Annotated in this window: 99 protein-coding genes and 1 tRNA gene (1 of these 100 running past the window's edge); 56 read left to right on the top strand and 44 right to left on the bottom strand. The window is 60.2% G+C overall.

All coding sequences use genetic code 11. The annotated features are described in order from the left end of the window. Positions 1-308: 308 nt before the first annotated feature. Positions 309-1,508: a tyrosine--tRNA ligase gene (gene tyrS / locus AC0Z4S_RS16530; RefSeq protein ID WP_485623767.1), complete on the bottom strand. Its 1,200-nt coding sequence runs from the start codon at positions 1,506-1,508 to the stop codon at positions 309-311. 212 nt (positions 1,509-1,720) lie between these two features. On the opposite strand from tyrS, the gene AC0Z4S_RS16525 reads away from it, so the two are divergent. Both AC0Z4S_RS16525 and AC0Z4S_RS16520 read left to right on the top strand, forming a co-directional pair. After that, positions 1,721-3,154: a peptidoglycan DD-metalloendopeptidase family protein gene (locus tag AC0Z4S_RS16525; protein WP_485623774.1), complete on the top strand. Its 1,434-nt coding sequence runs from the start codon at positions 1,721-1,723 to the stop codon at positions 3,152-3,154. Positions 3,155-3,156: 2 nt separating this feature from the next. Further along, positions 3,157-4,248: an anhydro-N-acetylmuramic acid kinase gene (locus AC0Z4S_RS16520; protein WP_485623766.1), complete on the top strand. Its 1,092-nt coding sequence runs from the start codon at positions 3,157-3,159 to the stop codon at positions 4,246-4,248. Positions 4,249-4,317: 69 nt separating this feature from the next. Here the strand turns inward: AC0Z4S_RS16520 and erpA are convergent, their stop codons facing one another. Together erpA and argC are read right to left on the bottom strand one after the other, a co-directional pair. Next, positions 4,318-4,668, bottom strand: a complete 351-nt coding sequence (erpA, locus tag AC0Z4S_RS16515; RefSeq protein ID WP_007918905.1) for an iron-sulfur cluster insertion protein ErpA — start codon at positions 4,666-4,668, stop codon at positions 4,318-4,320. Positions 4,669-4,815: 147 nt separating this feature from the next. Then, a complete protein-coding gene (argC, locus tag AC0Z4S_RS16510; RefSeq protein ID WP_042610443.1) occupies positions 4,816-5,850 on the bottom strand; it encodes an N-acetyl-gamma-glutamyl-phosphate reductase in 1,035 nt (344 codons plus the stop codon). 134 nt (positions 5,851-5,984) lie between these two features. Between argC and hemJ the strand changes: the two genes are divergently transcribed. The 6 genes from hemJ (at position 5,985) to coq7 (ending at position 10,540) form a co-directional block, all read left to right on the top strand. Next, positions 5,985-6,413 (top strand): protoporphyrinogen oxidase HemJ, encoded by a 429-nt coding sequence (hemJ, locus tag AC0Z4S_RS16505; RefSeq protein WP_253496320.1) that lies wholly within the window; start codon positions 5,985-5,987, stop codon positions 6,411-6,413. Positions 6,414-6,446: 33 nt separating this feature from the next. After that, entirely contained in the window at positions 6,447-7,415 is a 969-nt protein-coding gene (locus AC0Z4S_RS16500) for an NAD(P)H-dependent flavin oxidoreductase (RefSeq protein WP_485623765.1), read from the top strand. A 66-nt stretch (positions 7,416-7,481) separates the two neighbouring features. Beyond that, positions 7,482-8,429: a DUF805 domain-containing protein gene (locus AC0Z4S_RS16495; protein WP_485623764.1), complete on the top strand. Its 948-nt coding sequence runs from the start codon at positions 7,482-7,484 to the stop codon at positions 8,427-8,429. 61 nt (positions 8,430-8,490) lie between these two features. Continuing rightward, a complete protein-coding gene (locus AC0Z4S_RS16490; protein WP_253496331.1) occupies positions 8,491-9,279 on the top strand; it encodes an SDR family NAD(P)-dependent oxidoreductase in 789 nt (262 codons plus the stop codon). Between the two features lie 80 nt (positions 9,280-9,359). Next, positions 9,360-9,698 (top strand): histidine triad nucleotide-binding protein, encoded by a 339-nt coding sequence (locus tag AC0Z4S_RS16485; protein ID WP_017128660.1) that lies wholly within the window; start codon positions 9,360-9,362, stop codon positions 9,696-9,698. 194 nt (positions 9,699-9,892) lie between these two features. Next, positions 9,893-10,540 (top strand): 2-polyprenyl-3-methyl-6-methoxy-1,4-benzoquinone monooxygenase, encoded by a 648-nt coding sequence (coq7, locus tag AC0Z4S_RS16480; protein WP_485623763.1) that lies wholly within the window; start codon positions 9,893-9,895, stop codon positions 10,538-10,540. Positions 10,541-10,658: 118 nt separating this feature from the next. Here coq7 and speD read toward each other — a convergent pair whose 3' ends face one another. Both speD and AC0Z4S_RS16470 read right to left on the bottom strand, forming a co-directional pair. Continuing rightward, entirely contained in the window at positions 10,659-11,453 is a 795-nt protein-coding gene (gene speD, locus AC0Z4S_RS16475) for an adenosylmethionine decarboxylase (protein ID WP_024014530.1), read from the bottom strand. 237 nt (positions 11,454-11,690) lie between these two features. Then, positions 11,691-12,113 carry an OsmC family protein gene (locus AC0Z4S_RS16470; RefSeq protein WP_016772921.1) on the bottom strand — a complete coding sequence of 141 codons (423 nt, stop codon included), beginning with the start codon at positions 12,111-12,113 and terminating at the stop codon, positions 11,691-11,693. 235 nt (positions 12,114-12,348) lie between these two features. On the opposite strand from AC0Z4S_RS16470, the gene crp reads away from it, so the two are divergent. After that, a complete protein-coding gene (crp, locus tag AC0Z4S_RS16465) occupies positions 12,349-12,993 on the top strand; it encodes a cAMP-activated global transcriptional regulator CRP (RefSeq protein WP_042610435.1) in 645 nt (214 codons plus the stop codon). Positions 12,994-13,002: 9 nt separating this feature from the next. Here the strand turns inward: crp and AC0Z4S_RS16460 are convergent, their stop codons facing one another. The 4 genes from AC0Z4S_RS16460 to AC0Z4S_RS16445 form a co-directional block, all read right to left on the bottom strand. Continuing rightward, entirely contained in the window at positions 13,003-13,704 is a 702-nt protein-coding gene (locus tag AC0Z4S_RS16460) for a lipoate--protein ligase family protein (RefSeq protein WP_485623762.1), read from the bottom strand. Positions 13,705-13,829: 125 nt separating this feature from the next. After that, the gene (trpC, locus tag AC0Z4S_RS16455) at positions 13,830-14,669 is read right to left on the bottom strand and encodes an indole-3-glycerol phosphate synthase TrpC (protein WP_485623761.1); all 840 of its coding nucleotides are present in this window, start codon (positions 14,667-14,669) and stop codon (positions 13,830-13,832) included. Continuing rightward, positions 14,666-15,715, bottom strand: a complete 1,050-nt coding sequence (gene trpD, locus AC0Z4S_RS16450; protein ID WP_485623760.1) for an anthranilate phosphoribosyltransferase — start codon at positions 15,713-15,715, stop codon at positions 14,666-14,668. Before trpD ends, trpC begins: the two co-directional genes overlap by 4 nt. A gap of 9 nt (positions 15,716-15,724) precedes the next feature. Next, positions 15,725-16,318, bottom strand: coding sequence for an aminodeoxychorismate/anthranilate synthase component II (locus AC0Z4S_RS16445; protein WP_042610431.1), 594 nt, complete (start codon positions 16,316-16,318; stop codon positions 15,725-15,727). 407 nt (positions 16,319-16,725) lie between these two features. Here AC0Z4S_RS16445 and estP point away from each other — a divergent pair, with 407 nt between their 5' ends. Further along, positions 16,726-18,633 carry an esterase EstP gene (gene estP, locus AC0Z4S_RS16440; RefSeq protein ID WP_485623759.1) on the top strand — a complete coding sequence of 636 codons (1,908 nt, stop codon included), beginning with the start codon at positions 16,726-16,728 and terminating at the stop codon, positions 18,631-18,633. 172 nt (positions 18,634-18,805) lie between these two features. On the opposite strand, the gene trpE is transcribed toward estP, so the two are convergent. The 10 genes from trpE to AC0Z4S_RS16390 all read right to left on the bottom strand — a co-directional run bounded on the left by trpE (position 18,806) and on the right by AC0Z4S_RS16390 (position 31,268). After that, complete coding sequence (trpE, locus tag AC0Z4S_RS16435) at positions 18,806-20,287, bottom strand: anthranilate synthase component I (protein ID WP_485623758.1); 1,482 nt, start codon at positions 20,285-20,287, stop codon at positions 18,806-18,808. A 70-nt stretch (positions 20,288-20,357) separates the two neighbouring features. Then, on the bottom strand, positions 20,358-21,176 hold the full coding sequence (locus AC0Z4S_RS16430) for a phosphoglycolate phosphatase (protein WP_485623757.1): 819 nt from the start codon (positions 21,174-21,176) through the stop codon (positions 20,358-20,360). Beyond that, on the bottom strand, positions 21,173-21,847 hold the full coding sequence (gene rpe, locus AC0Z4S_RS16425; RefSeq protein ID WP_485623756.1) for a ribulose-phosphate 3-epimerase: 675 nt from the start codon (positions 21,845-21,847) through the stop codon (positions 21,173-21,175). The genes AC0Z4S_RS16430 and rpe overlap by 4 nt, the downstream gene beginning before the upstream one ends. A 114-nt stretch (positions 21,848-21,961) precedes the next feature. After that, positions 21,962-23,110, bottom strand: a complete 1,149-nt coding sequence (locus tag AC0Z4S_RS16420) for an iron-containing alcohol dehydrogenase (RefSeq protein WP_485623755.1) — start codon at positions 23,108-23,110, stop codon at positions 21,962-21,964. Positions 23,111-23,323: 213 nt separating this feature from the next. Next, positions 23,324-24,148 (bottom strand): ABC transporter permease, encoded by an 825-nt coding sequence (locus AC0Z4S_RS16415; RefSeq protein WP_016772909.1) that lies wholly within the window; start codon positions 24,146-24,148, stop codon positions 23,324-23,326. A 12-nt stretch (positions 24,149-24,160) separates the two neighbouring features. Then, positions 24,161-25,408 carry an ABC transporter permease gene (locus AC0Z4S_RS16410; protein ID WP_485623754.1) on the bottom strand — a complete coding sequence of 416 codons (1,248 nt, stop codon included), beginning with the start codon at positions 25,406-25,408 and terminating at the stop codon, positions 24,161-24,163. A 182-nt stretch (positions 25,409-25,590) separates the two neighbouring features. Continuing rightward, positions 25,591-26,634, bottom strand: coding sequence for an ABC transporter substrate-binding protein (locus AC0Z4S_RS16405; RefSeq protein ID WP_042610425.1), 1,044 nt, complete (start codon positions 26,632-26,634; stop codon positions 25,591-25,593). A gap of 60 nt (positions 26,635-26,694) precedes the next feature. Further along, a complete protein-coding gene (locus AC0Z4S_RS16400) occupies positions 26,695-27,819 on the bottom strand; it encodes an ABC transporter ATP-binding protein (protein ID WP_485623753.1) in 1,125 nt (374 codons plus the stop codon). A 319-nt stretch (positions 27,820-28,138) separates the two neighbouring features. After that, a complete protein-coding gene (locus AC0Z4S_RS16395) occupies positions 28,139-28,768 on the bottom strand; it encodes a response regulator (protein WP_003228820.1) in 630 nt (209 codons plus the stop codon). A 106-nt stretch (positions 28,769-28,874) separates the two neighbouring features. Beyond that, entirely contained in the window at positions 28,875-31,268 is a 2,394-nt protein-coding gene (locus tag AC0Z4S_RS16390) for a PAS domain-containing sensor histidine kinase (protein WP_485623752.1), read from the bottom strand. Positions 31,269-31,341: 73 nt separating this feature from the next. Between AC0Z4S_RS16390 and AC0Z4S_RS16385 the strand changes: the two genes are divergently transcribed. Next, complete coding sequence (locus AC0Z4S_RS16385) at positions 31,342-32,328, top strand: alpha/beta hydrolase family protein (RefSeq protein WP_485623751.1); 987 nt, start codon at positions 31,342-31,344, stop codon at positions 32,326-32,328. A gap of 131 nt (positions 32,329-32,459) precedes the next feature. Here AC0Z4S_RS16385 and AC0Z4S_RS16380 read toward each other — a convergent pair whose 3' ends face one another. Genes AC0Z4S_RS16380 through AC0Z4S_RS16370 form a run of 3 tightly spaced genes read right to left on the bottom strand, consistent with a single transcriptional unit; the run spans position 32,460 to position 34,916 of the window. Next, positions 32,460-33,227, bottom strand: coding sequence for a TerB family tellurite resistance protein (locus AC0Z4S_RS16380; RefSeq protein WP_485623750.1), 768 nt, complete (start codon positions 33,225-33,227; stop codon positions 32,460-32,462). A gap of 1 nt (position 33,228) precedes the next feature. After that, positions 33,229-33,900 (bottom strand): N-acetylmuramate alpha-1-phosphate uridylyltransferase MurU, encoded by a 672-nt coding sequence (murU, locus tag AC0Z4S_RS16375; protein ID WP_485623749.1) that lies wholly within the window; start codon positions 33,898-33,900, stop codon positions 33,229-33,231. Further along, entirely contained in the window at positions 33,897-34,916 is a 1,020-nt protein-coding gene (locus tag AC0Z4S_RS16370) for an aminoglycoside phosphotransferase family protein (protein ID WP_485623748.1), read from the bottom strand. Before AC0Z4S_RS16370 ends, murU begins: the two co-directional genes overlap by 4 nt. Positions 34,917-35,046: 130 nt before the next feature. Here AC0Z4S_RS16370 and AC0Z4S_RS16365 point away from each other — a divergent pair, with 130 nt between their 5' ends. From AC0Z4S_RS16365 to AC0Z4S_RS16315, 11 genes are all read left to right on the top strand, one after another. After that, complete coding sequence (locus AC0Z4S_RS16365; RefSeq protein ID WP_485623747.1) at positions 35,047-37,848, top strand: LPS-assembly protein LptD; 2,802 nt, start codon at positions 35,047-35,049, stop codon at positions 37,846-37,848. Then, positions 37,823-39,145 (top strand): peptidylprolyl isomerase SurA, encoded by a 1,323-nt coding sequence (gene surA / locus AC0Z4S_RS16360; protein ID WP_253496385.1) that lies wholly within the window; start codon positions 37,823-37,825, stop codon positions 39,143-39,145. The genes AC0Z4S_RS16365 and surA overlap by 26 nt, the downstream gene beginning before the upstream one ends. Next, positions 39,142-40,131 carry a 4-hydroxythreonine-4-phosphate dehydrogenase PdxA gene (pdxA, locus tag AC0Z4S_RS16355; RefSeq protein WP_485623746.1) on the top strand — a complete coding sequence of 330 codons (990 nt, stop codon included), beginning with the start codon at positions 39,142-39,144 and terminating at the stop codon, positions 40,129-40,131. The genes surA and pdxA overlap by 4 nt, the downstream gene beginning before the upstream one ends. Continuing rightward, on the top strand, positions 40,128-40,946 hold the full coding sequence (gene rsmA, locus AC0Z4S_RS16350; RefSeq protein WP_485623745.1) for a 16S rRNA (adenine(1518)-N(6)/adenine(1519)-N(6))-dimethyltransferase RsmA: 819 nt from the start codon (positions 40,128-40,130) through the stop codon (positions 40,944-40,946). Before pdxA ends, rsmA begins: the two co-directional genes overlap by 4 nt. Before the next feature lie 112 nt (positions 40,947-41,058). Next, positions 41,059-41,439 carry a Co2+/Mg2+ efflux protein ApaG gene (apaG, locus tag AC0Z4S_RS16345; protein ID WP_485623744.1) on the top strand — a complete coding sequence of 127 codons (381 nt, stop codon included), beginning with the start codon at positions 41,059-41,061 and terminating at the stop codon, positions 41,437-41,439. Next, positions 41,439-42,320, top strand: coding sequence for a symmetrical bis(5'-nucleosyl)-tetraphosphatase (locus AC0Z4S_RS16340; RefSeq protein ID WP_485623743.1), 882 nt, complete (start codon positions 41,439-41,441; stop codon positions 42,318-42,320). The genes apaG and AC0Z4S_RS16340 overlap by 1 nt, the downstream gene beginning before the upstream one ends. Positions 42,321-42,353: 33 nt before the next feature. Then, a complete protein-coding gene (gene glpE, locus AC0Z4S_RS16335; RefSeq protein ID WP_485623742.1) occupies positions 42,354-42,683 on the top strand; it encodes a thiosulfate sulfurtransferase GlpE in 330 nt (109 codons plus the stop codon). 297 nt (positions 42,684-42,980) lie between these two features. Then, positions 42,981-44,903, top strand: coding sequence for a PrkA family serine protein kinase (locus AC0Z4S_RS16330; RefSeq protein ID WP_039757710.1), 1,923 nt, complete (start codon positions 42,981-42,983; stop codon positions 44,901-44,903). Between the two features lie 119 nt (positions 44,904-45,022). Next, entirely contained in the window at positions 45,023-46,294 is a 1,272-nt protein-coding gene (locus AC0Z4S_RS16325) for a YeaH/YhbH family protein (protein WP_039757709.1), read from the top strand. Next, a complete protein-coding gene (locus AC0Z4S_RS16320; protein ID WP_485623741.1) occupies positions 46,291-47,853 on the top strand; it encodes a SpoVR family protein in 1,563 nt (520 codons plus the stop codon). The genes AC0Z4S_RS16325 and AC0Z4S_RS16320 overlap by 4 nt, the downstream gene beginning before the upstream one ends. Before the next feature lie 62 nt (positions 47,854-47,915). Then, positions 47,916-49,139 carry a multifunctional CCA addition/repair protein gene (locus tag AC0Z4S_RS16315; RefSeq protein ID WP_485623740.1) on the top strand — a complete coding sequence of 408 codons (1,224 nt, stop codon included), beginning with the start codon at positions 47,916-47,918 and terminating at the stop codon, positions 49,137-49,139. 90 nt (positions 49,140-49,229) lie between these two features. Here AC0Z4S_RS16315 and folK read toward each other — a convergent pair whose 3' ends face one another. Then, entirely contained in the window at positions 49,230-49,745 is a 516-nt protein-coding gene (folK, locus tag AC0Z4S_RS16310) for a 2-amino-4-hydroxy-6-hydroxymethyldihydropteridine diphosphokinase (RefSeq protein ID WP_485623739.1), read from the bottom strand. After that, positions 49,736-50,092 carry a dihydroneopterin aldolase gene (gene folB / locus AC0Z4S_RS16305; protein WP_485623738.1) on the bottom strand — a complete coding sequence of 119 codons (357 nt, stop codon included), beginning with the start codon at positions 50,090-50,092 and terminating at the stop codon, positions 49,736-49,738. Before folB ends, folK begins: the two co-directional genes overlap by 10 nt. A 74-nt stretch (positions 50,093-50,166) precedes the next feature. Here folB and plsY point away from each other — a divergent pair, with 74 nt between their 5' ends. Then, positions 50,167-50,736 carry a glycerol-3-phosphate 1-O-acyltransferase PlsY gene (plsY, locus tag AC0Z4S_RS16300; protein WP_471877214.1) on the top strand — a complete coding sequence of 190 codons (570 nt, stop codon included), beginning with the start codon at positions 50,167-50,169 and terminating at the stop codon, positions 50,734-50,736. Positions 50,737-50,759: 23 nt separating this feature from the next. On the opposite strand, the gene tsaD is transcribed toward plsY, so the two are convergent. Then, positions 50,760-51,785, bottom strand: a complete 1,026-nt coding sequence (gene tsaD, locus AC0Z4S_RS16295) for a tRNA (adenosine(37)-N6)-threonylcarbamoyltransferase complex transferase subunit TsaD (protein ID WP_253496412.1) — start codon at positions 51,783-51,785, stop codon at positions 50,760-50,762. Positions 51,786-51,984: 199 nt separating this feature from the next. On the opposite strand from tsaD, the gene rpsU reads away from it, so the two are divergent. From rpsU to AC0Z4S_RS16215, 16 genes are all read left to right on the top strand, one after another. Beyond that, entirely contained in the window at positions 51,985-52,200 is a 216-nt protein-coding gene (gene rpsU / locus AC0Z4S_RS16290) for a 30S ribosomal protein S21 (RefSeq protein ID WP_002551877.1), read from the top strand. A gap of 485 nt (positions 52,201-52,685) precedes the next feature. Beyond that, on the top strand, positions 52,686-54,650 hold the full coding sequence (dnaG, locus tag AC0Z4S_RS16285) for a DNA primase (protein ID WP_397504714.1): 1,965 nt from the start codon (positions 52,686-52,688) through the stop codon (positions 54,648-54,650). A gap of 67 nt (positions 54,651-54,717) precedes the next feature. Continuing rightward, positions 54,718-56,565, top strand: coding sequence for an RNA polymerase sigma factor RpoD (rpoD, locus tag AC0Z4S_RS16280; protein ID WP_253496415.1), 1,848 nt, complete (start codon positions 54,718-54,720; stop codon positions 56,563-56,565). Positions 56,566-56,691: 126 nt separating this feature from the next. Beyond that, a complete protein-coding gene (locus AC0Z4S_RS16275; RefSeq protein WP_485623737.1) occupies positions 56,692-60,438 on the top strand; it encodes a bifunctional diguanylate cyclase/phosphodiesterase in 3,747 nt (1,248 codons plus the stop codon). A gap of 15 nt (positions 60,439-60,453) precedes the next feature. Further along, positions 60,454-60,530, top strand: a tRNA-Ile gene (locus AC0Z4S_RS16270). Between the two features lie 197 nt (positions 60,531-60,727). Beyond that, a complete protein-coding gene (locus AC0Z4S_RS16265) occupies positions 60,728-61,078 on the top strand; it encodes a hypothetical protein (protein WP_485623736.1) in 351 nt (116 codons plus the stop codon). A gap of 494 nt (positions 61,079-61,572) precedes the next feature. Beyond that, the gene (locus tag AC0Z4S_RS16260) at positions 61,573-62,034 is read left to right on the top strand and encodes an Lrp/AsnC family transcriptional regulator (RefSeq protein WP_042606694.1); all 462 of its coding nucleotides are present in this window, start codon (positions 61,573-61,575) and stop codon (positions 62,032-62,034) included. Between the two features lie 223 nt (positions 62,035-62,257). Beyond that, complete coding sequence (locus AC0Z4S_RS16255) at positions 62,258-63,940, top strand: flavin monoamine oxidase family protein (RefSeq protein ID WP_485623735.1); 1,683 nt, start codon at positions 62,258-62,260, stop codon at positions 63,938-63,940. Between the two features lie 12 nt (positions 63,941-63,952). After that, positions 63,953-64,747, top strand: a complete 795-nt coding sequence (locus AC0Z4S_RS16250) for a carbon-nitrogen hydrolase family protein (RefSeq protein ID WP_485623734.1) — start codon at positions 63,953-63,955, stop codon at positions 64,745-64,747. Positions 64,748-64,785: 38 nt separating this feature from the next. Continuing rightward, positions 64,786-67,197: a pyrroloquinoline quinone biosynthesis protein PqqF gene (gene pqqF / locus AC0Z4S_RS16245; protein WP_485623733.1), complete on the top strand. Its 2,412-nt coding sequence runs from the start codon at positions 64,786-64,788 to the stop codon at positions 67,195-67,197. Between the two features lie 156 nt (positions 67,198-67,353). Further along, a complete protein-coding gene (gene pqqA, locus AC0Z4S_RS16240) occupies positions 67,354-67,428 on the top strand; it encodes a pyrroloquinoline quinone precursor peptide PqqA (protein ID WP_003444522.1) in 75 nt (24 codons plus the stop codon). An 81-nt stretch (positions 67,429-67,509) separates the two neighbouring features. After that, a complete protein-coding gene (gene pqqB, locus AC0Z4S_RS16235; RefSeq protein WP_108225161.1) occupies positions 67,510-68,421 on the top strand; it encodes a pyrroloquinoline quinone biosynthesis protein PqqB in 912 nt (303 codons plus the stop codon). Between the two features lie 136 nt (positions 68,422-68,557). Next, the gene (gene pqqC, locus AC0Z4S_RS16230) at positions 68,558-69,310 is read left to right on the top strand and encodes a pyrroloquinoline-quinone synthase PqqC (protein WP_042606685.1); all 753 of its coding nucleotides are present in this window, start codon (positions 68,558-68,560) and stop codon (positions 69,308-69,310) included. Continuing rightward, positions 69,307-69,582 carry a pyrroloquinoline quinone biosynthesis peptide chaperone PqqD gene (gene pqqD / locus AC0Z4S_RS16225; RefSeq protein WP_485623732.1) on the top strand — a complete coding sequence of 92 codons (276 nt, stop codon included), beginning with the start codon at positions 69,307-69,309 and terminating at the stop codon, positions 69,580-69,582. The genes pqqC and pqqD overlap by 4 nt, the downstream gene beginning before the upstream one ends. Continuing rightward, positions 69,575-70,714, top strand: coding sequence for a pyrroloquinoline quinone biosynthesis protein PqqE (gene pqqE, locus AC0Z4S_RS16220; RefSeq protein ID WP_485623773.1), 1,140 nt, complete (start codon positions 69,575-69,577; stop codon positions 70,712-70,714). Before pqqD ends, pqqE begins: the two co-directional genes overlap by 8 nt. After that, the gene (locus tag AC0Z4S_RS16215) at positions 70,680-72,479 is read left to right on the top strand and encodes an alpha/beta hydrolase family protein (RefSeq protein WP_485623731.1); all 1,800 of its coding nucleotides are present in this window, start codon (positions 70,680-70,682) and stop codon (positions 72,477-72,479) included. Before pqqE ends, AC0Z4S_RS16215 begins: the two co-directional genes overlap by 35 nt. A gap of 116 nt (positions 72,480-72,595) precedes the next feature. On the opposite strand, the gene AC0Z4S_RS16210 is transcribed toward AC0Z4S_RS16215, so the two are convergent. Further along, the gene (locus AC0Z4S_RS16210; protein WP_003228885.1) at positions 72,596-72,754 is read right to left on the bottom strand and encodes a YqaE/Pmp3 family membrane protein; all 159 of its coding nucleotides are present in this window, start codon (positions 72,752-72,754) and stop codon (positions 72,596-72,598) included. A 179-nt stretch (positions 72,755-72,933) separates the two neighbouring features. Then, positions 72,934-74,160, bottom strand: coding sequence for an aspartate aminotransferase family protein (locus tag AC0Z4S_RS16205; protein ID WP_485623730.1), 1,227 nt, complete (start codon positions 74,158-74,160; stop codon positions 72,934-72,936). 169 nt (positions 74,161-74,329) lie between these two features. Here AC0Z4S_RS16205 and AC0Z4S_RS16200 point away from each other — a divergent pair, with 169 nt between their 5' ends. Further along, positions 74,330-75,244, top strand: coding sequence for a LysR family transcriptional regulator (locus tag AC0Z4S_RS16200; protein WP_485623729.1), 915 nt, complete (start codon positions 74,330-74,332; stop codon positions 75,242-75,244). Between the two features lie 229 nt (positions 75,245-75,473). Here the strand turns inward: AC0Z4S_RS16200 and AC0Z4S_RS16195 are convergent, their stop codons facing one another. The 4 genes from AC0Z4S_RS16195 to AC0Z4S_RS16180 all read right to left on the bottom strand — a co-directional run bounded on the left by AC0Z4S_RS16195 (position 75,474) and on the right by AC0Z4S_RS16180 (position 82,635). Then, entirely contained in the window at positions 75,474-77,252 is a 1,779-nt protein-coding gene (locus AC0Z4S_RS16195) for an acyl-CoA dehydrogenase C-terminal domain-containing protein (RefSeq protein WP_485623728.1), read from the bottom strand. Between the two features lie 208 nt (positions 77,253-77,460). Next, positions 77,461-79,257 carry an acyl-CoA dehydrogenase C-terminal domain-containing protein gene (locus tag AC0Z4S_RS16190; RefSeq protein ID WP_485623727.1) on the bottom strand — a complete coding sequence of 599 codons (1,797 nt, stop codon included), beginning with the start codon at positions 79,255-79,257 and terminating at the stop codon, positions 77,461-77,463. A gap of 91 nt (positions 79,258-79,348) precedes the next feature. Further along, positions 79,349-80,638, bottom strand: a complete 1,290-nt coding sequence (locus tag AC0Z4S_RS16185; RefSeq protein ID WP_041476719.1) for a GGDEF domain-containing protein — start codon at positions 80,636-80,638, stop codon at positions 79,349-79,351. Between the two features lie 191 nt (positions 80,639-80,829). After that, positions 80,830-82,635, bottom strand: a complete 1,806-nt coding sequence (locus tag AC0Z4S_RS16180) for a phenylacyl-CoA dehydrogenase (RefSeq protein ID WP_039757671.1) — start codon at positions 82,633-82,635, stop codon at positions 80,830-80,832. Positions 82,636-82,945: 310 nt separating this feature from the next. Here AC0Z4S_RS16180 and AC0Z4S_RS16175 point away from each other — a divergent pair, with 310 nt between their 5' ends. Next, positions 82,946-84,175, top strand: a complete 1,230-nt coding sequence (locus AC0Z4S_RS16175) for a hypothetical protein (protein ID WP_485623726.1) — start codon at positions 82,946-82,948, stop codon at positions 84,173-84,175. A gap of 59 nt (positions 84,176-84,234) precedes the next feature. Here the strand turns inward: AC0Z4S_RS16175 and AC0Z4S_RS16170 are convergent, their stop codons facing one another. From AC0Z4S_RS16170 to bioB, 6 genes are all read right to left on the bottom strand, one after another. Continuing rightward, entirely contained in the window at positions 84,235-84,531 is a 297-nt protein-coding gene (locus AC0Z4S_RS16170) for a pyrroloquinoline quinone biosynthesis protein PqqE (RefSeq protein ID WP_485623725.1), read from the bottom strand. Positions 84,532-84,639: 108 nt separating this feature from the next. Then, the gene (bioD, locus tag AC0Z4S_RS16165; protein ID WP_485623724.1) at positions 84,640-85,320 is read right to left on the bottom strand and encodes a dethiobiotin synthase; all 681 of its coding nucleotides are present in this window, start codon (positions 85,318-85,320) and stop codon (positions 84,640-84,642) included. Then, on the bottom strand, positions 85,317-86,126 hold the full coding sequence (bioC, locus tag AC0Z4S_RS16160; RefSeq protein ID WP_485623723.1) for a malonyl-ACP O-methyltransferase BioC: 810 nt from the start codon (positions 86,124-86,126) through the stop codon (positions 85,317-85,319). Before bioC ends, bioD begins: the two co-directional genes overlap by 4 nt. After that, positions 86,119-86,850, bottom strand: coding sequence for an alpha/beta fold hydrolase (locus tag AC0Z4S_RS16155; protein ID WP_485623722.1), 732 nt, complete (start codon positions 86,848-86,850; stop codon positions 86,119-86,121). The genes bioC and AC0Z4S_RS16155 overlap by 8 nt, the downstream gene beginning before the upstream one ends. After that, entirely contained in the window at positions 86,843-88,021 is a 1,179-nt protein-coding gene (gene bioF, locus AC0Z4S_RS16150) for an 8-amino-7-oxononanoate synthase (RefSeq protein WP_485623721.1), read from the bottom strand. Before bioF ends, AC0Z4S_RS16155 begins: the two co-directional genes overlap by 8 nt. A gap of 135 nt (positions 88,022-88,156) precedes the next feature. Next, positions 88,157-89,212 (bottom strand): biotin synthase BioB, encoded by a 1,056-nt coding sequence (gene bioB / locus AC0Z4S_RS16145; RefSeq protein ID WP_056786610.1) that lies wholly within the window; start codon positions 89,210-89,212, stop codon positions 88,157-88,159. A 91-nt stretch (positions 89,213-89,303) separates the two neighbouring features. Between bioB and AC0Z4S_RS16140 the strand changes: the two genes are divergently transcribed. From AC0Z4S_RS16140 to rarD, 5 genes are all read left to right on the top strand, one after another. After that, a complete protein-coding gene (locus AC0Z4S_RS16140) occupies positions 89,304-90,038 on the top strand; it encodes a ComFC family protein (protein ID WP_485623720.1) in 735 nt (244 codons plus the stop codon). A 185-nt stretch (positions 90,039-90,223) separates the two neighbouring features. Next, positions 90,224-90,988, top strand: a complete 765-nt coding sequence (locus AC0Z4S_RS16135) for a TOBE domain-containing protein (RefSeq protein WP_485623719.1) — start codon at positions 90,224-90,226, stop codon at positions 90,986-90,988. Between the two features lie 71 nt (positions 90,989-91,059). Further along, positions 91,060-92,961, top strand: coding sequence for a PhoX family protein (locus AC0Z4S_RS16130; RefSeq protein ID WP_485623718.1), 1,902 nt, complete (start codon positions 91,060-91,062; stop codon positions 92,959-92,961). Positions 92,962-93,125: 164 nt separating this feature from the next. Next, on the top strand, positions 93,126-94,100 hold the full coding sequence (locus AC0Z4S_RS16125; protein ID WP_056786600.1) for a serine/threonine protein kinase: 975 nt from the start codon (positions 93,126-93,128) through the stop codon (positions 94,098-94,100). A 160-nt stretch (positions 94,101-94,260) separates the two neighbouring features. Next, positions 94,261-95,148 (top strand): EamA family transporter RarD, encoded by an 888-nt coding sequence (rarD, locus tag AC0Z4S_RS16120; RefSeq protein WP_253496520.1) that lies wholly within the window; start codon positions 94,261-94,263, stop codon positions 95,146-95,148. A gap of 223 nt (positions 95,149-95,371) precedes the next feature. Here the strand turns inward: rarD and AC0Z4S_RS16115 are convergent, their stop codons facing one another. Continuing rightward, on the bottom strand, positions 95,372-95,890 hold the full coding sequence (locus AC0Z4S_RS16115) for a glycine cleavage system transcriptional repressor (RefSeq protein ID WP_253496523.1): 519 nt from the start codon (positions 95,888-95,890) through the stop codon (positions 95,372-95,374). 541 nt (positions 95,891-96,431) lie between these two features. Between AC0Z4S_RS16115 and AC0Z4S_RS16110 the strand changes: the two genes are divergently transcribed. After that, positions 96,432-98,609 carry a malate synthase G gene (locus AC0Z4S_RS16110; RefSeq protein ID WP_485623717.1) on the top strand — a complete coding sequence of 726 codons (2,178 nt, stop codon included), beginning with the start codon at positions 96,432-96,434 and terminating at the stop codon, positions 98,607-98,609. Positions 98,610-98,874: 265 nt separating this feature from the next. Here the strand turns inward: AC0Z4S_RS16110 and AC0Z4S_RS16105 are convergent, their stop codons facing one another. Then, a complete protein-coding gene (locus AC0Z4S_RS16105; RefSeq protein WP_253496529.1) occupies positions 98,875-99,321 on the bottom strand; it encodes a response regulator in 447 nt (148 codons plus the stop codon). Between the two features lie 255 nt (positions 99,322-99,576). Between AC0Z4S_RS16105 and AC0Z4S_RS16100 the strand changes: the two genes are divergently transcribed. The 8 genes from AC0Z4S_RS16100 to AC0Z4S_RS16065 all read left to right on the top strand — a co-directional run bounded on the left by AC0Z4S_RS16100 (position 99,577) and on the right by AC0Z4S_RS16065 (position 108,780). After that, complete coding sequence (locus tag AC0Z4S_RS16100; RefSeq protein ID WP_485623716.1) at positions 99,577-101,511, top strand: putative nucleotidyltransferase substrate binding domain-containing protein; 1,935 nt, start codon at positions 99,577-99,579, stop codon at positions 101,509-101,511. Beyond that, positions 101,508-102,215: a 3'-5' exonuclease gene (locus tag AC0Z4S_RS16095; protein ID WP_485623715.1), complete on the top strand. Its 708-nt coding sequence runs from the start codon at positions 101,508-101,510 to the stop codon at positions 102,213-102,215. Before AC0Z4S_RS16100 ends, AC0Z4S_RS16095 begins: the two co-directional genes overlap by 4 nt. 334 nt (positions 102,216-102,549) lie before the next feature. Continuing rightward, complete coding sequence (locus tag AC0Z4S_RS16090; RefSeq protein ID WP_485623772.1) at positions 102,550-103,026, top strand: RNA polymerase sigma factor; 477 nt, start codon at positions 102,550-102,552, stop codon at positions 103,024-103,026. Further along, entirely contained in the window at positions 103,023-103,997 is a 975-nt protein-coding gene (locus tag AC0Z4S_RS16085) for a FecR domain-containing protein (RefSeq protein WP_485623714.1), read from the top strand. The genes AC0Z4S_RS16090 and AC0Z4S_RS16085 overlap by 4 nt, the downstream gene beginning before the upstream one ends. A 204-nt stretch (positions 103,998-104,201) precedes the next feature. Continuing rightward, on the top strand, positions 104,202-106,640 hold the full coding sequence (locus AC0Z4S_RS16080) for a TonB-dependent siderophore receptor (protein ID WP_485623713.1): 2,439 nt from the start codon (positions 104,202-104,204) through the stop codon (positions 106,638-106,640). Positions 106,641-106,714: 74 nt separating this feature from the next. Continuing rightward, positions 106,715-107,845, top strand: a complete 1,131-nt coding sequence (locus AC0Z4S_RS16075; protein ID WP_485623712.1) for a PepSY-associated TM helix domain-containing protein — start codon at positions 106,715-106,717, stop codon at positions 107,843-107,845. After that, complete coding sequence (locus tag AC0Z4S_RS16070; RefSeq protein ID WP_016772844.1) at positions 107,842-108,021, top strand: hypothetical protein; 180 nt, start codon at positions 107,842-107,844, stop codon at positions 108,019-108,021. The genes AC0Z4S_RS16075 and AC0Z4S_RS16070 overlap by 4 nt, the downstream gene beginning before the upstream one ends. Positions 108,022-108,150: 129 nt before the next feature. Next, the gene (locus AC0Z4S_RS16065; protein WP_485623711.1) at positions 108,151-108,780 is read left to right on the top strand and encodes a glutathione S-transferase; all 630 of its coding nucleotides are present in this window, start codon (positions 108,151-108,153) and stop codon (positions 108,778-108,780) included. 181 nt (positions 108,781-108,961) lie between these two features. Here the strand turns inward: AC0Z4S_RS16065 and creD are convergent, their stop codons facing one another. From creD to rloA2, 4 genes are all read right to left on the bottom strand, one after another. After that, entirely contained in the window at positions 108,962-110,329 is a 1,368-nt protein-coding gene (gene creD, locus AC0Z4S_RS16060) for a cell envelope integrity protein CreD (RefSeq protein ID WP_485623710.1), read from the bottom strand. 168 nt (positions 110,330-110,497) lie between these two features. Next, a complete protein-coding gene (gene creC / locus AC0Z4S_RS16055) occupies positions 110,498-111,916 on the bottom strand; it encodes a two-component system sensor histidine kinase CreC (protein ID WP_485623709.1) in 1,419 nt (472 codons plus the stop codon). Continuing rightward, the gene (gene creB, locus AC0Z4S_RS16050; protein ID WP_485623708.1) at positions 111,916-112,596 is read right to left on the bottom strand and encodes a two-component system response regulator CreB; all 681 of its coding nucleotides are present in this window, start codon (positions 112,594-112,596) and stop codon (positions 111,916-111,918) included. The genes creC and creB overlap by 1 nt, the downstream gene beginning before the upstream one ends. A gap of 69 nt (positions 112,597-112,665) precedes the next feature. Continuing rightward, the gene (gene rloA2 / locus AC0Z4S_RS16045) at positions 112,666-113,172 is read right to left on the bottom strand and encodes a retropepsin-like aspartic peptidase RloA2 (RefSeq protein ID WP_016772839.1); all 507 of its coding nucleotides are present in this window, start codon (positions 113,170-113,172) and stop codon (positions 112,666-112,668) included. 246 nt (positions 113,173-113,418) lie between these two features. Between rloA2 and AC0Z4S_RS16040 the strand changes: the two genes are divergently transcribed. Then, entirely contained in the window at positions 113,419-114,306 is an 888-nt protein-coding gene (locus AC0Z4S_RS16040; protein WP_485623707.1) for an acyltransferase, read from the top strand. Position 114,307: 1 nt separating this feature from the next. Here AC0Z4S_RS16040 and AC0Z4S_RS16035 read toward each other — a convergent pair whose 3' ends face one another. Then, positions 114,308-114,798, bottom strand: partial view of a DUF2780 domain-containing protein gene (locus AC0Z4S_RS16035; RefSeq protein ID WP_485623706.1) — the 3' portion only. Its footprint extends 61 nt past the window's final position; the window shows 491 of its 552 coding nt (coding positions 62-552); its start codon lies beyond the right edge, outside the window — the gene reads right to left on this strand; it ends in the stop codon at positions 114,308-114,310.

Below are 114,798 nucleotides of genomic sequence, written 5' to 3'. Positions count from 1 at the left end.
TCGAAGAATTCTTCAACAACTTCAACCACTTGCGCTTTCGATCTCTCGTTAGCGGGAGGCGAATTCTACAGCGTTAATCGCTGCTGTCAACACCTCTTTTTCTCCGCTTTCGACCGAGAAGATCGAACCGTTAAAAGAGCTAAACACCACCACTCTTTCAACTCCTCCCAGGCTTCGATGATCTGAAGCAAGTCACTGTCGAAAACTGCGTAACTCTCTGAATCTCAAGGAGTTTTCCGTTTCGACTGCGCCGGAAGTGGGGCGAATTATAGACTTCTAAAATTCGCCGTCAACCCCTAATTCCAACATTATTCAGATTTTAGCGTGATACGTGCAAAAGCCTTCTTGCCGGCCTGGCAAACGTGAGTCGCGCCCAGTACGTATATAAAGGAGCGATCAACCACTTCACCATCAACACGCACCCCGCCCGCTGCCAACAGATCACGCGCCGCCGCCGAGTTCTTCACCAGACCAGCTTTATTAAGAACGGCTGCGATAGGCATGTCTTCTGCCGAAGCCAGTTCAATCTCAGGCAAGTCATCTGGAAGCTCGCCATCCTTCATGCGGTTGCCAGCGCCACGGTGAGCATTTGCCGCCGCTTCTTCACCATGGAAACGCGCAACGATCTCTTCAGCCAGCTTGATCTTGATGTCACGCGGGTTCGCGCCAGCTTCAACGTCAGCCCGGAATGCGTTGATCTCATCCATCGAGCGAAAGCTGAGCAGTTCGAAGTAACGCCACATCAGCGCATCCGGGATAGAAACCAGCTTGCCGTACATTACGCCCGGCGCTTCCTGGATACCGACATAGTTGCCCAGCGACTTGGACATCTTCTTCACGCCATCCAGACCTTCCAGCAATGGCATGGTCAGAATGCACTGAGCTTCCTGACCATAACCACGCTGCAATTCGCGCCCCATCAGCAGGTTGAATTTCTGATCGGTACCGCCCAGCTCGACATCCGCGCGCAGCGCGACAGAGTCATAACCCTGCACCAGCGGATAGAGGAACTCGTGAATAGCGATTGGTTGATTGGTGGTGTAACGCTTGTCGAAGTCATCGCGCTCGAGCATGCGAGCGACAGTGTATTGGGATGTCAGACGAATGAAATCCGCCGGCCCCATCTTGTCCATCCAGGTGGAGTTGAAGGCAACTTCGGTTTTCACCGGATCGAGAATTTTGAAGACCTGAGTCTTGTAGGTCTCGGCATTCTCGAGAACCTGCTCGCGCGTCAACGGCGGGCGCGTAGCACTCTTGCCGCTCGGATCACCGATCATCCCGGTGAAGTCACCTATAAGGAAGATCACCTGATGCCCCAGCTCCTGGAACTGGCGCAGCTTATTGATAAGCACGGTATGACCCAGATGCAGATCCGGAGCGGTCGGATCGAAACCAGCCTTGATACGCAGCGGTTGACCGCGCTTGAGCTTCTCGACCAGCTCGGACTCGACCAATAGTTCTTCCGCACCACGTTTAATCAGCGCTAGCTGCTCTTCAACCGACTTCATAACAGACCCGCAAGGCTCAGATTCAAAGGGAACCAACCATACAAGAACGCGCACCAATTACAAGTTTTGCCCGGCGCACGGACACCAATCCACAGACCCAAGGTCTGCAGACTTGCTTCAGAGATGATTTGGTTATATTTTATACAGTTATTTCATCTTCATCATGTCATTCATCTTTTCCAATTCATCTATTTCAAAGTCAAAAATTACCTATGACCACAGAACCGTCTAAAGCGCCCCCGCTTTACCCGAAGACCCACCTGCTCGCCGCAAGTGGAATCGCCGCCCTTCTCAGCCTGGCGCTGCTGGTATTTCCTTCCAGCGATGTTGAAGCCAAAAAGACGACTCTGAGTCTTGAACTGGAAAGTCCTGCTGAACAACTGACACAAGATCAAGACGCTGCTGACGCGGCTCAAGCCACAAACGAGCCAGCAGCTTCGCCGTTCGCACAAATTGAAAACAGCGACGAAAGTGCCGCCCAAACCGCCCAAACCGCTGAAACCGCGCCGGCGCCTGTTGCGCCTGCCGAGAAAGCAAAAGAGCCTGGTCACCGCGAGGTCGTGGTTTCCAAGGGCGATACGCTGTCTACCCTGTTTGAAAAAGTCGGTCTGCCAGCAGCCTCCGTGCACGAAGTACTGGCAAGCGACAAGCAAGCCAAACAGTTCAGCCAGCTCAAGCGCGGTCAGAAACTCGAATTCGAACTGAATCCGGAAGGCCAGTTGACCAGCCTGCACAGCAAGGTCAGCGACGTTGAAACCATCACCCTGACCAAGAACGACAAGGGTTATTCGTTCAACCGTGTCACCGCCAAGCCAACCGTTCGCACTGCCTACGTCCATGGCGTCATCAACAGTTCACTGTCGCAGTCGGCTGCGCGCGCTGGCCTCTCTCACAGCCTGACCATGGATATGGCCAGCGTCTTCGGCTACGACGTCGACTTTGCACAGGACATTCGCCAGGGTGACGAATTCGATGTGATCTACGAGCAGAAAGTCATCAACGGCAAGGCTGTCGGCACCGGCCCGATCCTGTCCGCGCGTTTCACCAACCGCGGCAAGACCTACACCGCCGTTCGCTACACCAACAAACAAGGCAACAGCAGTTATTACACCGCCGATGGCAACAGCATGCGCAAGGCTTTCATCCGGACACCGGTTGACTTCGCCCGTATCAGCTCGAAGTTCTCCATGGGCCGCAAGCACCCGATTCTCAACAAGATCCGCGCCCACAAAGGCGTGGACTATGCCGCGCCCCGTGGCACGCCAATCAAGGCTGCCGGTGATGGAAAAGTGTTGCTGGCCGGCCGTCGTGGTGGTTACGGCAACACCGTGATCATTCAGCACGGCAACACCTACCGCACGCTATATGGCCACATGCAGGGTTTCGCCAAGGGTGTAAAAACCGGCGGTACCGTCAAGCAAGGACAGGTGATCGGCTATATCGGCACTACCGGCCTTTCTACCGGCCCACACTTGCACTATGAGTTCCAGGTCAACGGCGTTCACGTCGATCCGCTGGGTCAGAAGCTGCCAATGGCCGATCCGATCGCCAAGTCCGAACGCGCGCGCTTCCTCGCGCAGAGCCAACCACTGATGGCGCGCATGGATCAAGAAAAGGCCACGATGCTGGCTTCGAGCAAGCGCTAAGCATGGCTCTGTATATCGGTGTGATGTCCGGAACCAGTCTCGACGGGCTGGACATCGCCCTGATCGAGCAGACCTCGGCGATCAAACTGATCGCCACCCACTACCTGCCAATGCCTGACTCCCTGCGCGCCGAGCTGCTTGGCTTGTGCGCCAGCGGTGCCGACGAGATTGCCCGTTCGGCAATTGCCCAGCAACACTGGGTCGAACTCGCGGCCTCAGGTGTTCACGCCCTCCTCGCTCAGCAACAGCTCCAACCCGACGCCATCCGCGCTATCGGCAGCCACGGTCAGACCATTCGCCATGAACCGGCACGCGGCTTCACCGTGCAGATTGGCAACCCTGCCCTGCTGACTGAGCTGACCGGCATTACCGTCGTCAGTGATTTCCGCAGCCGCGATGTCGCAGCGGGTGGCCAGGGCGCGCCTCTGGTGCCAGCCTTCCACGAGGCTTTATTTGAAGAGCGTACCGGTAACCAGGCGGTCTTGAATGTAGGCGGATTCAGCAATCTCAGCCTGATTGAGCCGAACAAACCTGTAGCCGGTTTCGACTGTGGCCCGGGAAATGTGCTGATGGATGCCTGGATTCACCGGCAACGCGGCGAAAACTATGACCGGGACGGGCAGTGGGCTGCGACCGGCACGGTTCAGCCAACCCTGCTCAAAGCAATGCTCAGCGACCCGTTCTTCGTGACCAAAGGCCCGAAGAGTACCGGCCGTGAAGTGTTCAATCTGCCCTGGCTGGAACAACATCTCTCGCGCCTGCAGAATTTTGCGGCCGAAGACGTTCAGGCCACGCTACTCGAACTGACGGCACTGACCATCGTCGAGTCGCTGCAAAGTGCCCAATCGAACACGCAGGAACTGCTGGTCTGTGGCGGCGGCGCACATAACGCCACACTGATGAAACGACTGGCGGATCTACTGCCGAACACTAAGGTCGCCAGCACCTCAACTCACGGCGTCGATCCGGATTGGGTGGAAGCCATGGCCTTCGCGTGGCTCGCTCATTGCTGCCTGGAAGGGATTGCCGCCAACCGGCCAAGCGTCACCGGTGCTCGCGGTCTGCGCGTACTAGGCGCCATCTACCCGGCATAATCTTCAGACACAAAAACGCCGCAGAACCGAAAGGCTCTGCGGCGTTTTGTTGTGTGCGGTGAAGCGCGATCAGATCGAGAACGACGACCCGCAACCACAAGTAGTTGTCGCGTTCGGGTTCTTGATCACGAAGCGCGAACCTTCCAGACCTTCCTGATAATCCACCTCGGCACCGGCCAGATACTGGAAGCTCATCGGATCGACCACCAGGCTTACGCCTTCGCGCTCGACGATGGTGTCGTCATCGGCCACGTCTTCATCGAAGGTAAAACCGTATTGAAACCCTGAACAACCGCCGCCCGTAACAAATACGCGCAGCTTCAAGCGATCATTCCCCTCTTCATCGACCAGGCTCTTCACCTTGTGCGCAGCACCTTGAGTGAATTGCAAAGCCGTGGGGGTGAAGGATTCGACGCTCATGCTGACTATCTCCCGGCGTTACGCCGCCATAATGCGTGATGACGCGCATTATCCGCTTGTCCTAGAAAATTGGTCAACTATTAGAGGAGCAGCGGCAAGCTTCAAGCAGTGAGCTTCAAGCTTGCGGCTCATTACCGGTGGCTGCCGTTAAGGAAGCATGCCGGCGTGGGACAGGCCGAAACGCTCGTCCAGTCCGAACAGGATGTTCATGTTCTGCACCGCCTGGCCCGAGGCACCCTTGACCAGATTGTCGATCACCGAAAGCACCACCACCAGATCGCCATCCTGCGGACGATGCACAGCGATGCGGCATACGTTAGCGCCACGCACGCTTCGGGTTTCCGGATGGCTGCCGGCTGGCATTACATCGACGAACGGTTCGTTGGCGTAGCGCTTTTCGAACAGCGCCTGCAGATCCACCGAGCGATCGACCACGGTCGCATAGAGCGTGGAGTGAATACCGCGAATCATCGGCGTCAGGTGCGGCACGAAGGTCAGGCCGACATCTTTGCCCGCCGCGCGGCGCAGGCCCTGGCGGATTTCCGGCAGGTGGCGATGACCTTTTACCGCGTAGGCCTTCATGCTTTCGGACGTCTCGGAGTACAAAGAACCTACCGCCGCGCCACGCCCGGCACCGCTGACGCCGGATTTGCAGTCGGCGATCAGGCGCGAAGCATCGGCCAGACCCGCCTCAAGCAACGGCAGGAATCCCAATTGTGTAGCGGTTGGGTAGCAACCCGGCACCGCGATCAGGCGCGCTTTCTTGATCTGCTCGCGATTGACTTCCGGCAAGCCGTAGACAGCTTCGTCCAGCAGTTCTGGCGCGCCGTGCGGCTGGCCGTACCACTTGGCCCATTCATCAGCGTCTTGCAGACGGAAATCGGCCGACAGATCAATGACCTTGGTGCCCGCTGCCAGCAGTTCGCCTGCCAGTGCGTGCGCCACACCGTGCGGCGTGGCGAAAAACACCACATCGCAAGCGCCGAGAGTTTTCACGTCCGGAACGCTGAAAGCCAGGCCGTCATAGTGGCCGCGCAGGTTCGGGTACATGTCAGCCACGGCCAGACCGGCCTCGGATCGGGAAGTGATGACCACCACTTCTGCCTGCGGATGCTGTGCCAACAGACGCAGCAGTTCGACACCGGTGTAACCCGTGCCGCCGACGATACCGACCTTGACCATAAACCTGCCCTCAACGAACCCACTGGAAAGCCGTCGATAATAGGGGCCGCGCGCGCCTGCGACAACCGCCAAGGTGACGCGCGGACGCTCAAGCCTCTACTATCCGGCTACCGTGAATGAGGGAATAACCAAAAATGCTCTATCTATGGCTCAAAGCGTTTCACATCGTCAGTGTCGTCTGCTGGTTTGCCGGGCTGTTCTACTTGCCGCGTCTGTTCGTTTACCACGCGCAAAGCGCAGACACGATCAGCAAAGAACGCTTCAGCGTCATGGAGCGCAAGCTGTATCGCGGCATCATGGGCCCGGCGATGATCGCCACGCTGATCTTCGGTGGCTGGCTGATCTATCTCAACCCGACACTTTTCAGCCAGGGCGGCTGGATCCACGCCAAACTGACCCTGGTCGTAGTGCTGATCGGCTACCACCACATGTGCGGCGCGCAAGTAAAACGCTTCGCCCGTGGCGAAAACACCCGCAGCCATGTCTTTTATCGCTGGTTCAATGAAGTGCCGGTTCTGCTATTGCTGGCTATCGTAATTCTGGTCGTGGTCAAGCCGTTCTAACTTCAATCAATAAAAATCTTCGGGGTGTTCACAATGTCGCTGCCCGCTTTGCTCGAACAACGTCTGCGTCTGCCCGTGGTGGCGGCACCGATGTTCCTGATCTCCAATCCGGAACTGGTGCTGGCCTGCTGCCGCAATGGTGTGGTCGGCAGCTTTCCGGCGCTGAACCAACGCGAAAGCAGCGGCTTCAAGGCTTGGCTGGAACAGATCGAGGCGGGCCTGACGACGCTGGATAATCCGGCCCCTTATGCCGTAAACCTGATTGTTCACCACAGCAATCCGCGCCTGCAGGCGGATCTGGACATCTGCGTGGAGCATAAGGTGCCGATCGTTATCACCAGCCTCGGCGCGGTGAAGGAACTGGTCGACGCGGTGCACAGCTATGGCGGTCTGGTGTTTCACGACGTGACCACGCGGCGCCATGCCGAGAAAGCCGCTGAAGCCGGTGTCGACGGGCTGATTGCCGTCGCGGCCGGCGCCGGCGGGCATGCCGGCACCTGGAGTCCATTTGCGCTGATCGCCGAGATTCGTCAGTTCTTCGACAAAACGTTGTTGCTTGCAGGATGTTTGAACCACGGCCATGAGATTCTCGCCGCACAGTTGCTCGGCGCGGATTTGGCCTACTTCGGTACGCGCTTTATCGGCACCACCGAAAGTCACGCGCCTGACGCTTACAAAGACATGCTGCTGACAGCCAAGGCGGCGGACATCATTCATACTCCAGCGGTGTCGGGAGTGCCGGCCAGCTTCATGCGCCAGAGCCTGGAGGCAGCCGGTTTCGACATGGCAGCGCTACAAGGCAAGGGCGAAGTGAATTTCGGCGACAAGCTCAAGCCGATCAATGATGAGGCCAAAGCCTGGAAGACCGTGTGGTCGGCGGGCCAGGGTGTTGGCCAGATTGACGATCTGCCGAACGTGGATCAACTGATTGCACGGCTCGACGCCGAATATCGTCAAGCCCAAACGCGCGCTGCACAGCTGCCACAACGCTGGCCGCGCTGAGAGATATACCTGGCCAGTCCTAATCAGACTGGCTGCCAAATTAATCGCGACAAGGATGCCTCGGCCATGAGCGAACCCCGTTACAAGATCGTCTTCGACGGCGCGCTGCAGCCCGGCGTCGACCTCACCACCGCCAAACTGAATCTGGCGGATCTGTTCAAAAGCGATGTGGCCGCCATCGAGCGCCTGTTCAGTGGCCGCACCGTCGCCCTCAAACGTGATCTGTCCCACAGCGATGCCCAGACGTATCTGCAGGCATTGAACAAAACCGGGATCGATGCGCGGATCGAAGCGGAAACTTCCATCGAGCTGAATCTGGCGGAGGTTCACGATAACCCTGTCCCGGCGCCCGAGCCGGAGTCGCCGTACGCCCCACCGCGCGCAAATGTCGGTGAAGCTCTGCCGCCATTCGCCACGCTCAAGCCATTCAGTGTCGAAGGCCGGATCGGCCGTCTGCGTTTTCTGGCCTGGACCATGGTCTTGACTCTGGTGACCCTGCCCATTGTCGGCGTGTTCGCCTTGATTGCGTTGGGACTGGTCAGCGGCGACTCGACAACCGGCCTGATTTTCGGCGGGATACTGGCGGTCTTCCTGTTTATTGGCTTCATGATCGTCAGCATTGTGTTCAGCGTTCAGCGCCTGCACGATATCGGCTGGTCGGGCTGGCTGTGGCTGTTGAATCTGGTGCCGTTCGTGGGCAGCTTTTTCCCGCTGGTGATCATGGTTGTTCCTGGCAATGCCGGCGCCAACCGCTACGGCCCGCCGCCACCGCCTAACAGCACGGCGGTCAAAGTGCTGTGCTCATTGTGGCTCGTGTTCTTCGCGCTGATTTTTGCCGCAGGTCTGCTTGGCGGCTTCTCGGCTGTGCAGGACGAATATGAAAGCAATCTGGAAAGCAGCTTTGACAGCGGCTCGGTGACCGCCGACGAAGTTGAGGTCGTCGAACCGCCAGCGATTTCCGCCGACGAGGCCGCCGAACCTGCGCAGGCCCCTGTAGACTCTGCAAAAGAATGAACAGCGCTCCCCGCCGTGACAACCGCGTCGCCGGCGCGGAGCTGTTGCGATGGAGAACTGCATGACCCGTTACGCTCTGATCACCGGCGCCTCCAGCGGCATCGGCCTGGCCATGGCCGAAGCGCTGGCCCGGCGTGGCCGCAGCCTGATTCTGGTGGCACGACAGCGTGATCAGCTGGAAAGTATCGCCATCGAGCTGACCCAGCGCTTTGATGTCGAAGTGTTGTTTCGTGCCTGCGACCTTGGCGAACCGTTGCGTCTGTCCGGCTTTTTGCTGGAGCTGGAAGAAGGCGACCGACAGATCGACCTGCTGGTCAATTGTGCCGGTATCGGTACATGTGGCCCGTTCCTCGCGCAGGACTGGATGACCGAGCAGGATTTGATCGAAGTGAATATCCTCGCTCTCACCCGCCTCTGTCATGCGGTGGGTAACAGCATGGCGCTTTTGGGTGGCGGGCATATTCTGAACGTCGCCTCGGTGGCCGCCTACAGCCCTGGTCCGTGGATGAGCACTTACTACGCCAGCAAAGCCTACGTGCTGCACTTTTCCGAAGCGTTGCGCGTTGAGCTCAAACAGAGCGGCGTGAAAGTCTCGGTACTGTGCCCCGGCCCGACCCGCACGGCGTTTTTCCGCACCGCGCAATTGAACAGCGAAAAAATCGACAGCAGCGATTCGATGATGAGCCCGGAAGAGGTCGCGCTGCACGCCGTGCGAGCGCTGGATAAAAACCGCGCGATCATCATTCCGGGACGACGCAACCGCTGGCTGGCGTTCCTGCCGCGACTGGGTTCGCGCTGGCTCAACCGGACGATTGTCGGCATGGTTAACAAGGCCTACTGCCCCCGTTGAACCGTCCTACGAAAATCACTGAGCAGCGATCTTTGCTCATGAGTACACTCAGACCAGCCCAAACAACGGAGAAAACAGCAGTGGATACTCTGTTCACCAAGATCATCAACCGGGAAATCCCGGCAAAGATCATTTACGAGGACGACCAGGTTCTGGCCTTCCACGACATCGCCCCACAGGCTCCGGTGCACTTTCTGGTGATCCCGAAGAAACCGGTGCGCACGCTCAATGACCTGACCGAAGATGACAAGGCGCTGGCCGGGCATATCCTGTTCACCGCGCAACGTCTGGCGCTGGAACTGGGCTGCGAGGAAGGTTTCCGCGTGGTGATGAACTGCAATGAACTCGGCGGGCAGACTGTCTATCACATTCATATGCATGTGCTGGGGCAGCGTCAGATGAACTGGCCGCCGGGCTGATTGGCGACAACCGACTGTGGGAGCGAGCCTGCTCGCGAAGGCGTCGATACATTCAACACTTCAGTATCCGATAATCCGCTTTCGCGAGCAGGCTCGCTCCCACGAAGAGCAGAATCAGCAGCCAATGACCCAGCGCAAACCCTCGCCGGCCGATTCGGTTAAACTGGCCGCCGAGATTCTTCCCGGAGGTCAGCATGACTACCCAACGTCACTACTCGCCCATAGACCGTCTGCTGCTGCAAGCCGATGCCGCGATGCGCACGCTGTTGCCCTTCAGTGGCCAGCCGTACCGTCCATCGCCGGCGATTTTGCAGCCGGACAGGCAGATGAGCGATGAAGACACCCGCCACGTCGCCGGCCTGATGCGCATCAACCACACCGGTGAGGTCTGTGCTCAGGCGCTGTACCAAGGACAGGCGTTGACAGCCAAGCTGCCGCAGGTACGTGAAGCCATGGAGCACGCGGCTGAAGAAGAGATCGATCATCTGGTCTGGTGCGAGCAACGCATCCATCAGTTGGGCAGTCATACCAGCGTCCTGAATCCACTGTTTTATGGCATGTCGTTCGGCATTGGTGCGGTGGCCGGGTTGATCAGCGACAAGGTCAGTCTTGGTTTCGTTGCGGCGACCGAGCATCAGGTGTGCAAGCACCTGAATGAGCATCTGGAGCAATTGCCGGCCGAGGACGAGAAATCCCGGGCAATTCTTGAGCAGATGCGCATAGACGAAGAACATCATGCGGAAAGCGCGCTGGATGCAGGCGGGTTTCGTTTTCCGGCGCCGGTGAAGTTCGGGATGAGTCTGTTGGCGAAAGTGATGACCAAGAGTACCTACCGGATTTAAGATCTGGATCGATGCTGATGGCCTCATCGCGAGCAGGCTCACTCCTACAGGGCTCCGTATTCCAGCAATAAAAAAGGCGACTGCCGTGAGGGAGTCGCCTTTTTTGTGTCCGGGAATCTTAGGTCGGCATGTTGCGCGCGTAGAAGATTTCCAGCATTTCGTGTTTCACACGGTCGGTCACCTGGGCACGTTGCTCGGGCGAAAGGTTGCTGGTGGCGTCGCCGAACAGGTAGTTGTCCAGTTCGAAGTTCTTCAGCAGCATCTTGGTGTGGAACAGGTTTTCCTGGTACACATTCACGTCGGTCATCTGGTACGCGTCGCGGGTGTCTTCGGACAGGTAGTTCTGGATCGAGTTGATCTCGTGGTCGATGAAGTGCTTGTTGCCTTCAACGTCACGGGTGAAGCCGCGCACACGATAATCCACGGTCACGATGTCCGAATCGAACTGGTGAATGAGGAAGTTGAGCGCTTTGAGCGGTGAAATGACACCACAGGTCGACACGTCGATATCCACACGGAAGGTCGCAATACCATCGTCCGGATGGATTTCCGGATAGGTGTGCACCGTGATGTGGCTCTTGTCGAGGTGGGCCAGAATGATTTCGGGCAACGGGCCCGGCGACTCTTCGATCTGGCTGTCAGTCGGGGTTACCGGCTCTTCCGAAATCAGAATCGTGACGCTGGCGCCCTGGGGTTCATAGTCCTGACTGGCAATGTTCAGGATGTTGGCACCAATGATCTCGACAACTTCTGTGAGAATCTGCGTCAGGCGTTTCGCGTTGTACTCTTGATTGATGTACTCGACGTAAGCCTGCTGGTCTTGCGGGGTTTCCGCGTAGCAGATGTCATAGATGTTGAAGCTCAAGGTCTTTGTCAGGTTATTGAACCCGTGGAGCTTGAGTTTGCTTTTCACCGTTAAAAACTCTCTATGTATGCGGCGCGGCCGCGTGATCAAGCATGCCCGTCAAGTGCGAACGACGCACCTGCGTAGGACGGTTAACACCTCTTCGCGATGGCGATTTTGGTTATCTGTTCAGGCGGATGACCTGTCGGCTGACCGATCACTGCCCTGAAAAAAGTGGCGCATTATGCAGACGTCAGCGGGGGATCGCCAGAGTCTGCATTGCTTTTATGATAGTTGAATGTCGGTTCAGCCGAGTTCAACGATTTCATAATCGTGGGTGATCGCCACGCCAGCCGCGCCGAGCATGATCGACGCCGAGCAATACTTCTCCGCAGACAGCTCGATGGCGCGTTTGACCTGGGCTTCCTTCAGGCCCCGGCCCTTGACCACGAAATGCATGTGGATCTTGGTGAAGACCTTGGGATCTTCGGTCGCACGCTCGGCGTCGAGGAAGGCTTCGCAGCTTTCCACGGCCTGTCGCGACTTCTTCAGGATGCTGACCACGTCGAAGTTGCTGCAACCGCCGACACCCAGCAAAAGCATTTCCATCGGGCGAACCCCGAGGTTACGACCACCGGCGTCCGGCGGGCCGTCCATCACCACGACATGACCGCTACCGGATTCGCCGAGGAACATGGCTTCGCCAGCCCATTGGATGCGTGCCTTCATCGCCCAGACTCCACTGTAAAAAAAGGGTCGCCAGCTTAGCACAGCACTTTGTCTGGGCAGGAACGACGTCCTAGGACAGATGATTTCTGGCTGTAGGTAATTTCTCGAATTTTCGACGAAGTGTCTGGTAAGCTGGCGCCAATTCGCTGGCGCCAATTCGTCAGCCCTGTAGCGACCGCCTTCAGCGCCTCATAAAAACTCAAACATCACCGTGCAGTCTTTTCGGGATACAACCATGGTTGCTATTACCCCCACACCCAAAATCAAGAACATCGACAAACTGCTGATGCATTGCCAGCGCCGTCGTCATGCGGCCAAGAGCAACATCATCTGCGCCGGCGATCGCTCGGACACGCTGTACTTCATCATCAAGGGCTCGGTCACCATCCTCATCGAAGACGACGATGGTCGCGAGATGATCATCGCCTACCTGAACGCCGGGGATTTTTTCGGCGAACTGGGCCTGTTCGAACAAGCCGGCCACGAACAGGAACGCAGCGCCTGGGTGCGGGCCAAGGTCGAATGCGAAACCGCGGAAATCAGCTACGCCAAGTTTCGCGAACTGTCGCAGCAGGACCCAGACATTCTTTACGCACTCAGCGGACAAATCGCACAACGCCTGCGCAACACCACGCGCAAAGTCGGCGACCTGGCGTTTTTTGACGTCACCGGCCGAGTCGCCCGTTGCCTGCTGGAACTGTGCAAACAGCCGGACGCCATGACGCACCCGGATGGCATGCAGATCAAAGTCACCCGCCAGGAAATCGGTCGGATCGTCGGTTGTTCGCGAGAGATGGTCGGCCGCGTGCTCAAGGATCTTGAAGAACGCAACCTGGTCGACGTGAAGGGCAAGACCATGGTGGTCTTCGGGACTCGCTAAGCCTGTCAATCAGGCGCTGTAGATCTGCGCCAGCATCAAACGAAACAGTTCATCGAGACGCGCCAATGCTTGTGGCGCGTTGAATTTCTCATGCAGGGCGATGTGGCTTTGCGCCCTCACCCGCTGCTCCAGGCCGCAGGCTTCATTGAAGCGATTGACCGCGGCGACCATTGACTCGCGTTCGTCATCCATCAGCATCGCACCGTGCACCAAGCCAACCGGACGTTGTCCGCCCTGACTCTGACGCCAGCGCTGAGCGGTGCCGACCATCTTGCGGCCGTCGAGATTGACGTTGAAGCGGCCATCGCAGAATGCACCGTCGATTTCGCCCACCGACGAGGTGCCACCCAATTCTTCCAGCAACTGACAGATCGGATCGCACAAGCGGCGGTAGCCGGTTTCGATGCGGTTCAAGTCGCCTTCGCTGCGAGGCGGGGCATAGACCAGAGCAATGTTGATGGTTGCAGCGGATTGCGGCACCGGCTCGCCGCCGGTTTCTCGCAGCAGCACCGGCCAGCCAGCGGCAGCGGAGACTGCGCAGGCGTGGTCGAATTGCGCGAGACGGTTGAGGCGGCGCGGCATGACTAGCGCGCGGTCGGTGGGTTGCCAGAACAGCAGGCCGAATTCGGCGTCGCCGGCGCAGACCGAGGCCAGCAAGTCCTGTTCGGCTTGCAGGCCGGATTCGATGGTCAGCGGGGTTGGCAGCGACATGGGGGGGCTCCGGCAGATTGGATCTCTTTAGCGGAATTCAGGGCCTCTTCGCGAGCAGGCTCGCTCCCACACTGGAATGCATTTCCCTGTGGGAGCGAGCCTGCTCGCGAATGAGGGAGAGTCGGTCAGTCGAGGGTCGAACCGCTTACTACCGGACCGCCGCGCTCCGGGAAGAACAGGCGTTGCAATTCAACGCCAGGATTTTCCGCGCGCATGAACGCTTCGCCGACCAGGAACGAATAAACATCGCTGATTTCCATCAGCTCGACGTCGGCGCGATTGAGGATGCCGCTCTCGGTGATCACCAGGCGATCGCGCGGAATGCGCGGCAGCAGATCGAGGGTGGTTTCCAGGCTGACGTCAAAGGTGTGCAGGTTGCGGTTGTTGACCCCGACCAGCGGCGTGTCCAAGGTCTTCAGCGCGCGCTCCAGTTCGTCACCGTCGTGCACTTCCACCAGCACGTCGAGACCGACGCTTTTGGCTACGGCGGCCAGCTCGGCCATTTTCACGTCGTCCAGTGCGGAGACGATCAGCAGCACGCAATCGGCGCCCAGTGCTCGGGCTTCAACGATCTGGTACGGGTCGATCATGAAGTCCTTGCGGATCACCGGCAGCTTGCACGCAGCGCGCGCCTGTTGCAGATACGCATCGGCGCCCTGGAAGTAATCGATGTCGGTCAGCACCGACAGGCAAGTCGCCCCGCCCTTTTCGTAGCTCTTGGCGATGTCGGCCGGCACGAAGTCTTCGCGGATCACGCCTTTGCTCGGTGAGGCCTTCTTGATTTCGGCAATTACGGCCGGTTGCTTCTTCTTCGCTTGCGCCAGCAATGCCTGAGCAAAACCCCGGGGTGCATCGGCCGCCTTGGCCAGACTTTCCAGCTCGCTCAGGCTGACCCGAGCGCTGCGCTCGGCGACTTCCTCAACCTTGCGCGCCAGAATGTTTTCCAGAACCGTCGGTACACTCATCCTTCATTCTCCACTTTGAATACCGCGGTAAAGGCACCCAGCTCCTCGAGCTTTTCCCGAGCGAGGCCGGTGTGCAGCGCGTCATGCGCCAGCTCCACACCTTGTTTCAGACTGCTTGCCAGGTCGGCGGCATACAGCGCCGCACCGGCATTGAGCACAATCATCTCGGCCGCTTTCTGGCCGTTTTCGGTTTTGCGCTTGCCGAGGGCATCGCGAATCAGCGCCAGCGACGCTTCCGGGCCTTCGACCGACAGGCCGTGCAGGCTCTGGCTCTTCATGCCGAGATCTTCCGGTTCGACCCAATACTCAGTGATTTCGTTGTTTTTCAGTTCGGCGACAAAGGTCGGCGCGGCGAGGCTGAATTCATCCAGACCGTCCTTCGAATGCACCACCAGCACATGCTTGCTGCCGAGTCGCTGCAAGACTTCGGCCAATGGCCGGCACAGCGCCTGAGTGAATACGCCCACCACTTGATGCTTCACACCGGCCGGATTCGTAAGCGGGCCGAGCATGTTGAACAGCGTGCGCAGGCCGAGTTCGCGGCGCGGGCCGGCGGCATACTTCATCGCTTTGTGATGGGTCTGGGCAAACATGAAACCGATGCCGACGTTGTCGATGCAGCGCGCAACTTGCACTGGAGTCAGGTTCAGGTAGATGCCGGCGGCTTCCAGCAGGTCGGCGCTGCCGCTCTTGCCGGACACTGCGCGGTTGCCGTGCTTGGCCACGGTGCAACCGGCCGCGGCAACAACAAAAGAAGAGGCGGTCGACACGTTGAAAATGTTCGCACCGTCACCGCCGGTACCGACCACATCGACCACGCCGTCGACGGTTTTCAGCTCGACCTGATCGGCCAGCTCACGCATCACCGACACGGCGCCGACGATCTCGTCGATGCTTTCGCTCTTCATGCGCATGGCCATCATGAACGCGCCGATCTGCGCTTCGGTGCACTGGCCGGTCATGATCTCGCGCATCACATCGCGCATTTCATCGGTGCTGAGGTCGAGGTGGTCGACGATACGGCTCAGGGCTGTCTTGATATTCATGGGAAGTCCTTAGCGCGTGCCGCCGGTTTGTTTGAGGAAATTGGCAAACAGTTCATGACCCTGCTCGGTGAGGATCGACTCGGGGTGGAACTGTACGCCTTCGATGTTCAGGGTCTTGTGACGCAGGCCCATGATCTCGTCAACCGAGCCGTCGTCGTGCTGGGTCCACGCGGTCAGCTCCAGGCAATCGGGCAGGCTCTCGTGCTTGACGATCAGCGAGTGATAGCGGGTAACGGTGAGCGGATGATTGAGGCCGGCAAACACGCCCTTGTCCTCGTGGAATACCGGGCTAGTCTTACCGTGCATGACCTGGCGGGCACGCACCACATCACCGCCGAAGGCCTGGCCGATGGACTGGTGGCCGAGGCAGACGCCGAGGATCGGCAGTTTGCCGGCAAAGTGCTTGATCGCGTCGATGGAAACGCCCGCCTCGGTGGGCGTGCAAGGTCCGGGGGAAACCACGATGCGCTCGGGATTCAGCGCTTCGATTTCGGCGATGGTCAGTTCGTCGTTGCGCACCACTTTGACCTCGGCACCCAGCTCGCCGAGGTATTGCACAACGTTGTAGGTAAAGGAGTCGTAGTTGTCGATCATCAGCAACATGGCGTTTCGAACCTCTTGAATTCTGACTTGATGACAGCCTTCAGATGACTTGTCCGCAGGGCGTTGCGCGATGTCGGACGCGCAGAGGGCGCCAGCACAGCGGCATTTCAGACAGACAAGGAAGGCAAAGCGATACAGATCCGGCGGGGCCGGCGGAGAAGATTCAGGCGCGCCAACGCCAGCGGGCGTGTGCCTTGATGACTTGATCCAGAAGTTTGCTGGTGATCAACACGGGGGAGGTCTCGTTCATACGTTCCGGCACAGTAACTTAGCTGGGCGGAGCGTGCAATATGGCGGGGCCTGCGGGTCATAAAACGGCAGAAGGATTCGCGACCGATGGCAAAATGCCGAAAGTTTTTGGTACTGTCGTTTCGTTCACCTACAACAATAAATAAACGGACTTGCTCATGATCAGACAGACGTTGTTTGTACCGCTGGCCAGCTGCTTGCTCGCACTCGCCTGCGCCCAGGCCAATGCAGCGCCCAATCCTTATTCCAGTTTCATTGTGTTCGGCGACAGCCTCAACGATGCCGGCACCTTCGCCGACACCGGCGGCCCGGCGGGGTCCACCGAGCGCTACACCAACCGCACCGGGCCAGTGTTTCAGGATGGCAGCGGCGAAGTGTATTCATTGAATTCCACCCAGTTGCTCGGCGGCCGCCTGGGCTTTTCGCCCGACCAGACAGCCTCTTCCAGCTCAGCGGTGCGTGCGGAAAACGGCCAGCCCGACGGCAACAACTGGGCGGTCGGCGGCTATCGCACTGACCAGATTCTCGACTCGATCACGACCCAATCGGCCACCGGCGAACGCACCCGTGCCGGGTACCTGCCGTCGAACGGCTTTCGCGCCGACCCGAATGCGCTGTATTACATTTCCGGTGGCGGCAACGATTTCCTCCAGGGCCGCATTCTCAGCCTGCCGCAGGCCAACGCCGCAGCCGATCGGCTGGCCGACAGCGTGCAGACACTGCAGACCGCCGGCGCCAAATACGTGATGGTCTGGCTACTGCCCGACGTGGGCCTGACCCCGGCGCTCAATGGCACACCGCTGCAAGCATTCAGCAGCACCCTCGCCAACCAGTTCAACAGCCAGTTGGTGACGCGCCTGCAAGGCATCAACGCCGAAGTCATTCCGCTGAATATCCCGGTGCTGCTCTCGGAAGTCTTCGCCGACCCGGGACGCTTTGGTCTGGCCACCGACCAGAACCTCACCGCGACCTGCTTCAGCGGCAGCGGCTGCCCGGAAAACGCCCGCTACGGTATCAACAGTGCCACGCCGGATCCGACCAAGCTGATCTACAACGATGGCGTGCACCCGACCGAATCCGGGCAGAAACTGATCGCCGATTACGCCTACTCCCTGCTGGCAGCACCATGGGAATTGAGCCTGCTGCCGGAAATGGCCCACGGCACCGTGCGTGCGCATCAGGATGAATTGCGTAACCAGTGGCAGGCGGATTGGGAAAACTGGCAAGCGGTCGGCCAATGGCGCGCTATCGTCGCGGCGGGCGGACAGCATCTGGATGTCGATAGCCAGAGCAGCGGCGCCAGTGCCGATGGCAGCGGTTACAACCTCAACCTCGGCGGCAGCTATCGCCTTAACGAAGCCTGGCGCGTGGGCGTGGCGGCCGGTTTGTACCGGCAGAATCTCGAGGCCGGCCACAACGACTCCGACTACAAACTCAACAGCTACATGGCCACCGCGTTCGCCCAGTTCCAGCAGAATCGCTGGTGGGCCGATGCCGCGCTGACCGGCGGCAAACTCGACTACGACAACCTCAAGCGCAAGTTCGACCTCGGCGCCAGCGAGGGCGCGGAGAAAGGCGATACCGACGGCAGTCTGTGGGCGTTCAGCACGCGCCTCGGTTATGACATTGCGCAAGCGGGCAGCCAATGGCATCTGTCGCCATTTGTCAGCGCCGATTACGCCAGTGTCGATGTCGACGGTTACTCGGAAAAGAGCAACCGCGCCACCGCGCTGACCTTCGATGACCAGAGCCGCGATTCGAAACGCTTGGGCCTGGGGATTCAAGGCAAGTACAACTTCACCGCGCAAACCCAGGTGTATGGCGAATACGCTCACGAGCGTGAGTACGAAGATGACGTGCAGAAGGTCAACATCGCCCTCAATACCCTGCCGGCCAATGACTTCACCCTTGAAGGCTATACACCGGCAAGTCACCTGAACCGCTTGAGTCTGGGGGTCAGTCACAAGCTGACGGCGGACCTGGCGCTGCGTGGCGGTTATACCTTGCGCAAGGATGATGACTTCAAGCAGCAGGGACTGAATGTCGGGGTTGTGCTGGATTTCTGAGTCGTAGATGCAAAAAAAGCGGCGCCTGTCGGGGCGCCGCTTTTTTTTAGGCTACACACAAATCGAATGTGGGAGCGAGCTTGCTCGCGAAGAGGGTATGTCAGTCGCCATTAATGTTGCCTGAAACGCCGCTTTCGCGAGCAAGCTCGCTCCCACAGGGTTCGGTGTTGGCTCAGGCTTCCGGGGTCTGCTCGGCCAGGGCCACGGCGCGGAACATCGCGCGGCGTTTGTTCAGGGTTTCTTCCCATTCCAGCGCCGGCACCGAGTCGGCGACGATGCCGCCGCCGGCCTGCACGTGCAATTCACCGTTCTTGATCACCGCCGTGCGAATGGCAATCGCGGTGTCCATGTTGCCGTTCCAGGCGAAGTAACCGACCGCGCCGCCGTACACACCACGCTTGACCGGCTCAAGTTCGTCGATGATTTCCATCGCGCGAATTTTCGGCGCACCCGACAAAGTGCCCGCCGGCAGAATCGCCCGCAGGGCGTCCATCGCGGTGAGGCCCGACTTCAACTGGCCGGTGACGTTGGAGACGATGTGCATGACGTTGGAATAACGCTCGATGACCATTTTCTCGGTGAGCTTCACCGAACCGATTTCCGAGACGCGCCCGGTGTCGTTGCGGCCCAGATCGATCAACATCAAGTGCTCAGCGATCTCCTTGTCATCCGAGAGCAGATCCTGCTCCAGCGCCACATCGGCTTCTTCAGTCGCGCCGCGTGGGCGAGTGCCGGCGATCGGGCGCACGGTGATCAGGTTGTCTTCAACGCGCACCAGCACTTCCGGGGAACTGCCGACAACATGGAAATCGCCGAAGTTGAAAAAGTACATATACGGCGTCGGGTTGAAGCAACGCAGAGCGCGGTACAGATCGATCGGCGCAGCCTTGAAGTCGATCGACATGCGCTGCGACGGAACGACCTGCATGCAGTCGCCGGCGAGGATGTATTCCTTGATGGTATCGACGGCTTTTTCGTAATCGTCCTGGGTGAAACTGGAACGGAACACCGGATCAGCCGATTGCTGTTTGCTGAAATCCAGGCCACGACGCGGGGTAATCGGCTGACGCAGTTGCTCGAGCAGTTCCTGCAAACGCGCCTGACCTTGCTCGAAGGCATCGGCCTGGGCCGGGTCGGCAAGGACGATCGCGTGCATCTTGCCGGCCAGATTGTCGAACACCACGACGGCATCGGAAACCATCAGCAGAATGTCCGGCACGCCCAGCGGATCCGGGTTCGGGCATTTGCCCAGACGTTTCTCGACATAGCGCACGCAGTCGTATCCGAAGTAACCGACCAGGCCACCGTTGAAGCGCGGCAGACCGGCGATGGTCGGCACGTTGTAGCGCGCCTTGAAGGTTTCGACGAAGGCCAGCGGATCTTCAACGTCGTGGCTTTCGGTCTCGACGCCATCCACGGTGATGCTGACGTGATGGTCGTGCACGCGCAGCACGGTGCGGCACGGCAGGCCGATGATCGAATAACGGCCCCATTTCTCACCGCCCTGCACCGATTCGAGCAGGTAGGAGTTGGGTTGGTCAGCCAGTTTCAGGTAGATCGACAGCGGCGTGTCGAAGTCGGCCAGGGTTTCGCAGGCCAGCGGGATGCGGTTATAGCCGTCAGCGGCCAGACGCAGGAATTCTTCGCGAATCATAAGGTGCCTCGTGGTGTGAGGTGCAATCAGTCAAGTATGCAAACGCGCCGGCAGGGCCGGCCAGAATCAGTCAGGCGCGCCAACGCCAACGGGCCAGGGCCTTGATGACTTTCATCCAGAGTTTGCGGGTGACCACCACGATGGCGTTTCCAGAAGGGGGTTGGACAGCGTCGGGCAACGTTATCCCACCGGCCAGATCCAGGCAACCGGGAATTAGTTTGCGCAAATCGTCGATCACCAGAGCCGGGGATTCCTCGGCAATCGGCCGGCCATGGTTGTAGCCGTAGCTCAGCGCCACGCACTTGACCCCCGCCGCTTTCGCCGCCTGCACATCGCTGCGTGAGTCGCCGACGAACAACGATTGCGAGGCCGGAATGTTGGCCATTTTCATCACGAAAAACAGCGCCGCCGGGTCAGGTTTCTTCTGCGGCAGGGTATCGCCGCCGATGATCCACTTGAAGTAGCGGCCGATTTTCATCTGATCGAGCAGCGGCGCGACGAAGCGCTCCGGCTTGTTGGTAATCAGCGCCATGGCCACGCCTTGCTTGTGCAGCCACTTGAGCGTGTCGCGCACACCGGGATAGACCACGGTCAGCTCATGGCTGGCGCCGTACGCCTCCATGAAAACTTCCAATGCGCGCTCGGCTTCGGCGTCATCCACCGCCGAATGCTCGATGCCACCCGCCAAGGCCCGACGTACCAGCACCGGCGCGCCGTTGCCGACCCATTCGCGCACCGCTTCGATGCCCGCCGGCGGACGGCCGAGGGAGAGCAGCATGGTGTCCACCGCCGCTGCCAGGTCGGGAACCGAATCGATCAGCGTGCCATCCAGATCGAACATCACCAACCGTGGCAGTTGCCCCGGGAACAGCTGCTCAAAACCGCTCATGGGCGCGCCAGAGCCAGTTCGGAACGCATCTTGTCGATGACTTCCTGATAGTTCGGCGCGTTGAAAATGGCCGAGCCGGCGACAAAGGTGTCAGCGCCAGCGGTGGCGATTTCGCGGATGTTGTTGACGTTGACGCCGCCGTCGATTTCCAGGCGGATATCGCGCCCCGAAGCGTCGATGATCGCCCGCGCCTCTCGCAGTTTGTCGAGGGTGCCGGGAATGAACTTCTGCCCGCCGAAGCCCGGGTTGACGCTCATCAGCAGGACCATGTCGACCTTGTCGATCACGTACTTGAGCACGTCCAGCGGAGTCGCGGGGTTGAACACCAGGCCGGATTTGCAGCCGCCTTCACGGATCAGTTGCAGCGAGCGATCAACGTGCAGCGTGGCTTCCGGGTGGAAGGTGATGTAGGTCGCGCCGGCCTCGATGAAGTCGCCAACGATGCGGTCCACCGGGCTGACCATCAGGTGCGCGTCGATCGGCGCGGTGATGCCGTACTTGCGCAGTGCTGCACACACCATCGGGCCGATCGTCAGGTTCGGCACGTAGTGGTTGTCCATGACGTCGAAATGGACGAAGTCGGCGCCGGCGGCGAGAACGTTGTCCACTTCCTCGCCGAGGCGGGCGAAGTCGGCGGAGAGGATCGACGGAGCAATTACGAAGGGCTGCATGACGCACCTGTGCTGAGCTAAATCACGATGGCGCGCATTGTATACCTCAAGTTTCCACGCGCGCACCGGGACCGCGATGATTGGGTTGCGCCATGAGCCCCAAGCGACCGCAACTCAGTAGGCCGCGCGATAGATCTTCTCGATGTCGGCGGCGCTGAGTTTACGTGGGTTGTTGCGCATCAGGCGCTCGATGCCGGCGGCCTCCACGGCCATGGCCGGAATTGCTTCTTCCGGTACACCGAAACTGCGCAGCCCGGCTGGAATTTCCACCGCCGCGCACAAGTCGCTCATGGCCTGCACGGCTTTGTCCGCGGCTTCGCTGGCGCTCAGATGCGCGGTCTTCACGCCCATGGCTTCGGCAATATCCTGCATGCGTTCGACGCAGGCCATTTTGTTCCAGGTCATCACATAGGGCAGCAGCAAGGCGTTGCTGACGCCGTGGGCAATATTGAAACGCCCGCCCAGCGGGTACGCCAGCGCATGCACCGCACCGACCCCGGCATTGCCGAACGCCATGCCGGCCATCAGGCTGGCGGTGGCCATGTCTTCGCGCGCTTGCAGGTTGGCGCCGTTGGCGTAGGCCTTGGGCAATGCGCTGGCGATGAGCTTGATTGCGCCGATGGCGAGGGAGTCGGTGATCGGCGAGGCATTGACCGACAGATAGGATTCGATGGCGTGCACCAGCGCATCGACGCCACTGGCGGCGGTGACGCTGCGCGGACAGGTCAGGGTCATTTGCGGACTGACCAGCGCCACGTCCGGCAGCAGATAGTCGCTGACGATGCCTTTCTTCAACTGCGCAACCTTGTCCGAGAGGATCGCCACGTTGGTGACTTCAGAGCCAGTGCCGGCGGTGGTGGGAATGGCGATCAGCGGCGGGCCCTTGCGCGGCACCTGATCGACACCGAACAGGTCTTCCAGCGCACCGTGATAACCGGCGTAGGCGGCGACGCTCTTGGCGATGTCGATGGCGCTGCCACCGCCGAGGCCGATCAAACCGTCATGCCCGCCCTCACGGTAGGCACGCATGCAGTCTTCAACGATGGCGATTTCCGGGTCGGGCAGCACCCGGTCGAAAATCTCGTACTCGCGCCCGCCGAGTTGTACCAGCGCCAGCTGAACGGTGCCGGACTTGACCAGCGCGGCGTCGGTGACGATCAGCGGGTTGTCGATATCCAGACGGGTGAGCTCGGCGGCCAGTTGTTCGATGGCTGCGGCGCCGGTGATCAGTTTGTGAGCGATTTTGAACTGGGACAGACTCATGGTGCGCAGCCTCTTATAGATATGGGAGCTGGGCACAAGATTAGCTGGGGATTTGGGGTTGTCTGCTATTCAGGTCATGAATGACCAACGGATAATCTGTAGGAGCTGCCGAAGGCTGCGATCTTTTGATCTTGATCTAAAAGCAAAATCAAAAGATCGCAGCCTTCGGCAGCTCCTACAGAGGACGATTCGGTTCCTGCAGGAGGGCTGGTGTCAGACTTGCGCAGTACGCAGTTTCTCGCTACGCCCACGCAGCCATTCCAGGGTCAGCAACAAGATCACAGAGAAGGCAATCAGCAACGTCGCCGCAGCCGCAATCGTCGGACTCAGGTTCTCGCGAATCCCGCTGAACATCTGCCGAGGCAATGTCGCCTGCTCAGGCCCGGCAAGAAACAACGTCACCACCACCTCATCAAACGAAGTCGCAAACGCAAACAGCGCCCCGGAAATCACCCCGGGCGCGATCAGCGGCAAGGTCACCCGACGGAACGCGGTCAATGGCGATGCACCGAGACTCGCCGCCGCGCGCACCAGATTGTGATTGAAGCCCTGCAGCGTCGCCGACACGGTGATGATCACAAATGGCACACCGAGCACCGCGTGCACCACGATCAGTGAGAAAAAGCTGTTGCCCAGGCCCAGCGGCGCGAAGAACAGATAACTCGCCACGCCGATAATCACCACCGGAACCACCATCGGCGAAATCACCAGTGCCATCACCAGCGATTTGCCGGGAAAGTCGCCGCGGGTCAGGCCGATCGCCGCCAGGGTGCCGAAGATCATCGCCAGCACCGTCGCGGCCGGGGCGACGATGATGCTGTTCTTCAGCGCACGCATCCATTCCGCCGAGGCGAAGAAGTCGTGGTACCACTGCAGCGAGAAGCCCTGCAGCGGATAGACCAGGAAACTTCCCGAGTTGAACGACAGCGGAATGATCACCAGCACCGGCAGGATCAGGAACAACAGAATCAGGCCGCAGAGGATCCGCAGGCTGTAGAACCACACCCGTTCGATGGGCGACATATAAGGACTCAGCATCGCAAATTCTCCTTAGCTCAGGCGCAGGCGACTGGCGCCGACCAGCCAGCTGTAGATCAGATAAAGCACCACGGTCGCCAGCAACAGCAGACCGCCGAGCGCGGTGGCCATGCCCCAGTTGATGCTGGTGTTGGTGTAGAACGCGACGAAGTAGCTGACCATTTGGTCGTTCGGGCTACCGAGCAGCGCCGGGGTGATGTAGTAGCCGATGGCGAGGATGAACACCAGCAGGCAGCCCGCGCCGACACCGGCATAGGTCTGCGGGAAGTACACGCGCCAGAAACTGGCGAACGGATGACAGCCGAGAGAAATCGCCGCGCGCATGTAGGTCGGCGAAATGCCTTTCATCACGCTGTAGATCGGCAGAATCATGAACGGCAGCAGGATGTGCACCATCGAGATGTACACGCCGGTGCGGTTGAACACCAGTTCCAGAGGTTTATCGATGATGCCCATGGCCATTAGACCGCTATTGATCAGGCCGCCCGATTGCAGGAGCACGATCCACGCGGCGACGCGCACCAGGATCGAGGTCCAGAACGGCAGCAGCACCAGAATCATCAGCAGGTTGCTCTGCCGCGATGGCAGGTTCGCCAACAGGTAGGCCAGTGGATACGCGAGCAACAGGCAGATCACGGTGATGACCAGGCCCATCCAGAAGGTACGGGCGAAGATGTCGAGGTAGATCGCCTGATCCGGAGTGGCCGGGGCAAGTTCGCCGAGGTCGTCGATGCGGTGATCGACCGCCGCCAGCAGGTAATAGGGAGTGATGCTGCTGGTGTTGCGTTTCACCGCTTGCCAGTAGGCCGGATCCCCCCAACGCTCGTCGAGGCTTTCCAGCGCTTCTTTATAAGAGGCCGGTTCGCTGGCGAACGGCAGCGCCCGGGCGGTTTTGGTCAGCAGGCTGCGATAGCCGGCCAATTCCATGTTCAAGCGCTTGGACAGATCGCCCAGCGTCTGGTTTTTGCGGGCTTCGGCGAGGTCTTCGCTGGCCGCCTTGTACACCGGCTCGGCGGGCAGACCACGGCCGTCCCAACCCGCGATGGCAGTGACAGTGCGCGGCATGCCGCCAACCACTTCCGGATTGCCGACGCTTTTATAGAGTAGCGCCACGATCGGCACCAGAAACACCAGCAGCAGAAACAGCACCAGCGGCGCAATCAGCGCCTGGGCCTTCCAGCGGTTGACCCGCTCGGCGCGCTTGAGCTTCTGCTTCAAGGTGGGGCTGGCGCCCTCGTTCAGGGGAACGGCGATGGCCATGACGTACTCCGCAAATCTTTGATCGTTACAGAGGTGGCGAACCACCTCGATCGATTGATGCACACAGATCCAAATGTGGGAGCGAGCTTGCTCGCGAAGGCGGCGTGTCAGTTGACATCAATGTTGAATGTACTGGCGCTTTCGCGAGCAAGCTCGCTCCCACAGGAGGGCGACCCCTCAGGTTATTTGGCGGCCCAGGAATTGAAGCGCTGTTCCAGTTGCTCGCCGTTGTCAGCCCAGAAGCTGACGTCGATCTGCACCTGGTTGGCGATGTTTTCCGGGGTGGTCGGCATGTCTTTCAGGACATCCTTGGCCAGCAGCGGCACGGCCTGGGTGTTGGCCGGACCGTAGGCGATGTTTTCCGAGTAGGTCTTCTGCTGCTGCGGCTGTACCGAGAAGGCGATGAACTTCTTCGCAGCTTCGGCACGTTTGGCGTCCAGACCTTTCGGGATGGCCCAGGCATCGAAGTCGTAGATGCCGCCGTTCCACACCACTTTCAGGTTGGATTCTTTCTGCACCGCCGCGATGCGACCGTTGTAGGCCGAGCTCATCACCACGTCACCGGAAGCGAGGTACTGCGGCGGTTGCGCGCCGGCTTCCCACCACTGGATGCTTGGCTTGAGTTCATCAAGCTTTTTGAAGGCGCGATCCTGACCGCCCTTGCTCGCCAGTTCCTTGTAGACGTCTTTCGGCGCTACACCATCGGCCATCAGCGCGAACTCAAGGGTGTACTTGGCGCCTTTGCGCAGGCCACGCTTGCCCGGGAATTTCTTGGTGTCCCAGAAATCTGCCCAGCTGGTCGGTGCGGTTTTCAGCTTGTCAGCGTTGTACGCCAATACGGTCGACCAAACGAAGAAGCCCACGCCACACGGCTGAATCGCGCCTTTGACGTAGTCTTCGCTCTTGCCGAACAGCGCCGGGTCGAGTTGCTCGAACATGTCTTCGTCGCAACCACGGGACAGCTCTGGCGATTCAACTTCCACCAGGTCCCAGGACACGCTCTTGGTGTCGACCATGGCTTTGACCTTGGCCATTTCGCCGTTGTATTCGCCGGCAACGATCTTGCCGTTGCCTGCCGCTTCCCACGGTGCATAGAAGGCTTTGACTTGCGCCGCCTTGTTCGCCCCGCCAAACGACACCACGGTCAAGTCCGGGCCGGCAGCCATTGCGCCGGTCGCACCCATCAGGCCCAGAGTCAGGGCGGTGAACTTCAGGGATCTCAACATTTATTGTTCTCTCCACGTGCAGGGTTGGTGTTGGTATTGCCGGGGCGCTTGGTGCGCCTCTTAATGCGCTTCTGAAAGCGGATCAAGCGCGCGTACGTGCTCGACCTGCCAGCCAAGCGGTACCACGTCACCGACGCTGAGCGCGGGATCGAGCTCGGCAATCGGCTGTTTCACGAAGAAGTCGGTCTTGCCGCAGACTTCCAGGCGCACCCGGACGTGGTCGCCCAGATAGATGAATTCCGCCACCCTCCCTGAGAAGCGGTTGACACATTGATCGCTCGAACCGTTGAGGCTGACGCGCTCCGGACGGATCGACAGGGTCACCGGCTCGCCGGTCTGGCCAACGTTGACGGCCAGTGCCTCGACCTTCTCACCGCGTCCCAACTCAACGACGCAGCGCTCGCCGCTCTGGCTGAGCAGGCGGCCGTTGAGGCGATTGTTCTCACCGATGAAGTTGGCAACGAAAGTGTTTTTCGGCTCTTCATAGAGCGTGCGTGGCGGCGCGATCTGCTGAATCTCGCCTTGATGGAACACGGCAACGCGGTCGGACATGGTCAGCGCTTCGCCCTGATCGTGGGTCACGTAGACCACGGTCACGCCGAGACGCTGGTGCAGGTGCTTGATCTCCATCTGCATGTGTTCACGCAGTTGCTTGTCGAGGGCGCCGAGGGGTTCGTCCATCAACACCAGTTGCGGTTCGAAGACCAAGGCGCGGGCCAGCGCCACACGCTGCTGTTGACCGCCGGACAACTGCGCCGGATAGCGCGAAGCGAAGGCATCGAGCTGGACCATGCTCAGAACTTTTTTCACCCGCTCGCTGACATCACTTTTGTTCAGGCCACGCACGGTTAACGGAAAGGCGAGGTTCTCCGCGACGGTCATGTGCGGGAACAGCGCGTAGTTCTGAAACACCATGCCGATGTCACGCTTGTGCGGCGGCACGTTGTTGATCGAACGCCCGGCCAGCAGAATCTCGCCAGCAGTCGGCGTTTCGAAACCGGCGAGCATCATAAGGCTGGTGGTCTTGCCGGAACCGGACGGCCCGAGCAGGGTGAGGAATTCGCCTTTGCGAATATCCAGGTTGAGGTCTTTGACGATCAGGTTCTCGCCGTCGTAGCTCTTCTGCACACCACGAAAGCTGACCAGCACATCACTGGCCCCTGCGCTTGTATCGACCTGGCTCATACCCACACCCTTGTTGTTGATGACTGCTTGTTCATCAAGCCTAGTGGCTGGCGTCAGCCACGCAAATCGGGGGGCAGGAGAGAATCGCTTAAGCGCAATGGAAGGTTGGGGGTAGGGATTGCCCTACAAGGATGGCGCTATTGGATAAAGCAGTGGCGAACGGTGAGCTGCAAGCCGCAGGCAAGGGCAAAAGCACCTGTCGTTGTCGGATATGCCAACGCGGTCTCATGTAGAAGCTGCCGAAGGCTGCGATCTTTTGATCTTGTTTTTTATAAGATCAAAAGATCGCAGCCTTCGGCAGCTCCTACAGGGGGTGGGCTCAGAGGAGTTTATGCTCCATCGCGTATTTGACCAGTTCGGCCAGCGAGGTGATGTTGAGTTTTTGCATCAGCCGCGCCTTGTGGGTGCTGATGGTCTTGCTGCTCAGGGCCAGTTGCTGGGCGATATCGTTGACGTTGGCGCCCTGGGCCAGACGCTCGAACACCGAGAATTCGCGTTCGGACAACAGCGAATGCAGCGGCCGGGTATCGGTCAGGCCGACTTCGAAAACCATGCGGTCGGCCAGTTCCGGATCAATGTAGCGCCCACCCGCCGCGACCTTGCGGATCGCCGTAAGCAGCAGCGCCGGATCGCTGTCCTTGGTCGCATAGCCGGCGGCGCCGACCTTCAATGCGCGAGCGGCCATTTGCGCCTCGTCGTGCATCGACAACACCAGAATCGCCGGCGGATTGTTCAGCGCACGGATGCGCGGGATCGCTTCAAGACCGTTGACGCCGGGCATGGAGATGTCCAGCAGCACCACCTCGCAAGGCACGCTGCGCAGGGTTTCCAGCAGTTGCTCCCCATTGCTCGCCTCGCCCACCACTTGCAGATCCTTGGCCAGGCCGATCAATTGCTTGATGCCTTCACGGACTATGGTGTGGTCTTCGGCTACCAGTACACGGATCACTTGCACTCTCCTCGGTTGTTGTTTTTAAAGGGCAAAAGATCGCAGCCTTCGGCAGCTCCTACAGGGGCATGCGATCAATGTAGGAGCTGCCGAAGGCTGCGATCTTCTAGCGATCCAAAGGCACCCACACTTTAAGACTGGTGCCCTCCCCCGGCTCACTCACAAGCTCCAGCCGCCCGCCCATGATCAGCACCCGCTCACGCATGCCGACCAGACCAAAGGACGTCGGCCTACCCTCGTCAACGGCGAATCCTACGCCATCATCGCTGACGGTCAGACACAATTCATCGCCCGCAAGCGCCAGGGTCAACTCCACCGTATGCGCCTGAGCATGACGCATCACGTTGGTCAGCGCCTCCTGCAAAATCCGGAACAGCCCCACCGCCTTGGCATCGCTGAGCGCCGGCAGGTTGTCCGGCACCTGCACCAGACACGGAATCTGCGTGCGCGCCTCGAAGCGTCGCGCCTGCCACTCGATCGCCGAGGCAATCCCGGCATCGAGAATCGGCGGGCGCAACGCGGTCGCCACATCGCGCACCAACTGAAACAACTGCGCGATCAGGCGCTTCATGCTGTTGAGCCGCTCGTTCAGACCCGGATCAAGTTGCGCGTAGGCCAGTTCGCACATCGACGTTTCCAGTTTCAGCACGGTGAGCATCTGTCCCAGCTCATCATGGACTTCGCGGGCGATGCGCGCCTTCTCTTCTTCGCGCACGCTCTCCAGGTGCGCCGACAATTCACGCAGTTGCTCGCGCGAGGCGGCCAGTTCCAGCTCGATGCGTTTGCTTTCGCTGATGTCCCAGACAATGCCGTCCCAGACGTAGGCGCCATCCTCCAGCTGGCGGGTGATCGCCTTGATCTCGGCCCAGCGCTGCTCGCCCCGGCGTGTGACGATGCGGCCCTGCCACGACCAGTCGCTGTCAGTGTCCAGCGCCTGATCCTGAGTACGGTGATAACTGGCCTTGTCGTCGGGATGCACCAGACTGCGCAAGCCCATGTCGCGATGAGCAATGGCCGCCGGCGCGTAGCCGACCAGATTTTCACTGCCTTCGCTGATATAGGCAAAGTCGATCTGCCCGGTGACCGGCGCCCGTTCCAGCCGGAACACCAGACCCGGGACATTGGCGGCGATGCCTTGCAGGCGCGCTTCACTTTCCTGCAAAGCAGCGAGTGCGCGGCGGCGGTCGGTGACATCGGTGAGGTAGACCACCAGATATTCACTGTCACGAAAGCGCAGGAAACTCAGGGAAACATCCGCTGGCAACACGCTGCCGTCGGCGCGCAGACAGCTGGTTTCGAAACTCAGCGGCCCTTCTTCGCTGGCCCGAGCACGCTTCCACAGATTGAGCCAGCGATCCATGTGCAGGCCGGGTTCAAAATCAATCAGCGGCCGCTCGATCAGCCCGCCCGAGGGATAGCCGAGCATGTTTTCCGCCGCCCGGTTGGCGTAGCGCACATGGCTGTCCCAGTTGACCCACAGAATGCCGACGGTGCTTTGATCGATGGAAAACTGCGTCAGCCGCAGGGCCTCTTCGCTGGCCGCGCGCAGTGCGATGTCCTCGCGGGCGCTGAGCAAGCGCTGCTCGAGGCTGTGTTGTTGGCGCCGCTGCCAGACCACGATCGCTGCGCAACTGAACAGCAGCACCGCGAACAGCAGGCTGAGGTTCTGCCAAAACCCCGGCGACTCGGTCAGCCGTGGGTATTTCGGTTGCAGCCATTGATTGTGCAGTTGTTCCAGATCCTTGGCCGGAATCGCACGCAAGGCGCTCTGGACGATGCCGGCCAGCTCCGGCCAGTCCCGCCGTGACGCCACGCGCAGCAATTGCGGCAGGCCGATATCGCCGACCACCACCAGTTCGGCGAACTCGGGCTCCACCGACAGGCGTCCCAACTGTGCTTCATCGACCACCGCGTAGGAGGCCTGCTGACTCAACAGCAACTGCAACGCCTGACGTTCCAGCGGCACGCCTTGCAGATTCAGGTGCGGATAGTTGCTGCGCAGGTAGTCGGCGGTGCTGCTCGGCATGCGCACGGCGACGCGAGTCTGGCTGTCGAGTTTTTCCAGATCGACCGTGCCGCTGCTTTTCTGGTCGCTGACCACCAGTTGCGGCACGCGCATGTACGGGTCGGAAAACTGCCAGAGGCGCAGCGCGCTCGGCGTTTGACTCAGGCCTGGGGCGATGTCGATCTCGCCCTCGCGCAAAGCGCTTTCCAACTGCCCGAGGTCCTGGAAGTTGCGCCAGCTCAATTGCACGCCGAGGGTTTTGCCGAGCAGTTTCATCAACTCGACATTGGCCCCGGACAATCGCTGCAAGCGCCGATCGTAAGTCGCGTAGGGCGCCTGCAAGACCAGGCCGACGCGCAACTCATTGTGCTGCGCCAGCCATTGCAGCTGCTCTGGCGTCAGTTGCGCGGCATGGGCCGGTGGCGCAGGCGCCGCCCAGCCCATCAAGGGAAACCACAAACAGCCGATAACCCACAGGCAGCAAAATCGCTTCATTGAAGTCTCATACACTGACAAATTCTGACCAACCCATTAGGCTGCCGGGATACTTTCTGGCCTGGAATAACCGATGCCCTCTGTCTACCGCCTGGCACTGCCAGCATTGTGCCTGTCGCTGATCCTGCCCTGTGCGTTTTCCGTCGAAGCCGCCGACCCAGCGCCCGCCGCCACGGACAAGCCCGCCGAAGAAAAACCGGTCGAACGCCAGCCATTGCTTGAGCGTAGTCAGGAAGAGGCGGCCGCACTGCAACGTAAACTGCCGGCGCAAGAGCAGCAACAGCTACAGGCAGGCAGCGACACCTTCCTCGCCTTGTGGAAACCGGCCAACACTGCCGAGCCCAAAGGCGCGGTGATCATCGTTCCGGGTGCTGGCGAAACCGCTGACTGGCCGCAAGCAGTCGGCCCGTTGCGACGCAAGTTGCCGGACGCCGAGTGGAGCAGCCTGAGTATCACCCTGCCGGATCTGCAAGGCGACGCCATCGCCCCACGCGTGATCGAACCTGCCGCCGCGCCGAAAGCCCCGGAAACCGCGAGCAAAGACGCCACCACCGCGCAGCCGATCGAACAAGCCGCTGGCGGTGAAGCGGAAGTCGCTGAACAGGTGGTGGCCGAGACCAGCGAAGAACAAGCCAAGGCCGACGCTGATCGCATCTTTGGACGGATCGACGCGGCGATTGCCTACGCCGAACAGCAGAGCGCACGCAGCATTGTCGTGCTCGGTCACGGCACCGGCGCCTATTGGGCGGCGCGTTTTCTCAGCGAGCGGCAAACGCCGCAGGTAGAGAAACTGGTGATGGTGGATGCGCAGGCACCAGCCAAAGCCTCGCCTCCCCTGGCCGAACTGACCCCGACCCTGAAGCTGCCAACGGTAGATATTTTCTATATGGACAAAGCGCTGGATCGCAACGCGGCGCTGGAGCGCATGCAGGCGAGCAAGCGCTTGAAGACCTCAGCGTTCAGCCAGGTAGCGCTGAAGGTGTTGCCGGATAAAAAGGCCGAGCAGGAACAATTGTTTCGGCGGGTGCGGGGCTGGTTGAATCCTCAGGCTGTTGACTGATAACCGAGTCGCCCCCTTTCGCGAGCAAGCTCGCTCCCACATTTAACCGTGTTTTATCCGAAAGAACCGGGTCGAATGTGGGAGCGAGCTTGCTCGCGAAGGGGCCCTTGCAGGCGCCACATCTTTAATGCCTAGCGAAAATCCCGCCGCTCCCGAATCAACGTATAGGCACTGTGCAATTCCCGGGTACGCTCGGTCGCCTCACGCACCTGCGCCGGCGTCGCACCGCTGCCGGCGATCTTGTCCGGGTGATGGCGACTGAGCAAACGGCGGTAGGCGCGCTTGATTTGCGCCGGCTCGCTGTTCGCCGACACCCCAAGCAATTTCATCGCGTCCTGATAGCTCACCGCCGCACTGACGATCGGCCGCTTGCCCGGCTCGTAATCGCTGGCCAGGGCTTGCACCTGCTGCGGCGTCCAGCCCAGCCACTTGCCCCACTGCGCCAGCAACTCGCGTTCGCTGACACCGGCGCGACCATCGGCCCAGACCATTCGCCAACAAGCGCGCAACACGCCTTCAGTTGCATGCGGCTGCGTACTCAGACGGCGCAGATAGCCGCGCAGATGGTCGCTGCCGGACTTGCCGCGGTTGAATGCGGCAATGGCCCGTCGTGTCGCCGGCTCGCTCATTTCCAGCGCGCGCATTTCATTGCGCGCCTGCTGGATATGCCCGTCAGTGACACGCCCATCGCTCTTGGCCAGACGCCCGAGCAAGACGAACAGCAGTTCATCGTTGCGCAGCATCGGCCGGCCACCGAGCTTTTCCCGTAAGTGTCCCCAGCTCTGCAGCTGCAGGCGCCGATCCAGCGCCTGCCCCAACAATGCCCCAAGCATGGCCCCCGGAATGCTGGCAATCACGTATCCCACTCCGGCTCCAATCAGAGTCCCTGGCCACAGCATGTCAGCGACTCGCTTCTATCAGGGCTTCAGCTTCGGCCAAGCGTTCATGGGTACCGACATCCACCCAGTGACCTTTGAGGCGCTCGCCCGTCACTTCGCCCTGGACCATGGCCTTGCGCAGCAACGGTGCAAGTTTGAAGGCGCCATCGCTGCAACCGTCGAACAGCTGTGGATGAAGCACGGCGATACCGCTGTAGGTCAGGGTCGCCGCATCAGGCTCGCCGTCCTGCACTTTGCCGTCGATCAGAGCGAAATCACCTGTCGGGTGATGCGCCGGATTGTCCGCCAGCACAAGATGCGCCAGACCGTTGATCGGCTGGTGCAACACGCTGAAGTCGTAATCGGTCCAGATGTCACCGTTGACTACCAGAAACGCATCGTCACCGAGCATGGGCAGCGCTCGGAAAATCCCGCCACCGGTTTCCAGCGGTTCGCCTTCCGGCGAGTACTGGATGCTCAGGCCGAAACGCGAACCGTCGCCCAGATGATCCTCGATCTGCTGACCGAGCCAGGCGTGGTTGATGACGATGTCGTTGAACCCTGCGGCCGCGAGGGCGCGCAGGTGATATTCGATCAGCGGCACACCGCCGGCACGCACCAGCGGTTTGGGCGTGGTCAGGGTCAGCGGGCGCATGCGCTCGCCTTTGCCCGCGGCCAGAATCATTGCTTTCATGCCGTCGCTCCAGCACGCAAGCTGCTGAACAGCGCTTGCAGTTCCGCCAGTTCAGGGCGGCGGGCAATCACTGCTTCTATATAAGAGAAGAAGCGCGGCACGTCCGCCAGATAACGCGGCTTGCCGTCGCGATGGCAGATCCGCGCGAAGATGCCGATGACTTTCAGGTGACGTTGCACACCCATCAGGTCACTGGCGCGCAGGAAGTCTTCGAAATCCGCCTGCACCGGGATGTCCAGCGCCGAGGCCTGCTGCCAATAACTTTCCATCCAGCCACGCACACGTTCTTCAGGCCAACTGAGGAAGGCGTCCTTGAACAGGCAAGTAACGTCGTAAGTCACCGGGCCGTATACCGCATCCTGAAAATCCAGCACGCCGGGGTTGGGTTCGCTGAGCATCAGGTTGCGTGGCATGTAGTCGCGGTGCACCAGCACTTTTGGCTGGACCAGCGCGCTATCGATCAAGAGCTCACTGATGTGCTGCCACTGTTGCTGCTGCGCCGCATCGAACTCGACGCCCAGCTCGCGCTTGACGTACCACTCGGGGAACAACTCCAGCTCACGACGCAACAAGGCGACGTCGTAACTGGGCAACGGCGCAACCATCGGCAACTGTTGAAAAGCCAACAGCGCTTGCAGGGCATCGTGGAATAACGCGTCGGCATTTTCGCCATCGATCACGTCGAGATAGGTCTTGTTGCCCAGGTCATTGAGCAAAAGAAAACCGCGTTCGAGGTCTTCGGCGTAAATTTTCGGCACATTAATTCCGGATTTCGCCAGCAAAAAGGCGATATCCACGAACGGTTTGCAGTTTTCCTGCGGTGGCGGCGCGTCCATCACGACGAAGCTGCGACCAGCGCCTTCCCAGCGGAAGTAGCGGCGGAAACTCGCGTCGCTGCTGGCCGCGGTCAACGTGGCCGGGGGCACGGTGCCCCAGCCCTGCTCGGCAAACAACTTTGCCAACTGCTCATCGAGCCAAACTTTCAGGTGTTGCAAGCGTACATCTTGGTCAGGCATTGCAAGGGTCTCCGACGGCGCTAGCCGTCAAGCGGGTCATGCTTTATTATCCAGCATCTTTTTCAGACCATCGAGAGGCGTGCGGCCCACACCGCGGGCAGATGGCACGCAGGAAGCCCGGACTAATAAGATGGCATTGAAATCCCCCGCGTTTCGTAAAAAATTTCCGTTGTTGGTAACCGGCAGTCTGCTGGCTATGCAACCTCTGGCCAGTCAATTCGTTGTTGCCGCCGAGCAGTATGACTGCTCCGTCTCGGCTACGGGTGGCTGGGACTGTGCGCCCAAGTCGCCCGCCGCGGCATTGCCGCCGCGCCCGGTGCATGACGGCAGTGCCGTCAGCGCCGCCGGCGAGCCTGTGGCCGACAAGGGTTCCGACGCCGACACTGGCGCGAAAACCGCACTGGTCACCGAAGCCAAGGGCCGCGGCCTGAAATCCCGTAGCGAAGACTACAGTCACCTCGACTGGGTTCCGCGCGAGAAGCTCACCGCCGCCCAATTGGCCGAGACCGGTCCTTACTGCTCTGGTTCCTATATCGAACCGATTCGTCCTGGCATGAATGACAAGACGAATAAAAGTGACGCGCCGACCTTCATCGGTGCCAAAGCGTCGCGTTATGAGCAGGACACCCAGGTCGCCAGCCTTGCCGGTGACGTGATCATGCGTCAGGGCAGCATGCAGGTCGAAGCCGACGAGGCGAACCTGTATCAGGCCGAGAGCCGTGGTGAACTGGCTGGTAACGTGCGTATCCGCGATAACGGTGCGCTGATCGTCGGCGACCATGCCGATGTGCAGCTCGACACTGGTGAAGCCAAGGTCGACAACGCCGAATACGTGATGCACAAATCGCGAATCCGCGGTAACGCGCTGTACGCCAAGCGTGCCGAAAACGCGATCATCCGCTTGAAGGACGGCACGTACACCACGTGCGAACCGAACAGCAACGCGTGGCAGCTCAAGGGCAACAACATCACCTTGAATCCGGCGACCGGTTTCGGTACCGCGACCAACGTGACCTTGCGCGTCAAAGACATTCCGATCCTGTACACGCCGTACATCTACTTCCCGATCGACGACCGTCGCCAGTCGGGCTTCCTGCCGCCGACCATCGGCTCGGGCAGCGACACCGGCTTCATGCTGGTCACCCCTTACTACTTCAACCTGGCGCCGAACTATGACGCCACGTTGTACCCGCGCTACATGAGCAAGCGCGGCATGCTAGTGGAAGGCGAATTCCGTTACCTGACCAAGTCGAGTGAGGGGCAGTTCGGTGCCTCGTACCTCAACGACGAGAACGACGATCGCAAGCGCCAGTCCGACTACAACGAGACTCGCTACATGTACAACTGGCAGCACAAGGGCGGTCTCGATTCCCGCGTGCTGACCCAGGTTGACTACACCAAGATCAGCGATCCGTATTACTTCCAGGACCTGCAAACTGACCAGATCGGCGTCAAGAGCGACGATTTCGTCAATCAGCAGGGCTCGGTCACGTATCGTGGCGACAGCTACACCGCGCGCCTGAACGCACAGCAATACCAACTGGCTACCGTCTCGAACATCACGCCGTATGGTCGTTTGCCGCAGATCACCTTCAATGGTCAACTGCCGTATCACCCGGAAGGTCTGAATTTCGATTACGAGACCGAGCTGGTGCGTTTCGACCGTGATCTGCGCAGCGGCACGTTTGTACAGGAAGACGGCTTCACTACCGAGTCGCGCCTGGATAACAACATTCAGGGCCTGGCTCGCGCCAACGGCGACCGTTTGAATCTTAAGCCTGGCGTCAGCCTGCCGATGAACTGGACGTATGGCTTCCTCAAGCCGTCGCTGAAGTACCAGTACACGCAATATCAACTGGACCTGGACGGCACCGGCAAGTCGCAAATTGCCCAAATGACCCCAGCTGATCAGAAACTCAACGGCACTTTCGACAGCAACCAGAACCGCGGCGTACCAATCGCCAGTGTCGATGGCGGCCTGTACTTCGATCGCAATACCTCGTATTTCGGCAAGAACTACCGTCAGACCCTGGAACCGCGCCTGTTCTACCTCTATGTACCTGAGGTTGATCAGGAAGACATTCCGGTTTTCGACACCAGTGAGTACACCTTCAACTACGCCTCGCTATTCCGCGACAACCGCTTCTCCGGCGCAGACCGTGTCGGTGACGAGAACAAACTGTCGCTGGGCGTGACCAGTCGCTGGATTGAAGACAACGGTTTCGAGCGTCAGCGCATCAGCGTCGGCCAGGCTCTGTACTTCAAAGATCGTAAGGTTCAATTGCCGGGTATCGCTTTCAACGATCGTGACGACGCGAAATCCAACGTCTCGCCTTATGCGCTTGAATACGAATATCGCTGGAACCGCGACTGGCGCACCACTGCCGACTACAACTGGGACCCGGATAGTCACAGCCCACGCTCCGGCAGTGCGATGTTCCACTATCAGCCGGAAGACAATCCGAACAAAGTCATCAACGTTGGTTATCGCTACCGTAATGACCAGGTTCGTTTTGACCAGAACACCGGTAAATGGTCGGTGGGCGGCGGCGACTACGGCACCCCGGGCCAACCTGGCTACGTGAAGGACTACTACAAGATCCAGCAGCATGACTTCTCGGTCATCTGGCCGATCGTTCCGCAGTGGAACGCTATCAGCCGCTGGCAGTACGACTACAACCGCAATCGCACGCTGGAAGCTTTCGGTGGTTTCGAATACGACAACTGCTGCTGGAAACTGCGCCTGATCAACCGTTACTGGGTTTCCTATGACGAGTTCAGCCAGGAAGCTCCGCAAAACGAAAAAGGCGACCATGGCGTCTTCCTCCAAATTGTTCTGAAGGGACTCGGCGGCCTGACTGGCGCCAAGGTAGAGAGCTTCCTCGACAAAGGCATTCAAGGTTATCGTGAACGTGAAGACCAAGCTTTCTGATTGTCTGCGCCCGGTGCTGCTGGGCGCGTTGTTCCTGGGTACGGCGGCAAACGCCGCCGTACAGTCCATCGATAAAGTCGTAGCGATCGTCGATAACGACGTGGTCATGCAGAGCCAACTGGACCAGCGCGTTCATGAAGTTCAGCAGACCATCGCCAAGCGTGGCGGCGGCTTGCCGCCTCCGGGCGTGCTGGATCAACAGGTGCTTGAGCGCCTGATCGTTGAAAACCTGCAATTGCAGATCGGCGAACGTTCCGGCATCCGCATCACTGACGAAGAACTCAACCAGGCTGTCGGCACCATTGCCCAGCGCAACAATATGACGGTTGACCAGTTCCGTGCTGCGCTGGCTCGTGATGGCCTGAACTATGACGACGCTCGTGATCAGATCAAGCGCGAAATGATCATCAGCCGTGTGCGTCAGCGCCGAGTGGCCGAGCGCATCCAGGTGTCCGAGCAGGAAGTGAAAAACTTCCTCGCTTCCGACCTCGGCAAGATGCAGCTGTCCGAAGAACTGCACCTGGCCAACATCCTGATTCCGACCCCGGAAAGCGCCAACTCTGACGCCATTCAGAGCGCCGCGCGCCAGGCGATGGAGGTTTACCAGCAGCTCAAGCAAGGCGCCGACTTCGGCCAGATGGCTGTTGCCAGGTCCGGCAGCGACAACGCGCTGGAAGGCGGCGACATGGGCTGGCGTAAAGCCGCGCAGCTGCCACCACCGTTCGATCGTGAACTGAGCAGCATGGCCGTCGGCGACATCACCCAACCTGCACGCACCCCGGGCGGCTTCATCATCCTGAAGCTGCTGGGCAAGCGTGGCGGCGAAGCGCAAATGCGCGACGAAGTGCATGTGCGTCACATCCTGGTCAAGCCAAGCCCGATCCGCGACGAGGCCAAGACCAAGGCACTGGTGCAATCGTTGTATGACCGCATCACCGCCGGCGAAGACTTTGCCGAGCTGGCAAAAAACTACTCGGAAGATCCGGGTTCCGCGCTCAACGGCGGCGACCTGAACTGGATCGACCCGAACGTACTCGTGCCGGAATTCCGCGAAGTGATGGCCTCGACTCCACAAGGTCAGCTGTCCAAACCGTTCCAGACCCAATACGGCTGGCACGTACTGGAAGTTCTTGGCCGCCGCGCCACTGACAGCACCGAACAGGCCCGTGAGCAGCAAGCCATGACCGTACTGCGTAACCGCAAATACGACGAAGAGCTGCAAACCTGGCTGCGTCAGATCCGTGACGAAGCCTACGTAGAGATCAAACTCCCTGGTGCAGACCAGGCAGCGCAGTGAAACCCAAGCGTTTCGCGCTGACACCCGGCGAACCGGCCGGCATCGGTCCCGACCTGTGCCTGCTGCTCGCCTCGCAAGCCCAGCCACACCCCCTGATTGCCATCACCAGCCGCGACCTGCTCCTTGAGCGGGCCGTGCAGCTGGGGCTGGCCGTCAACTTGCTGGATGTCGCACCGGGGCAGTGGCCTGATAATCCGGCGCCGACCGGCAGTCTGTATGTCTGGGACACACCGCTCAGCGCACCGGTACTTGCAGGGCAACTGGACAAGGCCAACGCGGCGTTTGTCCTCGAAACTTTGACCCGTGCCGGCAACGGCTGCCTGAACGGCGACTTCGCCGGGATGATCACTGCGCCGGTGCATAAAGGCGTGATCAACGAATCAGGTATCGCCTTCTCCGGACACACCGAATTCCTCGCCGACCTGACGCACACCGCGCAAGTGGTGATGATGCTTGCGACTCGCGGTTTGCGCGTGGCGCTGGTCACCACTCACCTGCCACTGCGCGAGATCGCCGATGCGATCACACCAGAGCGGCTGGAGCGCGTTACGCGAATCCTGCACGCCGATCTGCGAGACAAATTCGGCATCGCCCGGCCACGCATTCTGGTTTGCGGCCTCAACCCGCACGCCGGTGAGGGCGGTCATCTGGGCCATGAAGAAATCGACATCATCGAACCGACATTAGAGCGCCTGCGCAGTGAGGGCATGGACCTTCGTGGCCCGCTGCCTGCCGACACTCTGTTTACCCCCAAATATCTGGAGCACTGCGACGCGGTGCTGGCGATGTACCACGACCAGGGCTTGCCTGTGCTCAAGTACAAAGGCTTCGGCGCGGCCGTCAACGTGACACTGGGCCTGCCGATCATTCGCACGTCGGTCGACCATGGTACCGCCCTGGATCTGGCCGGCAGCGGCAGGATCGACACCGGTAGCCTGCAAGTCGCGCTGGAAACCGCCTACCAGATGGCCGAGACCCGTTTATGAACGAGCAATACCAACACAAGGCGCGCAAGCGCTTTGGCCAGAACTTCCTGCACGATGCCGGCGTTATCGACCGCATCCTGCGCTCCATCCACGCCAAGCCTGATGATCGCCTGCTGGAAATCGGCCCGGGCCAGGGCGCCTTGACCCAGGGTTTGCTTGGTTCGGGCGCGCAACTCGACGTGGTGGAACTGGACAAGGATCTGATCCCGATCCTCAACCAGCAGTTTGCCGGCATGAGCAATTTCAACCTGCATCAGGGCGATGCGCTGAAATTCGACTTCAACACGCTGAACGCCGCGCCGAACAGCCTGCGGGTGGTCGGCAATCTGCCGTACAACATCTCCACGCCGCTGATTTTTCACCTGCTGAACAACGCTGGCATCATTCGCGACATGCACTTCATGCTGCAGAAAGAAGTGGTCGAGCGTCTGGCCGCAGGCCCGGGTGGCGGTGACTGGGGTCGTCTGTCGATCATGGTTCAGTACCATTGCCGCGTCGAACATCTGTTCAACGTCGGCCCGGGCGCGTTCAATCCGCCGCCGAAAGTCGACTCGGCGATCGTTCGTCTGGTGCCCCACGCGGTACTGCCGCACCCGGCCAAGGACCATCGCCTGCTCGAGCGGGTTGTCCGCGAGGCCTTCAATCAGCGCCGCAAAACCCTGCGCAATACCCTCAAGCAATTGCTCAGCAACGCTGAAATCGAAGCCGCTGGCGTCGATGGCAGCCTGCGTCCCGAGCAGCTGGATCTGGCTGCATTCGTGCGCCTGGCCGACCAGCTCGCCATCCAGGTCCCGGCCGCCCCTGCAGCCGACTGACCGGCGATGAACGCTATCGGGCAGCACACCACTCTGGTTTACTGCCCGATACTTGCCTAGACTGATTCCCCATCAGCTACGCCCCGCGTTTCGCTTCATAAGGCCTTCTTGCATGTCCGATTCCCGTTATCAGGTCGATGTCAGCGTCGTCACCCACTATCTGGCAGACCAATCGCAACCCGAACACGACCGTTTCGCCTTCGCCTACACCATCACCGTACAGAACAACGGTGAGATTGCGGCCAAGCTTCTCTCCCGGCATTGGGTGATTACCGATGGCAATGGCCATGTCGAAGAAGTACGCGGTGAAGGGGTCGTCGGCCAGAAGCCGCTGATCGCCGTTGGCGAAAGCCACACGTATACCAGTGGCACGGTGATGACCACGAAGGTCGGCACCATGCAGGGCACCTATCAAATGCTCGCCGATGACGGCAAGCATTTCGATGCAGTCATCAAACCGTTTCGCCTCGCCGTACCCGGAGCCCTGCACTGATGACGACTTACGCCGTCGGTGACCTGCAAGGCTGCCTCGAACCGCTCAAGTGTCTGCTCAAGCAAATTGCCTTTGACCCGGCGCTCGATCGGCTGTGGCTCGTGGGCGACCTGGTCAATCGTGGTCCGCAGTCGCTGGAAACCCTGCGCTTTCTCTATGGCATGCGGGAATCACTGGTGTGCGTGCTGGGCAACCACGACCTGCACCTGCTGGCCGCCGCGAAGAAGATCGAGCGTTTGAAGAAAAGCGACACATTGCGCGAAATCATCGAGGCCCCCGATGGGCCGCAGCTGATGGAGTGGCTGCGCCAGCAGAAGCTGATGCATTACGACGAAATGCGCGATGTTGCGATGGTCCACGCCGGCATCCCGCCGCAATGGTCGCTGCGCCGTGCCCTGAAGTGCGCCGCCGAAGTCGAGACCGCACTGCGCGACGACAATGTGTTCCCCGCCTACCTCGACGGCATGTACGGCAACGAGCCGGCGAAATGGGACAGCGACCTCAAAGGCATCGATCGCCTGCGGGTGATCACCAATTACTTCACGCGCATGCGCTTCTGCACCGCCGAAGGCAAGCTTGACCTCAAGAGCAAGGAAGGCCTCGACAGCGCCCCGCCCGGCTACAAGCCGTGGTTTCAGCACAAGGAGCGTAAAACCAAAGGCCTGCGCATCATTTTTGGCCACTGGGCAGCGCTTGAAGGGAATATCCACGAGCCGGGCATTTCGGCGCTGGACACCGGATGCGTATGGGGCGGTAGCCTGACGCTGATGAACGTCGACAGCGGCGAACGCGTGGCATGCAAATGCGATGAACACGGCGGGCTTGCGCACACGGTCGCGCCACTTATCTCCGAATCTTCGCCAGTCGGCGCACCGCGTTAGACTGCACTTTCAGTTGAGCTACAGGAACCCGCCATGACCGAATTCAAACGAATCCCCCCGGAACAGGCCCAGACCCTGCGTGAGAAAGGCGCCGTCGTGGTCGACGTGCGCGACCCGGCGACCTTTGCCGCGCTGCACATCAGCGGTTCGAAGCATCTCGATAACCATTCGCTGCACGCTTTCATTCAAGACGCCGACCTTGATGCACCGACCGTCGTGGTCTGCTACCACGGCAATTCCAGTCAGGGCGCAGCCGCCTATCTGGTCAGTCAGGGCTTCTCCGACGTTTACAGCATGGATGGCGGCTTCGAGTTGTGGCGTACGACTTATCCGTCGGAAACCGCGCAAGGCACCGCCGAATAATTTTTTTGCGCGGCGCAGGCCCCGGCAGCCGTGGCCCTGCGCGCGGCAGACGAACGGTCTGCCACAACTAATTACGTATCTCGCCTTTACCTCTCGAATTCCCAACTATCCTTAAGCGCAGGCCATCCAAATCAGGGGAGAGCCGGTACACCGGCGCGCGGGTCATCGGGAGTAGCTTTCGCGGTTTGTCGACCGTGGGAGAATTCTGGGGGGGTAAACAGCAGCTGCCACAGCGACTGCTGCCAGCATCGACTGAGTGATCCGGCGTCGGCTCCACGTATCGAGCGAGGTGACGTCATGAGTATCTTTAGCCACTTCCAACAACGCTTCGAGTCCACACGCCAGGAAGAACTCTCGCTGCAAGAGTACCTGGAGCTGTGCAAGAAAGACCGTAGCGCCTACGTTTCCGCCGCCGAGCGTCTATTGATGGCCATCGGCGAACCGGAACTGCTCGACACTTCGACCAATTCGAGGCTGTCGCGCATCTTCTCCAACAAGGTGATCCGCCGCTATCCGGCCTTTGAAGACTTCCATGGGATGGAAGAATGCATCGACCAGATCGTCTCGTATTTCCGCCACGCCGCCCAAGGCCTGGAAGAGAAGAAGCAGATCCTCTATCTGCTCGGCCCTGTCGGTGGCGGTAAATCGTCCCTGGCCGAGAAGCTGAAACAACTGATGGAAAAAGTGCCCTTCTACGCCATCAAGGGTTCGCCGGTCTTCGAATCACCTCTGGGTCTGTTCAACGCCACCGAAGATGGCGCGATCCTCGAGGAGGATTTCGGCATTCCACGGCGCTATCTGAACACCATCATGTCGCCCTGGGCGACCAAGCGCCTGGCCGAGTTCGGCGGCGATATCAGTCAGTTCCGCGTGGTCAAGCTCTATCCGTCGATCCTCAATCAGATCGCTGTGGCCAAGACCGAACCCGGTGACGAGAACAACCAGGACATTTCGGCGCTGGTCGGCAAGGTCGATATCCGCAAACTTGAAGAATTCCCGCAGAACGACGCCGACGCCTACAGTTACTCCGGTGCGCTGTGCCGGGCCAACCAGGGCCTGATGGAATTCGTCGAAATGTTCAAGGCACCGATCAAGGTGCTGCACCCATTGCTGACGGCTACTCAGGAAGGTAACTACAACAGTACCGAAGGCCTCGGCGCGATTCCGTTCACTGGCATCCTGCTGGCGCACTCCAACGAATCGGAGTGGCACACCTTCCGTAACAACAAGAACAACGAGGCGTTCATCGACCGGATCTACATCGTCAAGGTGCCGTACTGCCTGCGCGTCAGCGATGAAGTGAAGATCTACGACAAACTGCTCTTCAACAGCTCCCTGTCCAAGGCGCACTGCGCACCGGACACCTTGAAGATGCTCGCGCAGTTCACCGTGCTGTCGCGCCTGAAGGAACCGGAAAACTCCAACATCTATTCGAAGATGCGCGTCTACGACGGCGAAAACCTCAAGGATACCGATCCGAAAGCCAAGTCGATTCAGGAGTACCGCGATTCGGCCGGCGTCGACGAAGGCATGAATGGCCTGTCGACCCGCTTCGCCTTCAAGATCCTGTCCAAGGTGTTCAACTTCGATCCACACGAAATTGCTGCCAACCCGGTGCACCTGCTCTACGTGCTGGAACAGCAGATCGAACAGGAACAGTTCCAGGCCGAGACCCGCGAACGTTATCTGCGCTATCTAAAGGAATACCTGGCACCGCGCTACATCGAGTTCATTGGCAAGGAAATCCAGACCGCATACCTGGAGTCCTACAGCGAGTACGGCCAGAACATCTTCGATCGCTACGTGCTGTACGCGGATTTCTGGATTCAGGATCAGGAGTATCGCGACCCCGAAACCGGCGAGATCCTCAATCGCGTGGCGCTGAACGAAGAACTGGAAAAAATCGAAAAACCTGCCGGCATCAGCAATCCGAAGGATTTCCGCAACGAGATCGTCAACTTCGTCCTGCGCGCCCGGGCCAACAACAACGGCAAGAACCCGACCTGGCTCAGCTACGAAAAACTGCGGGTGGTCATCGAGAAGAAAATGTTCTCCAACACCGAAGACCTGCTGCCCGTCATCAGCTTCAACGCCAAGGCCAGCAAGGAGGATCAGCAGAAACACAACGACTTCGTTACGCGAATGGTTGAACGTGGCTACACCGATAAACAGGTACGGCTTCTGTCCGAATGGTACCTGCGGGTCCGCAAGTCGCAGTGAGGCAGCTGCAAGCTATAAGCCACAAGCTGCAAGTACAAAGCGCGTGAACCCGCAAACACGGGCATTCGCTTCTACTTGCAGCTTGCAGCTCGAAACTTGAAGCTCCCCGGAGGGGCCTTATGAGCTATGTGATCGACCGACGCCTCAATGGCAAAAACAAGAGTACGGTGAACCGTCAGCGTTTTCTGCGGCGTTACCGTGACCACATCAAGAAGGCTGTCGAAGAGGCAGTCAGCCGGCGTTCCATCACCGATATGGAGCACGGCGAACAGATCAGCATCCCCGGTCGCGATATTGACGAGCCGGTGCTTCACCATGGACGCGGCGGCAAACAGACCGTGGTGCATCCCGGCAACAAGGAATTCACGGCCGGTGAACACATCGCCCGCCCACCGGGAGGCGGAGGTGGCCGCGGTCCGGGCAAGGCGGGCAATTCCGGCGAAGGCATGGACGAGTTCGTCTTCCAGATCACCCAGGAAGAATTTCTCGAATTCATGTTCGAAGACCTCGAACTGCCGAACCTGGTCAAACGCAACCTGACCGGCACCGACACGTTCAAAACCGTACGCGCCGGGATCAGCAACGAGGGCAATCCGTCACGGATCAATATCATCCGCACCCTGCGTTCGGCCCATGCGCGGCGCATTGCCCTGTCTGGCAGCAGCCGCGCGAAACTGCGCGAGGCCAAGGAAGAGCTGGCACGGCTCAAGCGAGAAGAACCGGACAACTTCGGCGATATTCAGGAACTGGAAGCCGAAATAGAGAAACTCAGCGCACGGATCCACCGCGTGCCGTTTCTCGATACCTTCGACTTGAAATACAACCTGCTGGTCAAGCAACCGAACCCCAGCTCGAAAGCGGTGATGTTCTGCCTGATGGACGTGTCCGGCTCGATGACTCAGGCGACCAAGGACATCGCCAAGCGTTTTTTCATCCTGCTATATCTGTTCCTCAAACGTAACTACGACAAGATCGACGTGGTATTCATCCGTCACCACACCAGTGCCCGGGAAGTGGACGAAGAGGAGTTTTTCTATTCACGGGAAACCGGCGGCACCATCGTTTCCAGCGCTTTGAAGCTCATGCAGGAAATCATGGCCGAGCGCTATCCAAGCAATGAGTGGAACATCTATGCCGCTCAAGCCTCCGACGGCGATAACTGGAACGACGACTCGCCGATCTGCCGCGACATCCTGATCAACCAGATCATGCCGTTTGTGCAGTACTACACTTACGTGGAGATCACTCCGCGTGAACATCAGGCCCTGTGGTACGAGTACGAACGCATTGCCGAAGCCTTCTCCGATACTTTTGCCCAACAGCAACTGGTCTCGGCCGGAGATATCTATCCGGTCTTCCGTGAACTCTTCCAGCGCAGGTTAGTGACATGACCGCCAAAGAGCAGAAGCGCCAACCTATTTCCACCGGCTCTGAATGGACATTCGAGCTGATCCAGACCTACGACCGCGAGATTGCCCGGATCGCGGCACGCTATGCGCTGGATACCTACCCCAACCAGATCGAAGTGATCACCGCCGAGCAGATGATGGACGCCTATGCCTCAGTGGGCATGCCGCTGGGCTATCACCACTGGTCGTACGGCAAACACTTCCTCAGCACCGAGAAATCCTACAGCCGCGGGCAGATGGGCCTGGCCTACGAGATCGTGATCAACTCCGATCCATGCATCGCCTATCTGATGGAAGAGAACACCATCTGCATGCAGGCGCTGGTAGTGGCTCATGCCTGCTATGGCCACAACAGTTTTTTCAAGGGCAACTACCTGTTTCGCACCTGGACCGATGCCAGTTCGATCATCGATTACCTGGTATTCGCCAAGCAGTACATCATGCAGTGCGAGGAACGCCACGGCATCGATGCCGTGGAAGACCTGCTCGACTCCTGCCACGCGCTGATGAATTACGGTGTCGACCGCTACAAGCGTCCATATCCGATTTCCGCCGAGGAAGAGCGCCGGCGCCAAAAGGATCGCGAAGAGCACATGCAGAAGCAGATCAATGATCTGTGGCGCACCATTCCCAAAGGTGCGGACAAATACAGCGACAAGGACAACGCCCGCTTCCCGGCCGAGCCGCAGGAAAACATTCTGTATTTCATCGAGAAGCATGCACCTTTGCTGGAGCCGTGGCAGCGCGAGATCGTGCGCATCGTGCGCAAGATAGCCCAGTACTTCTATCCGCAGCGCCAGACCCAGGTCATGAACGAAGGCTGGGCGACGTTCTGGCATTACACGCTGATGAATGACCTGTATGACGAAGGTCTGGTCACTGACGGCTTCATGATGGAGTTCCTGACGTCGCATACCAGCGTGGTGTTCCAGCCCGGCTTCGACAGCCCGTATTACAGCGGCATCAATCCCTACGCGCTGGGGTTCGCCATGTACCGCGATATCCGCCGCATGTGTGAAGAGCCTACCGAGGAGGATCGCCGCTGGTTTCCCGACATCGCCGGTTCCGACTGGCTGTCGACCATCAAATTCGCCATGAGCAGTTTCAAGGACGAGAGCTTCATTCTGCAGTACCTGTCACCGAAAGTGATCCGCGATCTGAAGCTGTTCAGTATTCTCGATGACGATCTTAAGGACGACCTGCTGGTACCAGCCATTCATGACGAGGGCGGGTACCGTATCATTCGCGAGACCCTTGCGGCGCAGTACAACCTCGGCAATCGTGAGCCGAACGTGCAGATCTACAGCATTGATCGACGCGGTGATCGCTCGCTGACCCTGCGGCATCAGCAGAACGACCGCAAGCCATTGGGCGATTCCACCGATGAAGTGCTAAAGCACCTGCATCGGTTGTGGGGCTTTGATATTCATCTGGAAACCCTGCAAGGCGACCAGATCATGAAAACCCATCATGTGCCGCCGCGCAGCGAGCACAGCGAAGGTGATTACGGCCGGCTCGACCTGGCCGTGATTCATCTTTGATCCGGTTCTGCCTCCGCAAGCCTGACGCAAGGGTTATCCTGTCAGGCTAACGGAGGTTTTTTATGCAGGTTTACAAGGTTGGCGGCGCGGTACGTGATCGCCTGTTGGGGTTGCCGGTCACTGACATCGACCGGGTCGTGGTCGGTGCCACCACGGAGGAAATGCTCGCCCAGGGATACCGCCCGGTTGGCGCGGATTTTCCGGTGTTTCTGCACCCCAAAACCGGCGAGGAATATGCCCTCGCTCGCACGGAGCGCAAGAGTGGCCGCGGTTATGGCGGCTTCACGTTTCATGCGAGTCCCGAGGTCACGCTGGAAGAAGACCTGATTCGCCGCGACCTGACCATCAATGCCATGGCCGAGGACGATCAGCTCAACCTGACCGACCCGTATCACGGGCAGCGCGATCTTGAAGCGCGAATTCTGCGCCACGTTTCCCCGGCGTTCGCCGAAGATCCTCTGCGTGTGCTGCGCGTTGCCCGTTTTGCTGCGCGCTATGCCGGACTGGGCTTCACGGTCGCGGACGAGACAATGGACCTGATGCATCAGCTCAGCGAGTCCGGCGAACTGCAGGCACTGACTGCCGAACGCAGCTGGAAGGAAATTTCTCGGGCGCTGATGGAAAACCACCCGCAGGTATTCATCCAGGTGTTGCGCGACTGTGGCGCACTCAAGGTGCTGATGCCGGAGGTTGACGCCTTGTTCGGCGTACCGCAGCCGCAGGCCCATCACCCGGAAATCGACACAGGCCTGCACACCCTGAGTGTGCTGGAACAATCAGCCCTGCACAGGCAACCGCTGACGGTGCGCTGGGCCTGCCTGCTGCATGACTTGGGCAAAGGCCTGACGCCAGAAGAGGAATGGCCTCGGCATATCGCCCATGAGCACACCGGGCTGAAGCTGATCAAAGCGGTCAACCAGCGCTTCAAGGCACCCAAAGAGTGTCAGGAGCTGGCTCTGCTGGTTGGCCAGTATCACACCCATGGGCACCGGGCTCTGGAGTTGAAGGCGTCCACATTGCTGGAGTTGCTGCAGAGCTTCGATGTCTATCGGCGGCCGCAGCGCTTCGAAGAATTCATCGCTGCATGCGAGATGGATGCTCGTGGCCGCAAAGGCCTGGAGCAACGCAGTTATCCACAGGCGGATTATTTGCGCGGAGCGGCGAAAGCCGCGCGAGAAGTGGCGGTGCAGCCATTGCTGGAAAAGGGCTTCAAGGGGCCGGAACTGGGCGAAGCGCTGAAGCGCGAACGGTTGAAAGCATTGAAGATTTACAAAGACAACGCCTGAAGCAAGATCAAAAGATCGCAGCCTTCGGCAGCTCCTACAGGGAAGCGCAAATTCCTCTGTAGGAGCTGCCGAAGGCTGCGATCTTTTGTTTTAAAGATTCGACGGAGTCAATTGCTGCCCATTCCATTCGAATGCAACCGGCGCCAACACCTGATCAATCTGCGCCTCCGCCCACAACGTCGCAAAGCTCTTGCCCACACCCGGATGCACCCGCTGCGGCGCAATCAACGACAGCGGCCACAGCACGAAAGCGTTTTTCAGGATCTCCGCCCGCGGCAGAATCAACCCATCGAAATTACCCACCAGATCGCCATACAGCAGCACGTCGATATCCAGCGGCAATCCCTTGCGATCCGGTGCATAACGTCCGTTATCCGCCTCGATGAATTTCAAGCGCCGATCCAGCTCCATCAATGGCAGATCGGTGTACGCCGAAACCACAAAATTGAAGAACGGCCCGCTCTTGATGCCCACCGGCTGGCTCTCGAACACCGCCGAACAACGGATATCCGCCAGGAACGTGGCCAGCGCATCGAGACCGGCGCGCAAATGGGTTTCCCGCTCGATATTGCTACCGAGCCCGAGGTAGACCTGAGTCAGCGACATCCGCGCTCGATCTCCACACCCACACCGCCCTTGGCCGCTGGCACGGCGCCCGGCTTGATCAGTCTCAGTCGCACCCAGGTGATGTTGAATTCGGCCATGAGCACTTCAACCAGACGCTCGGCAAAGGTCTCGACCAGTTGGAACTGCGCCTGCTCGGCAAAGGCCTGAATGCGCGTGGAAACGCTGGCGTAATCGAGCGCCAGGGTCAGGTCGTCACCGGCGGCGGCCGGGCGATTGTCCCAGGCGAAGCTCAGATCAAGCCGCAGACACTGACGGATGCCGCGCTCCCAGTCGTAGGCACCGATCACGGTGTCGACTTCCAGGCCCTCGATAAACACTCTGTCCACGCACTTCTCTCCGCTGCACGACAAGGGCGCGATGCGCCGTTAGAATCAGGGCGTCCTCGCCCGGAATAGTTAGCATGTTTTGGTTACTGGCGATTCTCGCCTACCTGCTCGGCTCGCTGTCCTTTGCCATTTTGCTCAGCCGCCTGACCGGAAATCCGGATCCGCGAATGAGTGGCTCGGGTAATGCCGGCGCCACCAACATGCTGCGCCTGGCCGGTCGCAAACTGGCGATCCTGACCCTGCTCGGTGATCTGTGCAAAGGCCTGCTGCCGGTGCTGATCGCATCGAGCGCGGGCCTTTCGCTGCAGGATCAGGCCTGGATTGGCGTGTGCGCCGTGATCGGTCACCTGTTCCCGCTGTACTTCCGCTTTCGTGGCGGCAAAGGCGTCGCCACTGCCGCCGGCATGTTGCTCGGCCTGTATCCGCCCGCCGCGCTGCTGGCGGTGTGCGCCTGGCTGCTGACGTTCTACCTGACTCGCACCAGTTCGCTGGCAGCGCTGATTGCCACGCCGTTGACCCTGCCCCTGCTGGCCTGGCAGGAACCGAAGGCCTTGCTGCCAATGAGTGCGCTGACCTTGCTGATTGTCTGGCGTCATCGCGGCAATCTACGCGACCTGTTTGCCGGGCGCGAACGGCATTTTTGAATGCCGCCCGTGAGCGTCAGTCATCACAACGCCGACAACTGCTCCATCGGCCACCGTGCCTGCACGGTGATGGCCAGACTTTCCTGCTGACCGGCCTTGAGGCGCTGGCAACCGGCAAACGCGATCATCGCGCCATTGTCAGTGCAGAACTCGGGACGCGCATAGAACACATCGCCCTTCATATCGCCGAGCATCTTTTCCAGGGAAATCCGCAACGCCTTGTTGGCGCTGACGCCGCCGGCAATCACCAGACGCTGCATGCCCGCCTGTTTCAGGGCGCGCTTGCACTTGATGGTCAAAGTCTCCACCACGGCCTGCTGGAACGCCAGCGCGATGTCGCAACGGGCTTGCTCACCGTCGTCCCCGGCGCTGACGCATTGCTGCCAGGTGTTGAGGGCGAAGGTTTTCAGGCCGCTGAAGCTGAAATCCAGCCCCGGACGATCACACATCGGACGCGGGAAGGTAAAACGTCCTGCGACGCCCTTCTCGGCCAGCTTGGCGATTTCCGGCCCGCCGGGATAATTGAGGCCCATCATCTTCGCGGTTTTGTCGAACGCTTCGCCGGCTGCATCGTCGAGCGTCTCGCCGAGCAGACTGTATTGGCCAATGCCATCAACCTGAACCAACTGCGTATGCCCACCGGAAACCAACAAAGCGACGAACGGGAATTCAGGGGGTTTCGGCTCCAGCATCGGTGCCAGCAAGTGGCCTTCCATGTGGTGCACGCCGAGCGCCGGAATGCCCCAGGCAAACGCCAGTGCCTGCGCGCAGGACGCACCGACCAGCAGCGCGCCGACCAGGCCAGGACCTGCGGTGTAGGCAATCGCATCGATCTCGGTCGGCACACAGTCGGCCTCGGCCAACACCTGACGGATCAAGGGCAGCATGCGTTTGACGTGGTCACGCGAAGCGAGCTCCGGCACCACACCGCCATAGACGCGGTGCAGGTCGATCTGACTGAACAGCGCATCGGCCAGCAGGCCGCGTTCGCTGTCATACAATGCGACGCCGGTTTCGTCGCAGGAGGTTTCTAATCCCAGTACTAGCATGGGTTTGCGCCTTGTTTAGGCTGAATTCGAAGGCGCGCATAATAGTCGCCACGTGATGCCCCGACCAGCGGTTTTCGATCAGAGGCTTTGCATTCCGAGCGATGAGGGGTTAACATCCGCAACCCTTAAAAACCGACGTCTTCAAGTGCTCTTTTGCCGCGAGGATGTTGACCCCGGTAATGAATGAAGGTAGCTCTGGATGCCAGCCGTCAAAGTAAAAGAGAACGAACCCTTCGACGTAGCTCTGCGTCGTTTCAAGCGCTCCTGCGAAAAAGCCGGTGTACTGGCTGAAGTTCGTAGCCGCGAATTTTACGAGAAGCCAACTTCTGAGCGTAAGCGCAAGGCAGCAGCCGCTGTTAAGCGTCACGCCAAGAAAGTTCAGCGCGAACAGCGCCGCGCCGTTCGTCTGTACTAATACACAGACGTTCGTAGCAAGCTTCTTGCCTAAGCCCGGCCCTCAGCCGGGCTAATGGCATTTGCGTAAAACGCTTGATGCTTCACCGTCGACGCCGCCGATGCGACCGAGACAAATCTGCTTCACCGCGTCAGGCCTGGCTCTTTTGCCAGCGGTGCACGTCTTTTCTGACGAGCCTTTCAAGGCTACTGACGAGCACACCCACTGATTCCTCTTACGACGATCAGCCCAAGGCACCTGCATGCGTGCCCGCTTTATTGAGCTATCCGAGGCCGACAACCGGCCGTCAGCGGATTCAGCGCAACACTTTCAAATAGTCGAAGACTGATAGGTACTAACGTCAGTGGATTTTCGGCAGATACACTCCCGACAGCGATCACGCAAACGACACCGGTCGAGCCGCACTTTTCGTGCGTTTCCAGCAATGGCCCGCGTCCGACAGCCTGTCGCAACGGACTTATTGCAGCGCAGACGACGAGAACGCCATGGCCGGGCTGATTCCCCAGAGCTTCATTGACGACCTGCTGAACCGCACCGACATCGTCGACGTGGTCAGCTCGCGCGTGCAATTGAAGAAGGCCGGCAAGAATTACACCGCCTGTTGCCCGTTCCATAAAGAGAAAACCCCGTCATTCAGCGTCAGCCCCGACAAGCAGTTCTATTACTGCTTCGGCTGTGGCGCTGGCGGCAATGCCCTCGGCTTTCTCATGGATCACGACAACCTGGATTTCCCCCAGGCCGTTGAAGATCTGGCCAAAGCCGCCGGCATGGAAATCCCCCGCGAAGAAAGCGGTCGCGAGCGCAAGCCGCGCCAGCCGACCGATTCACCGCTGTACCCGCTGCTCACCGCCGCCGCCGATTTCTATCGGCAGGCACTCAAGAGTCATCCATCGCGCAAGGCTGCAGTGGATTATCTAAAGGGTCGCGGCCTGACCGGCGAGATCGCCCGGGATTTCGGCCTCGGTTTTGCGCCACCGGGCTGGGACAATCTGCTCAAGCATCTGAGCAGCGACACCCTGCAACAGAAGGCCATGATCGAAGCCGGCCTGCTGATCGAGAACGCCGAAACCGGCAAACGCTATGATCGCTTCCGTGATCGCGTGATGTTCCCAATTCGCGACACCCGTGGGCGGATCATCGCCTTCGGCGGTCGCGTACTGGGCGACGACAAGCCCAAGTACCTGAACTCACCGGAAACGCCGGTATTCCATAAAGGCCAGGAACTCTACGGCCTCTATGAAGCGCGCAAGAACAATCGCAACCTCGACGAAATCATCGTCGTCGAAGGCTATATGGACGTCATCGCCCTCGCCCAGCAAGGCTTGCGCAATGCCGTCGCCACGCTGGGTACCGCGACCAGCGAAGAGCATTTGAAGCGCCTGTTCCGCGTTGTGCCGAACGTATTGTTCTGCTTCGACGGCGACCAGGCCGGCCGCAACGCCGCGTGGCGCGCACTGGAAGCGACCCTGCCGTGCCTGCAGGACGGTCGCCGCGCCCGATTCCTGTTTCTGCCCGAAGGCGAAGACCCGGATACCCTGGTGCGCGCCGAAGGCACCGACGCTTTCAAGGCGCGCATCAATCAGCACGCGCAGCCGCTGGCCGATTATTTTTTCCAGCAACTGACAGAGGAATCCGACCCGCGCTCGCTCGAGGGCAAGGCGCACATGGCCACCCTCGCTGCGCCGCTGATCGACAAGGTGCCGGGCGCGAACCTGCGCATTCTCATGCGTCAGCGCCTGACCGAGATCACCGGCCTGAGCAGCGAGACCGTCAGCCAATTGGTCCAGAGTGCGCCGCAGGAAGCACCGCCCGCCTACGATCCGGGCATCGATTACGACGCCATGCCGGATTACAGCGACTACCATCAGCCGCAGGCACAGGACATGTATGTGCCGCAGCAGGAATGGACGCCGAAGAAACCCGGCGCCGGCGGCAAGAAGTGGGACAAGAAGCCGTGGGACAAGAATGGCAAGCGTGGCGGCGATCGTGAACAGCAGCGCCCGCGCACGCCGATTGGCGTTGAATCGCCAACCCTGACGGCACTCAGAACATTGCTCCATCATCCGCAACTGGCCAAGCGCGTCGAAGACGCCGGGCACATTGCCGACGAAAATCAAACCAACGCCCAGCTGCTTGTGGCGCTGCTCGAAGCCGTACAGAAGAATCCCAAGCTAAACTCATTTCAGCTGATCGCGCGATGGCACGGTACTGAACAGGGTCGTTTACTCAAGGCACTGGCAGAAAAGGAATGGCTGATTGACGGAGATAACCTTGAACAACAGTTTTTCGACACCATTACTAGCCTGTCAGCCCGCCAACGCGAGCGAAATCTCGAACAGTTACTCAGGAAAGCGCGGCAAAGCGAACTGAGCGTCGAAGAGAAAAATCAACTGCGCGACCTTTTAAGTCGCAATGTTTCCGCATCAAACCCGACCTCAACTGGCGCGTGAGGTCATAGCTCAGGTATAATCCTCGGCTTGTTTTTTGCCCGCCAAGACCTTCAGTGGATAGGGTGTTATGTCCGGAAAAGCGCAACAGCAGTCTCGTATTATTGAGTTGATCAAACTGGGTCGTGAGCAGAAGTATCTGACTTACGCCGAGGTCAACGACCACCTGCCCGAGGATATTTCAGATCCGGAGCAGGTGGAAGACATCATCCGCATGATTAACGACATGGGGATCCCCGTACACGAGAGTGCTCCGGATGCGGACGCCCTTATGTTGGCCGACGCCGATACCGACGAGGCCGCTGCGGAAGAAGCAGCCGCTGCGTTGGCGGCGGTGGAGACCGATATCGGTCGCACCACTGACCCGGTGCGCATGTACATGCGTGAAATGGGTACGGTCGAGCTTCTGACCCGTGAAGGCGAAATCGAAATCGCCAAGCGGATCGAAGAAGGCATTCGTGAAGTGATGAGCGCAATTGCGCACTTCCCTGGCACGGTTGACCACATTCTCTCCGAGTACACCCGCGTCACCACCGAAGGTGGTCGCCTGTCCGACGTCCTCAGCGGTTATATCGACCCGGACGACGGTATTGCGCCACCTGCGGCAGAAGTGCCGCCGCCGGTTGACCCGAAAGCCGTCAAGGCCGACGACGATACCGACGATGATGATGCCGACTCTTCCGATGACGAAGAAGAAGCTGAAAGCGGTCCGGACCCGGTCATTGCTGCGCAGCGCTTTGGTGCTGTGGCCGACCAGATGGAAATCACCCGCAAGGCCCTGAAAAAGCACGGTCGTCACAACAAGGCAGCGGTTGCCGAGTTGCTGGCCCTGGCCGAGCTGTTCATGCCGATCAAACTGGTGCCGAAGCAATTCGAAGCCCTGGTCGAGCGTGTGCGCAGTGCCCTGGATCGTCTGCGTCAGCAAGAGCGCGCGATCATGCAGCTGTGCGTACGTGATGCACGTATGCCACGCGCCGATTTCCTGCGTCAGTTCCCGGGCAACGAAGTCGACGAAAGCTGGTCCGACGCCCTGGCCAAAGGCAAGAGCAAGTACGCCGAAGCCATCGGTCGCGTGCAGCCGGACATCATCCGTTGCCAGCAGAAGCTGATCGCGCTGGAAACCGAGACCGGCCTGACCATCGCAGAAATCAAGGACATCAACCGTCGCATGTCGATCGGTGAGGCCAAGGCCCGCCGCGCGAAGAAAGAGATGGTTGAAGCCAACCTGCGTCTGGTGATCTCGATCGCCAAGAAGTACACCAACCGCGGCCTGCAATTCCTCGATCTGATCCAGGAAGGCAACATCGGTCTGATGAAAGCGGTGGACAAGTTCGAATACCGTCGTGGTTACAAGTTCTCGACTTATGCCACCTGGTGGATCCGTCAGGCGATCACTCGCTCGATCGCCGACCAGGCCCGCACCATCCGTATTCCGGTGCACATGATCGAGACGATCAACAAGCTCAACCGTATTTCCCGGCAGATGTTGCAGGAAATGGGTCGCGAACCGACCCCGGAAGAGCTGGGCGAACGCATGGAAATGCCTGAGGACAAGATCCGCAAGGTACTGAAGATCGCCAAAGAGCCGATCTCCATGGAAACCCCGATCGGTGATGACGAAGACTCCCATCTGGGCGACTTCATCGAAGACTCGACCATGCAGTCGCCAATCGATGTCGCCACGGTGGAAAGTCTGAAGGAAGCGACTCGCGAAGTACTGTCCGGCCTCACTGCCCGTGAAGCCAAGGTATTGCGCATGCGCTTCGGCATCGACATGAACACTGACCATACGCTCGAAGAAGTCGGCAAACAGTTTGACGTAACGCGTGAGCGGATACGTCAGATCGAAGCCAAGGCGCTGCGCAAGCTGCGCCACCCGACGCGAAGCGAGCATCTGCGCTCCTTCCTTGACGAGTGATACCAGACCCCCCGGCCCAGGCCGGGGGTTTTGTTTTATGGCAGATTAAATTCCCCGCCCCACCCTCCCCGCCGCATACCCCGTCTACACTCGAAACAACCACCCCCGAGCCTTGACGAGAGCGTTATGCCCAGACTGGCGCCGGTGCTTTTTCTGCTGTCATTGATGATTTGCACCGCCACGGCTGACGCGCTGACTCTGACCGATGAAGAACGCAGCTGGCTGGCGGCTCACCCTGATTTGCGCCTGGGTGTCGATGCGTCGTGGCCGCCATTCGAATTTCGCGACGACCAGAACCGTTATCAGGGTCTGGCTGCCGACTATATCGACGTGATCCGTCAACGTCTGGCGATCAAGCTGACGCCCATCGAACCGGTCAGCTGGACGGTGGTGCTGGAGCAGGTCAAAAAAGGCAAAATCGATTTGCTGCCGGGAATCATGTCTACGCCGGAGCGCCAGAACTATCTGTCATTCACCCGGCCGTACCTCGACTTCCCGATCGTCATCCTCGCCCATGTCGGCGGCGCCCAGCCGCGCAAACTCGACGACCTGTACGGTCTGAAAATCGCCGTGGTGGAAAACTACGCCCCTCACGAACTGTTGCGCACTCATCACCCCGATCTGAATCTGGTCGCAATGCCCAATGTCAGTTCGGCGCTGCAGGCATTGGCAACCGATGAAGTGGACGCCGTGGTCGGCGACCTGGCTTCCAGCGTCTGGAGCCTGCGCCAACTCAAGCTCGACGGGCTCTACGTCAGCGGCGAAACCCCGTATCGCTATCAACTGGCAATGGCCGTGCCCCGCGACAACAAAGTGCTGGTGGGGATTCTCGACAAGGTCCTCGCCGACATGACGCCCGCGGAAATCAGCAGTATCCAGGAGCATTGGGTCGGCAACGTGCTCGACCATCGCTCGTTCTGGTCAGACCTGCTGGTGTACGGCCTGCCCGGTCTGTTACTGCTGATCACCGTCCTCGCCGTGGTGATTCGCATCAACCGCCGCCTGAGTTCGGAAATCACCCGGCGTATCGATCTCGAACAGGAATTGCGCAGCAGCGAATATCACTATCGCGGCCTGGTGGAAAGCCTGTCGGCCATTGCCTGGGAAGCGCGGATGAGCGACTTCACCTACAGCTATGTTTCGCCCCACGCTGAAGATTTGCTCGGTTATCCACAATCGCACTGGCTGATTCCGGGCTTCTGGCACAACATCATTCACCCCGCCGACCTGACCCGCACGCAGAACTATTGCAAGGAAGCGCTGCGTGAGGGGCGTGATCACATTGTCGATTATCGCGTCATCACTGCCGACGGCCGTTGTCTGTGGGTGCGCGACATTGTCAGTCTGATTGAGCATGGCCACGAACCGGTGATGCGCGGGCTGATGATCGACATCAGCGAAATCAAGCGCACCGAAGAAGCGCTGCGCCTGTCGGAGCAGAAGTTCGCCTCGGTGTTCGAGCAATGTCCGGACATTCTGGTGATCGCGCGCTCGTCCGACGGCTGCTTGCTGGAGGTCAACGAAGCTTTCGAAGAGCAGATCGGTCTCAGGGCCGAGGACGTGATCGGCCAAACCGCCACCAACCTCAATATCTGGGGCATTCCCGGGGTCGGCCCGGGTCTGTTGCAGCGCTTGCAGGCCGGCAGCATCCGTAATCTGGAAATGCCCTTTCGCCGCAACAACGGCCAGGTATTCACCGGGCTGATTTCCGCCGAACCCTTCGACCTCGACACCACGCCGGCGCTGGTGGTTGTGGTGCGCGACATCAGCCAGCTCAAGGAAACCCAGCAACAACTGCAAACCTCCGAAGAGAAGTTTGCCAAAGCTTTCCATGCGTCACCGGACGGTCTGCTGCTGTCGCGTCAGAGCGACGGTCTGCTTTTGGAGGTCAACGAAGGTTTCAGTCGCATCACCGGATTCAACAGCGCGATGTCGGTGGATCGCTCGACACTGGATCTGGGCATCTGGGTCAACCTCAACGAACGCAAACAGATGCTCGACCTGCTGCAGCGCGACGGTTTTGTCCGCGACTTCACCTGCCATATCCGTCGCAGCGACGGGCAGATCCGCCTGTGCGAAGTCTCCAGTCGCCCGCTGCCGATCGGCGACGAGGACTGCATGCTGACCATCGCCCGGGACATCACCGAACGCCATCTCATGCAGGAAAAACTGCAGCAGGCGGCGACGGTTTTCGAAAGCACCGCTGAAGGTGTACTGATCACCGACACCCAGCAACACATCAGCGCGGTCAATCGCGCCTTCACCGAAATCACCGGCTACAGCGAAAGCGAGGCGCTGGGCCACACGCCACGGCTATTGGCGTCTGGGCTGCATGACAGCGCGTTCTACGCGGCGATGTGGCATCAGTTGACCGATGAAGGCCACTGGCAAGGCGAGATTTCCAACCGACGCAAGAACGGCGAGTTGTACCCGAGCTGGCTGACCATCAGCGCCGTGCGCAACCGCGACAAGTTCATCACGCACTTCGTCGCGGTGTTCGCCGATATTTCCAGCCTCAAACATGCTCAGGCCAAGCTTGATTACCAGGCTCACCACGACCCGCTCACCGGTCTGCCCAACCGCACCCTGTTCGAAAGCCGACTGCATACGGCACTGATCAGTCAGCAAGAAAATGGCGGCCTGGGCGCCGTGCTGTTTCTCGACCTCGATCGTTTCAAGCACATCAACGACAGTCTCGGTCACCCGGTCGGCGATCTGTTGCTTAAAGGGATTGCCGTACGCTTGAAGGAACAACTGCGCGACATTGACACCGTCGCGCGGCTGGGCGGAGATGAATTCATCATCCTGCTACCCGGGCTGCAGCAAGCCAGTGACGCCGATAACATCGCCACGAAACTGCTCCACTGTTTCAGCGCGCCCTTTCAGGCAGGCGAACATGAATTCTTTATCAGTGCCAGCATCGGCACCAGCCTTTATCCACGCGATGGCTGCGACGTCGCGACCCTGGTAAAAAACGCCGACGCCGCGATGTATCGCTCCAAAGCCAAGGGGCGCAACCGCGTAGAAAGCTACACCCGTGACCTAACCGCCCAGGCCAGCGAACGAGTTGCGCTGGAGCATGAATTGCGCCGTGCCATTGAGCGCGACGAGCTCTTTCTCTACTACCAACCGAAAATCAGCCTTGTCGACCACAGTCTGGTGGGCGCCGAAGCACTGATTCGCTGGCGTCATCCAACCTTCGGCGAAGTGCCGCCAGAGCACTTCATTCCGCTGGCCGAAGAGAATGGCATGATCCTGCAAATCGGCGACTGGGTTCTCGAGACCGCCTGCAGGCAGATGTTCGAGTGGAATCAGATCCACGAACCGCTCGGTCCGCTCTCGGTTAATCTTGCCGGCGCGCAACTGCGCCAACCGAACCTGCTCGCGCGCATCGAGCAACTGCTCAAGGACAACCGCCTCAGGCCGGATTTACTGCAACTGGAAATTACCGAGAATTTCATCATGAGTCAGGCCGAAGAGGCGCTGGCGGTGCTGCACCAGCTCAAACACCTCGGCGTACAGCTGGCGATCGACGACTTCGGCACCGGCTATTCCTCGCTCAGCTACCTCAAACGCCTGCCCCTCGACATCCTCAAGATCGACCAGTCTTTTGTCCGCGGACTGCCCGACGACCCCCATGACGCGGCGATCGTACGCGCCATCATCGCACTCGGCCGCAGCATGCAATTCACCGTGATCGCCGAAGGCGTGGAAACCCAGGCGCAACAACAATTCCTCACCGCTGAGGGCTGTGAACAGATCCAGGGCTACATCGTCAGCCTGCCACTGCCACCGGACGAATTCGCCGCGACGTTTCTGCATGTGACCGTATCGGATTTTTCGGATAGCACAGCCGCGAAACCGTCGCTATAATCCGCGGCCTACTGAGGGCCTATAGCTCAGTTGGTTAGAGCAGAGGACTCATAATCCTTTGGTCCACGGTTCGAGTCCGTGTGGGCCCACCAAATTGAAAAGCCGCGCTGAATGCGCGGCTTTTTTGTGGGCTGATGATTTCTCAGTCTTGCCAAGCTAGACGCTCGGAACATGGCCGAGTTCTCTGTAGGAACATTCTGAAGCGATCTTTCGGGGACGTTTGCAGTCTTGTGAGGTTTTCCTGCGAGCAATTAATCTCCTGGCGTCATCGCCGCCCAGGATTGTTTCCATGCTCATGAATGCTGCTCCAACAATCAGGGAAGCAGCCGACCAAGCAACCTGGATCGATCTTGCCCTACCCGACTTGAGAACACTCTCAAAAGAACTTCGATCAGCCGCAATCACAGAAATAAAAAGGGCTGACGATGCAGCGGGTGCCTTGGGAATACTCTTGGATTACTTCGGATTCATCGATGAGTTCGTTATGGCCGTCACGATTCTGACACCGATTGGAAACGTTGCGGTTGGGAGAGACAAACTTGCCCACATCGTTGAAAAACGCCCGGACTCGCGCGAGCGCTATGTTCGACACGCTATCGATACCTTAACGGGCCCCTTTGAAATATGGAAAGTCCGCTAAGATAACGGCGGACACCGCGTGGCATTCATCAATGCGTATGAGGCGAAGAATGACATGCTCGTGGTTGTGGATATTCGTGATGGACACGTTCTCTGGAATTTCATGCACGCTCCGGCGAGAGCCATGAACAGGCATCGAAAAGGCGAACTTTTGTATAAGCGGTACATTCTTACGGACAAAAAAAGGGCAGCCATCGGGCTGCCCGTAACATCTGAATCCTGATATTTGCATCCTCAGGAAATGGGATGAAGAGGTCTCACCTGACACCGATGTTGCAGCATCGCTGAGGTACCTACATCTGCTGATGCCCTGCAAGGCAGCAGATTTCGCGCTCTTGTTGGCATTCTTGGGAAACAGGGCAGACAAGTCAAATCAATTGTCAGAACATTTGTTTCAGCAAAACCATCCGCGACCACTTTGCTATGGCGCAGAAGCTTATCGTTGTTTGCCTGTAGAGTGCGCCACCCTCCGACCCAACGCCAATGGAACCTCCCTTGCCAGACACCCGCCCCCCCACCCTCGACGAAATCGACCGCCAGCTGATCGCCGCGCTGCAAATCAACGCCCGCGAAAGCGTGGCCATGCTCGCTCGGCAACTGGGGATTGCGCGTACGACGGTCACGTCGCGCCTGGCCCGGCTGGAAAAGGCCAAAGTAATCACCGGCTATGGTGTGCGCCTCGGTCAGCGCGTGGTCGATGGTGGCTTGCAGGCCTACGTCGGGATCAAGGTGCAGCCGCGTTCCGGCAAGGATGTGCTACGGCGCTTGAGCGCGATGGCGCAGGTGCAGCAGCTGTGTGCGGTGAGTGGCGAGTTTGATTATGTGGCGTGGTTGCGCACTGATTCGCCGGAGCAACTGGATCAGTTGCTGGATCAGATTGGCAGCGTCGATGGGGTAGAGAAGACTACGACCTCGATCATCTTGAGCAGCAAGATTGATCGTGGGCAGCCGGTTTGAGGTTATGACCGAGCTTCTCGGGTGAATTTCAGAGCCTCTTCGCGATCAGGCTCGCTCCCACATTTTGGTCGGTGTGTAGTCGCCACTCGTCATATTGAACGTTAATCTGGCAAAACGACGACACATTGCGTCTTATTAACGCGCTCCACGCTCCCTAGAATGGCTGGCATCTTTTCCTATACTCAGACGCGAATCCGGCGTCGGGTCGCCAACAAGGACAGCCATGAACAAGAACAACCGCCATCCTGCAGACGGAAAAAAACCAGTCACCATTTTCGGTCCGGACTTTCCGTTCGCGTTTGACGACTGGATCGAACACCCGGCCGGTCTCGGCAGCATTCCTGAGCAAAATCACGGCGCTGAAGTGGCGATTGTCGGCGCGGGTATCGCCGGGCTGGTAGCCGCTTACGAGCTGATGAAGCTCGGCTTGAAACCGGTGGTTTATGAGGCGTCGAAACTCGGCGGTCGTCTGCGCTCGCAAGCCTTCAATGGTACCGACGCCATCGTCGCGGAGCTTGGCGGCATGCGCTTTCCAGTGTCCTCCACGGCGTTTTATCACTACGTCGACAAGCTCGGCCTCGAAACCAAGCCTTTCCCCAACCCGCTGACCGGCGCTTCGGGCAGCACCGTGATCGACCTGGAAGGCGAAACCTATTACGCCGAAAGCCTGAAGGATCTTCCTGCATTGTTCCAGGAAGTCGCCGACGCCTGGGCGGATGCGCTGGAAGCCGGTTCGCAGTTTTCCGATATTCAACAAGCCATTCGCGATCGCGATGTGCCGCGCCTGAAAGAGCTGTGGAACAAGCTGGTGCCGCTGTGGGACGACCGGACCTTTTACGACTTCGTCGCCACCTCGAAGGCCTTCGCCAAATTGTCGTTCCAGCACCGCGAAGTGTTTGGTCAGGTCGGTTTCGGTACCGGCGGCTGGGATTCGGACTTCCCCAATTCGATGCTGGAAATTTTCCGCGTCGTGATGACCAACTGCGATGATCACCAGCACTTGGTGGTCGGTGGCGTCGAGCAGGTGCCGCAAGGCATCTGGCGTCATGTGCCGGAGCGCTGCGTGCACTGGCCGGCCGGCACCAGCCTGAAATCCCTGCACCGTGGCGCGCCGCGTTCCGGGGTGAAGAAAATTGCCCACGCGCCGGAGGGCCGCTTCGCCGTTACCGACAATAACGGTGACACCCGTGAATACGCCGCAGTGCTGACTACCTGCCAGAGCTGGCTGCTGACCACGCAGATCGAATGCGACGAAACCCTGTTCTCACAGAAGATGTGGATGGCCCTCGACCGCACCCGCTACATGCAATCTTCGAAAACCTTTGTCATGGTCGACCGACCGTTCTGGAAGGACAAAGACCCGGAAACCGGTCGCGACGTGATGAGCATGACTCTCACGGATCGCCTGACCCGTGGCACCTATCTGTTCGATAACGGAGACGACAAGCCGGGAGTGATCTGCCTGTCGTACTCGTGGATGAGCGACGCGCTGAAAATGCTCCCGCATCCGGTGGAGAAACGCGTCGAACTGGCGCTGAACGCGTTGAAAAAGATCTACCCGAAAGTCGACATCGCCGCACGCATCATCGGTGATCCGATCACTGTGTCGTGGGAAGCCGATCCGTATTTCCTCGGTGCTTTCAAAGGCGCCCTGCCCGGCCATTACCGCTACAACCAGCGTATGTACGCGCACTTCATGCAGGACGACATGCCGGCCGAACAGCGCGGGATTTTCATCGCCGGCGACGACGTGTCCTGGACACCGGCATGGGTCGAAGGCGCGGTGCAGACTTCGCTGAACGCGGTGTGGGGCATCATGAAACATTTCGGCGGATCGACACATAAAGAGAACCCGGGCCCGGGTGATGTGTTCAAAGATATCGGCCCTATCGCCCTGCCCGAGTAAGAGGATTCCCCGATGCGCGTAGCCGTTTACCAATGTCCACCGCTGCCACTGGACCCCGCCGCCAATCTGCATCGCCTGCATCAGGTGGCGATGGAGGCCAAAGGCGCCGATCTGCTGGTGCTGCCGGAGATGTTCATGACCGGCTACAACATCGGCGTCGAAGCGGTCAGCACGCTGGCCGAGGTCTATAACGGTGAATGGGCGCAGCAGATCGGCCGGATTGCCAAGGCTGCCGGTCTGGCAATCGTTTACGGTTACCCGGAGCGCACCGCCGACGGGCAGATCTACAACGCCGTGCAACTGATCGACGCCCACGGCGAGCGCCTGTGCAATTACCGCAAGTCGCATCTGTTCGGCGACCTCGATCGGTCGATGTTCAGCTCCGGCGAAGCGGAGCTGCCGGTGGTTGAGCTGAACGGCTGGAAGCTCGGTTTCCTGATCTGCTATGACCTGGAATTCCCGGAAAACGCTCGTCGTCTGGCCTTGGCCGGCGCCGAGCTGATTGTGGTCCCAACGGCCAACATGATTCCGTTCGACTTCGTCGCCGACGTCACCGTGCGCGCCCGTGCGTTCGAAAACCAGTGCTACGTGGCTTACGCCAATTACTGCGGACATGAAGGCGATATTCAGTACTGCGGACAAAGCAGCGTCGCCGCACCGGACGGCAGCCGTATCGCCCTGGCAGGTCTGGACGAGGCGTTGATTGTCGGTGAACTGGACCGACAACTGATGAACGATTCACGCCAAGCCAATCGCTATCTCAGCGATCGCCGCCCAGAGCTTTACGGCGCGCTCAACCGACGTTAATCCGCTAGCATGGGCACTTCACTGTTCTGGAAGTGCCCATGCCCGCGCCGACTCATCCCCGTTCCCATACTGAAACCCTGGCCAACGGCTTGCGCGTGACCCTGCGCCACGTGCCCGGCCTCAAGCGCAGCGCTGCCGCGTTGCGTGTGGCGGCCGGCAGCCATGACGCGCCGTTGGCATGGCCGGGGCTGGCGCATTTTCTTGAGCACTTGCTGTTTCTCGGCACCGAGCGTTTTCCCACAGACGAAGCGCTGATGGCCTACGTGCAACGTCACGGCGGGCAGGTAAATGCCAGCACCCGCGAGCGCACCACGGATTTTTTCTTCGAGCTGCCCGTATCGTCGTTCAGCGCGGGGCTCGAGCGTCTGTCGGATATGCTCGCCCGTCCACGTATGAATCTGCACGAGCAACGGCGCGAACGGGAAGTGCTGCAGGCGGAATTTGTCGCCTGGTCGCAAGATCCGACAGCGCAACAGGAGTTTGCCTTGTATGAAGGTTTACCGGCGCCGCACCCGTTGCGCGGTTTTCATGCGGGCAATCGGGACAGCTTGCAGGTGGAATCCCAGGCGTTTCAAACGGCGCTGAAGGATTTCCATCACAGGTTTTATCGAACCGGGCAAATGAGCCTGAGTCTGGCTGGGCCGCAGAGTGTCGATGAGCTGGGCGAGTTGGCGCTGCAATTCGCAGCGGTATTGCCGATTGGCGATAACGTTGCCCAGGTCGCGCCGCCACCGCTGACAGTGAAAAGTTATCAACAGGTCGGCGCTCAGGCGAACCTGCTGTTTGCTTTTGACGCCTTGCCTGACTCATCCGCCGAAGCGCTGGCCTTTCTCTGCCATTGGTTGAATAGCGCCAAAGCCGGTGGATTGCTCGCGTATCTGCAACAACAGAACCTGGCTGACAATCTGAAAGCCACGCCGGTTTATCAGTTCGCCGGACAAGCGCTGGTGCATCTTCAATTCAATGTTGATGGCGGCCGGTTGAATGCCATTCGTGAGCAACTGCTGGACTGGCTGAGCTTTTTCGCCCGCCAAGACTGGACGCCGCTGCGCGAGGAATACACCGCCCTGCTTCAGCGCCAGCAACAAGTCAGCGGCGCATTACAACTGGCGCGCCTCGATGTTGAGCAGCATGCACTCGGCCTGTCCGAATCGGGCGCTGCCGCACTTGCGCATATCCTCCGCGAAATCGGTGTTGTGGATAACTTCAGCGAACATTGGCACCGGCCCGCCGCCAATCCTTTCCTGCGGGCCAGTGAACCGCCGGCCAACGCCGGGCTGATTCGCGGCCAGACCAGCGCCCACCGTGGCCTGCGCACGTTCGCCCAGGATCGCTCGCGCAGTCGTCGTGAACGCTCGCCGATGCAGTTCAGCCAGGCGCTGCCGGACAACAGCGATGAAGGCGCAATTTATCTGCGTTGGCAGGTCGAAGCGGCAGCCAGTGCAGATCTGCGCTCAAGATTGCAGCGCAGTCTGCGCCAGACACGACAGGACGCGGCCGAGGCCGGAGTGGATGTGTCTTTCAGCGCCGCGGGTAACCAATGGCTGCTGAAAATGACTGGTCTGCAAGAATCCATGCCCAACGTCCTGGAGCATGCGCTGAAATGTCTGACGGCCATCGGCGCCGATTCGCCGCGCGACGATGCACAGACACCCTCGATGCCGATCCGCCAACTGCTCGAAGCGTTACCGGAAACGTCCCTGCCGACAAATGAAACCAGCGATGACGCCAAACAGCTGTGGACAACTTCGCGCTGGGACGGCCTTGCCCTCGGGCTTAATCAACAAACCCAATCAGCCATGGGCCTGGCGCTCAGCCGGATTCCCGGCACGCCCAACAACCAGCTACCGATGACTGCGCGCAACAACGGCGAGTTCCGCTGGAGCCGGATCGACACGGCCTCCACCGAACATGCCCTGCTGCTCATCTGCCCGACCGCCAGCCATGACATCGCTGATGAAGCCGCTTGGCGCCTGCTTGCACAACTGTGCCAGACGCCTTTCTACCAGCGCCTGCGTGTCGAACTGCAATTGGGTTACGCCGTGTTCAGCGCGTTGCGTCAGTTGCATGGCAAGACTGCGATTGTCTTCGGCGTGCAATCGCCAACGACCTCAACGGTCGTCCTGCTTGAACATGTGCAAGCGTTCTTCAAGAGCATTCCAGCGCTGGTCGAAACGCTCGACGACACGAGTTACAAGCAACAGCGCCAAAGCCTCGCCGATCAGTTCGACGACGCCACACTGTCCACCAAGAACACAGCCGAACTTCTCTGGCAGGGTAAACTCGCCGGCCATTCGTCGGATTACCGTGAACAATTGATCAGGGCGTTCCAGCGGCTCGATCGCGAGGCTGTGCTGGCCGCTGCGCAGCGCCTGATCAGCGCCGAGGGTGGCTATCTCTGCCTGGCCAATGAATCGATGCCCGGTGCGCCGTGGCAAGCGGCAAACTGATCATTACCGAGCCTGCAAGGAGCTTTCTCAAAGATTCACGGGTCACTGCGCTGAAATTTTGAGTAACATAGCCGCCTAACCAATTGGAACGTCATCGCGCTGCCGTGGACTATAACTATGGATAGCGCTATCCCAAACCTCAGAAGGAGACATCTCATGGCCTGGACCAAACCTGCTTACACCGACCTGCGTATCGGCTTCGAAGTCACCATGTACTTCGCCAGCCGCTGAGTTCTGCTAACGCAGAATCGCAGTGCAACGCCTCGGCTCGCCGAGGCGTTTTATTTTCCGCGTTGAAATGATGGAGCGTTCATGTTCGTCCAGATTCTGGGTTCGGCCGCCGGTGGCGGTTTTCCGCAGTGGAACTGCAACTGCGTCAACTGCGCAGGCTTTCGCGACGGCAGCCTGAATGCCAAGGCGCGCACCCAATCGTCCATCGCCATTTCCGATGACGGCGTGAACTGGGTGCTGTGCAATGCCTCGCCGGACATCCGCGCGCAGCTGCAAAGCTTCGCCCCGATGCAACCGGGCCGGGCCCTGCGCGACACCGGCATCAGCGCGATCATCCTGATGGACAGCCAGATCGACCACACCACGGGCCTGCTCAGCCTGCGCGAAGGCTGCCCGCATCAGGTCTGGTGCACGGACATGGTTCATGAAGATTTGAGCACCGGTTTCCCCCTGTTCAAGATGCTCACCCACTGGAACGGCGGGCTGGACTGGAACCGCATCGAACTCGACCAGAGCTTCACCGTAGCCGCGTGCCCGAACCTGCGCTTCACGCCGCTGCCATTGCGCAGCGCCGCGCCGCCGTATTCGCCGCATCGTTTCGATCCGCATCCGGGTGACAACATCGGCTTGATCGTTGAAGACCTGAACACCGGCGGCAAGCTGTTTTACGCGCCGGGTCTGGGCAAGGTCGATGCGCCGCTGCTGGAAATCATGGCGGGCAGCGATTGCCTGTTGGTGGACGGCACGATGTGGGACGACGATGAAATGCAGCGCCGTGGCGTTGGCACGCGTACTGGCCGTGAAATGGGCCATCTGGCGCAGAACGGGCCTGGCGGCATGCTCGAAGTGCTGGAGCAACTGCCTGAGCAGCGCAAAGTGCTTATCCACATCAACAACACCAATCCGATTCTCGATGAAGATTCGCCGGAGCGTGCCGAACTGGCGCGGCGTAATGTTGAAGTGGCGTTTGATGGCATGAGTATTGTGCTGTAGCGGATGGCCTCTTCGCGAGCAAGCTCGCTCCCACATTGGATCTGTGGCGTTCACAAACCCTGTGGGAGCGAGCTTGCTCGCGAAGACGTCCGAATAGACACCCAGGATTTCAACGGTTGTTCCCCGGAGAACCGCAATGACCGACACCCCGCTGTCCCCCGCAGAATTCGAAGCGGCCCTGCGCGCCAAGGGCGCCTACTACCACATTTACCACCCCTACCATGTGGCGATGTACGAAGGCCGCGCCACCCGCGAGCAGATTCAGGGCTGGGTCGCCAACCGCTTCTACTATCAGGTGAACATTCCCCTGAAAGACGCGGCGATCCTCGCCAACTGCCCGGACCGCGAAATCCGCCGCGAGTGGATTCAGCGCCTGCTCGACCACGACGGCGCGCCCGGTGAAGACGGTGGCATTGAAGCCTGGCTGCGTCTCGGCCAGGCTGTCGGCCTCGACCCGGATCAATTGCGTTCCCAGGAGCTGGTGTTGCCCGGTGTGCGTTTCGCCGTCGATGCCTACGTCAACTTCGCTCGGCGCGCCAGTTGGCAGGAAGCCGCCAGCAGTTCGCTGACCGAACTGTTCGCGCCGCAGATCCACCAGTCACGCCTGGACAGTTGGCCGCAGCATTACCCGTGGATCGACCCGGCCGGTTATGAATATTTCCGCACCCGCCTCGGTCAGGCGCGCCGCGATGTCGAGCATGGGCTGGCAATCACCCTTGAGCACTACAAGACTCGCGAAGGGCAGGAGCGCATGCTGGAAATTCTCCAGTTCAAACTGGACATTCTTTGGAGCATGCTCGATGCCATGAGCATGGCCTACGAACTGAACCGTCCGCCGTACCACAGCGTGACCGAACAACGGGTCTGGCATAAAGGAATCACCTTATGAGTTTCGATCGCAGCAAAGTGCCGAACTGGCGCCCAGGCTACCGCTTTCAGTACGAACCGGCGCAAAAGGGCCATGTGTTGCTGTACCCGGAAGGCATGATCAAGCTCAACGAGACGGCCGCGCTGATCGGCGGCTTGATTGATGGCGAACGCGATGTCGCGGCGATCATTGCCAGACTCGACGAGCAGTTCCCCGGTGTGCCCGAACTCGGTGACGACGTCGAACAATTCATGGAGGTTGCCCGTGAGCAACACTGGCTCAGCCTTGCCTGATCTGCCGGCGAAACCTGAAGTCGGCCTGCCGCTGTGGCTGCTCGCCGAGCTGACCTACCGTTGTCCGTTGCAATGCCCGTATTGCTCGAACCCACTGGATTTCGCCAAGCAGGGCAAAGAGCTGACCACCGAACAGTGGATCAAGGTGTTCCGCGAAGCGCGGGAAATGGGCGCGGCGCAACTGGGCTTTTCCGGCGGCGAACCGTTGGTGCGCCAGGATCTCGCCGAACTGATTCATGAAGCGCGGCAGTTGGGCTTCTACACCAACCTGATCACCTCCGGCATCGGTCTGACCGAGCAGAAGATCAGCGACTTCAAAAAGGCTGGACTCGACCACATCCAGATCAGTTTCCAGGCCAGTGACGAGCAAGTGAACAACCTGCTCGCCGGCTCGAAAAAGGCCTTTGCGCAGAAGCTGGAAATGGCTCGTGCGGTGAAGGCCCACGGCTACCCGATGGTGCTGAACTTCGTTACCCACCGGCACAACATCGACAAGATCGACCGCATCATCGAGCTGTGCATTGCGCTGGAGGCCGACTTCGTCGAACTCGCCACTTGCCAGTTCTACGGCTGGGCACAGCTCAACCGTGTCGGTCTGTTGCCGACCAAGGAACAACTGGTGCGCGCCGAACGCATCACCAACGAATACCGAGCCAAACTGGAAGCGGAAGGGCATCCGTGCAAGCTGATTTTCGTCACCCCCGACTACTACGAAGAACGCCCGAAAGCCTGCATGAACGGTTGGGGTAGCATCTTTCTGACGGTGACTCCGGACGGCACGGCCCTGCCCTGCCATGGCGCCCGCCAGATGCCGGTGCAGTTTCCCAACGTGCGCGATCACAGCATGCAGCACATCTGGTACGACTCGTTCGGCTTCAATCGTTTTCGCGGTTACGACTGGATGCCCGAGCCGTGCCGCTCTTGCGACGAGAAAGAAAAAGACTTCGGCGGCTGCCGCTGCCAAGCGTTCATGCTCACTGGCGACGCGAGTAATGCCGACCCGGTGTGCAGCAAGTCCGAACATCACGGCGTGATTCTCAAGGCCCGCGAAGAAGCCGAGACCGCCACTCAAACCATCGAACAATTGGCCTTTCGCAATGAACGAAACTCACGCCTCATCGCCAAGGGCTGAGCCTTTCAGCGCCGCCCAGGCCGTCGCCGCCGGGACCGACTTCGCCGAACTGCAGCTCGGCGTCCACGGTCTGTTCTGGAATGAATATCGCCCAGAGGATGCCGCCTGCCGAATCTGGCATTGGCGCGGGGGCGTGGCGAAACGTCTGACGCCGGATGGCTTCAGCGTGCGTAGCCGCGTGTACGAATATGGTGGTGGCGCGTTTTGTCTGACACCTGACGGGGTAGTTTTCGTCAATGAAGCGGATCAGCAGATGTATCGGCAGGCGCTGGATGGCGCGCCGGTCTTGCTGACGTCGACTGACTGCCGCTATGGCGATCTGCAATTTGCCGGTGGCCGGGTGTTGGCAGTTGAAGAGCAGCAGGATCGGCATCGCCTGGTGGCAATTGATCTGGCGAGCGGTACGCGACAGGTGCTGGCCGAGGGTGCGGATTTTTATGCGTCGCCAACGTTGAGCCCGGACGGCCAGCGGTTGGCATGGATCGAGTGGAGCCGACCGCATCAGCCGTGGACGTCGACGCGGTTGATGGTTGCGGAAGGTGATTTTTCTGCGCCTCGTTGTGTGGCTGGCAACGATATCGAAGAGTCAATCCAGCAGCCGCGCTTCGATGCCGATGGCCGTTTGTATTGCCTGACGGATCGTGGCGGTTACTGGCAGCCGTGGGTTGAAACGTCCCGAGGCTTGCAAGCGCTGCCCGGTGCCGAGGCCGATCACGCGCCCGCGCCCTGGCAATTGGGCGGCTGCACTTGGCTGCCTGTCGGTGATCAATTCTTAGCCAGCTGGAGCGAGGATGGTTTCGGTCGCCTGACCCTTGGCGATGAAGATTTCAGCGGCGACTACAGCCGCTTCCGCCATTTGGCGATGGATCAACAATTCATCTATTGCATCGCTGCATCGCCGACCAGCCCGTCGGCAGTGATCGCCATTGATCGTGTCTCTCATGCCGTGAAAATCCTCGCTGGCGGCGTGGCTCCATTGCCTGCCGAACGCATCAGCCGTCCGCAAACCTTGCGTTATCCGAGCGGCTCCGGCGAGGCGCACGGTTTCTTCTACCCGGCCATGAGCGGTGAAGCGAAACCGCCGCTGGTGGTGTTTATCCACGGTGGCCCGACGTCGGCGTGCTATCCGATGCTCGACCCGCGCATCCAGTACTGGACGCAGCGCGGCTTCGCTGTCGCCGACCTCAACTATCGCGGCAGCAGTGGCTATGGTCGTGAATATCGTCAAGCGCTGCATTTGCGCTGGGGCGAGGTGGATGTCGAGGATGCCTGCGCGGTGGTCAGCCACCTCGCTGACCAAGGTTTGATCGATGGTGACCGCGCGTTCATTCGCGGCGGCAGCGCGGGCGGGTACACGACACTGTGCGCGCTGGCGTTCAGACAAGTCTTCCGCGCAGGCGCCAGCCTCTATGGCGTCAGCGACCCGGTGGCTTTGGCGCGGGCCACGCACAAGTTTGAGGGCGATTATCTAGACTGGCTGATCGGCGATCCCGAGCTGGATGCCGAACGCTATGCCTCCCGCACGCCATTGCTGCACGCAGACAATATTCGCGTGCCGGTGATTTTCTTCCAGGGTGAACTGGACGCGGTGGTCGTGCCGCAACAGACCCGCGACATGGTTGCGGCGCTGGAGCACAACGGCATCCCGGTAGAAGCGTATTACTACCCTGACGAACGCCACGGCTTTCGTCGCGCGGCCAACCAGGCGCATGCACTGGAGCAGGAGTGGACGTTTTATCGGCGGGTGATGGGACTGGCTGACTGAAAACCGTGTCGTCCCGTTCGCGAGCAGGCTCGCTCCCACAGGGGACTTGTGTACAACACAGATCCAGTGTGGGAGCGAGCCTGCTCGCGAAAGCTATCTAAGTTGCGCTACTGGACTCAACGCTTGGCGATGATATACACCGCATGCACGATCCCCGGAATGTAGCCGCACAGCGTCAGCAGAATGTTCAGCCAGAACGCCCCGCCAAATCCGACCTGCAGAAACACGCCCAGTGGCGGCAACAGAATAGCGATGATGATGCGAATGAAATCCATGGGGCAGCTCCTGAATGGGGGTTGGCTCACTTGAGCCATACAAGCTAATCGACCTGCGCCGTTCGTCAGGGTTCACTACGGTTGCTATTTGATCGCCAGCACCACAAAAAAACGCCCCACGCTAAAAGAATCAGGCGTGGGGCGTGCGTTATACCGCGAGACGGTTCGGGTATTTCAATTCAGACGGCAATGCCCTTGCGGCATTGCAACTGGGCAGTGCGCACTCGCGAGAAGGCGCGGCCCAGACGCAGGAGCATTTCGTCGATGTTGGCTTTGCTGACAGTGAGGGCCGGGGTGAAACGCAGGCAGTCGGGTTGCACGGCGTTGAGTATCAGGCCCTCGTGCAGCGCAGCGTGGACGACGGCGTCGGCGCACTCTGTCGATAACGTCAGCCCATAGAACAGGCCCTGGCCGCGCAACTCACCATGGCCGTAGCGGTACGCCAGCCGCGCAAGGCCTTCGCGCAGATGCTGGCCGTTGTCGCTGACCTGCTGGAGGAAGCTGCGGTCGTGCACGCTGTCGAGCACCACCAGACCGGCCGCGGTCATTAGTGCGTTACCGTGATGAGTGCCGCCCAATTCGCCAACGCCGAAACAGCAGGCCGTGCCCCGCGCCAGCAAAGCCGCCAATGGCAATCCGCCGCCAAGACCTTTGCCGAGCACAACGATATCGGCGCGAATGCCGTAGGACTGTTCAGCGAGCAAGGTGCCGCAGCGGCCGATGCCGGTCTGCACTTCGTCGAGAATCAGCAGAATGCCCAGGTCACGACACAGTCGCTCGACGCCTTTGAGATAGTGCCCGGCCGCGGGAATAACCCCGGCATCGCTCTGGATCGGCTCAAGCATGATCGCAACGGTCTGCGCGTCGACCGCCGCGTGCAGGGCCGGCAAGTCGTTGAATGGCACTCTATCGATCGTCGACAGACTGCGGCCATGGCAGCCCTGCTGCGCCACGATGATCCGCGAAGCGCCGCCACGATGCAGTTGCCCCCATCTGCGCGCCAGTTCGATTGCCGCCGCACAGGCTTCGCTGCCACTGTTGAGTAGATAAGCCTGATCGCTGTGGGTGCTGGCACACAGACGCTCGGCGAGGCTGAGCATGCCGCGATTGTGCAGAGTGAAGCCAGGATTGATCAGCGCCTGGGCCTGATTGGCGATAGCTTTGACCAATGCCGTGGGACTGTGACCAAGGCTGTTGGCGCCGCCGGCCTGGGAAAAGTCGAGGTACGCGCGGTCATTGTTGTCCCATAGCCAGGAACCCTGGCCTCGGATGAACACCTGTTGCGGCCGCGCAACATTGGGCATCAGGCGTTCGGCATTGAGACGATCGGCCATTGCGGATGGTCGCGGCTCGAACATGAGGTCATCGAGACTCGGCTTCTGGCGCCGCAAATTGAACAGATTCATCCGTAAAAACCTGCTTGGAGGTATTTTGAACTGCCTATGCAAAAACCAGCGGAGCACATGTTTTTCATCACGCCTTCCGGCCCTGCAAGCCTTGCGAATGCGGTTAGACTAAGCGCGCGGGCGGCTACCGGCCATTTCGATTTCCAAGCTATTTCGATAAGCATCACTTATGGATTTCAAACATCTGCGTTATTTCGTCGCGGTCTACGAAGAAGGACACGTCGGCCGTGCGGCTGAGCGTTTGTCGATCTCGCAACCAGCGCTGTCGCAGCAGATTCGTCAGCTTGAGCAGAACCTTGACGTAACGTTGTTCGAACGCAGCAGCAAACGCTTGCTGCCGACCCTCGCTGCGCACACTTTGTACAACCACGCGTTACCGCTGCTCGATGGTTTGCAACGAGCACGCGAGGCCTTGGGTAATTTCAAGGGGCAGGCGTTGCGCACCCTGGCGATCGGCGTGCTGCAAACGGTGCACACCAGCCTCGTGCCGCAAATGCTCGAGCGTGTGCGCAAGGCGCAGCCGCATCTGGTGGTGCAGATCTATGAGCTGACCGGGCTGGAAATCGAGCGACGTCTGCTCAATGGTTCGCTGGACATTGGCATCAGCTATCTGCCGCCGCGCCAACCTGGGCTGCATGGCGTGTTGCTGTACGAGGATGAACTGACGCTGGTCATCCCGGCGGATCATCCCTTGCGTGATTTCAAGAAAGTCTCGATGCGCCAGGCCGCTGAGCTGCCAATGTTGCTGCTCGGCGAAGAGTTCCAGATCCGGCAGATCTGGCAGGCACAATTGGCCAGCCTCGGACGTCGCCCACAGGTGCAGGCCGAGTTGAACAATATGCTGGGGATTCTCGACAGCCTGCCGCACACCAAGCTGGCGACGGTGCTGCCGGGGCGCTCGCAAAAGGAATACGACGATGAGGATCTGCTGTGGAAACCGCTGAGCGAGCCACGCGTTCCGTTGAAAGTCGGCCTGGTGTGCCGCGATGTACAACGCCAGCAGGCTTCGTTAGCTCTTTTGCGGACATTGCTTGAAGAAGTCATCGACCGCGAAGTGCAACGGCCGCTGGATCCGCTGGGCTGAAAACTTTTCTTCAGGCAAAAGAAAACCCCGCCGAAGCGGGGCTTTGCAGACTGTTTCCCTGACATCCATTTCACTCCGCCACCCTGGCAGAATCCTACGTGTCCGTGTTATTTACTTTGCGCTTCCTGCGCGACGTCCATGAAATGTAGATTAGCCGTGGATCCAATGTACGCATATGGGAGAACAGCAGCACGTCACGTAAGCAAATGCTTACATGACGCGCGCGGGATCAGAACTGTGCAGCATCGAGCAGGAAAAGCGACTCGCTACCGGCCTTGACCGACGCGCTCAGCGAATGAATACGCGGCAGCAGGCGGGCGAAATAGAAGCGTGCGGTGCCCAGTTTGCTCGCATAGAAATCATCTTGCGTCTCCTTGCCCAGCGCGGCTTTGGCCATCAATGCCCACATGTAGGCATAGGCCGTGTAGCCGAAAGCTTGCAAATATTCGACCGAGGCCGCGCCGATTTCGTTCGGATTGTTTTTCGCCCGATCCAGCAGCCACGCGGTCAGCTCGTCGAGGGTGTCGACGGCATCGTTCAGCGGCTTGGTGAACTCGCTCAGATCGGCACTGGCGGTTGCGGTGAAATGGCGGATTTCATCAGCAAACAACTGGTAGAACGCGCCGCCGCTGCCAACGATCTTGCGCCCGACCAGATCCAGCGCCTGAATGCCGTTGGTGCCTTCGTAGATCTGGGTGATGCGGACGTCACGCACCAGTTGTTCCTGGCCCCACTCGCGGATGTAGCCGTGGCCACCGAAGATCTGCTGGCCGTGGACGGTGGTTTCCAGACCCAGGTCGGTCAGAAAGGCTTTCGCCACCGGCGTCAGCAACGCCACCAGGTCTTCCGCACGCTTGCGGGTGGTCGCATCCTCGCTGAACTTGGCGGTGTCCAATTGCATCGCCACATAAGTGGAGAACGCACGGCCGCCTTCGTTCGAGGCTTTCATGGTCAGCAGCATGCGCCGAACGTCCGGGTGGACGATAATCGGGTCAGCGACTTTGTCCTTGTTCTGCGCACCGGTCGGCGAACGACTCTGCAGACGGTCGCGCGCGTATTCGACGGCATTCTGATAGGAGCGCTCGCCTGTGGCCAGGCCCTGAATACCGACGCCCAGACGCTCGTAGTTCATCATGGTGAACATCGCCGCCAGGCCTTTGTTCGGCTCACCGACCAGATAGCCGACCGCTTCGTCGAAGTTCATCACGCAGGTCGCTGAGGCCTGGATGCCCATCTTGTGTTCGATCGAACCGCAGTTGGCCGGGTTGCGCGCGCCAAGACTGCCATCGGCATTGACCATGAACTTCGGCACCAGGAACAGCGAAATGCCTTTCGGCCCTGCCGGGGCGTCAGGCAGCTTGGCCAGTACCAGGTGAATGATGTTTTCGGTGAGGTCGTGCTCGCCACCGGTGATGAAGATCTTGGTGCCGCTGACCTTGTAGGAACCGTCGGCCTGAGGTTCGGCTTTGGTGCGAATGATCCCCAGATCGGTGCCGGCGTGCGGCTCGGTCAGGCACATGGAGCCGGCCCAGATGCCGGCGTACATGTTCGGCAGGTACGCGGCTTTCAGCTCTTCGCTGGCATGGGCGTTGATCGACAGGCAGGCACCGGCGGTCAGCATCGGGTACAGACCGAACGCCAGGCTGGCGGAGTTGACCATTTCTTCGACCTGCGCCGACACGGCTTTGGGCATGCCCATGCCACCGTAGGCCGGATCACCGCCGACGCCGACCCAACCGCCTTCAGCATAAGTCTGATAAGCCTGTGGGAAACCGGCCGGCGTAGTGACGGCACCGTCCGCCCAATGGCAACCTTCTTCGTCAGCGGCACGGCTCAGCGGCGCGATGCTTTTGCTGGTGACCTTGCCGGCCTCTTCGAGAATCGCTTCAACGGTTTCGGCGTCGACGGTCTCGGCCAGCGCCGGCAGCTCCGCCCAGAGTTTGGCGACTTCGAACACTTCATTGAGGACGAAGCGCATATCGCGCAGCGGCGCTTTGTAGTCAGCCATGGCAAACCTCGCAAGATCTAAACAGGTGGTTCGTGGAATGATGTTTTCGTTGATCCGGAGTGTACCTCAACAACTTTTGCGACACATAGGGTCAACCGGTGACTGATTTGTTATTTTTAGTCACTTCAAAAAGATCGCAGCCTTCAGCGGCTCCTACAGATAAAACGCGATCCCCTGTAGGAGCTGCCGCAGGCTGCGACCTTTTGCTTTAAAGCGCAAACGACTCCGCCGGCAAAGTCATCAAGCAATCACTCCCCGCCTCGATCGCCAACTGATGCGCAGCCGTACGCGGCAACAAGCGCTTGAAATAGAACTCGCACGTCGCCAGTTTGCCCTTGAGAAAATCAGCCTCACCCTCGCCTGCGTCCAGCTGTGCCTGCGCGACCAACGCCATGCGCAACCACAGGTAGCCAAGGATGATGTAGCCGCTGTACATCAGATAATCCACCGACGCAGCGCCGACTTCGTCCGGGTTCTTCATGGCCGCCATGCCGACCTTCATGGTCAGGTCGCCCCACTGTTGATTGAGCCCGTTGAGTTGCGCGACGAAGCTGCCCAACTGCGCATGGTCGGCGTTCGCTGCGCAGAACTTGTGGACGATTTTGGTGAAGCCGCGCAGCAGCTTGCCCTGACTGCCCAGCACTTTGCGCCCGAGCAGGTCGAGCGCTTGAATGCCGTTGGTGCCTTCGTAGATCGGCGCAATCCGGCAATCCCGCACCAGTTGCTCCATGCCCCACTCACGAATGAAACCGTGGCCGCCAAACACCTGCATACCGTGATTGGTCACCTCCAGACCGGTGTCGGTCATGAACGCCTTGCAGATCGGCGTGAGGAACGCCAACAGGTCTTCGGCCTCCTGGCACGCACCGGAATCGCTGCTCAGGTGCGCAACATCAAGCATCTGCGCGGTGAAATAGGTCAGCGCGCGGTTGCCCTCGTTGAAGGCTTTCATGGTCAGCAACATACGCCGTACGTCCGGGTGGACGATGATCGGGTCGGCAGGTTTTTCCGGGGCTTTGGCACCGGTCAACGCGCGCATCTGCAGGCGGTCATTGGCGTATTTGACGGCGCCCTGAAAACTCGCCTCGCCCAGACACAGGCCCTGCATGCCGGTGCCCAGCCGCGCGTGGTTCATCATGGTGAACATGCAGTTGAGGCCCTTGTTCGGCTCGCCGATCAAGTAACCGGTAGCGGCATCGAAATTCAGCACGCAGGTGGCCGACGCTTTGATGCCCATTTTGTGCTCGATCGAGCCGCAGGAAACGCCGTTGCGCTCGCCTGCTTCGCCTGCTGCATCAGGGAGGAACTTGGGCACGATAAACAGGGAAATGCCCTTGGTTCCGGCCGGTGCATCCGGCAGCTTGGCCAGCACCAGGTGGATGATGTTGTCGCTCAGGTCATGCTCGCCGGCGGAAATGAAAATCTTGCTGCCGGTGATCGCGTAGCTGCCGTCGGCCCGGGGCACCGCGCGGGTCTTGATGATGCCCAGATCGGTGCCGCAGTGGGCTTCGGTCAGGCACATGGTGCCAGTCCACTGGCCAGCGGTGAGTTTGCTCAGGTAGGTGTCTTTCTGCTCGGCGGTGCCGTGGGCGTGGATCGCCGACATCGCGCCGTGGGTCAGGCCCGGGTACATGCCCCAGGACGTGTTGCTGGAGCCGACCATCTCGCTGATCACCAGCCCCAGCGAGCTCGGCAGGCCTTGGCCGCCGTAAGCCGGATCGGCCGCCAATCCGTGCCAGCCGCCCTCGACATATTGTGCGAAGGCTTGCTTGAAGCCTGTAGGCGTTGTCACCACACCGCTGTCGAAATGGCAGCCCTCTTCGTCGCCGCTGCGATTGAGCGGGGCCAGTACGTTTTCGCAGAACTTCGCGCCTTCCTCGAGGATGGCGCTGATCATGTCCGGGCTGGCGTCATGCGCGCCGAGCTTGGCGTAGCTGGTGTGGAAGTCGAAGACGTGATCGATCAGAAAGCGCATGTCGCGCAGGGGAGCTTTGTACTCGGGCATGGTGGCTTCTCCGTCAGCAGATGCCACCAACCTACTGCCGGCCACCCCGCCCCGACAATCACTGTGCGGGCGCTGAATGCGCCGTCATCACTCAACCCGCAGCGGTGTCCATGCGCACCGCGCCGCGGCGGTTCTGCCCGAATGCCATGACGCAGTTACGCCCGGCGCCCTTGGCGCTGTATAACGCCTGGTCGGCGGACTTGAGCACTTCTTCCGGGGTGCGCTGCTCCACGCGTTCGGCGACGCCGATACTCACCGTCACCGACACGGCCGAGGCGCCAGAACCGCTGCGCCGCTGGCGCCCTTGCTGATCATCCTGCGGACGGTTTTCCTGGTTGCGCAACTGAATGCTGTAGGACGCAATCGATTCACGAATCACTTCCAGGTGCGGCATGCATTCCTCAAGGGTTTTGCCTGCAAACACCAAGGCAAATTCCTCACCCCCATAGCGATACGCCCTACCGCCACCGCTGATTTTCGACAGTTTGCTGGCGACCAGGCGCAGCACCTGGTCACCGACATCGTGGCCATGGGTGTCGTTGAATTTCTTGAAGTGATCGACGTCGCTCATCGCCAGCACGTAGTTGCGCCCCAGGCGTTGCATGCGTTCGTTGAGCGCGCGTCGACCCGGCAGACCGGTGAGTTCGTCGCGGAAGGCCATTTGATAGGCCTCATGCGCAACCGCTGCGGCGATCATCAGCATTACTTGGCTGCACATGATGTTCAGGGTGAACGGCAGAATGAAGGTCTTCGGCAGCATCCAGAATACCCCGAGCAACCCGACCAGTTGCGCCGCGTGCAACGGACGCGGGTTGCGCCAGTATTGCCAGGCCAGCAGCAGAAAAGCCGAGATGAACACCGGGTAGGACAACTGGATCAGACTCATCCACGCGCCATGCAGCGCCGGCCAGCGGATCTCCGACAGCCACAGCAGCAGCGCTTGTGGATAACTTTGTTCCAGGCCCAGCGCCACACTGCCAAACGCCAGCAGCACAGCGAACCGCGCGACCATGTCCTGAAACAGATGGGTACGCTCCTGCCATGCCGCGAACAGCCCGAACAATAACGGCAGGAGCAGGCAGACCAGATGGAACACCACTGCAGCGTCTTCGCGCACTTTGCCGTTGTCGCGGTAAAAGTCGGTCTGGGTGTCGAGCAGAAAATAGGCGATGTACACCGTCAGCATCAGAAACAGTTCGCGCTGACGCCGGTACACCGCGCAATACGCCCCGCCGAGCAGAAGGACCAGGGTCGGCAAAACGTTGAACAGGGATGTGAAGAACACGCTGAGGTCTTTGACGTACGCAGCCGCCAGCCCCGCAAGCAATAACAGCAGTGATGGCAGGAAATGGCTGAAACGTACAGCGGAAGAACGCGGCAAGGGTAAGCTCCGACCCGTCATAGCAAAGAGATGGCATTGTGCCTGCAAAGTGCGGCCAAGCCCACACAATGTGATCCAGATCACACACTGTCTCTGTAACGGCCGGAAGACCGACTATCTGAGCGGTTCGCCAACAAAAAAACCGCTGCCCCCTAATGGAAGCAGCGGTTTTCGGCAGACTGCGGTGAGGCTTAGTAGCCCAGTGCGAAGTCTTCTTCTTTCATGTCCATCAGGTTGCCAGCGCCCGACAGCATAGTGGCCACGTGTGTACGGGTACGCGGCAGGATGCGCTGGAAGTAGAAGCGCGCGGTTTGCAGCTTGGCGGTATAGAACGCCTCGTCGCTGGTGCCGGCAGCCAGTTTTTCCGCAGCCAGACGCGCCATGTCCGCCCAGAAGTAGGCAAGGCAGGCATAACCGGAGTACATCAGGTAATCCACGGAGGCAGCGCCGACTTCTTCGCGATCTTTCATGGCAGCCATACCAACCTTCATGGTCAGCTCGCCCCATTCCTTGTTCAGTGCAGCCAGCGGCGCGACGAATTCCTGGACGGCTTCGTTGCCTTCGTTGGTCTGGCAGAACTTGTGGACGATCTTGGTGAAGCCTTTCAAAGCCTCGCCTTGAGTCATCAGCACTTTACGGCCGAGCAGGTCGAGGGCCTGGATACCGGTGGTGCCTTCGTACAGCATCGAAATGCGGCTGTCGCGAACGTTCTGCTCCATGCCCCACTCGGCGATGAAGCCGTGGCCGCCGTAGATCTGCACGCCGTGGTTGGCGGCTTCGAAACCGACTTCGGTCATGAACGCTTTGGCGATCGGGGTCATGAACGCCAGCAGTGCGTCGGCCTTCTTCTTCTCTTCTTCATCGACGCCGTATTTGACGATGTCGACCTGTTTGGCGGTGAAATAAACCATCGCGCGGTTGCCTTCGGCGAACGCCTTCATGGTCAACAGCATGCGGCGCACGTCCGGGTGAACGATGATCGGGTCAGCCGCTTTGTCCGGCGCTTTCGGGCCAGTCAGCGAACGCATTTGCAGGCGATCGCGAGCGTATTTCAGACCGCCCTGGAAGCCGATTTCGGCGTGGGCCAGACCTTGCAGCGCGGTGCCCAGACGAGCGGTGTTCATAAAGGTGAACATGCAGTTCAGACCTTTGTTCGCCGGGCCGATCAGGTAGCCGGTGGCGCCGTCGAAGTTCATCACGCAGGTGGCGTTGCCGTGGATGCCCATCTTGTGTTCCAGCGAACCGCAGCTCACTGCGTTGCGTGCGCCGATGGTGCCATCGGCGTTCGGCAGGAATTTCGGCACGATGAACAGCGAGATGCCTTTGGTGCCAGCCGGTGCATCCGGCAGGCGCGCCAAAACGATGTGGACGATGTTGTCGGCCATGTCGTGCTCACCGGCCGAGATGAAGATCTTGGTCCCGGAGACTTTGTAGGAGCCGTCGGCCTGAGGCTCGGCCTTGGTGCGCAGCATGCCCAGGTCGGTGCCGCAGTGCGGTTCGGTAAGGCACATGGTGCCGGTCCATTCGCCGGAGACCAGTTTGGTCAGATAGGCTTCCTGCTGCTCAGGGGTGCCGTGCTCGGAGATGGTGTTCATCGCGCCGTGCGACAGGCCTGGGTACATGCCCCACGACCAGTTGGCTTCACCAACCATTTCGCTGACTGCCAGGCCCAGCGACTCCGGCAGGCCCTGACCGCCGTGCTCAACGTCGTGCGCCAGGCTTGGCCAGCCGCCTTCGACGAATTGCTTGTACGCCTCTTTGAAGCCAGTCGGGGTTTTCACGCCGGACTCGCTCCAGGTGCAGCCTTCCAGATCGCCCACGCGGTTCAGCGGTGCCAGTACCTGCTCACAAAACTTGGCGCCTTCCTCGAGGATGGCGTCAACCATGTCCGGCGTGGCGTCTGCGCACGCTGGCAGGCTCTGATAGTGCGCTTCGTAGCCGAGCAGCTCGTCACGAACGAAGCGAATATCACGCAAGGGGGCCTTGTAGTCAGGCATAGCGATAAACCTCTGCTGATGTAACCGGGAATGAACGACCGTGTTGAGTTGTTGTGACGGTCAAACAGTTGTTTGAAACATACGTTTACGCCGAAATCTTGTCAAGCGTCGATCTTTTGCCGTTCGTCATCATGTTTCCTCCATACCCGCACCTGCGCAGCATTGTCCGCCAGGGTCATTCGATTGGCTCGCAAGGACTGCAGCACTGTCATTTCTGACAGGTGCGCAAAAAAACGCGTTTGTATGAAATGACCGGAGTAGCAGAGAGCCGGACGAATTTCCGAAAACCGCGTATTTGGAGTGAAGAGCTATGAACCAGCAATCAGATAACAACCAATCGTCTCAGTCAGCAGGATATCCCGACTACAGCTTTGGCTACGGCGGTCATATTTCCATTGGGGGAGCAGGCACTGCCAACGCAATCGCGTCTGACAAGGGCGGCAATCTTTATGTAGCTTACGAGATAGACAAAAGCATGCGACTGGCTCGCTACCTCGTCGATGGGGCCAGGGACGAGGCATTCCAGGAAACGACGTGGCAATATGACCAACACGATGAAACGCGCCCCACGCGCCTTCTGCTGGAAGCCAGCGGAAAAATCATCGTGATCGGAGAATCTTTCAAGAACAACTTAACCCGCCCCGCAGTCACCCGCTTCAATGCCAACGGTAGCCCGGACCTCGTTTTTGGCAACCAGGTCATGTCCATTGACGCAGAAACAGGTATCAATTATTTCAAATACAAACGGGTAGATGGATGCCTGCAAAAGGATGGAAAAATCCTTATTGCCGCGACCTTCGTCATTGGCTTCGATCAGTTGAACAGATTGTATCGGCTACAAAACAGCGGCCAACCGGACGAAGCTTTTGGCGAGGGTGCCGGGTTCATCGATATCAATCTGCATGATCGCTTGAGTGACGTCTGCAATGTTGCGACGCAGGCCGACGGGAAGATCGTGGTGGCGGGCCAACAGAAAGACAATTTGCTCAGAACAGTCGCGCGCTACCACACGACGGGGGCTCTGGACCTCAGTTTCGGTTCGGGCGGTTATGCCGATATCGAACTGGCGCAGGAACCATTGCCTCGAAAACAAGAGCCCAACGGGTTCTTTAAAAGTTCTGTCAGCCGGATAGTCATCCAGGACGACGATAGAATTTTGATCGCAGGCTTCGGCTATGATGCCAATGAGGTGGAGTGCGGGTTGCTTGCCCGGCTCGAGGCCAACGGCGAAGCGCTGGACCCTGAATTCAACTCAGGTAAACCGCTGCTGTTTTCGCGCTCCCTGAACAGCATCGGGTTCAATTCCATCGCCGTTCAGCCAGACAACAAGATCGTCACGGTGGGCAGTGCCAAGATGGCCAACACCCCGATGGTGGAATATCAGCGATTCAGTAAGAACGGGGTAGACGAACATTTCTGGAGAGGGAATAGCGTAGGCGATTGCATTGACGTGGTCGTTCAACCGAAAGGTCGGGTGGTCGTGGCCGGGAGTAGCGGTATCTCTGCCTCTCCACGCATCAGCGGCTACGTCGGTTCCTGACAAGCGCTGAAATCAATGTCATGCGCCGGTGGCTCATTCACCGGCGCTGTACTGACGGTTCAGGCGTAGGTATCAATCAGCGTACCCAGCACTTCGTCGGACGCCTTGGCCACCTTCACACCCAGCTCCGCGTGGATCCTGCCCTGCGACAGTTCGACGATATTGCTCGCCAGATCCGATTCCTGTGCGCGATCCACTCCACGCAGGCGATTGACCTGCACTTCGGACGACTGGCTGGTCACCGAGCGTTCGATGGTGTTGTTGGCGATCTGGCTGGCAGCCTGATCGACGCGGTTCTGCCCGGACTGAATCGAGCTCAGCCCCGCATAAAAAGCTGTGTTGCCGGAGATTTCCATAGTCGCTCTCATCCCTGCAAAGGATCAATGGTCGCCATTGAAGCAGACGCGCCGGCAAAACACCCGTCAAAAACACTAATGGCACAGTGCCTTTTCATAGTGAAAAACTTAGTCGAGCAAATCCAGCTGCAAATGCTCGGCTACCGCTTCGGCGCTCAGCGCCTTGAGTTTCGGCACGCGGCCCAGGCACGGCGCGGGGATGCGCTCGGCGAGGGTTGCAAGATTTTCCTCCAGCCGCGAAGTCTTCGGATCAATGATATTGGCCACCCAACCTGCCAATTGCAGGCCATCGCGGGCGATCGCCTCGGCAGTCAGCAACGCATGACTGATGCAACCCAAGCGCACGCCGACCACCAGTATCACCGGCAGCTTCAGTGCAATCGCCAGGTCCGACAGATTGTCCTGATCGGCCAACGGCACCCGCCAGCCACCCGCACCTTCGATCAGGGTGAAATCAGCGTTCATTGCGAGGATTGCGCGCATAGGCGCCAGCAGCGATTGCACCGTCAGCGCCACCCCTGCTTCGCGCGCTGCCAGATGCGGAGCGATCGCTGGCTCGAATGCCACCGGGTTGACCTGTTGATAAGTCAGCGGCAACGAACATTCGGCCAGCAGCGCCAACGCATCGGAGTTGCGCAAGCCTTTGGGCGTGATGTCACACCCGGAAGCCACCGGTTTGCCCGCCGCCGTGCTCAAGCCGGCCAACCGCGCCGCATGGAGCAATCCGGCAGCGACGGTGGTCTTGCCCACATCGGTGTCGGTACCGGTGATGAAATAGGCTGCGCTCATAGGGGTTTCTCCAACACGGCGTACACCACCTGATACGTTGCCGGCAGTCCCGACGCCTGACGGAACTGCTCATACGCGTCGATCAGCCCGAGTATCCGCGCCCGCCCGGTCAAACCGCCCGGCCGCCCAGGGTTCAGATTGTGCGCGCCAAGCGCCTTCAGCTCATGAGTCAGGCTGCGCACATCCGGGTAATGCAACATGTGCGGCTGATTCTCCAGCGCCACGACGCGCAAGCCACTGCCAGCACATAACTGTTCATAGCGGGCGAACTCGCGGAAGCGATTGACGTGCACCAGCCCGTCGACCTGCCGCCAACTTTCCCGCAATTCGAACAGCGTCCCTGTACACAGACTAGCAAACGCAAAAATCCCGCCCGGTTTCAGCACGCGAAAAGCCTCGCGCAGCACCGCGTCAAAATCGGCGCACCACTGCACGGCGAGGCTGGAGAAAATCAGGTCCAAACTGGCATCCTGCAACGGCAGCCGCTCGGCATCGCCCGCGATGAAATGCTCAGCGCCACCCAGCGGCCGTGCGTGATTGAGCATGCCCTCGGCGATGTCCAGCGCGACACCGCTGCTCTGGGTAAAACGCGAGGCCAGCGCCCGGGTGAAATAGCCGGTCCCGCAACCGAGATCGAGCCACCGCGACGGCATGAAACTCGCCGGTAAACGCTCGATCAGCTGCGTGCCGACGTCGCGTTGCAACTCGGCGACGCTGTCGTAACTGGCCGCTGCACGGGAAAAAGACGCCGCCACCTGGCGCTTGTCGGGCAAGCCTTGAGGCAGCACAAGGGACAGATCAGTCATCAGCGCACTCATGAAGAAACGCCAGGATCGCGCCCGCGATTCCGTGCGGGTCTTCCAGCAGAAAAGCATGGCTGGCCTGTTCGATCAGACCAATTTCGATATCCGGCAATTGCGCGAATAACGCGCCGGCCGCCTCCGCCGGGACCAGCGCGTCCTGTCCGCCGAACAGATGAAACTGCGGGCCGCGAAACGCCTGCAACGCCTGACGCGTGTCCAGTTGCGCGAGCAATTCCAGCCCCGCCATCAGCGCGGTCGGCGCGGTGGCTGGCGCGCCACCCAGCAGCAAGCGCGACAAGCCACGCGGATCTGGCGAACCTTGCGCACATAACAGAGAGAAGCGCTTGAGCGTGGTACGCGGGTCAGCCTGGCAACCGGCAAGGAATGCATCGAAGGTCTCGCCAGGCATCGCATTCGGCCACTGCTCATGGGCGACAAATGCTGGGTTACTCGCCAGCGTCAGCAGCCCGCAGCACGCCTCGCCGCGGCGTGCCGCCAGCTTGCTGGCGAGCATGCCGCCCAGCGACCAGCCACCGAGCCAGACTTCCTGAGCAATGCTTGCATCGAGTTCGTCGAGCCAGTCTTCAAGGTTGGCGGAACCCAGCTCCGGCAGCGGCTCGATCTCGACCTGCAGATGTTCGTCAAGGCCACGCAATGCCGCCGCCAGCGGTTCCAGCGGCGATACGCCGAGGCCCCAGCCGGGCAGCAGAATCAGACGATTACGCATGGCTTGGCTCCAATGACAATCGGGCGAAACAATCTGCCAACCCCTCCAGCAACTGTTGCACCTGTGCCTCGCTGTGGGCGGCGGTCAGAGTTACACGCAATCGCGCGCTGCCGGCGGGAACAGTCGGCGGACGGATCGCCGTGACCATCAGCCCGCGCTCGCGCAGCATCTGCGACAACCGCACGGCGCGCCCGGCATCGCCGATCAGGATCGGCTGGATCGGCGTGAAGCTGTCCATCAGCTCCAGCCCGATCTGCTCGGCGCCGTGGCGGAACTGGCGGATCAGCGTCTGCAAATGCTCACGGCGCCAGTGTTCTCTGCGCAGCAGCTCGAGGCTTTTCAGCGTCGCGCAGGCCAGCGCCGGTGGTTGGCTGGTGGTGTAGATGTACGGGCGGGCGAACTGGATCAGGCTTTCGATCAACTCTTCGCTGCCGGCGACAAATGCCCCAGCGGTGCCGAAAGCTTTGCCGAGGGTGCCGACCAGCACCGGCACATCGTCCGGGCTCAAGCCGAAATGCTCGACGATGCCTCCACCGTTGGCGCCCAACGGGCCGAAGCCATGGGCGTCATCAACCATCAGCCATGCGCCTTTGGCCTTGGCCTCGCGGGCCAGCGCCGGCAGGTCGGCGATGTCACCGTCCATGCTGAACACGCCGTCGGTGACCACCAGCGTGTTGCCAGTGGCTTTCTCCAGTCGTTTGCCCAGGCTTTCGGCGTCGTTGTGCTGGTAGCGATTGAAACGCGCGCCGGACAACAGGCCCGCGTCCAGCAAAGAAGCGTGATTGAGCCGGTCTTCGAGCACCGTATCGCCCTGCCCTACCAGCGCGGTGACCGCGCCGAGGTTGGCCATGTAGCCGGTGGTGAACAGCAGCGCACGCGGCCGGCCGGTCAGATCGGCGAGTGCTTCCTCCAGCGCGTGATGCGGGCTGCTGTGGCCGATGACCAGATGCGACGCGCCACCACCGACGCCCCAACGCTCAGCGCCGGCGCGCCAGGCTTCGATCACCTGAGGATGATTGGCCAGGCCCAGATAGTCGTTGTTGCAGAACGCGAGCAGCGGTTGGCCGTCGACTACTACTTGCGGGCCTTGCGGTGATTCGAGCAGCGGGCGCTGGCGGTAGAGGTTGTCGGCACGGCGGGCAGCAAGGCGTGCGGCGAGATCGAAAGACATGCAGGCCTCACATCAGACAAATAACTGGGTAGGAGCTGCCGAAGGCTGCGATCTTTTGATCTTGTTTTAGAAAGTCAAAGTCAAAAGATCGCAGCCTTCGGCAGCTCCTACAGGGTTTTGCATTTCAAGCGATGGTCAGATGGCAGCGTTGTAGAACTGCTCGCTACTCTTCTGCTCCACCAGCGCCTGCTCGATCGCCGCCTGGTGCACTTCATCGGCGTGCTCTTCACGGGCCTCCGGCTGGATACCGAGGCGCGCGAACAACTGCATGTCCTTGTCCGCCTGCGGGTTGGCGGTGGTGAGCAATTTGTCGCCGTAGAAAATCGAGTTGGCGCCAGCGAAAAAGGCCAGGGCCTGCATCTGCTCGTTCATCGCTTCACGCCCGGCGGACAGGCGAACGTGGGATTGCGGCATGAGGATGCGCGCCACCGCGAGCATGCGGATGAAGTCGAACGGGTCGATGTCTTCGGCGTTCTCCAGCGGCGTGCCGGCGACCTTCACCAGCATGTTGATCGGTACCGATTCCGGATGCTCGGGCAGGTTGGCCAACTGGATCAGCAGATTGGCGCGGTCGTCCAGCGATTCGCCCATGCCGAGAATGCCGCCGGAGCAGATTTTCATTCCCGACTCACGCACGTAGGCCAGCGTTTGCAGACGTTCGCTGTAAGTACGCGTGGTGATGATGCTGCCGTAGAACTCCGGCGAGGTGTCGAGGTTGTGGTTGTAGTAATCGAGACCGGCCTTGGCCAGCGCTTCGGTCTGCTCCTGATCGAGACGCCCGAGGGTCATGCAGGTTTCCAGGCCCAGGGCTTTAACGCCTTCAACCATCTTCAACACATACGGCATGTCTTTCGCCGATGGATGCTTCCACGCTGCGCCCATGCAGAACCGCGTCGAACCAATGGCTTTGGCCCGGGCCGCTTCTTCGAGGACCTTCTGCACTTCCATCAGTTTTTCTTTTTCCAGACCGGTGTTGTAGTGCCCGGATTGCGGGCAGTACTTGCAGTCTTCCGGGCAAGCGCCGGTCTTGATCGACAGCAGCGTCGAGACCTGCACGCGGTTGGCGTTGAAATGTGCGCGGTGCACCGTTTGCGCCTGGAACAGCAAGTCGTTGAATGGCTGTACGAAGAGTGCTTTGACTTCGGCCAGAGACCAATCGTGACGCAGGGTGGCGGTGGTGCTCGCGCTCATGGGCAATTCCTTGGTTATGCTTGACCGGCGCCGGGGAAAACGGAATACCCACAGGCGCTACACGGATGTTCGGCATATTTAAGGAAGAGCGATGCGCTGTCAACCACAATACCAAGGTCAGGTTTACATCTGTTTAAAAAACGTACAGGCCTGCTTGTTATGCGACGAGCCGGCAGAAGCAGAAATGCCAATATGCGTGGCCTGCGAAACCGAACTGCCCTGGCTCGGCAGCCACTGCCAGAGCTGCGCTTTGCCGCTGGCTGCCGATGGCCTGACCTGCGGCGAGTGCCTGCTAGAGCCGCCGGCCTTCGAGCAGGTCGCCGTGCCTTGGGTCTATGCATTCCCGGTGGACAGTTTGATCACACGCTTTAAACACAACGCGAAATGGCCGTTTGGTCACCTGCTCGCCGACGTTCTCGGTCAATACCTGCAGCATCGCTTCGAAGAGGACTTACCGCGCCCGGATGTGTTGCTGCCGGTGCCGCTGGCGAATAAACGTCTTCGGCGACGAGGTTTCAATCAGGCGTCGATGCTCGCGCGCTGGTTGAGTGTTTCGCTGGATTTGCCGTGTGAAGAACAGGTACTGCGGCGAATCATGGATACCGATGCCCAGCAAGATCTCGACGCCAAGGCGCGTAAACGCAATCTGCGCAATGCCTTCGCGCTGGCGCCTGAGGCGCAGGTAAGCGGCCGTCATTTCGCGCTGGTTGACGACGTCCTCACCACCGGCGCGACCGCTCAGGCACTGGCGCGATTGTTGATGAACGCAGGTGCGGCGCGGGTCGATGTGTATTGCCTGGCCCGCACGCCGAAACCTGGAACCTGAAGCGAACGCAGATCTCATGTGGGAGCGAGCCTGCTCGCGAATGGGCATCACATTCAACAAAGATGTTGTTGGTCAAACCGCTTTCGCGAGCAGGCTCGCTCCCACAGGGGTTCGGTGTCGGGCTTGACTCGTGCGTTGCAAGTAGCCAACGTCCATTTCATCGCCCGAGCCAGAAGCGTTCTGCCATGTCCCTGCCCTCCCTGCTCTCCCAACACATCGTCCGCCGTCCGCAACGCATCGCCCTGCTGCAACACATCGCCGAGCAGGGCTCGATCACCCGTGCGGCGAAGAGCGCAGGGCTCAGTTACAAGGCGGCGTGGGATGCGATCGATGAGCTGAACAACCTGGCGCAAAAACCCTTGGTCGAGCGCGTGGTGGGCGGCAAGGGTGGCGGTGGCGCCAGGCTGTCCAGCGAGGGCCAACGGGTGCTGCGTCTGTATCAGAAATTGCAGGCGCTGCAGGCACAAGTGCTGGAAGCGGCGGAAGACGCCAGCGATCTGGATCTGCTCGGGCGCCTGATGCTCAGGACCAGCGCGCGCAATCAGTTGCACGGCACGGTCGTGGCGATTCAGGCACAAGGTCGCAACGATCTGATCCGCCTCGAACTGGCCGAAGGCATTGGTCTTGATGCGCAGATTACCCACGACAGCAGCATGCATCTGGAGCTGCAGCCCGGTACTGAAGTCGTGGCGCTGATCAAGGCCGGTTGGCTCGAACTGCTTGGCGCCGAACAGCCTGCAACGCCCGGTCATAATCTTCTCAAAGGCATCATCGAAGCCGTTCTTGACGCCGAGGACGGCCCCAGCGAAGTACGCATTTCCCTGCCCAACGGCCACACTCTTTGCGCCTTGGCCGAACCGCTGCACTTGCGCAATCAGGGCCTCGCCGTGGGGTCTGCGGTGCAGGTGCAATGCGCGCCGTCCAACGTGCTGATCGGCACGCCGCTCTGATTCGCCTCTGCAACGAAAGCGTCATCGACCCGCATTAAGGTGTTGGCCATAAACCAAGCAGGGAGCCTGATGTGAGCCTATTAGAAGAAAACCAATCCACTGATCTGGAAAAAATGGTCGGCCTCAGCCGTCGCGGTTTCATCAGCGCCGGTGCGTTGTGCGGCGCGGCGATGTTCCTGGGCGGCAACCTGTTGACCCGCAGCGTCATGGCCGCCAGCGTCAGCGCCGGCAACAGCCGTCTGCTCGGTTTCGAGAGCATCCCGGCAGCGACCACCGACGCCATCAGCCTGCCCAAAGGCTACAAGTCGTCGGTGCTGATCAGTTGGGGCCAGCCGCTGCAAAAGAACGGCCCGGCCTTCGACCCGAGCGGCAATGGCACCGCCGCCGCCCAGGAAGTGCAGTTCGGCGACAACAACGACGGCATGAGCCTGTTCGCCTTCCCCGACGACAAGAACCGCGCGTTGATGGCGATCAACAACGAATACACCAACTACCGTTATCTGTATCCGCACGGCGGCATGCCGCAATCGGCCGAAGACGTGCGCAAGGCGCTGGCCTGTGAAGGCGTGTCGGTGATCGAAGTGCAGCGCAAGAACGGCCAATGGCAGTTCGTCCAGGGCTCGCGCTACAACCGTCGCATCCACGGCAACTCGCCGCTGCGCATCAGCGGTCCGGCCCGCGGCCACAACTTGATGAAAACCGCCGCCGACAAGCACGGCAAGAAAGTTCTCGGCACGTTCCAGAACTGCGCCAACGGCAAGACGCCATGGGGCACCTACCTGACCTGCGAAGAAAACTTCACCGACTGCTTCGGCAGCAGCAACGCCCAGCAGCAGTTCGATGCCGCGCAAAAACGCTACGGCGTCGTCGCCAGCAGCAAAGACATCAACTGGCACCCGCACGACCCGCGCTTCGACATGGCCAAGAACCCGAACGAACTCAACCGCCACGGCTGGGTGGTCGAGATCGATCCGTTCGACCCGCAATCGACCCCGGTCAAACGCACCGCGCTGGGCCGCTTCAAACATGAAAACGCCGCTCTGGCCGAGACCGATGACGGTCGCGCCGTGGTGTACATGGGCGACGACGAGCGTGGCGAGTTCATCTACAAATTCGTCAGCCGCGACCGCATCAATCACCGCAATCAAAAGGCCAACCGCGACATCCTCGACCACGGCACCCTGTATGTGGCGAAATTCGATGCCGGTGACGGCAACCCCGATCACCCGAAAGGCCAGGGCCAGTGGATCGAACTGACTCACGGCAAAAACGGCATCGACGCCAGCAGCGGGTTTTCCGATCAGGCCGAAGTGCTGATCCACGCGCGCCTTGCCGCCAGCGTGGTTGGCGCAACACGCATGGACCGCCCGGAGTGGATCGTGGTCAGCCCCAAGGACGGCCAGGTCTATTGCACCCTGACCAACAACGCCAAACGCGGCGAAGACGGGCAACCGGTGGGCGGGCCGAACCCGCGCGAGAAGAACGTCTACGGGCAGATTCTGCGCTGGCGCACCGACCGCGACGATCACGGCTCGAAGACTTTTGCCTGGGATCTGTTTGTGGTTGCCGGCAACCCGGGCGTGCATGCCGGGACGCCGAAGGGCGGCTCATCGAACATCACCCCGCAGAACATGTTCAACAGCCCGGACGGTCTGGGTTTCGACAAGGCCGGACGCCTGTGGATTCTCACCGACGGCGATTCGAGCAATGCCGGGGATTTCGCCGGCATGGGCAACAACCAGATGCTCTGCGCCGATCCTGCGACCGGTGAGATTCGCCGTTTCATGGTCGGGCCGGTGGGTTGCGAAGTGACCGGGATCAGCTTCTCGCCGGATCAGAAAACCCTGTTTGTCGGGATTCAGCATCCCGGTGAAAACGGCGGTTCGACCTTCCCCGAGCATCTGCCCAATGGCAAACCGCGGTCTTCGGTGATGGCGATTACCCGCGAGGATGGCGGGATCGTCGGCGCCTGATAAACCGCTTTCGCGAGCAGGCTCGCTCCCACAGAGGATTGCATTTCAATGTGGGAGCGAGCCTGCTCGCGAATAGGCCAGACCAGACACCAACCACCTTCGCGCTGCCATCTGCGTTACCATGCCGAGCCGGACGCAGCAGCCTGCTGCGCGCAGGAGTCAGCATGGCCCACCCGTTTGAAACCCTCACCCCCGATCTCGTCCTGGATGCCGTCGAAAGCATCGGTTTCCTCAGCGACGCGCGCATTCTGGCGCTCAACAGCTACGAGAACCGCGTCTATCAGGTCGGCATCGAAGACTCCGAGCCGCTGATCGCCAAGTTCTACCGTCCGCAGCGCTGGACCAACGAAGCCATCCTCGAGGAGCACCAGTTCACCTTCGAACTGGCCGACATCGACATCCCGGTAGTAGCGCCGCTGATCCACAACGGCGAAACCCTGCATGAGCACGCCGGTTTCCGCTTCACCCTGTTCCCGCGCCGTGGGGGCCGTGCGCCGGAGCCCGGCAATCTTGATCAACTGTATCGCCTCGGCCAGTTGCTCGGGCGCATGCATGCGGTGGGCGGCACCAAGCCGTTCAAGCACCGCGAAGCCCTCGCGGTGCAGAACTTCGGCCATGCCTCGCTGAACACCCTGCTCGAAGGCAACTTCATTCCCAAGAGCCTGCTGCCGGCTTACGAGTCGGTTGCCCGCGACCTGCTCAAACGCGTCGAAGATGTCTACGCCGCCACGCCGCACCAGAACATCCGCATGCACGGTGACTGCCACCCCGGCAACATGATGTGCCGCGACGAGATGTTCCACATCGTCGACCTCGACGATTGCCGCATGGGCCCGGCGGTGCAGGACATCTGGATGATGCTCGCCGGCGATCGCCAGGAGTGTCTGGGGCAGTTGTCGGAGTTGATGGACGGCTACAACGAATTCCATGATTTCGACCCGCGCGAACTGGCACTGATCGAACCGTTGCGCGCCCTGCGCCTGATGCACTACAGCGCCTGGCTGGCGCGGCGCTGGGACGACCCGGCGTTCCCGCACAGCTTTCCGTGGTTCGGCACGGAACGGTACTGGGGCGATCAGGTGCTGGCGTTGCGTGAGCAGCTGGCGGCACTGAATGAAGAGCCGCTGAAACTCTTCTGATCAAAGATCAAAAGATCGCAGCCTTCGGCAGCTCCTACCTTGGAATGCATATCCCTGTAGGAGCTGCCGAAGGCTGCGATCTTTTTGCTTTCTGACACGACACATCTATACAACCTCCTTACAATCCTTTCTTTGTCAGCTGCCCGAGCAAGGATTCTGCATGCAAGCCGCCAACCCGCGTCGCGGGTACATTCTGGGCCTGAGCGCCTACATCATCTGGGGCCTGTTCCCGATCTATTTCAAAGCCATCGCCGAAGTCCCGGCAGTCGAGATCATCATCCATCGGGTGCTGTGGTCAGCGCTGTTCGGTGCGTTGCTGCTGATGGTCTGGAAACATCCCGGCTGGTTGCGCGAGTTGCTGGACAACCCCAAACGTCTCGCGATCCTCGCATTGAGCGGTACGCTGATCGCTGCGAACTGGCTGACTTACGTCTGGTCGGTGAACAACGGCCGCATGCTCGAGGCGAGTCTGGGTTACTACATCAATCCGCTGGTCAACGTGCTGTTGGGCATGGTGATCCTTGGCGAAAGACTGCGACGTATGCAGTGGGTGGCGGTGGGTCTGGCTGCGGTGGGTGTGGCGCAACAGGTGTGGCAGGTCGGCAGTCTGCCGTGGGTCTCGTTGGCGCTGGCGTTGACCTTCGGTTTCTACGGTCTGATCCGCAAGCAGGCGCCGGTCAAGGCGTTGCCGGGGCTGGTGGTGGAAACCTGGATGCTGGTGCCGATTGCGATTGCGTGGTTGCTGTTCAATCAGACTGCGACCAGCGTGCAACCTGCCTTCTGGACTACGTCCGAGGCGTGGTGGCTGGTGGCCGCCGGCCCGGTAACGCTGGTGCCGCTGGTGTGTTTCAACGCCGCCACCCGCCATCTGCCTTACACCACCATTGGTTTCCTGCAATACATCGCGCCGACCCTGGTGCTACTGCAGGCCGTGCTGCTGTTTGGCGAGCATTTGTCGTCCAGCACGCTGGTTGCCTTCATGTTTATCTGGGCCGGTCTGGCGGTGTACAGCGTCGATGCGTGGATAAGTTTGCGCCGACGCGCCTGATCAAAAAACGCACAAACCTCCGCAGGCCACAGTTCTCGTGGCCTGCATCGTTCCTTCCCAAGGTTATCCACAGCGTGATCCCCGCCGTTTGTGCGCAAGTCACTGAATGTTGGCGGTTTTTTGATCAACGGGCGCAAAGCCACAGCCGGCGTGGCGTGGCGGTCTGTCTCTACAGGTTATCCACAGGCAGGTGCACGTTAAACCTGAATAACCTCTGCGGCGTTCAATCCTCGGTGCGTAGCACCAGTTCCACCATCAACTCGTCGGCCAGCGTTTCCAGGCGCGCCTGCAATTCATCCAGGGACAGCGTCAGCGGCACCGCCAGAATCGCCTCGGCATGAAACAGCAACTCGCTGCTCATTGGTGCCGGGCGCACCTCAGTCACCAGCCGTTCCAGGTTCACGCCCTGCTCACCCAACAGTTGGGTGATATCACGGACGATACCCGGGCGATCATTGCCGACCAGTTCCATGGCGATCGGTTTCCAGGTGCAGGATTGTTCGACGGCGCTCTCAGCGATCAACACGCGGATGCCATGCGCCGACAGCGCCTGCAGGGAGTCGACCAGTTCATCGTAAGCCTCCGCCGGAACGCCCACGCGCAGAATCCCGGCGAACTGCCCGGCCATCCGCGACATGCGGCTTTCCAGCCAGTTACCACCGTGCTCGGCGATGCATTGGGCGACGCGTTCGACCTGCCCGGGCTTGTCCGCGGCGAAAACGGTGAGTACGAGATGGTCCATGGCGCAGCCCTCTGTGCATGACTTTTGTTAACGAAGGGCAAGTATAGGCAAGGGCTGGTTTTGTGTTGAGTTGACTGGCCCTCGCAAGCAGGCTCGCTCCCACACGGATCGCATTGCAAATGTGGGAGCGAGCCTGCTCGCGAATAGTGGCATCAGCGACATGTCCGAAAGACAAATCGTGTACAACTTTCGATATTTAGCTGGAACAATCCAACACTTTTTTGAGAACATCGCGCTCCGCGACGTGACCGCAATGCGTCATGAGGTCGCAGAACGACGTAATTAGTCCGATTTTCACAAGCGCAACTCATCATGTAGTATGCCGCAGCGCGCACTACATAACGCTGGATCGATGTCTGCCCAAGGTCGTTCGCAACCCTGAAAGCGCCGTCAGCAAGGCCTCCAAGCCGTTGATCGGTCCTGGCCCAGCCGCCTGCAATGGCATGTACTGGTCGGCAGGTTTGTGGTTTAAATGGCCGAAAGCTTCATTGTTAAATTGACGAGCTGAAAAGCGAAATAGCTGAGCAGAGTGAGGCAAGCAATGACTGAACACGTTCAAGTCGGTGGCCTGCAGGTCGCCAAAGTCCTGTTCGACTTCGTGAACAACGAAGCCATTCCCGGTACCGGCCTCACCGCCGAACAATTCTGGGAAGGCGCCGACAAGGTCATCCACGACCTGGCGCCGAAGAACAAAGCCCTACTCGCCAAACGCGATGACTTCCAGGCGCGCATCGATGCCTGGCATCAGCAGCATGCCGGCCAGGCGCACGACGCCGTGGCCTATAAAGCTTTCCTGCAAGAGATCGGTTATCTGCTGCCAGAAGCGGCTGATTTCCAGGCCACGACGCAAAACGTCGATGACGAAATCGCCCGCACCGCCGGTCCGCAACTGGTAGTGCCGGTGATGAATGCGCGCTTCGCACTCAACGCCTCGAATGCCCGCTGGGGTTCGCTGTACGACGCCCTCTACGGCACCGACGCGATCAGCGAAGACGGCGGCGCGGAAAAAGGCAAAGGCTACAACAAGGTGCGTGGCGACAAAGTCATCGCCTTCGCCCGCGCCTTCCTCGATGAAGCCGCGCCACTCGCCGCAGGTTCCCACGTCGATTCGACCGGCTACAAAATCGCTGACGGCAAACTCGTCGTCACTCTGAAAGGCGGCAGCAACAGCGGTCTGCGCGACGACGCTCAGTTGATCGGTTTCCAGGGCGATGCCAACGCGCCGATCGCAGTTCTGCTCAAGCACAACGGCCTGCACTTCGAAATCCAGATCGATGCCAGCACCCCGGTCGGCCAGACCGATGCCGCCGGCGTCAAAGACATCCTCATGGAAGCGGCGCTGACCACGATCATGGACTGCGAAGACTCCGTGGCCGCCGTCGATGCCGACGACAAAGTGGTGATCTACCGCAACTGGCTCGGCCTGATGAAGGGCGATCTGTCGGAAGAAGTCGCCAAGGGCGGCCAGACCTTCACCCGTACCATGAACCCGGATCGCACCTACACCGCGCCCAATGGCGGTGAAGTGACCCTGCACGGTCGTTCGCTGTTGTTCGTGCGCAACGTCGGCCATCTGATGACCATCGACGCGATCCTCGACAGTCAAGGCAACGAAGTACCGGAAGGTATCCTCGATGGTCTGGTGACTTGTCTTGCGGCAATGCACAACCTCAATGGCAATACCTCGCGGCGCAACACCCGCACCGGTTCGGTGTACATCGTCAAACCGAAGATGCACGGCCCGGAAGAAGCAGCGTTCACCAACGAGTTGTTCGGGCGTATCGAAGATGTCCTGCGCCTGCCGCGCAACACCCTGAAAGTCGGGATCATGGACGAGGAGCGCCGCACCACGGTCAACCTCAAGGCCTGCATCAAGGCCGCCAGCGAGCGCGTGGTGTTCATCAATACTGGTTTCCTCGACCGCACCGGCGACGAAATCCACACCTCCATGGAGGCCGGCCCAGTAGTGCGCAAGGCTGACATGAAGGCCGAGAAGTGGATCGGCGCCTACGAAAACTGGAACGTCGATATCGGTCTGAGCACTGGCCTGCAGGGTCGTGCGCAAATCGGTAAAGGCATGTGGGCGATGCCTGATCTGATGGCGGCGATGCTCGAACAGAAGATCGCTCATCCGCTGGCCGGCGCCAACACTGCCTGGGTGCCATCGCCGACCGCCGCAGCGCTGCACGCGCTGCACTACCACAAGGTCGATGTGTTCGCACGTCAGGCCGAACTGGCCAAACGTGGGCGCGCCTCGGTGGACGACATCCTGACCATTCCATTGGCAGTGAACCCAAGCTGGACACCAGAGCAGATCAAGAACGAACTGGACAACAACGCCCAGGGCATTCTCGGTTACGTGGTGCGCTGGATCGACCAGGGCGTCGGTTGCTCGAAAGTGCCGGACATCAACGACGTCGGCCTGATGGAAGACCGTGCGACGCTGCGTATCTCCAGCCAGCACATCGCCAACTGGCTGCGCCACGGTATCGTCACCCAGGAGCAAGTGATGGAAAGCCTCAAGCGCATGGCGCCGGTGGTCGACCGTCAGAACGCCAACGACCCGCTGTATCGCCCGCTGGCACCAGATTTCGACAGCAACATCGCCTTCCAGGCGGCGGTCGAACTGGTGATCGAAGGCACCAAACAGCCCAATGGCTACACCGAGCCGGTGCTGCACCGCCGTCGTCGTGAGTTCAAGGCCGCGAATGGTCTGTAACGTACGCTGATGGCCGAAATGAAAAGGCCCTGATCGAGAGATCAGGGCCTTTTTTGTTTATGTGCTCGGCGTCGGGTTAGCTAAGCTGCGCAGATCCAACCCCCTCACCCCAGCCCTCTCCCCCAAGGGGGCGAGGGGGAAAGGGAGCCGATCTTTGTGCTTTTCAGAACCGGAGTTCGACTGAGGAGTCTCAGGTCGGTGTACCACGAATATTCACCGCGGTCAGTCCCCTCTCCCTCCGGGAGAGGGTTAGGGTGAGGGGCTTCTAGGGTTCTATACCCAATTCGTGTTTCACCAAACCCAACAACTTCCCCGTATCAATCGGCTTGAGCAGAAAATCCACCACGCTCAAGTGCATCGCCGCGATCGCGTCTTTCACGTCGGCATCGCCCGACACAATGATGATCGGCATCGCTGCGCGCACCGATTCGCGCACCTGGCGGATCAGGTCGAGGCCATCGACATTGCCCATGCGCAGATCGGTAATGACCAGCCCGATCGAAGGCTTTTGCTCAAGCATTTTCAGCGCCGTTTCACCGCTGGCTGCGGTCATGCAATGAATGCCATCGAGCGCGAGAATCTCCGACAACAGCTCGCGGGCGTCCTTGTCGTCGTCGACGATCAACACACGCTGCGGCGGCAGATCGGGTTCGAGCATTACTGCGCTGAGCGCTTCACGCTCGGCGTCGCTCAAAATATCGTGGTCGGACATGGCGCTCTCTAAATGTTCAATCAATCCCTGGCAAGTCGTCAGACATCGCCGGACAGCGCTTCAATGTGCACTTCGTCGGATTTTTTTCCAAGGGGCTACGACGAGCTTTTGCGAGCTTTTGCGTAGGTTATTTCCGAAAATCGGCCGATGGTGGCAAAACCTAGACTTACGTCCAATGGGCACCCTGCCCGTCGGGGTCGACCATGGCCGCAACGATCCGACAACAACAATTCGAAAAAGACTGCGGTAATGGTTATGAGCAAAGCGGACGCCTTCACCCAGGCAGGGAAAACCGCGGTTTTGCAGAATATTCAGGGCACCCTGCAATTCCTTCAGCGCTTCCCGCCCTTCAATCAGATGGAACACGCCCACCTCGCCTATCTGGTGGAGCAATGTCAGCTGCGTTTTTTTGCCCAGGGCGAGAGCATCATCAAACCGGCCGACGGCCCGGTCGAACACTTTCACATCGTCAAACAGGGTCGGGTGGTCGGCGAACGCCAGCACATCACCAGGCCCGGCACCGAGACCACGTTCGAAATCACCACCGGCGAATGCTTTCCGCTGGCGGCGCTGCTCGGTGAGCGCGCCACACGCACCGAACATCTGGCGGGCGAAGACACCTTCTGCCTGCAACTGAACAAACTGGCGTTCATCAAACTGTTCGCCCTCTCCAGCACCTTCCGCGACTTCGCCCTGCGCGGGGTCAGCAGCCTGCTCGATCAGGTCAACCAGCAAGTGCAACAAAAAGCCGTGGAAACCCTCGGCACTCAGTACTCGCTGAACACCCGCCTCGGTGAACTGGCGATGCGTCATCCGGTGACTTGCAGCGCCGATACGCCACTGCGTGAAGCGGTGAAGCTGATGCACGAGCAACAGGTCGGCAGCATCGTCGCGGTTGACGAGCACAAGGCGCCGCTGGGAATTTTCACCCTGCGCGATTTGCGCCATGTGGTGGCCGAAGGTGTCGGCGATTTCAGCGACGCCATCGCACAGCACATGACCCGATCGCCGTTTTATCTGTCGCCGGATCACAGCGCATTCGATGCGGCGATCGCCATGACCGAGCGGCATATCGCCCACGTGTGTCTGGTCAAGGATCAGCGCCTGTGCGGGGTGGTTTCCGAACGTGACCTGTTCTCCCTGCAACGGGTCGATCTGGTGCATCTGGCCCGGACCATCCGCAGCGCGCAACGGGTCGAACAACTGGTGACCCTGCGCGGCGAGATCGGCCAACTGGTCGAACGCATGCTCGCTCACGGCGCGTCGTCGACGCAGATCACCCACATCATTACGTTGCTCAACGATCACACGGTGTGCCGGGTGATCGAATTGACCCTTGCGGAAAAAGGCGACCCGGGGGTGCCGTTCAGTTGGCTGTGTTTCGGCAGCGAGGGCCGGCGCGAGCAGACACTGCACACCGATCAGGACAACGGCATTCTGTTCGACGCGCGCGATGCGGCGCACGCGGCGGAGATTCGCGGCAAGCTGCTGCCGATCGCCCAGCATATCAACCAGAGCCTGGCGCAGTGCGGCTTCACCCTGTGCAAGGGCAACGTCATGGCCGGCAATCCCGAGCTGTGCTTGTCGCGGGCCGAGTGGGCGCGGCGCTTTGCGGCGTTCATCCGTGAAGCCACGCCGGAGAACCTGCTGGGCTCAAGCATTTATTTCGACCTGCGCGTGGTCTGGGGCGATGAGCAAGGCTGCGAGCAATTGCGCCGGGGCATTCTCGATCAGGTCGGTGACAACCGTTTGTTCCAGCGCATGCTCGCCGAAAATGCCCTGCGCAATCGCCCCCCGGTCGGGCGTTTCCGCGAATTCGTGCTGGCCCGCAAGAACGGCGAGAAGGCCACGCTGGATCTGAAAATCCAGGGTTTGACGCCGTTCGTCGACGGCGCCCGCCTGCTGGCGCTGGCCAATGGCATCGACGCCAACAACACCCTCGAGCGCTTCCGCCAACTGGTGGATAAAGAAGTTATCGAGCCACTCGACGGCGCGGCGTATGAAGAGGCCTATCACTTCATTCAGCAAACGCGGATGCAGCAGCATCAGCTGCAGACCCGGGAGAACCAGCCATATTCCAATCGCGTCGATCCCGACAGCCTCAATCACCTCGATCGGCGCATCCTGCGTGAATCCCTGCGGCAGGCGCAGCGCCTGCAAAGCAGCCTGACGTTGCGGTATCAGCTATGAGCCTGTTTTCCTGGCTGCGCCCGGCCAGTCCCGTCGTGCCGGCCGCGTTTGCACAGCGACTGGCGCGATTGCCGAGCATCACCGAGCTGAGCGCATGCAGCCTGCGCGAGCAGCGCTGGGTGGTGCTGGATCTGGAAACTACCGGCCTCAACATCAACAGGGACCGTGTGTTGTCGATCGGCGCCGTGGTGATCGAGGACGGCGCGATCGATTTACGCCAGCAGTTCGAAAGGACCTTGCAATGCCGGGAATTGAAGCTCAGCCCCAGCGTGCTGATTCATGGCCTCGGGCCGAATGCGATTGCCGCGGGTAGTGATCCGGCGGAAGCATTGCTGGAGTTGCTGGAGTTCATCGGCGACAGCCCGCTGCTGGCGTTTCATGCGCCGTTCGATCAGCACATGCTCGGGCGTGCGCTTAAGGAGCATCTGGGGCACAAGCTGCAGCATGTATTTCTGGATGTGGCGGATCTCGCCCCGCTGCTGTGTCCGCAGGCACAGATTCGCGAGGCCGGGCTGGATGAGTGGATCGAGTGGTTTCGCCTTGAAGTGTTCGAACGGCATAACGCCAGTGCCGATGCATTGGCCACGGCGGAACTGGCATTGATTCTGTTCAGCCGGGCGCGGGCGCAGCAGATTGACAGCCCGTTGCAGCTGCAGCAGCGGTTGGGTCAGTGGAAGCGCAGGCAGCAGGCGCCGTCCTTTTGAACTGTGTCAGATTCAAAATCCATCCCCCTCACCCCAGCCCTCTCCCCCAAGGGGGCGAGGGGGAAAGGGAGCAGATCTTCATGCTTTTCAAATCTGAGTTCGACTCCGATATCTCAAGTCGGCGCATCTTCAGTATTCAATGCGGTCGGTCCCCTCTCCCCCGGGAGAGGGCTAGGGTGAGGGGCTGCCCTTGATTCACCACCTGACCAGTGGCCAATTGCTAACCATTCCCACCTCTGCCAGAATCGCGAACTATTCTCGTTAGTTAACATTTCCCAATCGGTGATGTCCGGTGTCGTCAGTGCCCAACCCCCACAGTGAGCTCGTCGGTGCGATGTATCGCGACCATCGCGGTTGGCTGCTGTCGTGGTTGCGGCGCAATGTGGCCTGTCCACAGCGCGCCGAGGATTTGAGTCAGGACACGTTCGTGCGCCTGCTCAACCGCGACGAATTGCTGACGCCGCGCGAGCCGCGGGCGTTTCTGGTGGCGATCGCCAAAGGCCTGTTGTTCGACTACTTCCGCCGCGCCGCGCTGGAACAGGCCTACCTCACCGAACTGATGCTGATCCCCGAGGGCGAACAGCCGTCGGTGGAAGAACAGCAAATGATCCTCGACGACCTCAAAGCCATCGATCGCCTGCTCGGCAAGTTGTCGACCAAGGCTCGTGCGGCCTTTCTGTATAACCGCCTCGACGGCCTCAGCCACGCCGAGATCGCCGGCAAACTCGGCGTCTCGGTGCCGCGCGTGCGGCAGTATCTGGCCCAAGGCCTGCGCCAGTGCTACATCGCCCTCTACGGTGAGCCGACATGACCGCGGCCAGTTCGCGCCCGGTGCCGGCGCATGTGCTGGACGCGGCGATTGCCTGGCAATTGACCCTCGATTCGAGCACCGCGCTGGAGCGCGAAGAATTCGCCAAATGGCACGCGGCCCATGAAGAACACGCCCGCGCCTGGCGTCAGTTGGGCATGCTCGATCAGCGCTTCAGCGTCGCCAAGGGCCCGGCGCGCAGTGCGTTGCTGCAATCGCGCGAAGGCATCCGCCGCCGCATACGCAAACTCGGCAGCGGGCTGGCCAGTGTCGTCGTGATAATCGGTCTCGGTCTGTTTGTCAGTGAGCGTTATCTGCCGCTGGATTACTGGCTCGCCGATCAGCGTACGGCCACCGGCGAACAGCGCACCGTGCGCCTGTCCGACGGCACTCTGCTCAATCTCAATACCCACAGCGCGGTCGACGTGCGCTTCGATGACAAGCGCCGCTTGATCGTGCTGCAGGAAGGCGAAATCCTCGTCGAAACCGGGCATGGCGACGCGCGGCCGTTTATCGTCGAAACCCGCGAAGGCAGCATGCGCGCGCTGGGCACGCGGTTTCTGGTCAAGCGCGAGGACGATGGCACGCGCCTGAGCGTGTTGCAGTCGGCGGTCGCGGCGCATGCCCAGGCCGACCCGCAAGAACAGATTCTGCGCGAAGGCCAACAGGTGTTGCTGCGCAGTGACGGGCTGAGCTCGATTGCCGCCCTCGCCCCCGGCGCCGATGCTTGGACGCGCGGCATGCTGGTGGTGGACAACGCGCGGCTGGGCGATCTGGTGCATGAGCTCGGGCGCTACCGCCACGGGCATCTGGGCGTGGCGCCGGAAGTGGCCGATCTGCGCATTACCGGCAGCTTTCCGCTGCACGACACCGACAAGGCGCTGAGTGCGTTGCTGCCGACCTTGCCGGTGCAGATCGAGCGGCATACGCCCTATTGGGTCACCGTGGCGAAGGCTGATATCAAGCCTGAGTAATGCGCCGGCAGGAAAACCGCCTTCGCGAGCAGGCTCGCTCCCACATTGGCATGCGAGCACCTGTGGGAGCGAGCCTGCTCGCGAAGGCGACATCAGCCGCACAACCATTTCCTGCAAAAAATAATGTCCACCCAGCCCTATCACTTTTCCAATCTCATCCGGCACACAGGCAATTGAGAAATATTTCCATTCAGGAGCCGCCGTATGTCCCGTTCGCCAGACACCTTGTTGCGCCCCAGTCTGCTGGCCTTTGCCATCGCTTTCGGCACGCCGCTGATCAGCACTGCGTTGCTCGCCGCGGATCAAGCGTCCAGCGTGCGCGCCTACAACCTGCCGGCCGCGCCGTTGTCGACCACGCTGAACCAGATCGCCAGCCAGGGCGGCCTCGCCCTGTCCTTGAATCCGGCACTGGCCGCAGGCAAGACCTCGGCGCCGGTCACCGGCCAGTACGACGCCGCCGGTGCCCTGCGCGCAGCCTTGCGCGGCACCGGCCTGCAACTGGAGCAAAGCAGCGCCGGCACCTACTCCCTGGTGGCCGTGCCGGAAGGTACGCTGGCCCTGCCGGAAACCTCGGTCATCGGCGTGGAAAATCTGGAAAGTGCCTGGGGCCCGGTCGAAGGCTACACCGCGACCCGCACCGCCGCCGGCACCAAGACCGACACCGCACTGGTCGAAGCACCGCGTTCGATCTCTGTTGCCACGCGCCAGCAAATGGACGACCGCAGCGTGCACAGCCTCGATGACGCGGTGCGCTACATGCCGGGCATCACCGCCAGCAGCTACGGCAGCGATACGCGTGCCGACTGGCTGCGCGTGCGCGGCTTTGAACCGACCCAGTTCCTCGATGGCCTGCCGCTGCCCAAAGGCGTGTACGCCAACCCGAAACAGGAAACCTGGAACCTCGACCGCCTCGCCCTGCTTCGTGGCCCGGCCTCGTCGGTGTACGGCCAGACGCCGCCGGGCGGTTTGCTCGACATGGTCAGCCGCCGCCCGAGCGCCGAGGCCAGCAACGAAGTCCAGGTGCAATACGGCAGCGACAACCACCGCCAGATCAACTTCGCCAGCACCGGCAAGATCGATGACGCCGGGCAGTTTCTCTACGGCCTCAGCGGCGTCGTGCGCGACAGCGATACGCAAATCGACCACATCGACAACAAGCGCTACAACATCGCGCCGAGCCTGACGTGGAATATCGACGACGACACCAGGCTCACTCTGCTGACGCAGTTCACCCGCGACGATACCGGCGTCACCAGCCAGTTTTATCCGATCCAGGGCACCAGGATCGACATGCCATTTGGCAAGATTTCCCATCACAAAAACCTGGGCGATCCCGACTACGATTATTACGATCGCACCTATTACGCGCTGGGTTATGCCTTCGAACATCGGCTCAACGATGTCTGGCAGTTCAAGCAGAATCTGCGCTACACCAAATCTGACCTGTCGTTCCAGACCGTCACCGTCAACAGTTACAACCCGTCGTTTGCCGGATTTACCGTGGACGATCAGGGCAATGTCGGTCGCAGCACCACCAACGCCGATGAAGACATCAGCCAGTTCGCCGTGGACAACAACTTCCAGGCCGACTTCGCGACCGGTGAAATCCGCCACACGCTGCTGCTGGGCCTCGATCATCAGCGCAGCAACACCAACTACACGTCAATCTTCGGTTCGGCGCCGAGCATCAACGTCAACAACCCGATCTACGGCCAGCCGATCGTACGCCCGGCACGCTCCACTGCGTTTTACGATTACAACCAGAAGACCTACCAGACCGGTCTCTACGTGCAGGACCAGATGGCCCTCGACCAGTGGCGCCTGACCCTCGGCGGCCGTGAAGACTGGGTGCACACCAGCACCGAATTCTTCAACAAGGGCGACGCCACCAATACCCAGCGTGACAAGCAGTTCAGCGGCAATGCGGCGCTCAGCTACGTCTTCGACAACGGCTTCGTGCCGTACCTGTCCTACGCCGAATCGTTCCAGCCGACTACGGGCGCCGACGCCACCTCGACCGGCTCGCTCAAGCCGACCGAAGGCAAGCAATGGGAACTGGGCATCAAATACCAGCCGCCGGGCAGCAAGACCCTGCTGAGCGCCGCCGTGTATGACCTGACCCAAAAGAACGTCGCGGTGAACACCTTCGTCAATAACGTCTCGGTGACCAGCCAGACCGGTGAAGTGAAGGTCAAAGGGCTGGAGCTGGAAGCCGTGTCCGACGTTACCGACAACCTGAAAGTCATCGCCGCCTACACCCTGGCCAAATCCGAAGTGCAAAAAGGCCTCGACAAGGGCAACCGTCTGCAACTGATGCCCAACCAGCAAGCCTCGCTGTGGACCGACTACACCTGGCACAGCGGTGTGCTCGATGGTTTCGGCGTCGGCGCCGGCGTGCGCTACACCGGCAACACCTACGGCGACAAGGCCAACACCTGGCTGGGCAAGGCCGATGCCTATACCGTGTTCGACGCCAGCGTGCATTATGATCTCGGCCGTCTGGACAACAGCCTTAAAGGTGCGTCGCTGGCGGTGAACGCGACCAACCTGTTCGACAAGGACTACATTTCCACCTGCGACAGCTTCTACTGCTACTACGGCGACCAGCGCAGCGTCGTCGCCAGCGCCACTTACAAGTGGTAAGCCAGTGAGCTGAAACAGGCCCTGTTCCCAAGCCGTCCGCACCGGGCGGCTTTGGTGTTTTTGAAGGTCATGCAATGAAAAGTAAAACCATCCGCCGCTGGTCGTTCATCCACACCTGGACCAGCCTGATCTGCACGGTATTTCTGCTGATGCTGGCACTGACCGGTCTGCCGCTGATCTTCAGCCACGAGATCGATCACTTGCTGGGCAACGCCCCAGAGCTGCGCGAGATGCCGGCCGACACGCCGCAACTCAATCTGCAGCAACTGATCGAGGCCGCGCAGAAGCATCGTCCCGGCGAAGTCATGCAGTACTTCGGTTATGACGACGAAGACCCGAATGCGGCGTTCGCGATCATGGCGAAAACTGCCGACACCGAGCCGAACTCATCGCACACCTTCATGCTCGACGCGCGCACTGGCGAAGCGCTGGAAACCCCGTCAGCCAACGGCGGTTTGATGCTGTTCATCCTGCGCCTGCATGTCGACATGTTCGCCGGGCTGCCGGGCAAGCTGCTGCTGGCGTTCATGGGTTTGCTGTTTGTCGTGGCGATCGTCTCCGGCACGGTGCTGTACCTGCCGTTCATGCGCCGCTTGAAATTCGGCACCGTGCGCCAGGACAAGTCGACAAGACTGCGCTGGCTCGATCTGCACAATCTGATCGGCGTCGTGACCCTGACCTGGTGCCTGGTGGTGGGTGTGACCGGGGTGATCAGCGCCTGCGCCGACCTGCTCATCGCTGCGTGGCGCAACGATGCGCTGACAACGCTGATCGCACCGTATCGCGATGCGCCGCCGCTGACGCAACTGGCGCCGGCCACGCGCGTGCTCGACATTGCCGAAGAAGTCGCGCCGGGGATGAAGCCGGATTTCATCGCCTTCCCCGGCACACGCTTTTCCAGCGAACACCACTACTCGGTGTTCATGAAGGGCGGTACGCATCTGACCTCGCACCTGCTGACACCGGTGCTGATCGATGCCACGACGTTGCAAGTCACCGCGGTGGCCGAACGGCCGTGGTATATGGACGCCATGGGCATGTCGCAACCGCTGCATTTTGGTGACTACGGCGGCATGCCGATGAAGATACTCTGGGCGACGCTGGATGTGCTGACGATCATCGTGTTGGCCAGTGGTGTGTATCTGTGGGTGGTGCGGCGCAAAGCGGCCAAGCCTGTGCTGGAAACGGCGGAGGCCTCGGCATGAAGCCGCGTCAGTCGAGTTTCTGGAAAGTCTTCAGCACACCGATCGTGATCGCCCTGCTCAGTGCGGCGGGGCTGTTTGCGGCGTTGCTGGGGGACGGGATCTGGGATGCGTTGAGCTGGGTTGGCCTTGGCGTGCCGGCATTTCTGGCCATAAGAGGCTTTCTGCCGCGCAGCTGAAATCCTTGTAGGAGCTGCGGAACGCTGCGATCTTTTGCTTTTTACAGCAGAATCAAGATCAAAAGATCGCAGCGTTCCGCAGCTCCTACGGCTAATCTCCTGCTCTTCGCCGACCACCGAGGTTCATCCATGTCCGCCCCCAGCATGACCCTGTACCACAACACCCTGTCGCCCTTCGTCCGCAAGGTCATGGTGCTGCTGCACGAAACCGGTCAGCAGGATCGTGTCGCGCTGCAGGACTGCGTGCTCAGCCCGGTCAGCCCGAACCCGGCGCTGATCGCCGACAACCCGCTGAGCAAGATCCCCGCCCTGCGCCTGGCCGACGGCAACGTCATCCACGACAGCCGCGTCATCCTCGAGTACCTCGACCAGCAACACGTCGGCAATCCGCTGATTCCCCGTGAAGGTGCGGCGCGCTGGCGGCGCCTGACCCTGGCGTCGATGGCCGACGGGATCATGGATGCCTCGGTGATGGTGCGTTACGAAACCGTGCTGCGCCCGGTGGAAAAACACTGGGACGAATGGCTCGACGCCCAGCGCGACAAGATTCGCCGCGCCCTCGCCGCGCTCGAGAACGAAGCGATTGCCGAGCTGACCAGCCATTTCGATGTCGCGGCGATCAGCGTGGCCTGCGCATTGGGCTATCTGGACCTGCGCTTCCCGGACATGGACTGGCGCGCGGCCAACCCGCAACTGGCCAACTGGTATTTCGAAGTGAGTCAGCGGCCGTCCATGGTTGCGACGATGCCCAAGCCTTAAAGCTGCGCTGCCTGTTCCGGCCTCTTCGCGAGCAGGCTCGCTCCCACAGGATGGATGCCATACCCGAATCCCTTGTGGGAGCGAGCCTGCTCGCGAATGCACCACCTCGGTTCTGGCGGCAGCGCTGCAAAAATCAGCGTCAGCAACACCGCTACTTCCCTGCGCTCAGCTCTCAACCCGCTCATTGCATCGCCTCCACATCAAACTCCAGCGGCTTGGCCGACTTTGCGCCAATCCCGTACCAGTCCAGTTTGCGCGTCAGCACCATGAACACCCCGAGCAGACCGAACAGCATCAGCGAGCCCATCAGCAGCGCGTAATCCTCGGCGCTGAGCAAGCCGTACAACAGGCCATACAGCGCCGCCAGCCCTGCCGAAAAACTCAAACCATGCCGCGCGCTGCGCAGAACGTGGCTGACGTAGAAACCGATCAAAAGCACGCAGCCACTGGCCGACAACAGATACGCCAGAGCAAAACCGATGTGTTCCGACAGCGACAACAGCAGCAGATAGAAGAACGCCAGCGCGACACCGACCAGGGCATATTGCACCGGGTGCACCGCCAGGCTCTTGAGCACTTCGAAGAGGAAGAAACCGGCGAAGGTCAGGACGATGAACAGCAGCGCGTATTTGATCGCCCGGTCGCTCTTCAGGTACTGATCCACCGGATCAATGAAGCTCACGCCGAAGCTGCGCCCGTTGAGTGCATCACAGTCGCCAGCGACGCAGCGCTCCATTGCCTCTTGCAGGTTGGTGGAGAAAAAAGAGGTCTGCCAATCGGCGCTGAAACCCTGATCGTTGATCTCGCGCTTGGCCGGCAGGAAGTTGCCGACGAAGCTGGGGTGCGGCCAGTTGGCGGCGAGGCTGACGCTACTGGTCTTGCCCACCGGCACCACGCGCAGCGAGCCGGTGCCTTGCAGGCGCAGGTCGAAGCCGAATGTCAGCTGCGTGGCTTTACTGGCGTCGAGGGCCGGGAGGGTCACATGCACGCCCTCACCGATCCAGGCCACTTCGCTGCCGGGCACGAAGTCCAGCTGCTGACCGGCGAGCTCCAGTTTCAGCGCGTTTTCGATGCCGCGAATGTCGCTGATGCCGACGGCGAGGAACGGCGCGTCGAATTGATAATCGGCAAAGTTTTCCTTGATGCCCAACTGTGCCGGCAGGGAAAAATGCCCATCGATGCGGTTGTCAGCGTGGAACAGCCGCGCCTCGTAAATCCCACGTTTGCGCAGCTCGGTCTGCACCTGGCCGTCGAGTTCGAAGCGCTCCGGCAGAAAGTACAGGCGCCCGCGCGCCTCGCTGACCTCCTCGTAACGCTTGTTGGTTTTTTCGTTGGTCTTCCAGGTGCGCACAATCTTGCGATACGGCACCACCATCACCGGCCCGGTCAGTTGCTGGCTGTAACTGGAACTGCGGGCGATGTCTTCGAGCACCCCGTCGCGCAGTTGCTGACGCTCATCGATGATGCCGTCGATCATCAGCAACGGGATCAGCAACAGCAGGATCAGCAAGGCAATCGCGCCGAGCTTGATGGTCAGATTCTTGTTCATGGGACTCTCCCTGTTTGGATGGGGAGAGTCTGGCGATGCGGTGTGGAGGGAATGTGCGGGGAATATGGAGATTGTGTGGAAAGATCAAAAGATCGCAGCCTTCGGCAGCTACAGTTGTACCGTATTCCAAATGAAGGAGCTGCCGAAGGCTGCGATCTTTTGGCTATTTCAAGGCAGGCGCAAGACCACCTCCACCCCGCCCTCGACATTGCCAATGCGCATCGCCCCGCCATGCAATTTGACCACCTCTTCAACAAAATTCAGCCCCAGCCCGGTGCTCTTGCGCCCGCTATCCGGGCGCGGCAGCGAGTAGAAGCGTTCGGTCAAACGCGGCAAGGCGTAATCGGGAATCGGCGTGGTCTGGTTGAACAGGCGGAACTCGACCTGTTCGCCAACCCGCTCGGCACGCAAGCGCAACAAGCCCTGCGCCGAAGTGAAATCAAGCGCGTTTTCCAGCAGATTGCCCAACGCCTGGCGCAGCAGAAACGGCTCGCCAATCAACAGCAGATCCTCGCCGATCGCTTGCTCGACGCGCAGTTGCTTGCCCTCGATCCGCGCGGCCTGCGCCTTGAGCAGTTCTGCGACCAACAGCGCCAGCGGCACTGCCACCCGTTCTTCCAGCCCTTGGCGTTGTTCGACTTGCGCCAGGTTGAGCAGGCGCTCGATCAACTGCTGCATTCGCGCGCTTTCGCTGTCGATGTTGCTGACAAAGCGCAAACGCTGGACGGCCGGCATCTCGCTTTGCAGCAACTCCGCCGCACCCCGGATCGCCGCCAGCGGACTTTTCAATTCATGGGTCAGGGTGTGCACGTAGCGCTCGACGTAGGCCTTGCCTTCGAGCTGCGTGCGCATCTGCTCGACCGCCGTCGCCAATTGCTCCAGTTCGCCGCCGCGATAGTGCGGCACTTCCACGCGCCGGCCCTCGCTGACCGCTTGGGCATAACCGGTCAAACGGTGCAGCGCACGACTCAGCCACCATGACAGCAAGGCGCCGAACAGCAGGCCGAGGCCGATCAGTCCGGCGCCGTAAAACAGCAAGCGCCGCTCGGTGCGATCGACATAGGGCTGCAGCGAGCTGTTGGGCTTGGCCACGGTGACCACGCCGATGATCTTGCCGTTGTCACGGATCGGCGCGCCAACGTGCATCACCGAAGAGCTCGGATCGTCAGGATCGCTGCGGCTGGAGCGCGCGCCGTACTCGCCGCGCAGAGTCAGGTAGACATCGTTCCAGCGCGAATAATCCTGGCCGATCGCAACGCCGCTGGAGTCGAGCACGACGATGCCTTTGGCGTCGGTGACGTAGATGCGGTGGTTGACCTGGTTCTTCGGCAAGCCCCAGATCGTCGCTTGCGGCTGGCGCTCGCCATAGGCGCGGAGCAGTTGCGGCCAGCGGTTCTCGCTGAGGGTGCCGGCCTTGAAATCGTCGCGCAGGATTTCTGCCATCAGGTTGGCGGTATCGACCAGCGTTTCCTCGGTGGATTGGCGCACGCCGGGACGGATTTCCTCCATCACCGTGTTGAGCACGAAATAGCCGGTGAGGCCGACAAACAGCACGTACACCAGAAAGATCCGCAGCCCCAACGACATCAGCTGTGCCCCGGGCTGTAGCTGTAACCGAGGCCGCGATGGGTCTGGATAGGCTCGGCCTCGGCACGTACCAGACGCAACTTGGCGCGAACGCTTTTGATGTGGCTGTCGATGCTGCGCTCGTAACCGGCATCAGCGGCAACGCCCAGTGCATCGAGCAATTGCTCGCGGCTGAACACGCGTTCGGGTTGTTCGAGCAGGCATTGCAGCAGACGGAATTCATGGCGGGTCAGGCTCAACGGCTGGCCGCGATAGCTGATCTGCACGCGTTCGGGGTCGATGCGAAACAGCGTTGAGCCTGTTTCCGGGCTTGGACGCGGCGCCATGCGTTTGAGGATGGCTTTGACCCGCGCCGCCACTTCGCGCGGACTGAACGGCTTGACCACGTAATCGTCGGCACCGATCTCAAGACCCACGACGCGGTCGATTTCAGCGTCGCGGGCGCTGAGAAACAGCACCGGCACTTCAGTGAAGCGCCGCAACTGCTTGCAGGTTTCGAAGCCACTGATGTCCGGCAAGCCGATATCGAGAATGATCAGGTCGGCCGGGGTCTGCCGCTGATGCTCCAGCGCCGCTGCGCCGAGGTTCAGCCACGTAGTGCTGAACCCCTCGCCCTGCAAGGCAAAAATCAGTGTGTCGGCAATCGCCGCTTCGTCTTCGACAATCAGGATGTGCGGCATGGCGTCCGAGCCCGTGGCAGTTAGTGCGCGAACGGTGCCCCAAGCCCGGGGTTACGTCAATCAGACCACTTAGCAGTCAGGCTTGTCGGCGGTATAGCGCCGCGCCGGATTGACCGCCGCGCCGAACTCGCGCAAGGCCTTGGCGCCGATCAGCAGCGGGTAGTTGAAATGGCTGCGGTCGGTCAGGTTGACCTCGACGGTACGCTTGACGTTGCCCAGGCACAGTTCCAGATCGACCACCGGGCGCTTGGCGACATCGCTGCTGTCGCGCTCTTCATCGTCCTCGTCGGAACGGCTTTTGATCTTGCTGATGCGCGCGACCTTGTGCTCGAAAACCTTGTTGCTGGCGTCCTTGGTGGCGAGGCGGAAACGCACCCAGTCTTCGCCATCACGGGTGAAGGTCTCGATGTCCTTGGCCGACAGCGAGGCGGTCAGCGCGCCAGTGTCCATCTTGGCCTTGAGCACTTCGCCGCCGATTTCCGGCAGCGCGATGTATTCGTAGCGACCGTACAGCGTCGGCTCGGCGGCCATGACCGGCAGCGCGACGAGGGCAAACAGAGCAAGGAGGGATTTCACGTAAGGGGCTTCCTTGGAAGGTTGGGCAACGGGATTTTAGACCGCCGCCTTTGAATTCGTTCGGGCGAATCAAGATCAAAAGATCGCAGCCTTCGGCAGCTCCTACAGGGATCGGTGTAGGAGCTGCCGAAGGCTGCGATCTTTTGATCTTACGGTTTGAGAAGTGAAACATTCGTCAGCGCCGATTTGGCCTGTCGCGCGAAGCTGCTTATCATGGCCCGCCCCTGCCACTTCATAGAGTTGCTTATGCGCCGCCTGCTCACCGGCTGTCTGGTCACCCTGCTGTTGTTGCTCAATACCCTGATCCTGATCGGGCCGTTGATGGTGTTTGCCCTGCTCAAACTGATCGCACCCGGGCGCTGGCGGGATTACGCATCGTGGGCGGTGATGTGGATCGCCGAGACCTGGGCCGAGATCGACAAGCTGATCTTCCGGCTGTGCATCCCGACGCAGTGGGACATTCGCGGCGGCGACGATCTGCGCCGCGACACTTCCTATCTGGTGGTCAGCAACCATCAATCGTGGGTCGACATTCCAGCACTGATCCAGACCCTCAACCGGCGCACGCCGTTCTTCAAGTTCTTCCTGAAGAAAGAGCTGATCTGGGTGCCCTTTCTCGGGCTGGCGTGGTGGGCGCTGGATTACCCGTTCATGAAGCGCTACACCAAAGCCTTTCTGGCGAAGAATCCGGAACTGGCGGGCAAGGATCTGGAAATCACCAAAGCCGCTTGCGAGCTGTTCAAGCGCCAGCCAGTGACGGTGGTGAATTATCTGGAAGGCACCCGCTACACCCTGGCGAAAAGCACCCAACAGGACTCCCCGTTCCACCACCTGCTCAAACCCAAGGCCGGCGGTGTGGCGTTCGTGCTGGCGGCGATGGGCGAACAGCTCGATGCGATGCTCGATGTGACGGTGGTGTATCCGCAGGAAAAGATTCCGGGCTTCTGGGACCTGATCAGCGGCAATGTGCCGCGGGTGATCATCGACATCAGGACCCGCGAACTCGACCCCGCACTGTGGCAGGGCGATTACGAAAAAGATCCGGCGTTTCGCCAGCGCGTCCAGAACTGGGTCAACCAGCTCTGGACCGAGAAGGATCAGCGCATCGTCGCGTTGCGTAACGAGCGCCGCTGAATCAACTGCCGGTGCCCCAGATGCTGCCCAGGCTGCTCAACAGCGAACCGCCGACGCCCTGCTGACCGAGGTATTGCAGCAGCACCGGGGCAAACTGGCCGATCATGCCCCTGTCCATGCCCAGCGCGCTGAACGCGTTGTTCAGATCATTGGTGTCTTTGACATTGCCCAGCGCATTCTCAAGGCCAGCTGACTTGCCGGAGGAACCGAGCAACGCCCCGAGCGCCGCCAGATTGCCGCTGCCACCGGACAACTTGTCGATGCCCGGCACTTCCTTGGCCAGTTGCGAGTAATCGGTGCTGCTCAGCTGATTCTTCGCCAGCCCGAGCATCGCGCTGGTGCCGCCCACGGCCTGCTCCGGCGTGACATCCAGCGCACTGAGGGCGCTGAGCAAACCGGCGGTTTCCGAGGTCGGCGCCGCAGCGGCCGCCTTGTCACCATCATGCATCCCCGCTACCGCACCGGCCACATCATTCAGACTGAAACCGGCAA

The organism is Pseudomonas sp. 1L-B-1-E-C1, assembly GCF_057291835.1.
Note: the sequence above shows the minus strand (reverse complement) of the source record. Positions and strands in the feature narration are given on the sequence as shown.

Excerpts from the sequence above, each read along its gene's own strand:
- tyrS (WP_485623767.1), bottom strand. The coding sequence starts at position 1,508 with ATGAAGTCGGTTGAAGAGCAGCTAGCGCTGATTAAACGTGGTGCGGAA.
- AC0Z4S_RS16525 (WP_485623774.1), top strand. The coding sequence starts at position 1,721 with ATGACCACAGAACCGTCTAAAGCGCCCCCGCTTTACCCGAAGACCCAC.
- AC0Z4S_RS16520 (WP_485623766.1), top strand. The coding sequence starts at position 3,157 with ATGGCTCTGTATATCGGTGTGATGTCCGGAACCAGTCTCGACGGGCTG.
- erpA (WP_007918905.1), bottom strand. The coding sequence starts at position 4,668 with ATGAGCGTCGAATCCTTCACCCCCACGGCTTTGCAATTCACTCAAGGT.
- argC (WP_042610443.1), bottom strand. The coding sequence starts at position 5,850 with ATGGTCAAGGTCGGTATCGTCGGCGGCACGGGTTACACCGGTGTCGAA.
- hemJ (WP_253496320.1), top strand. The coding sequence starts at position 5,985 with ATGCTCTATCTATGGCTCAAAGCGTTTCACATCGTCAGTGTCGTCTGC.
- AC0Z4S_RS16500 (WP_485623765.1), top strand. The coding sequence starts at position 6,447 with ATGTCGCTGCCCGCTTTGCTCGAACAACGTCTGCGTCTGCCCGTGGTG.
- AC0Z4S_RS16495 (WP_485623764.1), top strand. The coding sequence starts at position 7,482 with ATGAGCGAACCCCGTTACAAGATCGTCTTCGACGGCGCGCTGCAGCCC.
- AC0Z4S_RS16490 (WP_253496331.1), top strand. The coding sequence starts at position 8,491 with ATGACCCGTTACGCTCTGATCACCGGCGCCTCCAGCGGCATCGGCCTG.
- coq7 (WP_485623763.1), top strand. The coding sequence starts at position 9,893 with ATGACTACCCAACGTCACTACTCGCCCATAGACCGTCTGCTGCTGCAA.
- AC0Z4S_RS16470 (WP_016772921.1), bottom strand. The coding sequence starts at position 12,113 with ATGAAGGCACGCATCCAATGGGCTGGCGAAGCCATGTTCCTCGGCGAA.
- crp (WP_042610435.1), top strand. The coding sequence starts at position 12,349 with ATGGTTGCTATTACCCCCACACCCAAAATCAAGAACATCGACAAACTG.
- AC0Z4S_RS16460 (WP_485623762.1), bottom strand. The coding sequence starts at position 13,704 with ATGTCGCTGCCAACCCCGCTGACCATCGAATCCGGCCTGCAAGCCGAA.
- trpC (WP_485623761.1), bottom strand. The coding sequence starts at position 14,669 with ATGAGTGTACCGACGGTTCTGGAAAACATTCTGGCGCGCAAGGTTGAG.
- trpD (WP_485623760.1), bottom strand. The coding sequence starts at position 15,715 with ATGAATATCAAGACAGCCCTGAGCCGTATCGTCGACCACCTCGACCTC.
- AC0Z4S_RS16445 (WP_042610431.1), bottom strand. The coding sequence starts at position 16,318 with ATGTTGCTGATGATCGACAACTACGACTCCTTTACCTACAACGTTGTG.
- estP (WP_485623759.1), top strand. The coding sequence starts at position 16,726 with ATGATCAGACAGACGTTGTTTGTACCGCTGGCCAGCTGCTTGCTCGCA.
- trpE (WP_485623758.1), bottom strand. The coding sequence starts at position 20,287 with ATGATTCGCGAAGAATTCCTGCGTCTGGCCGCTGACGGCTATAACCGC.
- AC0Z4S_RS16430 (WP_485623757.1), bottom strand. The coding sequence starts at position 21,176 with ATGAGCGGTTTTGAGCAGCTGTTCCCGGGGCAACTGCCACGGTTGGTG.
- rpe (WP_485623756.1), bottom strand. The coding sequence starts at position 21,847 with ATGCAGCCCTTCGTAATTGCTCCGTCGATCCTCTCCGCCGACTTCGCC.
- AC0Z4S_RS16420 (WP_485623755.1), bottom strand. The coding sequence starts at position 23,110 with ATGAGTCTGTCCCAGTTCAAAATCGCTCACAAACTGATCACCGGCGCC.
- AC0Z4S_RS16415 (WP_016772909.1), bottom strand. The coding sequence starts at position 24,148 with ATGCTGAGTCCTTATATGTCGCCCATCGAACGGGTGTGGTTCTACAGC.
- AC0Z4S_RS16410 (WP_485623754.1), bottom strand. The coding sequence starts at position 25,408 with ATGGCCATCGCCGTTCCCCTGAACGAGGGCGCCAGCCCCACCTTGAAG.
- AC0Z4S_RS16405 (WP_042610425.1), bottom strand. The coding sequence starts at position 26,634 with ATGTTGAGATCCCTGAAGTTCACCGCCCTGACTCTGGGCCTGATGGGT.
- AC0Z4S_RS16400 (WP_485623753.1), bottom strand. The coding sequence starts at position 27,819 with ATGAGCCAGGTCGATACAAGCGCAGGGGCCAGTGATGTGCTGGTCAGC.
- AC0Z4S_RS16390 (WP_485623752.1), bottom strand. The coding sequence starts at position 31,268 with ATGAAGCGATTTTGCTGCCTGTGGGTTATCGGCTGTTTGTGGTTTCCC.
- AC0Z4S_RS16385 (WP_485623751.1), top strand. The coding sequence starts at position 31,342 with ATGCCCTCTGTCTACCGCCTGGCACTGCCAGCATTGTGCCTGTCGCTG.
- AC0Z4S_RS16380 (WP_485623750.1), bottom strand. The coding sequence starts at position 33,227 with ATGCTGTGGCCAGGGACTCTGATTGGAGCCGGAGTGGGATACGTGATT.
- murU (WP_485623749.1), bottom strand. The coding sequence starts at position 33,900 with ATGAAAGCAATGATTCTGGCCGCGGGCAAAGGCGAGCGCATGCGCCCG.
- AC0Z4S_RS16370 (WP_485623748.1), bottom strand. The coding sequence starts at position 34,916 with ATGCCTGACCAAGATGTACGCTTGCAACACCTGAAAGTTTGGCTCGAT.
- AC0Z4S_RS16365 (WP_485623747.1), top strand. The coding sequence starts at position 35,047 with ATGGCATTGAAATCCCCCGCGTTTCGTAAAAAATTTCCGTTGTTGGTA.
- rsmA (WP_485623745.1), top strand. The coding sequence starts at position 40,128 with ATGAACGAGCAATACCAACACAAGGCGCGCAAGCGCTTTGGCCAGAAC.
- apaG (WP_485623744.1), top strand. The coding sequence starts at position 41,059 with ATGTCCGATTCCCGTTATCAGGTCGATGTCAGCGTCGTCACCCACTAT.
- AC0Z4S_RS16340 (WP_485623743.1), top strand. The coding sequence starts at position 41,439 with ATGACGACTTACGCCGTCGGTGACCTGCAAGGCTGCCTCGAACCGCTC.
- glpE (WP_485623742.1), top strand. The coding sequence starts at position 42,354 with ATGACCGAATTCAAACGAATCCCCCCGGAACAGGCCCAGACCCTGCGT.
- AC0Z4S_RS16330 (WP_039757710.1), top strand. The coding sequence starts at position 42,981 with ATGAGTATCTTTAGCCACTTCCAACAACGCTTCGAGTCCACACGCCAG.
- AC0Z4S_RS16325 (WP_039757709.1), top strand. The coding sequence starts at position 45,023 with ATGAGCTATGTGATCGACCGACGCCTCAATGGCAAAAACAAGAGTACG.
- AC0Z4S_RS16320 (WP_485623741.1), top strand. The coding sequence starts at position 46,291 with ATGACCGCCAAAGAGCAGAAGCGCCAACCTATTTCCACCGGCTCTGAA.
- AC0Z4S_RS16315 (WP_485623740.1), top strand. The coding sequence starts at position 47,916 with ATGCAGGTTTACAAGGTTGGCGGCGCGGTACGTGATCGCCTGTTGGGG.
- folK (WP_485623739.1), bottom strand. The coding sequence starts at position 49,745 with ATGTCGCTGACTCAGGTCTACCTCGGGCTCGGTAGCAATATCGAGCGG.
- plsY (WP_471877214.1), top strand. The coding sequence starts at position 50,167 with ATGTTTTGGTTACTGGCGATTCTCGCCTACCTGCTCGGCTCGCTGTCC.
- tsaD (WP_253496412.1), bottom strand. The coding sequence starts at position 51,785 with ATGCTAGTACTGGGATTAGAAACCTCCTGCGACGAAACCGGCGTCGCA.
- rpsU (WP_002551877.1), top strand. The coding sequence starts at position 51,985 with ATGCCAGCCGTCAAAGTAAAAGAGAACGAACCCTTCGACGTAGCTCTG.
- dnaG (WP_397504714.1), top strand. The coding sequence starts at position 52,686 with ATGGCCGGGCTGATTCCCCAGAGCTTCATTGACGACCTGCTGAACCGC.
- rpoD (WP_253496415.1), top strand. The coding sequence starts at position 54,718 with ATGTCCGGAAAAGCGCAACAGCAGTCTCGTATTATTGAGTTGATCAAA.
- AC0Z4S_RS16275 (WP_485623737.1), top strand. The coding sequence starts at position 56,692 with ATGCCCAGACTGGCGCCGGTGCTTTTTCTGCTGTCATTGATGATTTGC.
- AC0Z4S_RS16265 (WP_485623736.1), top strand. The coding sequence starts at position 60,728 with ATGCTCATGAATGCTGCTCCAACAATCAGGGAAGCAGCCGACCAAGCA.
- AC0Z4S_RS16255 (WP_485623735.1), top strand. The coding sequence starts at position 62,258 with ATGAACAAGAACAACCGCCATCCTGCAGACGGAAAAAAACCAGTCACC.
- AC0Z4S_RS16250 (WP_485623734.1), top strand. The coding sequence starts at position 63,953 with ATGCGCGTAGCCGTTTACCAATGTCCACCGCTGCCACTGGACCCCGCC.
- pqqF (WP_485623733.1), top strand. The coding sequence starts at position 64,786 with ATGCCCGCGCCGACTCATCCCCGTTCCCATACTGAAACCCTGGCCAAC.
- pqqB (WP_108225161.1), top strand. The coding sequence starts at position 67,510 with ATGTTCGTCCAGATTCTGGGTTCGGCCGCCGGTGGCGGTTTTCCGCAG.
- pqqC (WP_042606685.1), top strand. The coding sequence starts at position 68,558 with ATGACCGACACCCCGCTGTCCCCCGCAGAATTCGAAGCGGCCCTGCGC.
- pqqD (WP_485623732.1), top strand. The coding sequence starts at position 69,307 with ATGAGTTTCGATCGCAGCAAAGTGCCGAACTGGCGCCCAGGCTACCGC.
- AC0Z4S_RS16215 (WP_485623731.1), top strand. The coding sequence starts at position 70,680 with ATGAACGAAACTCACGCCTCATCGCCAAGGGCTGAGCCTTTCAGCGCC.
- AC0Z4S_RS16210 (WP_003228885.1), bottom strand. The coding sequence starts at position 72,754 with ATGGATTTCATTCGCATCATCATCGCTATTCTGTTGCCGCCACTGGGC.
- AC0Z4S_RS16205 (WP_485623730.1), bottom strand. The coding sequence starts at position 74,160 with ATGAATCTGTTCAATTTGCGGCGCCAGAAGCCGAGTCTCGATGACCTC.
- AC0Z4S_RS16200 (WP_485623729.1), top strand. The coding sequence starts at position 74,330 with ATGGATTTCAAACATCTGCGTTATTTCGTCGCGGTCTACGAAGAAGGA.
- AC0Z4S_RS16195 (WP_485623728.1), bottom strand. The coding sequence starts at position 77,252 with ATGGCTGACTACAAAGCGCCGCTGCGCGATATGCGCTTCGTCCTCAAT.
- AC0Z4S_RS16190 (WP_485623727.1), bottom strand. The coding sequence starts at position 79,257 with ATGCCCGAGTACAAAGCTCCCCTGCGCGACATGCGCTTTCTGATCGAT.
- AC0Z4S_RS16180 (WP_039757671.1), bottom strand. The coding sequence starts at position 82,635 with ATGCCTGACTACAAGGCCCCCTTGCGTGATATTCGCTTCGTTCGTGAC.
- AC0Z4S_RS16175 (WP_485623726.1), top strand. The coding sequence starts at position 82,946 with ATGAACCAGCAATCAGATAACAACCAATCGTCTCAGTCAGCAGGATAT.
- AC0Z4S_RS16170 (WP_485623725.1), bottom strand. The coding sequence starts at position 84,531 with ATGGAAATCTCCGGCAACACAGCTTTTTATGCGGGGCTGAGCTCGATT.
- bioD (WP_485623724.1), bottom strand. The coding sequence starts at position 85,320 with ATGAGCGCAGCCTATTTCATCACCGGTACCGACACCGATGTGGGCAAG.
- bioC (WP_485623723.1), bottom strand. The coding sequence starts at position 86,126 with ATGACTGATCTGTCCCTTGTGCTGCCTCAAGGCTTGCCCGACAAGCGC.
- AC0Z4S_RS16155 (WP_485623722.1), bottom strand. The coding sequence starts at position 86,850 with ATGCGTAATCGTCTGATTCTGCTGCCCGGCTGGGGCCTCGGCGTATCG.
- bioF (WP_485623721.1), bottom strand. The coding sequence starts at position 88,021 with ATGTCTTTCGATCTCGCCGCACGCCTTGCTGCCCGCCGTGCCGACAAC.
- bioB (WP_056786610.1), bottom strand. The coding sequence starts at position 89,212 with ATGAGCGCGAGCACCACCGCCACCCTGCGTCACGATTGGTCTCTGGCC.
- AC0Z4S_RS16140 (WP_485623720.1), top strand. The coding sequence starts at position 89,304 with ATGCGCTGTCAACCACAATACCAAGGTCAGGTTTACATCTGTTTAAAA.
- AC0Z4S_RS16135 (WP_485623719.1), top strand. The coding sequence starts at position 90,224 with ATGTCCCTGCCCTCCCTGCTCTCCCAACACATCGTCCGCCGTCCGCAA.
- AC0Z4S_RS16125 (WP_056786600.1), top strand. The coding sequence starts at position 93,126 with ATGGCCCACCCGTTTGAAACCCTCACCCCCGATCTCGTCCTGGATGCC.
- rarD (WP_253496520.1), top strand. The coding sequence starts at position 94,261 with ATGCAAGCCGCCAACCCGCGTCGCGGGTACATTCTGGGCCTGAGCGCC.
- AC0Z4S_RS16115 (WP_253496523.1), bottom strand. The coding sequence starts at position 95,890 with ATGGACCATCTCGTACTCACCGTTTTCGCCGCGGACAAGCCCGGGCAG.
- AC0Z4S_RS16110 (WP_485623717.1), top strand. The coding sequence starts at position 96,432 with ATGACTGAACACGTTCAAGTCGGTGGCCTGCAGGTCGCCAAAGTCCTG.
- AC0Z4S_RS16105 (WP_253496529.1), bottom strand. The coding sequence starts at position 99,321 with ATGTCCGACCACGATATTTTGAGCGACGCCGAGCGTGAAGCGCTCAGC.
- AC0Z4S_RS16100 (WP_485623716.1), top strand. The coding sequence starts at position 99,577 with ATGAGCAAAGCGGACGCCTTCACCCAGGCAGGGAAAACCGCGGTTTTG.
- AC0Z4S_RS16095 (WP_485623715.1), top strand. The coding sequence starts at position 101,508 with ATGAGCCTGTTTTCCTGGCTGCGCCCGGCCAGTCCCGTCGTGCCGGCC.
- AC0Z4S_RS16090 (WP_485623772.1), top strand. The coding sequence starts at position 102,550 with ATGTATCGCGACCATCGCGGTTGGCTGCTGTCGTGGTTGCGGCGCAAT.
- AC0Z4S_RS16085 (WP_485623714.1), top strand. The coding sequence starts at position 103,023 with ATGACCGCGGCCAGTTCGCGCCCGGTGCCGGCGCATGTGCTGGACGCG.
- AC0Z4S_RS16080 (WP_485623713.1), top strand. The coding sequence starts at position 104,202 with ATGTCCCGTTCGCCAGACACCTTGTTGCGCCCCAGTCTGCTGGCCTTT.
- AC0Z4S_RS16075 (WP_485623712.1), top strand. The coding sequence starts at position 106,715 with ATGAAAAGTAAAACCATCCGCCGCTGGTCGTTCATCCACACCTGGACC.
- AC0Z4S_RS16070 (WP_016772844.1), top strand. The coding sequence starts at position 107,842 with ATGAAGCCGCGTCAGTCGAGTTTCTGGAAAGTCTTCAGCACACCGATC.
- AC0Z4S_RS16065 (WP_485623711.1), top strand. The coding sequence starts at position 108,151 with ATGTCCGCCCCCAGCATGACCCTGTACCACAACACCCTGTCGCCCTTC.
- creD (WP_485623710.1), bottom strand. The coding sequence starts at position 110,329 with ATGAACAAGAATCTGACCATCAAGCTCGGCGCGATTGCCTTGCTGATC.
- creC (WP_485623709.1), bottom strand. The coding sequence starts at position 111,916 with ATGTCGTTGGGGCTGCGGATCTTTCTGGTGTACGTGCTGTTTGTCGGC.
- creB (WP_485623708.1), bottom strand. The coding sequence starts at position 112,596 with ATGCCGCACATCCTGATTGTCGAAGACGAAGCGGCGATTGCCGACACA.
- AC0Z4S_RS16040 (WP_485623707.1), top strand. The coding sequence starts at position 113,419 with ATGCGCCGCCTGCTCACCGGCTGTCTGGTCACCCTGCTGTTGTTGCTC.